A 115,343-nucleotide genomic window follows, 5' to 3' on the forward strand; every position below is an offset into this window, starting at 1 on the left:
CCATAACCAAATGGTTATGGATGCTCCGTTTGACCATACGCTTTGCCTACCTCCTGCAAGACATCTACGCACCACTGCGCGGCTCTGGACAAAGGCAGGGCCGGGTTACTGCAAATACCCACCGAGCCACCGGGTTCGCGAATGCCCAGCTCCAGCTCGTGCAGTTCACCTGCGTGCAAATCCTGCTGAACGGCATCGAACGGCGCGATCCAGATCGCGTCGCTGCATTGCACGTAACGGCGGCTCAAGGTCAGCGACAGGGTTTCCAGCCGCTGGCGTGGCGGGCTGATTCCGCATTGCACGAACAGGCTGTCGGCAAATTTTCGAATAGTTGTGCCTGCCAAGGGCAGAACCATGGGGTAATTTTCCAGGCTTTCACGGCGCAACTTGCCCTCCAGCAACGGGTGATCGCGCCGGACGACGAGGGTCATGGATTCGCTGTAGAGGTGCTCGAAGGTCAGGCCCTGAATCTGCGGACTGTCGGTCATGCGCCCGACCACCAGATCCAGTTCACCGACCCGCAACTGCGAGAGCAGATAGGCGCTGGGGCCCGTCATGACGCTGACGATCAGCGCTGGATGACGCTCATGCAGCCGACGCACCACTTCCGGGACCAGCAGGCTTTCGACAGTCGACAAGACGCCAAGTCGCGCGGTCACCGGTTCATGCTCGCCGGAGCGCAGGCTGTTCACCCCTTCGCGCAACGATTGCACACTGGGCCCGGCGAAGCGCAGAAACGCCACACCCGCCTCGGTCAGCGCTGCGCCGCTTTTACTGCGCACAAACAACTGGGTTTCGAGCAGCGTTTCCAGCTCCTTGAGGGTTTTGGAAAGCGCTGGCTGACTAATCGCCAACTGATCCGAAGCCCGCGCCAGACTGCCCTGCCTGGCCACCTCGAGGAAACACACCAGATGACGGAATTTGATTCGGGTATCGATGTTCAATTCGGTGGTCGCCTTACATTTGAATCCATTAAGGGTGATACCAACGAGCGGCCTGAGTGTCCATTGGTGCGGCCAACATTGCCCCTGTAGGAGCTGCCGAAGGCTGCGATGGCGCTGGCTCAGGATAAAGGCTTCGCAGCCTTCGGCAGCTCCTACAGAAAAAGCATTTCCAGTTCAAATGATTGCAGTGTGCTTGATAAGACTGCCGACTATTACCGCTGCCCCCGAAACTGTCTGGGCGACTGGCCCGTGCAGCGTTTGAAGAATCGGGAAAAGTACGCGGGCTCTGAAAACCCCAACCGGTCCGAAATCTGATTGATAGTCAGGGTGGTGTAAACCAGATCGCGTTTGGCTTCCAGCAGCAGACGTTGATTGATGATCTGCAAAGCCGACTGATCGGTCAGCCTTCGACACAGACTGTTCAGCCAGGCTGCGCTGATATTCAGTTGTTCAGCGTAGTGTTCGATAGAACAGTGCTGGCGGAACTGCTCGCCCACCAACCGGGTAAATGCCTGCAAATGCTCGCGGCCTTTTTCATGGGAAGCCATCACGGACGAAGACAGCGCACTGCTGCGCCGATCCAGCCAGATCGACAGCATGGTAATCAGCGCATGGAGCATGGAGTCCCGTCCGGATTTATGCTGCGCGTACTCTTCACTGATCGCAGTAAACAACGGATCCAGCTGCTTGCGCTCTTCACTGTTCACGCCATAACAGTGGGCGACGTTCAACGGTAAAGACGCCAGCGACGCATTCAATTGTTCCGCCAACGGCTGCGCCAGGCTGAGGATGTAACCCTGAATGTCCGGGGCAAAACTGAAGCGATGCACGCTCAATGCCGGAATCACCTGCAACGTAGCGCTTTCCACCTGACGGGTGACACCTTCGACATGCAGGGTGGCCTGCCCGGATTGCACATAAAGCAACTGCACAAGATCGCTGTGGGAGTGGGTTTGTATTTCCCAACCGTGCAGCTGACTGCGCTCTGGTATCGACTCGCAATGCAACAGGTCGGGAGTCGGCCAGAGCGTGGTTTCCCCGTAGAGCTTGAAGACCGGGACACTTTCAGCCGCTGGACCACGCATGTTTGCCCCCATCCACGAGTTATGAAAAGTCCAGAAAATGCAGCGAATAATGTCTTCTTCTTCGGATAACAGCCACTAAAAATACAGGACAGATAAAAACAACATATAAAAAAGGTTCTGCCATGAAAACCCAGATCGCCATTATTGGCTGCGGGCCGTCCGGCCTTTTACTCGGTCAATTGCTCCAGCAGGCCGGTATCGACAACGTCATCGTCGAACGCAAAAATCCCGGGCATATCCTCTCTCGAATCCGCGCTGGCGTGCTTGAACAAGGCACCGTAGACCTCCTGCGCGAGGCTGGCGTCAGCCAGCGTCTGGACAGCGAAGGCCTGCCCCATGACGGTTTCCAGCTGGCTTTCGACGGGCGCACCGAACGTATCGATCTGCATGGCCTGACCGGGGGCAAGCACGTCACGGTCTACGGCCAGACTGAGGTCACCCGAGACCTGCTGGAAGCCCGGGACGCAGCGGGCGCTGTCAGCTTCTTCGATGCCAGCAACGTTGTGCCTCATGATATGAAAACAGATGCCCCTTATCTGACTTTCGATCACGAGGGCCAGGGCATCCGTCTGGATTGTGAATACATCGCCGGGTGCGACGGATTTCATGGCGTCTCGCGGCAATCGATCCCTGCTGAAGCAGTCGAGGTATTCGAACGGGTTTATCCGTTTGGTTGGCTTGGCGTACTGGCGGACACCCCGCCCGTCAGCGAAGAGCTGATCTACGCTCGCCACGAACGCGGTTTTGCCTTGTGCAGCATGCGCTCGCCCACACGTACCCGGTATTACGTCCAGGTGGACGCAGAGGAGAAGATCGAGGATTGGCCGGATGAGCGGTTCTGGGATGAACTCAAGCACCGTCTGCCCGGGGATGTCGCCAATCGCCTGGTCACTGGCCCATCAATTGAAAAGAGCATCGCCCCGCTGCGCAGCTTCGTGGTCGAACCGATGCAGTATGGCCGACTGTTTCTGCTGGGTGACGCCGCGCATATCGTACCGCCCACCGGGGCCAAGGGCCTGAACCTGGCGGCCAGCGACGTCAATACGCTGTATCGCATCCTGCTCAAAGTGTATCGCGAGGGCCGCACCGATCTGTTGCAACGTTATTCGGAAATTTGCCTGCGTCGGGTGTGGAAAGCCGAGCGATTTTCCTGGTGGATGACCTCGATGCTGCATCGCTTTCCGGATAACGACTCGTTCAGCCAGCGTCTGCAACAAACCGAACTGGATTACTTCGTTGGTTCCGACGCTGGCCGTCGCAGCATCGCGGAAAATTATGTGGGCCTGCCGTTCGAGGATATCCACTGAACCGGGACGCTTTGAACGGCCCGGTGTAGCGCGCTGCACCGCAAAGCAACTGAAAATCAAGGGAAAATCAGTATTTTTGTGGCTGTTCATTTCGTGATCATTGGCCAAAAACCGCAGCCCATATGGCTTTGGCAATGTTATCCACAGACATACCCCCACTTTTCGTGGACAACTTTTGTCTGGTTTTGTGAAGTGCATTCAGGGAGGCATAAGCGCCTCTGATTGGCAATGCAAAATCTGTACGGAGTCCTCAGGCAAAGCTGACACTGCACTGTCGCTCAGCAAACCGGGTTCTGTAGGAGCGCGGTCTGGGCCGCATCCGGACGATCCGGTACGTCAGCGAAAGTTATATCGCCTGACCAGACGCAATCGCGGGCAAGCGCGCTCCTACAGCGGAAAGCATTCCAGTTCGAATCGCGAGCAAGGTTTCGCGCCACACCGATCAGTGTTACAGGATCGGTGTGGCTGCGAGGCAGAGCCACTTTAAGCCTGCGTCTTGTACCGCAACCAGACCCCGCCCTCGTCCTGAACCTCGGCCGACACCAGTTTCAGATAAGCCGGCTGCTTCCAGGCCTCGGTCGATACCTCAAAGGAGGCTGGATGCTCGTCTCGGCCGTCGATCAAAGGCAGCAGCAAAACGCTGACTTCGTCCACCAGCCCGGCATTCAGGAACGAACCGCTGACATGGGGTCCACCTTCAACAATCAGACGCTTGCGACCCAGTTCGCTGGCGAGGATGTCGACAACTTTATTCAGGTCGATGTCAGTCTTGCCGCCAAAAATGTAGGACACATTGATGGATTGCAGATACGCAAGGTAATCGTCTTCCACGGACTCGCAGACCACTTCGACCACATGGGAACCCAGCGCCTGGTTGCTCTTCCAGGCTACTTTGCCGTGTGGATCGATGGAGATGGCGTAAGTTTCTGCATTGCGGTCAGCGAAATGATGGGTACGTGGCACCGGGGATTTGGCCAGCCCACGAGGGTAATCGTCGCCGTGAGAGATTTCCTGCATGGTCACGCGGCCGCAGATCCAGGCATCGAAATTGAACGTCTTTGCCAGCTCCTCATAGAGATCGCCAGCGGCATTCTTGAAAGGCCGCTCCCAGCCATCAGTCAGGGCGTGGCCGTCCAGGGAGGACATCATGTGGCAGATAACATAAGGCTTCATGGTAGTGCTCCGGGCAGGTGACTTCGCCAGACAATGGCGTTGTATTACCGACCCGTAGCGTTTGGGGATAGTTCGATTGACGACGGTGCCAACGTCATCGGAGCCTTCGGCATCTCTTATCCAACAACGCACAACCCGATGAATTCAAGAGCAACTTCCTGTAGGAGCGCGCTTGGTCTGGGCCGCATCCGGACGATTCGGTCTTTCATTCGATAAATATATTGCCTGTGCTGACGCAATCGTCCGGATGCGGCCCAGACCAAGCGCGCTCCTACAGGTCTCCGGTCGCTGCGCGACAGCGTGGTGTCAGGGACATTGGTGTATTCCTACAAGTCAGTTCGCGGTGCCTTGGACACCGCGAGTGGCCCATCAAAGCTTGAACTTGCCCACCATGCTTTGCAGGTGCACACCCAACCGCGCCAGCTCAACGCTGGACGCTGCGGTCTCTTCACTGGCGGCGGAGGTCTGCTCGGAAATATCCCGGACATTGAGCACGCTGCGGTTGATTTCGTCGGCCACGGCCGTTTGCTGTTCGGCTGCTGCGGCGATCTGCTGATTCATCAGCTCGATGGATGAAACCGAACGTGTGATGCTCACCAGAGAGGTAGCGGCACGTTGAGTCAGCTCTACGCTGCTGTCGGTCAGCGAGCGGCTGTTTTCCAGAATCGTCGCAACACGCTGAGTACCAGTGTGCAACCCGGTGATCAGGCCTTCGATCTCTTCGGTGGAGGTTTGGGTACGTTGCGCCAGGCTGCGGACTTCGTCGGCTACCACGGCAAAACCACGACCGGCTTCACCGGCACGTGCCGCTTCAATGGCAGCGTTGAGAGCCAGCAGGTTGGTTTGCTGCGCCACCGACTTGATCACGTCCAGCACGCTACCGATCTTGTCGCTTTCGCTTTTCAGATCGTTCATGGCGACGGTGGAGTGGCTCACTTCTTCAGCCAGTCGACCAATCTGTTGCATGGCCTGGGTCACCACTTCATCGCCCTGCTTCGCTTCGCGGCTGGCGTTGATGGCGGCTTCGGAAGCTTCTTCGGCGTTGCGGGCGACTTCCTGCACCGTAGCGGTCATTTCGTTCATGGCCGTGGCGACCTGATCGGTTTCCACCTTCTGGCTATTAACGCCCGCGCTGGTTTGCTCAGTCACCGCCGACAGTTGCTCGGCAGCACTGGCGATCTGCACTACGCCATCACTGATACCGCCAATCAGATCACGCAGTCCCACGGTCATGCGCTGCATGCTGGTTTGCAACTGGCCCAGCTCGTCTTTACGAGTCACCGCCATGTTATGACTCAGGTCACCGTTGGCGACGAACTCGGCATTGCGCAGGGTTTCCATCAGCGGCGAGACGATCAGGCGAGTGATCACCCAGGCAGCCAGGATGCCGAACAACAGCGCAGCGATGGTTGCGCCCGCCAGGAACATATTGGCGTCATTTACGTCGTTGGTGCGCAGCACGATCTGGTTGGCAGTCATTTTCTTGCTGGCTTCCAGCAAGCGGGTCACGTCATCCGTCAAGGCAATCTGCGCCTGTTGGGCCTTGGTCACGCTTTCGCTGAACTGCCCGATCGCAGCCCGAAAGGCGACCAACGCCTGGTCAATGCCCTGAATGGCTTGAGGTGAAGCCTGATTGAGGTTCTTCAGGTTATTCCGTGCGGCATCCACAGCGGCGAGTGCTGGTTGCAGGTATTCAGGCTTGGTGCTGTAGGTGTAAGTCTGGGCGTGAGAGCGTGCCTGTTGAATGAGGCGATTCTGCGCGGTCATGGCCCGGGCCTGAGGATCTGCCTCGCCCGCCTGATCCTGAAGTTTTTCCAGCTCGGCGATCATCGTATCAACCTGAGCGCTGATCGAGCCGCGCGCCGCTTCACGACTTTGGGTTGCCTGAACGAAATCGTTGAAATGAGTTTTGTAGACCGTTACAGCATCACTGACTTCGCCAATCAGACCCAGGCTGGCACCGGTAACAAAAAAGGTTTTCATCTCGCGGGTCTGGTTTTCCAGCTTGGTGATGTAGCTGGTGACCGCAGCGGCACGTTCGGCATCCGGGTTGAGCATGTAGCTCAGCCGGGCGATGCGCAGGTCGCGCGCCTGCTCATTGAGCGTCGCGATAGATGCCACCTTGTTGCCACGCTCGGTCAACGACTGTAGACCGGACCAGCCGGTAAAAGCGATTAAACACGTGAGGATCAGCACCAGAGCGAAGCCTAGTGAAAGTTTTGCTTTGACACTGATATTCGCCAGTGTTGTGTTAATCGCTGTGAGCATGGAACCGTCCGGGAATGATGAGGTTGATGAGGGCGGCCCTGCTCTCTTGGATGCGCATCCATTTTGCGCGACATCAAAATGACATCATTCCATGATAAACGTTTCAGCACTGGATAAAATAAGCTTCAAATGACAGACGGCCGGTTAGCAGGTGCTACCGGCACAACATCGTGTTTTGCGGGGGATATAGCGGGGATAGACGGGTTTACGGGTATTGATTACGAAATATTTCTACGCTGCCGCAGCAACCCGCGTCTGCAGGTCGAGCGTGACGCCGATCAAGCGGGCAAAGATTTCCAGCGTCTGAATCAAATCCGGATCATCCAGCCTGGCAGGCAATGGATCAAGGGCGCAAAGCGTGCCGAAAAATGCCCCGTCAGCCAGGATGATCGGCAACGACACATAGCTTTCGAAACCATACTGTTTGGGCACAGGATGGTTCACGAAACGCGGGTCCTCACTGACTTTTGAAATCACCACGGCGGCGTGATGCTGACGAATTTCCTTGCAGATGGTCGCTTCGACGTCCAGCTCATCGCCTGGAGTGACGCCAAACTGAATTTCATCGTGGACAGCGCAGGCAATCCAGCGCTGGTCGGTGACCCGGGCAATGGCCGCAAAACGCAGCGACGTCAGTCGCGTCATCAGGCGCAAAATATTGGAAGTCGCTTCGACCTCGGCGATCGCTGCGACTTCAGCATCAGTCAATTGGATGGCTGTCACGTATGTGTACTCGTATGGTTCGGAGTCCGGACGTAAAAGTGAGCTCCTTCACAAAACGCCAGGCGGTTGCGCATCCTACGTTGGCAGTCCCCTGCCGGGCAACTGCCTGTGATGCCGCACCCTGCCCGCCTAGCGTCGCTCCTCACGAATAAACGCCTCGCCTAACGCCCCCGGCTGATTGCCTGAACCTGCGGCCTTTGCGTTTTTATCCATTGCCACCCAGATCATGACCATCAGCGTGACGGCATACGGTGTCATCAGCACGAAGTACTGCGGCAGGCGAATACCGGTGGACGCCAGCTGCGGGATCAGCGCCTCGATGCAGCCAAACAGAATGGCACCGGCCAGCGCGCGCCAAGGCGACCAGCGTGCGAAAATCACCAGCGACACCGCAATCCAGCCACGTCCGCCGGTCATGTCGGCGATCCACATCTTGGTGCTGAGCACCGAAATATAGCCGCCTGCCAGGCCGATCAACGCTGCGCCCGCCAGAATCGCAGCCAATCGATAACCCAGAACAGAGATACCTGCCGCGTCCGCCGCCTGAGGATTTTCACCAACGGCTCGCAAGCGCAGGCCGGCATTACTGCGATAAAGAAACCAGACGACAGCGAAAAAAATAAGTGGAGTCAGGTAAACCAGCGGGTTTTGTACAAAAATCTTTCCGATAAGCGGCAACCCGGAAAGTGGCCAAAGTGCCACTGCGGCCAGCCCGGTTACAGGTTGGTTGGTCCATTCAAGCAAGGTGCCAAGCAATCCGGTCAGTCCCTGGCAGAAAAACACCAGAGCAAGCCCGGCGATGACCTGGTTGATACGCATCACCAACACCATCAGGGCGAATAACAGCGACACCACACTGGCAGCGAGCATGGCCATGATCAGCGAGATCATTGGCGTGCTGAAGCTTAGTTGGGCGCCGATCGCCGCCAGCGCACCAACCAGCATCAGGCCTTCGGCACCCAGCGCAAGAACCCCGGCACGCTCGGTCAGAATCAGGCCCAGGGCCGCCAGTGCGAATGGCACCGCAAAGTCAGGGGAATTGCCCAGCCAGTTGGCAATCATGTCCATCACTGCTCTCCCGTTTGAATCAGTCGCATGCGATGACGAATGAAAAAGTCTGACGAGGCCACACAGATCACCAGAATGGCCTGGATCAACTGCACCATGGAAAACGGGATCTGGTAGAACACCTGCAAACTGCGTCCGGCCACGAATAACAGCGCAACCAATAAAGCGACGATGGTGGCCGCCACAGGGTTATTGCGCGCCAGGAAGGCAATCAGAATTCCGGAAAACCCATAGCCCTGATAGAACGACTGAGTCAGGCGGCCTTCCTGCCCGGCGGTGACGATAAATCCGGCAATCCCGGCCAGTGCCCCGGAGAGCAGCACCGTGCCGATGATCATTTTGCGCACCGGCACGCCGACGGCATCAGCGACTCGCGGATTGGCATCAACGAAACGCAGGTACAGGCCCGCCCGGGAAATACCGATAAACCACAGCGCGAAAACAGTGACGATGATTGCCAGCACAATCGCCGCGTTGTAGCCATCGAGCAGATCAGGCAAGCGCTCAAAGCTTCGGAATGCCGGGGAGTATGGAAAGTTGTCACGAGGATCTTTCCAGTTGCCGTAAAGCAGATGCAGAAGGAAATTGGCGGCGATGTAGTTGAGCATCAGGGTCGAGATGATTTCGTTGACCTTGAGACGCAGCTTGAGCAGCACGGGCGCGAGGGTCCAGAGCACGCCGCAGATCATTGCCGCCGCCAGCATCAACGGTAGCCGAATCGACGGCGGGCCGACTTCGAACAACGAAATCGCAGTAGCGCCAATGCCGCCCCAGATCATCTGACCTTCGAGGCCCAGGTTCCAGAACCGCGCACGAAACGCCATGCACCCGGCCAGCCCCACCAGGATCATCGGCGCGGCCTGAAACAACACCGCTTTGAAATTCTGCGGGTCCAGCACGGTCAGCACGACAAACTCATTGAGCAGTTCTTCTGCCGGAACACCCGCGCCCACCAGAATTGCCGCCGAGATGGCCAGGCCAACCACCAATGCCAGGGCAATCACCAACGCTTGCCAGTACCAGGCCAACTGTTGACGAATTTCCAGCGCATAGCGGCGCGAAAGCAGTGGCTGACGTCGTGCAGGCTTTTGAGTCGAGGATTGCAGTGTCACGTCAGTCATGACTCACCATGGCCTTGCCTATCGCCTGGCGATCCGCCGGGCGTTCGAATTCTGCGACGATCCGGCCGCTGTTCATGACCCCGATACGGTCGGCCAGCATCAGCACCTCATCAAGGTCTTCACTGATCACCAACACCGCCGCTCCGGCATCCCGGGCGGCCCGCAAACGACCGTGCACCGCAGCGGTCGCCTTGGCATCCAGCCCGCGACTGGGACTGTGTACCAGCACCAGTTGAGGGTCGCGGCTGAATTCCCGGGCGATTACCAGTTTTTGCGCATTACCACCGGACAGCAGCGCGGCTTTCTGCTGCAGGGAGCGAACTCCCTGCACGTCGAAAGCGCTGATAGCGGCGCTGGCATCTTCATCCATGCGCTTGCTGCGCAGGCGAAAAAAAGAGCCGTAACGACCGCTGTGGATCTGCCCGATAGCAAAGTTCTCGGCCACGGACAGCGAGCCTGCCAACGCTGCGCCGTAGCGGTCGGCGGGAATCGAGGCGATGCGCAGGTCCCGACGTTGCTCGGCGGATGCGCCGCACAAATCGCCAAAACCCTGCAGCAGCATTTCGCCCTCTACCGCTTGAGGCAGGCCCATCAAGGCGTTGGCCAACTCACTCTGGCCGTTACCACCCACCCCGGCGATGCCATAAATCTGCCCGGCATGCAGGGTCATATCGACGCCAGCCAACGGTTCCTGACCCGCTACAGAGCGCAGATTGCGCACCACCAGTTTTGCCTCGCCCGCCGGGGCTTGGGGATGCTCGGCAAGGGTCTGCGATTCACCCACCGTCAAGCGCACCAGTTGCTCGACCGATACGCTTTGCGGATCAAGGGTTTCCACGGTTCGACCGCCACGCATCACCGTCACCCGGTCGGCATAGCGTTTGACGTCAGCCATTTTGTGCGTCACCAGAATCACCGCCGCGCCCTGCCGTGCGAAAGACTGCACGGTCGCCAGCAAGCGTTCGGCTTCCTGATCGGTCAGCACGGCTGTGGGTTCGTCGAGAATCAGGATCCGCGCACCGGCCAACAACACCTTGAGAATCTCCACCCGTTGCTGTTCTGCAATCGAAAGATTTTCGATGGTCTGGCGCGGATCAATGGCAAAGCCCAGTTCCTGGGCCTTGGCGCTGATCTGCTTTTCGAGTGTTTGCAGACGTTTGCTGTAGCTGCCCTGCCCCACAGCGTCGGGCAGGCCGAGCAGAATGTTCTGGGCAACAGTGAAAGGTTGCACCAGCTTGAAATGCTGGTGGACCATGCCGATGTGGTAGCGACTCGCGTCCTTGGGGCCGCTGAGCCGCACCGGGTTGTCATCAATCAACAGCGACCCGCTCTCCGGCGCATACAAACCGGCGGCGATGTTCATCAGCGATGATTTGCCCGCGCCGTTTTCGCCAAGCAGCGCATGCACTTCACCCCATTTGCCGGTGAAGTGCGCGTCAGTCAAAGCCTTGAAGCCGTCGAAGGATTTGCTGATGCCGGTGAGCTGGATCGCGTTCGCCTGACTCATTGCTGAGAAGCCACGCCTTTGACGAACCAGTCCATCTTCCACAAGTCGGCATCAGGCATGCTCTTGCCCGCCGCGATTCGCTCCTTGCCATCGCGATCACTCATCGGGCCGCTGTAAATGATCTTCTGCCCCTTCATCAACTCGTCGCGAGCGGCCTCGATCTTTTGCTTATTCTCGGCAGAAATATGCTCGCCCGCTGTCAGCGTAATGTCTGTGCCACCTTGCTCCATGGACAGCAGCGCGCCTTTTGGATCAGGCACCCAGTTACCGGCAATGATTTTCTTCAATTCAGGAGCCAGAAAGCGATCCCAGACCCAGGCCGAAGAACAAACAGTGGCCTTGGGGGCGAACTCACTCAAGTCACGGTGGTGGCCGGTACCCAGCACGCCGCGCTCCTGGGCGACGATTTGCGGTGTTGGACTGTCCACGTGTTGGCCGATCACGTCGGCGCCGTTATCGATCAGGGCCATGGCAGCCGCGCGCTCTTTGACAGGGTCATTCCAGGCGCCGGTGTAAATCACGTTGACCGTGGCATTCGGGTTGATCTGCTGCGCGCCCAATGCAAAGGCGTTGACGGTCCAGTTGACCTGACCGAAGGGGTTGGCGGCGACAAAGCCGAGTTTGCCGGTCTTCGAGGCTGCGCCCGCCGCCATGCCGCACAGGTACTGACTTTCGTAAGTACGGCCGTAGAAGGATTCCAGATTTGGCGCATTGGTCGTGCCGGAGCCGTTGAGGAAAGCGATCTTCGGGTATTTCTTCGCCAGATCGAGGAAAGTATCGGAGTAGCCAAACGCGGTGCCGATGATGACGTTCGCTCCCCGGGCAATCAGTCGATCAACCACGGGCGTAATTGCAGCGGCGTTTTCCGGCACGCTTTCCACGTACTGGATTTTGGTACCCAGCTCTTTCTCCAGCTTGACCCGCGACTCATCGAACGCCTGAGTCCAGCCACCATCATTGCGTGGGCTGATATAGACCATGGCGATCTTCGCCGGCTTCTCCAGGGTCAAGCCCTCTGCCGATGCGCCGTGTGCCAGACCCAGCAATATTGCAGCACCCAAGGTTCGCTTAAGAAATCTGTTGAGCATTGTTGATCATCCTGATGAATGGCTGAAGGGACAGGGTTGGGAGGGTCAGAGCATGAAGTTGATACGGAACACGTTCTGCTCAGGGTCGAGTAGCACCGCCTGGTACCAGTTGTAGTAAGTCAGATAAGGCGCCTTGATCAGGGTCGCGCCTCTGGCCAGCGCCAAGGGCACCAGCCGATCTACATCGGCCTGCCCGGCGACATCAATGTTCAGTAAAAACTTCACACCGCTGGCCGAACAGTAATCGCCAAGACCCAATAGCTCGTAGGCTTCAGGAGCATTGAAGCCAATGCACGATTTGCCGGTATCGAGACCACGAAAGATCGGCGAGCGAATCGCCTCCACTTCCTTGAAGTCGAACAGGTCGGCGTAGAAGCAGCTCAGGGCGACGATGTCTTTGGCAAACACATTCACATAAGAAAGCGTGTTCATCAGGCCACCTTGCTGCCGCCGAAAGTGGTCTGCTTGACGAACTTCGACAGCAGATGATCGCCCGACGTAACAGCGGCGTGCAGTGGGGTTTCGCCTTCAGCCAGGCAACCCGGCAGGCACTCGATCACTGCGTCGTAATTAGGCTGATGAAAAAACACCAGCGACTGGCGCCGGTTGTCTGAAACGCTGTCCTGGGGGGGATTGACCACTCGATGCAAGGTAGAAATCCAGCGATCGTTGGTCCACAGCATCATCAAGTCGCCGATATTGACCACGAAACTGTCCTCGACATAGGGCACATCGACCCACTCGCCTCGCTGATTACGCACCTGCAAGCCGCCAAGTGCGCTGTCCGGACGAACGATGGTCATGCTGCCGTAATCGGTGTGCGCACTGGCACGCATTTGCCCGGCTTCAACCTCGCCCTTGATGTCCGGGTAACTCAGGCTGCGAAACATACTGATGTGGCGGTCAATGGTGCTGTCGAAATAGTGCTCATCCAGCTCCAGCGCCAGTGCGAAAATACGCATCATTGCCGCAGCGAGCTCACTCATTGCGGCGAAGTACTCGCAATAAGCTTCCTGAAAACCAGGCAACAGATGTTCTGCAGGCCAGACATTGGGCGCGAAGTGCGAACCGGCGACGGCATTGTGGTAGTAGTCATCACCAGGCACGTGGGTGGGGCCAATGGAAAACGATTCCTTGAGATCGCCGGGTGCACTTTCTTCCAGCGAATAAGACAGGCTTTCCTCGGCGATTGCGCTGTAACCGCGCACCATCTCCGGGCTCGGCCGATCGACTTTGCGCTTTTGCTCAAGGGGCAGATCAAAAAACTCACGGGTCAGTCGAGACACGCGCTCAAGCAGTTCAGGTGAAATCTGATGGTGTGTGATGACCAGAAAACCAATGTCCCGACAAGCCTGATTGACCTGACGAGCCACAGCAGCCTTGCCCTCGGGGTGGCCGGAAAAGAACGGTGCAAGATCGATGATGGGGACGGATTGCAGGGTCATACGAGTAACACCTCTCTCGACACAGCATTGAACATGCACCGGTTGCCCGGCCCTGATATGCAGGAGAGAAAAGCAGTAACTGTGCCAGTCTTTGAATAGCTATAACTTTCAGGTGTTTAGCGTTTTAAGCAGATAAAAACAGATCAAATGGTCCGAAGCAGAGCACTTGGTTTGGGCGGGACGAGCACGAAAAGCGGGCATGGGGGCTGAAGACGGATCAAGGGTTGAACGGGCTGAAGTCGATTGATCGCAGATCATGTCGATCGCAAATCGGAACCTGATCACGCAGTGAAGAACAGCTATCAAAATCTTTTTGCATCAAATACGATGCGAATCACGCTATAAATTATTTATGCACCGTATAGGATGCAATTTTAAGTGAATGAATTAGGTACATTGATCAGAAATCTGCGCAAGAGCGCTGGCCTTTCGCAAAGCCAACTCGCAGACCGGCATGGCATGAGTCGAGCGACCATTTCCGGCATTGAGAACAACACTATCCTCGAGGTCGGCATTCGCAAGGTTGCGGCAGTCCTTGAAGGCTTGGGCTATGAATTGACTGCGACCCCCAAACGTCGACGCAAGACCCTTGATGAACTGAAAGCGGGAAACGTCCATGAATAGCTCAGCAAGTGAAAGGCTGCACATCGGCGCAGGGGGAGTCGCTGCCGGAACTCTGGGGCGTGGTGGAAAAAACAATCGCGACTCGATTTTCTCCTATAACCAGCCACTGACCGAAAAGGACGCCGTGTCCTTGACCATGCCAGTGCGCCTGGAGAGCTACAACTGGGAGTACGGAATCCATCCGCTATTCGAGATGCACCTACCCGAGGGGCATCTCAAAAATGAACTCACGCGGCGCTTCAGCAAGTCGGTGCGCGGCTTTGACGACTTCGCATTGCTGGGCATCGTCGGTCCACATCAGCTCGGGCGCATCAGCATCGCCCATGCCGCCAGCGACGAGCCGCTTCCCGAGATCAATCTTTCCGAATTGTTGATCTACGACGGGGCGGAAGACTTGTTCGATAGCCTCATGAAAACTTACGCCGCCTACTCAGGCGTATCAGGCGTTCAGCCAAAAGTACTGATCCGCGAAGCTGACGAGAAGGAAGGCGAAACTGGACGAATTACCCATCGGCGTGCCACGCACATCGTTAAAACATTCCACGAACCGGACTTCCCCCAACTGGCCGCCAATGAGTTTTTCTGCATGCGGGCAGCATTCCATTCCGGTCTTCAAGTACCTGAAATCCAGCTTGGCCGCCAAGGAAGATTACTGGTCGTGAAACGCTTCGACGTCGCTGACAGCGGCTACCTCGGATTTGAAGACATGTGCGTGCTGTCAGGCTGGGGGACAGTCAAGAAGTATGACGGCAGCTATCAAGGGTGCGCCAGGCTGATCCAGTCTTATGTCACGCCGTCCCGTGTTACTAAAGCACTGGAGGACTTCTTCATGATGGTCGCGCTTTCTGCCGGTATCCAGAATGGTGACGGGCATTTGAAGAATTTCGGGTTGCTCTATGAAAACTGTGCCGAGGACGCAGACATCTGGCTCGCGCCAGCTTACGACCTTGTGACCACCACGGTATATGCAGGAAACGACATCATGGGTCTGTTGCTGGGCGGTTCAAAAGCCTGGCCAAAACGCAAGATGCTGGTCCAGTTCGGGCGCACGTCGTGCAGCTTGACCGAGGCACGCTGCGCCGAACTGCTTGGCAGAGTGAGCACTGGCATGAGCCGGGCGATGGCCGAGCTTTCGGAGTACCGCAAGACCCATCCGGAATTCGAGCCGGTGGGAGAAAAAATGGCCACGGCATGGGCGAAAGGCTTGGCCAGGAGCATTGCGCCAGAGTAACCCTGCGATTCTTTTGATCTGGATTTAACGCGGGCAAATCCCATTGATAATCAGCGCCCGGAGATTTTCCAGCGTCTGCGCAAAGAACACCGGATCATCAAGCGTCTTGCCGGTCACCGCGTTAATCTGGCTGGCGAAGTCCGCATAGTGCTGGGTGGTGGCCCACAGCGAGAAGATCAGGTGATGCGGTTCAACCGGTGCCAGTTTGCCCGCCTCTATCCAGCCCTGAATCACCGAGACCTTGGCCTCGACGATATCGCGCAGTGGCTGCTCCAGCTCAGCCAGCATCAACGGCGCACCCTGAATGATCTCCAGACAAAACAGCCGCGACTCGGCGGGATGGTCACGGGACAATTCCAGCTTGACCCGGATGTATTCGCTGATTGCCTCGACCGGATCCTGCTCTGCACTGAACCCGCGCAACGGTTTCAGCCATACATCCAGTAACTGGCGCAGCACACTGGTATAGAGCTCTTCTTTGCTGGCGAAGTAATAAAGCAGATTGGTCTTGGACACGTCGGCCATGCTCGCCACCTGATCCAGGCTGGTGCCATGCAGGCCGAAGCGCGAGAAGATTTCCAGAGCAGCGTCCAGAATCGCCGCACGCTTGCCTTCTATCAAACGCATACGCCGCTTGACCGTCGACGCACTGGCCTCGCGCGTGCCCTTGCCTTTGACCACAGGCTTGGCTTTAGCCTTGAGCGCAGGCGCCTTGGGTTTCACCACACGGCTGCGTTTGACGGATTTGGGAGGCGCCACTGGAGGTTCGTTGTTCACATTTACGACCGCATCAACATTGAATACCGGGGCACTTTACCTTGGTGGATGGGGGATAGACCACAAACCGAAGCACGCAATGTCAATGGCACCTCGCTGTCGTGCAGCCAACACTGGACCTGTAGGAGCTGCCGAAGGCTGCGATCGCGGCATATCTGGATGAATGCTTCGCAGCCTTCGGCAGCTCCTACTAAAACCGGACGTCGGTATTCCTGCCCCGTCTGCGTGCACCGCGCACAAACCAAGTGCTCTAATCCAGACCAAATGGTCTGAAATCTACACCATTATTCAATCAACCCTTTGTTTTAAAACAACAATAAAAAGCTGGCCTGCTTCATGCAAAACGTCTTGTGTAGCGTGCTGCCGGACTTCGCCGGGCGCACCGTTCATTGCCACCGCATGCAAGAGGCCTTCACATGGATATTGGAATCTTCATCCCTATCGGTAACAACGGCTGGCTGATTTCCAGCAACGCGCCGCAGTACATGCCGACGTTCGAATTGAACAAGACAATCGTGCAGAAAGCCGAGCATTACGGCTTCGAATTTGCCCTGTCGATGATCAAATTGCGCGGGTTCGGTGGCAAGACCGAGTTCTGGGAACACAACATGGAGTCCTTCACGCTGATGGCGGGACTCGCTGCTGTCACCAGCCGCATCCACCTGTTCGCCACCGTTGCAACCCTGACTATTCCCCCGGCCATCGTGGCGCGCATGGCCTCGACCATCGACTCGATTTCCGGCGGCCGCTTCGGGGTGAACCTGGTAACAGGCTGGCAAAAGCCGGAATACGAGCAGATGGGCATGTGGCCGGGAGATGAGTTCTTCTCGACACGCTATGAATACCTGGCCGAATACGCCCAAGTGTTACGAGACCTGTGGAGCACCGGGCACAGCGATCTCAAAGGCAAGTACTTCACCATGAACGACTGCCGCGTCAGCCCTAAACCTCAAGCTGACATGAAAATCATCTGCGCAGGCCAAAGCGAAGCGGGCATGGCGTTTTCTTCGCAATACGCCGACTACAACTTCTGCTTCGGCAAGGGTGTGAACACCCCGATGGCTTACGCGCCAACCGCTGCCAAGCTGATCGAGGCCAACGAAAAAACCGGCCGCAACGTCACGTCCTGCCCGCTGTTCATGATCATCGCCGATGACACCGATGAAGCCGCCCGCGCCCGCTGGGAGCACATCAAGGCCGGGGCTGACGAGGAAGCTATCGCCTGGCTCAGCGAAAAAGGCTCAGCCGACAAGAGCCCCGGCTCGAACATGCGGCAGATGGCCGATCCCACTTCCGCCGTGAATATCAACATGGGCACGCTGGTGGGTTCGTGGGCGTCGGTGGCACGCATGCTCGATGAAGTGGCGAGCGTACCGGGCACGCAGGGCGTGATGCTGACCTTCGATGACTTCGTCAAAGGTGTGGAAGATTTCGGGCAGAAGATTCAGCCACTGATGACCAGTCGCCAACACATCAATCTGCTCAAGGAATCTGCCTGATGAATGCACTTGCCCCTGTCTCAGGCTATGCACCACCACAGTCTACAGAAGCTGCTCGGCAACTTCCCGCAAGCCCCGAACCGCTGAGCATGAAAGCCTGCGAGACGGCCTTGATCGTGATCGACATGCAGAATGCCTATTCGACGCCGGGCGGCTATCTGGACCTCGCGGGTTTTGATGTGAGCAGCACCGGACCGGTGATCGCCAGCATTCAGAAAGCGCTGGTCGCAGCGCGCGCCGCAGGCATGCCGGTGATTTTCTTCCAGAACGGCTGGGACCCGGATTACGTCGAAGCCGGCGGCCCGGGTTCGCCCAACTGGCATAAATCCAACGCGCTGAAAACCATGCGCAAACGCCCCGAGCTGCAAGGCCAACTACTGGCCAAAGGCGGCTGGGACTATGAGTTGGTGGACGAACTGAAGCCACAGCCGGGCGACATCGTATTGCCGAAAACCCGCTACAGCGGCTTCTTCAATACCAACTTCGACAGCGTGCTGCGCAGCCGTGGCATTCGTAACCTGGTGTTCACGGGTATCGCCACCAACGTGTGTGTCGAGTCGACCCTGCGCGATGGCTTCTTCCTTGAGTATTTCGGCGTGGTGCTGGCCGACGCCACGCATCAGGCGGGTCCGGCGTTCGCGCAGCAGGCGGCCCTGTTCAACATCGAAACGTTTTTCGGCTGGGTTTCCAGCGTTGAAGATTTCTGCAGCACGTTCACTCCCAAAACTTCCACTCTCTGAGGAAAGCCCATGACCAAGAAAGCGATCATTCCAGCCGGTACCACCAAGCCTATCGCCCCGTTTGTGCCGGGTTCCATGGCTGATGGCGTGCTGTATGTATCCGGCACCCTGCCCTTCGACAAAGACAACAACGTCGTGCATGTGGGCGACGCAACCGCTCAGACCCGCCATGTGCTAGAGACCATCAAGAGCGTGATTGAAACCGCAGGCGGCACCATGGACGACGTTACGTTCAACATGATCATGATCAAGGACTGGGCCGACTACGCGAAAGTGAATGAGGTCTACGCCGAATACTTCGCCGGGGAAAAACCTGCGCGCTACTGCATCCAGTGCGGCCTGGTAAAACCCGAAGCACTGATCGAAATCGCCAGCATCGCCCACATCGGCTGATTTCACAGGACGCCTGTTCGCAAGAACGGCTCTAGCCGGGAGAGCGATATTCCTGACCACAGCAATGCAGTGAACATAATGACGCCCTCGCGGCTAAAGCCACTCCTACGAAGGTGCGTATGAACGATATCTCCGTAGGACCGGCTTTAGCCGGGAGAGCGATGTTCCTGACCACAGCAATGCAGTGAACATAATGACGCCCTCGCGGCTAAAGCCACTCCTACGAAGGTGCGTATGAACGATATCTCCGTAGGACCGGCTTTAGCCGGGAGAGCGATGTTCCTGACCACAGCAATGCAGTGAACATAATGACGCCCTCGCGGCTAAAGCCACTCCTACGAAGGTGCGTATGAACGATATCTCCGTAGGACCGGCTTTAACCGGGAGAGCGATGTTCCTGACGAAGATTATCTATCGAACGCAATGCCGCCCTCTCGGCCAAGGCCGGTCCTACGAGAGAATGCTATCCACAACAACCGGGCGCTTGAGCGCCTGTAATGGAGTCTTGCATGCACTACGAAATCCTCGGCAACCAGGCCGCCGATGCGCCGACGCTGGTATTGAGTTCAGGCCTGGGTGGCTCGGCCCGGTTCTGGGCACCGCAACTGCCGGTGTTGACCGAACGCTATCGGGTGGTGGTTTACGATCAGGCCGGAACTGGCCGCAGCCCGGCGACCCTTGCCGAGGATTATTCGATTGCGACCATGGCCACCGAGTTACTCGATCTGCTCGACAACATTGACGTACAGCACTGTCACTTCATCGGCCATGCGCTGGGTGGATTGGTGGGGCTGGAACTGGCTTTGCAACGCCCGCAACTGTTGCAAAGCATGGTGCTGATCAACGCCTGGAGCAGCCCGAACCCGCACAGCGAACGCTGCTTCGCGGTGCGCAAGAATCTATTGCGCGACAGCGGTCCGGCGGCTTACGTCCAGGCCCAGGCACTGTTTCTTTATCCTGCCGACTGGATCGCCGAACACAGCGCGCAACTGGCCGAAGATGAAGCCCATGCACTGGCGCACTTTCCCGAGACCAACAACCTGCTGCGCCGGATTGCCGCATTGCAGGCGTTCGATGTCGAAGATCAGTTGCACAAGATCACCACGCCGACCCTGCTGCTCGCCAACCGCGATGACATGCTGGTGCCGTGGCAGCGCTCGCAACATCTCGCGAGCAAGCTTTCAAACGGTGAACTGGCTCTGCTCGAATATGGCGGCCACGCGTCCAGCGTCAGCGACGTCGAGCCTTTCAATCGTGTACTTCTCGATTACCTTGCCAGCCAGGCCTGAGCGGAGAAAAACTCATGCAAGCATCCGAACTTCTTGCTGTCGCCCAGACGTTGCTGCCGATCCCGCAACAGGATTACCGCAATGCCATGGCCGGACTGGCCGCGGCGGTCAACGTAATCACCACCGACGGCCCGCACGGTCGCTGCGGATTCACCGCGACGGCGGTGTGCAGCGTTACCGATACGCCGCCGACCTTACTGGTCTGCCTGAATCGTTCGGCGTCGGTGCATGCAGCGCTGACCGCCAATGCGACGCTATGCGTCAACACCCTGACCTGTGAGCAGCGTGATCTGTCCAATCTGTTTGGCGGCAAGACACCCATGGTTGAGCGGTTTGCCGCCGCGCAATGGGAAACCTGGGTCACCGGCTCGCCGGTGCTGGAAGGTGCCGCGGCCTCGTTTGATTGCCGGATCAGCCAGACTGTAAGCGTCGGCACTCATGACATTCTGTTCTGCGAGGTTCTGGCGCTGAGCCGACAGCAGGATGCTGCGGCGCTGGTCTACTTTGATCGGGGGTATCACGGGTTGAGTGCAGTGGGGTGACAGTTATCTTTACCCGCCGCATAACCGGTAGGAGGCAACTTGTTGGCGAGGCGTTAGTCGAGTTAACACAGCGCAAAAAGCCTCGCCAACAAGTTGCCTCCTACCAGTAACGTGTTTCATCTGAAAAAATCCTGTCACTCAACCCGCTTGATCGACACCACTTCAAAATACTTGTACTTCTCTTTCGCAGCCGCCTTGCGGGCTTCCTGCTCGGCGTCGAAGGTGCTCAGGGTTTTGGCTTCGTGGACGAACAGCGTTTCTTCGCCTTCAAACTCTTTGGTCACCCGCAATGTCACCAGCAGCGCCGGTGACAGGCGCTTGGCTTTCGGGCGCGGTGCCGGTGGTGGAGCCTTGGCGACGGGAGCAGGCGCTGGCGTCGGAGTCGGCTCGGGCTTGAGCTCAGGCTCCACAGGCGCGGGTGCTGCCGGTGAAGGAACATCCAGGCCCAGCGCTCTGCGCATATCGTCTTCGGTCAAACCTGTGCTCATGTGCCGCTTTCTCTGTTTGTCAGTGGTTCAAGGGCGAGATGATCAACAGACACAAGAGAAAAAACAAGTACGGGATTGTACCGTTTTGCTATCAAGCGCCCGTAAGGCTTGAAATAGAGGGCTGCGGGATTGGTCCGTGACAACGTCGTCCGCGTCCACTAGATTATGCGCCCCGAAAGGCCAGTGACTTTTCGCGCCTCAAACCTGAAATAGTGAAATTCAATGCTTGATTCCCAGACAACTGAATCCGTGACCTCCGCCAAGCTCGAGTACGAAAACTCTATCGGTCTTTCACAGCACGCACCTCAGGCCAAGACCATCAGCGAGATGGTGCTTGATGCGTTCCAGACCGCCAAGGAAAGCGACGAAATTCGTCAGCTGCGCGCCGCGATCCGTGCTGCGCAGGACAGTTATGACGATGACAAGGCCTACGAACTGATGGGCGAACTCAAGCGCCTCAAGGACGCCGAAGCGGCCGACAGCCTGGCACTGGCCGATTTGAGCACGCAGTTCCCGATCAGCCGGATCCTGTCCAGCTATAAAGACGATCCTGCCTTTCAAGAGCTGGTCTACAGCCTTGCCCTCAAGGTGCTGAACCAGACTCATCAGGCGATCAGCAACCCGAGCACAGGCAAAAGCAAGGCCGCCCGCGCCAAGAAAGAAGCCGAGGTCTACACCATCAGCAAGGACGGCCAAAGCGTCAGCCTGCCTTTGCGTACCCCGCGCTCCAACCTGAATGTCGACCGTGAAGCCTTTGAATTCCTCGGGTTCACGTTTGTAGGCGAAGGCGACGAAGCCACCCTGCAGGACGAAACATTCACCGATAACGAAGGCAACGAGTTGCCGGTCAATCGCAAGAATGTTGTGACTGCGCTGCAGCAGGGCAAGGCGTTTGAGGGTTACAGCATCGCCTGAGATTTGAAACGCTCTCCCTGTAGGAGTGAGCTTGCTCGCGATCGCAATTGATCAGGCGAGATTCTTTTGACTGATCAATTGCGATCGCGAGCAAGCTCACTCCTACAGTCGATCTGGCGCGGTGTCATGGACACCGTGCCGTTATGCTCTAAGACGCTATCGTCGCCGCCTGATTCCCGCCCTGCTCGGCAATGGCCGACAGCTTTTCATCCGCAGACTTTTCCTCTGTCAGCGTCTCGCCCAATAGCTTGGCAGCGTCTTTCATGCCCAGCTGTTTCGCCATGGCAATCAACGTGCCGTAAGCAGCGATTTCGTAGTGCTCGACCTTCTGGCAGGCACCAATCAATGCCGCATCCAGCACCTCGCCTTTCTCGATCTCCTCCAGCAGCTCCTTGCTTTCCTCGACCAACCCTTCCATGGCTGCGCATTTCATGCGTTTGAGCTTGAGTTCGCTCTGCTCCACCAACTGATCGATTCGTTCGATCTGCCCATAGGTTTCTTCAAGATGCGCCTCAAACGCTTCCTTGAGCAACGGATTGGTAGAAGCCCGCGCCAGACGGGGTAAGGCTTTGGTTATCTGTTTTTCGGCGCTGTAAACGTCGGACAGCTCATGAATGAACAGGTCGGCAACAGTCGTTCTGGTGTTTGTCTTGGCCATGCGGCACCTCGTAGATCGGTTATGAATCGTCGTTGAATTCCCGTGACGTAAACCGCTGCGAAAACACCTGAATGACGCAACCGTCAGTTAGGTGGAGTGGCACCCAAGTGGGCCGTTCAGGGAATCGAAAGCAATGCCGACGAAATGCATACCCGTTACCTGTTGGCTTATCGAGTGGCGAGCCGATCCAGCCTTTATCTCTCACTGAGCACCTGACGCAGAAAAAATTTGCACGACCAATATTATGGTATACCATCATACGCAATACATTCAGTCACCCCATTCGGGAGTCCATCCATGAGTTTCGAAATTCGCAAAATCGTCTGCTATTCCGAAGAAACCCTGATCGAAGGCGGTAAAGCCAGCGACAAGCCGGTGACCATGGTGGGTCTGGCAGTAGTGATCAAAAACCCCTGGCTGGGTCGTGGTTTCGTTGAAGACCTGAACCCGGAAATCCGCGAGCACTGCTCGGCGCTGGGCGAGTTGATGGTCAAGCGTCTGACAGATGCGATTGGCGGTGCTGACAAAATCGAGGCTTACGGCAAAGCCGCAGTCATCGGCGCTGACGGTGAAATCGAACATGCCTCCGCAGTGATCCACACCTTGCGCTTCGGCAACCATTATCGCGAAGCGGTCAAAGCCAAAAGCTACCTGAGCTTCACCAACAAGCGCGGCGGACCTGGTACTTCGATTCAGATCCCGATGATGCACAAGGACGATGAAGGCCTGCGTTCGCACTACATCACCCTGGAAATGAAGATCGAAGATGCGCCTCGTGCCGACGAAATCGTCGTTGTGCTGGGCGCTGCCGATGGTGGGCGTCTGCATCCGCGTATTGGCAATCGCTACATCGATCTGGAACAGCTGGCTGCCGAAAAGGCTCAGCAGTAACCCTCCGTATCAAGCACAGGCCAGGAGCGCTCCATGATTCGGCTTACTGCTGAACGCACCCCGGCCGGGACCAGTTATCTGGCCACCGGCGAAGGCCATCCCGTGGTGTTGATCCACGGTGTGGGTCTGAATAAAGAAATGTGGGGCGGCCAGGTCGTGGGGCTGATGCCTCACTATCGAGTGATTGCCTATGACATGCTCGGCCACGGTGCCAGCCCGCGTCCCGCTGCTGATACCGGGCTGCTGGGCTATGCCGAGCAGTTGCTTGAACTGCTGGAGCATCTGGGTCTGCCGCAAGCCACAGTGATCGGCTTTTCCATGGGTGGGCTGGTGGCGCGCGCATTTGCCCTGCACTTCCCGCAGCACTTATCGGGCATGGTCGTCCTCAACAGCGTATTCAACCGCAGTGCCGAGCAGCGCGCCGGGGTCATCGCGCGTACCGCTCAGGCGGCTGAACATGGACCGGATGCCAACGCCGCCGAAGCACTCTCGCGCTGGTTCAGCCGGGAATACCAGGCCGCCAACCCGGCGCAGATCGCTGCCATCCGCACGATACTCGCCGAGAATGATCCGCAGGGTTACCTGACCACCTACACCCTGTTTGCCACGCAGGACATGTACCGGGCAGACGATCTGGGCAATATCACTGCGCCAACACTGATCGCCACCGGCGAACTGGACCCTGGCTCGACGCCGGAGATGGCTCGCCAACTGGCCTCGCGCATTCCCGGTGCCGAGGTTGCGATACTCGCTGAACAACGACATATGATGCCGGTCGAGTCGCCACGGCTCGTCAATCAGGTTTTGCTGGATTTCCTGCGCAAGGCCGAGGCTCAACACAATCAAGCAAAGGGGATCGTTGCATGACGCTCACTCGCTTTCAGATGTGCATCGACGGGCAATGGGTCGACGCCCTTTCCGGCAAGACTTTTCAAAGCCTGAATCCGGCGCTGGCCCAGCCCTGGGCCGAATTGCCCGACGCCGACGAAAGCGATGTGGACCGTGCGGTTCAGGCCGCACAGCAAGCCTTTGAGAATCCGGCCTGGCGCAAGTTGACCGCCACCGCACGAGGCAAATTACTGCGCCGTCTGGGCGATCTGATCTCTGAAAACAAGGAACAACTGGCGCAGCTGGAAAGCCGGGATAACGGCAAGCTGATCCGCGAAACCCGGGGTCAGGTGAGTTATCTGCCGGAGTTTTTCCACTACACCGCCGGACTGGCCGACAAGCTGGAAGGCGGTACCCTGCCGCTGGACAAGCCGGATCTGTTTGCCTACACCGTTCACGAACCCATGGGCGTCGTAGCCGGGATCATTCCCTGGAACAGTCCGCTGTATTTGACCGCCATCAAACTCGCCCCGGCCCTGGCCGCAGGCAACACGATTGTTCTCAAACCATCGGAGCACGCCTCGGCAACGGTGCTGGAACTGGCCCGTCTAGCCCTCGAAGCCGGCATCCCGCCGGGTGTGGTGAACGTTGTGACCGGTTACGGCCCAAGCACCGGTGCCGCCCTGACTCGCCACCCGTTGGTGCGCAAGATTGCTTTCACCGGTGGCGCAGCGACTGCCCGACACGTGGTGCGCAGCAGTGCTGAAAACTTCGCGAAACTGTCGCTGGAACTGGGCGGCAAGTCACCAAACATTATTTTTGCCGACGCCGACCTGGACAGTGCCATTAATGGCGCGATCGCCGGGATATTCGCTGCGTCCGGGCAGAGCTGTGTGTCCGGCTCAAGGCTGTTGGTGCAGGACGAAATCTACGACGAATTTGTTGAGCGACTCAGCGAACGCGCCAAGCGTATTCGCATCGGCAACCCTCAGGACGATGCCAGTGAAATGGGCCCCATGGCCACGGCACAGCAACTGGCAGTGGTTGAAGGTCTGGTCGCCGACGCCTTGGCAGAAGGCGCAATATTGCGCACTGGCGGCAAGCGCCCGCAGATGGACAGCAACGGCTGGTACTACGAGCCCACCTTGTTCGAGTGTGACCACAACTCGATGAAAATCATGCAAGAAGAAGTCTTTGGTCCGGTCGCTTCAGTGATCCGTTTCAAGGACGAAGCCGAAGCATTGGCCATCGCCAACGACTCGCAGTTTGGCCTTGCAGCAGGTATCTGGACCAAAGACCTGGGCCGTGCCCATCGTCTGGCCCGGGATGTACGTTCGGGTATCATCTGGGTCAATACCTACCGCGCAGTCTCCGCCATGGCACCCATTGGTGGTTTCAAAAACAGCGGCTATGGCCGTGAGAGCGGCATCGATTCGGTGCTGGCCTACACCGAACTCAAGACTGTCTGGATCAACCTGTCGCAAGCACCGATGCCTGATCCGTTTGTCATGCGCTGAGCTTTAGTCACCCGCTCGTACATCTTGATTGATTAGCCACCCGAACCCAACAAGCCCAAAAAAGAGAGTCCCTCACATGATCGAACCCAGCATATACAAAGAAGTCATGGGCTCCTTTCCGTCAGGCGTCACAGTGGTTACCACCCTGGATGCGCAAGGCGGAATCGTCGGCATTACCGCCAGCGCTTTCAGCGCGTTGTCTATCGATCCGGCGCTGGTGCTGTTCTGCCCCAATTACGAATCGGACACCTACCCGGTCCTGCGCGACAGCAAGCGCTTCGCCATTCACTTGCTGGCCGCCGGGCAGAAGGCCGAAGCCTATGCGTTTGCAGGCAAAGGCAAGGACAAAGCGGCAGGTATCGAGTGGCACTTGAGCGAACTGGGCAATCCGTTGCTGAACAATGCTACTGCCATTATCGAGTGCGAGCTGTGGCGCGAGTACGACGGCGGTGATCACGCAATCATTGTCGGTGCGGTGAAGAATCTGATCCTGCCAGAGCAGCCTGTGGTGCCGATGGTCTATTACCGGGGCAAACTGGGTGCCCTGCCGGATATGGTCTGATCTGCAGCAGCCCCGCTTCATTGCGGGGCAAACGCCCCATGATAAACTTCGCTGCGTTTTGCACCGGTCATCCCGGAAGCTTGCGCAACACAGCCTGGCGTGCGCAAATACACGCAATGCGCAGCGCGGCATACTGCATGCCGTATACAACACTGATCGTGCATATTTTCAGTCAACTGTCACATCCAGAGTCAAACCCATGAAACGCCTGCCAATCGACGACTCCTTCAAGGTCAATCGCAATCCCATTACCCTGCGCGAAATCGTGCTGGATAAATTGCGCAGCGCCATCATGAATTTTCAGCTGCTACCGGGTGATCGCCTGGTGGAGCGTGATCTGTGTGAACGCCTCGGAGTGAGTCGTACTTCGGTCCGCGAAGCCCTGCGTCATCTTGAGTCCGAAGGGCTGGTGGAATTCGCCGACGCCAAGGGCCCACGCGTTGCGATCATCACCCTGGAAGACGCGTGTGATATCTACGAACTGCGCTGCGTGCTCGAAGGCATGATCGTTCAGTTGTTCACCTTGCGGGCCAAGGCCAAGAATATTCGCGCACTGGAAAAAGCCCTTGAGGAAAACCGCAAGGTCCTCAAGGAAGGCGAGCTGCAACAAGTGCTGGATTCAGTGCAAAGCTTTTATGACGTACTGCTTGAAGGTTCGGGCAACCACGTCGCGGCTACCCAGTTGCGGCAGTTGCAGGCGCGTATCAGTTATCTGCGCGCCACGTCGGTTTCGCAGGAAAACCGACGCAGCGCCAGTAATGAAGAGATGGAACGTATCGTCGAAGCGATCAAGAGCGGCGACCCGCTGGCAGCTCATCAGGCTTCGGTGGACCATGTGCGCAGCGCCGCAAAAGTCGCGCTGGATTACCTCAAGTCCAAACAGAATGACGGCAGCAAGGTACGCGAGTTGTTCGCCCCCGTGGCCCTGAAAGAACCGCGTATAGGCCACTGACATGCCCGCCCCGCGCTTTTGCCCGCACTGTGGCAGCGCTGACCTCGTTCAGCGCGTGCCAGCGGGCGATACTCATCAGCGATTGATGTGCGGCGGCTGCAACTACATTCACTACCTCAATCCGAAGATTATCGCCGGCTGCATCATTGAACAGGACGGCAAATACCTGTTGTGCCAACGCGCGATTCCGCCCCGGCCTGGAACCTGGACCCTGCCCGCAGGCTTCATGGAAAGCGGCGAAACCACCGAGCAAGCGGCTTTGCGCGAAGTCTGGGAAGAAAGCGGCGTCAGGGCTGAAATCCTCTCGCCCTACTCCATCTTCAGCGTCCCGGCGATCAGCGAGGTATACATCGTATTCCGCGCCCTGGCGCTGGAAATTACCGGCCAGTTCGGCCCGGAAACCCTCGACTACAAATTCTTCGCCCCCGAAGACATTCCCTGGGACAGCATCTACTACCCGGCGATACGGCAAATACTCGAACGCTACATCGAAGAACGCCGGACCGGTTCGTACGGGATCTATGTCGGTAACGATGACACCGGCAAGGTGCATTTCATTCGCTGAATCTTGCGATGGCGTCAGGACAGGCGACATCTTCATCGGCTGACAGACCGAATCGCGAGCAAGCTCACTCCTACAGATCCCGTTTTTGCTGCGAGCCAGCGCGGGGTCATGGACACCGGTGCCGCTCTCGTCAAAAAAATATAAATCACTGAATGAATGGGTTGTATGTTGGAGCGAGGCTTGCCCGCGAACCAGCCGACTCGGCAGATCAGGCACTCCGCGTTATCGTTATAAATTCGCGGGCAAGCCTCGCTCCAACGGATCCCGCGAAGACGCCATTACATCCGCAGGCCGTGCATTTCCCGAATAAATCAGGCCCCTCAGGGCTTTATATACCGCGCGCTTCTAAACCTTAAATCCCTTCCACGATCACAATCTCCGCCCTCGCAGCACCCGCGCGGTAGCTCATCGCGTCCTGATATTCAGGGCTGTTGTAGCAAGCGATGGCTTGATCGTAGGAATCGAATTCGATGATCACGGTGCGTTGCGGTGTGGCTTTGCCTTCTACCGCCTCAGAGCGACCGCCCCGTGCGAGAAACCTCCCGCCGTACAGCTTGAATGCCTCAGGGCCGCGTTGCGTGTACTGGGTGTATTGCTGTGGATCATTCACATCGACTTGCGCAATCCAGTAAGCCTTCATCCGAACCCTCCTGAAAAATATCTGTTCTTTACCCGGACAAACTGTCTTATGGTATACCAAAAGTCAATCAACTCATGACAACAGGAGTCAGGTATGCCGTTCAACAGCATCGAAGAAATCATCGAGGATTATCGCCAAGGCAAGATGGTCCTGCTGGTCGATGACGAAGACCGCGAGAACGAAGGTGACCTGTTGTTGGCGGCCGACTGCTGCGACGCTCAGGCCATCAGCTTCATGGCCCGCGAGGCACGGGGCCTGATCTGCCTGACGCTGACCGATGAGCACTGCCAGCGCCTGGGTCTGGAGCAGATGGTTCCCAGCAATGGCAGCGTATTCGCCACCGCGTTCACGGTTTCCATCGAGGCGGCCGAGGGCGTCAGCACCGGTATTTCTGCGGCCGACCGGGCGCGCACTGTCGCGGCAGCCGTCGCCCGCGAGGCACGACCGGAAGACCTGGTGCAGCCGGGGCATATTTTCCCGTTGCGCGCCCGGGAAGGCGGCGTCCTGACCCGCGCCGGGCACACTGAAGCCGGTTGCGACCTCGCACGTCTGGCGGGCTTCACCCCCGCTTCGGTCATCGTCGAAGTGATGAATGACGACGGCACCATGGCCCGCCGCCCGGACCTGGAAACCTTCGCCGCAAAACACGGCATCAAGATCGGCACCATCGCCGACCTGATTCACTACCGCTTGAGCACCGAGCACACCGTCGCCCGCATCGGTGAGCGCGAGCTTTCCACAGTGCATGGCACGTTCCGCCTGATCAGCTATGAGGACCGCATCGAAGGCGGCGTGCACATGGCAATGATCATGGGCGACATCAAGCGCGACGAACCAACGCTGGTGCGCGTGCATGTCATCGACCCATTACGGGATCTGGTCGGCGCGCATTACAACGGCCCCAGTAACTGGACCCTCTGGGCAGCCCTGCAGAAGGTCGCCGAGGCTGGCAGCGGGGTTGTCGTGGTGCTGGCCAATCACGAGTCATCCCAAGCGCTGCTCGAACGTATTCCACAACTGACCCAGCCACCGCGTCAGTTCAGCCGTTCGCAGTCGCGCATCTATTCGGAAGTCGGTACCGGGGCACAGATCCTGCAGGATATCGGCGTCGGCAAACTGCGCCACATGGGCGCCCCGCTCAAGTACGCAGGGCTGACTGGATACGACCTGGAGGTCGTCGAAAACATCCCGTTTTCGGGCTGACAAACACATTTAAAACACCTTTTTTCGATGTTTATTCACGGATAAAAACGCTTTTCAGATTGCGTACCCGAAGCGTAAACCTGTTTTAAAAATAAACGTTTAGCCCCCGTAATTATTGGGCTTAAAGCCCATCAAACTCAAATTGACGCTTCGTCGGAGAAGCGAAGCTCTTGCAGAAAGTTTGGAATACCATAATATGATATTCCGTAGGCCGATCAATCGTCAGGTGCGCCCGGAAAGGGACAGCACAAATAACAGCATCTGACTCGGTCGCACTGTTTCAAAAGGCCCCAATGGACCTACTGCTCCCGATAAGCGGGCAAGCAACAGCCCGCTCAAAAACACAACAAATGAGGGCGTACACATGGTGTTGAGTAAACGTGCAATTGCAGTGCTGACTGCAGGCGTCCTGTCCCTGTCGGGTGCTGCGGCATTGGCGGCAGAGAGCGTCAACTTTGTCAGTTGGGGCGGTTCGACTCAGGATGCTCAGAAGCAGGCCTGGGCCACCCCCTTCAGCAAGTCCAGCGGCATCACCGTTGTTCAGGACGGGCCGACCGACTACGGCAAACTCAAGGCAATGGTTGAAAGCGGCAACGTCCAGTGGGACGTGGTCGACGTCGAAGCCGATTTCGCCTTGCGCGCAGCCAGCGAAGGCTTGCTGGAACCGCTGGATTTCAACGTCATCAAAAAAGACCGGATTGATCCGCGCTTCGTCTCCGAGCACGGTGCCGGTTCGTTCTTCTTCTCCTTCGTGCTGGGTTACAACGAGAGCAAAACCGGTACCGGTGCCAAAGCGCCGCAGGACTGGGCCGCACTGTTCGATACCAAGACCTATCCCGGCAAGCGCGCCCTGTACAAATGGCCAAGCCCGGGTGTTCTGGAGCTGGCGCTGCTGGCCGATGGCGTCGCTGCTGACAAGCTCTACCCGCTGGACCTGGACCGCGCCTTCAAAAAGCTCGACAGCATCAAAAAAGACATTGTCTGGTGGGGCGGCGGTGCGCAGTCTCAACAACTGTTGGCATCGGGTGAAGTGTCCATGGGGCAATTCTGGAACGGCCGGGTGTTCGCCGTACAACAGGACGGTGCTCCAGTGGGCGTGAGCTGGAAACAGAACCTGGTCATGGCTGATTTCCTGGTAGTGCCCAAAGGCGCGAAAAACAAGGACGCCGCGATGAAGTTCATCGCCAACGCCACCGACGCCAAAGGCCAGGCCGACTTCGCCAACCTCAGCGCCTACGCACCGGTCAACCTGGACAGCGTGCAACGTCTGGATTCGACCCTGGCACCTAACATGCCGACCGCGCATGCCAAGGACCAAATCACTCTCGACTTCGCATACTGGGCCAAGAACGGTCCGGACATCGCGACACGGTGGAACGAATGGCTGGTCAAGTAAAAATGACAGCGGTTGTCCCCCGTCAATCCAGCCCGGCCGGTGGTGCTTCCAGCACCGCCGGTGCGGCATCGGCCCAGGCGGTGACGATGAATCGCTCGACACCCTTCTCACAGCGCTGGCGCGGCAGCCGCAATCTGCTTCCTGCGCTGATCTTTCTCGGTCTGTTTTTCTTCGCACCGCTGATCGGCCTGCTGTTGCGCGGAGTCCTGGAACCTACACCCGGGCTGGGCAATTACGAGCAACTGTTCGCCAACTCGGCGTATTCACGGGTCTTGTTCAACACCTTCTCGGTGGCCGGTCTGGTGACACTGTTCAGCCTGCTGCTGGGCTTTCCGCTGGCATGGGCAATCACCCTGGTGCCACGCGGCTGGGGCCGCTGGATGTTGAACATTGTCCTGCTGTCGATGTGGACCAGCCTGCTCGCCCGGACCTACTCCTGGCTGGTGCTGCTACAGGCTTCCGGGGTCATCAACAAAGCGCTGATGGGCATGGGACTGATCGATGAGCCACTGGAAATGGTCCACAACCTGACCGGCGTGGTGATCGGCATGACCTACATCATGATCCCGTTCATCGTTCTTCCTCTGCAGGCAACCATGCAAGCCATCGACCCGATGGTGCTGCAGGCGGGTTCGATCTGCGGTGCCAGTCCGTGGAGCAATTTCTTTCGGGTATTCCTGCCGCTGTGCCGACCGGGGCTGTTCTCCGGTGGCCTGATGGTATTTGTCATGTCGCTGGGGTACTACGTCACGCCTGCCCTGCTGGGTGGCGCGCAGAACATGATGCTGCCCGAGTTCATCGTGCAGCAGGTGCAATCGTTCCTTAACTGGGGTCTGGCCAGTGCCGCTGCGGCGTTGCTGATCGTGATCACACTGGTGCTGTTTTACTTCTACCTGAAGCTCCAGCCGGAATCCCCGGTCGGTGCCAGTGACGCGAGGTAATCCTTCATGCTCCTGACTCCCAATGCCATGAGCCCGCGGCTGCGCTACGGGCTGTACCTGACCACGGGCCTGATCGCGCTGTTTCTGTTGCTGCCGATCGTGTTCATCGTCCTGCTGTCGTTCGGCTCATCACAATGGCTGGTGTTCCCGCCGCCTGGCTGGACGTTCAAGTGGTACGGTCAATTCTTTTCCAACCCTGAGTGGCTGGACGCAGCAATGACCAGCCTCAAGGTCGCATTGCTGACTACGTTCTTTGCCGTCGCGCTGGGCCTGCCGACCGCGTTTGCTCTGGTGCGCGGGCGCTTCCCCGGTCGGGACATGCTCTACGGCGTATTCACCCTGCCCATGATCGTGCCGCTGGTGATCATCGCCGTGGCGGTCTACGCGCTGTTTCTGAAGCTGGGCTACACCGGCACGCTGTTTTCTTTCGTGGTCAGTCACGTCATCGTCGCCCTGCCCTTCACCATCATTTCCATCATCAACTCGCTGAAACTGTTCGATCAGTCCATCGAAGATGCGGCAGTGATCTGCGGCGCATCGCGGTTACAGGCAGTGTTCAAGGTGACCTTCCCGGCGATCCGTCCGGGCATGATCGCCGGTGCCCTGTTCGCGTTTCTGGTTTCGTGGGACGAAGTCGTCCTGAGCGTGATGATGGCCAGCCCGACACTGCAAACCCTACCCGTCAAAATGTGGACCACCCTGCGCCAGGACCTGACCCCGGTGATCGCCGTCGCCTCGACGCTGCTGATTGGCCTGTCAGTCATGATCATGGTGATCGCAGCGACCCTGCGCCGACGCAACGAAGCGAGGAGTACCTCATGAGTGCCGTGATAAAAGAAGCCGGGCAACAGCCAAAGACCACGCTGGTGAGCCTGTGTAATCTGAACAAGCACTACGGCAACTTCGCCGCCGTGGACGACATTTCCCTGGATATACAGGACGGCGAATTCCTAACCTTCCTTGGCTCCAGCGGCTCTGGCAAAAGCACCACGCTGTCGATGCTTGCGGGGTTCGAGACGCCCAGTTCCGGCGAGATTCTGGTCAACGGTCAATCGCTGGTCAATGTGCCGCCGCACAAGCGCGATATCGGCATGGTCTTCCAGCGCTACTCGCTGTTCCCGCATCTGTCGGTGCGCGACAACATTGCCTTCCCTCTGGCGATTCGCAAGTTGCCCGCAGCCGAACGCGAGAAGCGTGTCGATGCCATGCTCAAGCTGGTGCAGCTGGAGGAGTTTGCCCACCGCCGCCCCTCGCAACTGTCTGGCGGTCAGCAGCAACGCGTCGCCATCGCCCGCGCCCTGGTCTATGAACCCCGCATCCTGCTGATGGATGAACCCCTCGGCGCGCTGGACAAAAAACTTCGGGAAGACTTGCAGGACGAGCTGCGCCAGCTGCATCGCCGTCTGGGAATCACCATCGTCTACGTGACCCACGATCAGGAAGAAGCCATGCGCCTTTCCCAGCGCATCGCGATTTTCAGCCACGGCAAAATCGTCGGCCTGGGCACCGGTTACGACCTCTACCAGAATCCGCCCAATGCCTTCGTGGCGTCCTTTCTCGGTAACTCGAACTTCCTCAAGCTCAAGGCCCAGGGCAACGCAGTCGCCACCTTCGAAGGCCAGAGCCTGTCGATCCGACTGACGCCCGGCTTGCAGGCAGGTCAGGAAGCGTTGCTGATGATTCGCCCGGAAAAAGCCCAGGCATTGAGCATCGAACAGGCCAGCCAGGAACCGCTGCCAAGCGGCTGGAACGAGGTCACGGCAAAGGTCGGTGAGGTGTTGTTCCTGGGTGAAAGCCAGACCTGCTCGGTCATGACCGCCGATGGCACCGCGATGACCGTCAAGGCGCTGTCCGCCACCGGCATGCCGATGCAACCCGGCGACACCGTCCGGGTGCGCTGGGCCACAGGCGATGCGTGCGTTTACACCGAGTGGACTGAAAGCGACCTCAACAAAGCGGCTGGCGCTCACTAGCCAGTCGTTGCGCAACGTGCCGATGTCTGGCTGGCAGCGCCATCACTATCGAACTCGCCAGGTCGCAAACATGGGCCTGGAGCTGAACAATCCGAGGAACGCGTCATGAAGTTTTCATTATTCGTACACATGGAACGCTGGGATGAACAGGTCAGCCACCGTCAGTTATTCGAGGACCTGACCGAGCTGACGCTGATGGCCGAAGCTGGCGGTTTCAGCACCGTCTGGATTGGCGAACACCACGCCATGGAATACACCATCTCCCCAAGCCCGATGCCATTGCTGGCCTACCTGGCTGGCAAAACCACGACGATTCACCTGGGAGCAGGCACCATCATTGCGCCGTTCTGGCACCCTCTACGAGTGGCCGGTGAATGTGCGCTGCTCGACGTGATCAGCAATGGGCGCATGGAAGTCGGCCTCGCGCGCGGCGCCTATCAGGTGGAATTTGATCGCATGGCAGGTGGCATGCCTGCTTCGTCAGGCGGCCTGGCGCTGCGTGAGATGGTCCCTGTGGTGCGCGCCCTTTGGCAAGGCGACTACGCCCATGACGGTGAAATCTGGAAATTCCCCACCTCGACCAGCGTCCCGAAACCGATCAAGACACCGCCGATGTGGATCGCCGCCCGCGACCCTGATTCCCACAACTTCGCGGTGGCCAACGGCTGCAACGTGATGGTCACGCCACTCATGAAAGGCGATGAGGAGGTCGTGGATCTCAAGAACAAGTTCGAAGCCGCACTGGCGAACAATCCGGACGTGCCACGCCCACAACTGATGGTGCTGCGTCACACCCACGTCCATGCGGTGGATGACCCGGAAGGCTGGAAAGTCGGCGCTACGGCCATCTCGAAGTTCTACCGTACTTTTGACGCCTGGTTCGGCAACAAACAGACCCCGGTCAACGGCTTCCTCGCGCCAAGCCCGGAGGAAAAGTTCAAGGAACGTCCGGAGTTTGAACTGGACAACATCCGCAAGAACACCATGATCGGCACCCCTGAAGAAATCGTTACCCGCATCAAGCACTATCAGGAACTGGGCGTCGACGAATTCAGCTTCTGGTGCGACAACAGCCTGCCCCATGCCGAGAAGAAAAAGTCGCTGGAGTTGTTTATCAAGCAGGTGGTTCCGGCGTTCAAGTGAGTGTGTTGCTCCCCTTCCGGCAAACGGGTCTGGAGGGGGATTCTGTAGCGGCCGGGTATGTGGTGCTTGGTCTGGGCGGCATTCCGACATAAGAACACCGCAGTTTTACTGCAGACCGCGTCGCTCTTTCGCGGCATAGGTATCTACACAACTTTCATGCAGCAACCTTGTGTACATATCCATTATCTTAGTCACGGCTGATATTGGTTGCGCCCTTACGGCGCCTCACTTTTGAGGCGCAAAAGTAAGCAAAACGCTCTTACCCCACCACTTGGTACCTCGCTGTCGCTCGGCATACCCGTAATCCGACATTGCTGCGCGGGGCCGCTGCCACCGGCCATCCATGGCCTGAGGCAGCTAAACCGGCATCCCTGCCGGTTTACCCCACGCAGCAATATCGAATTCCGGCCGTCGTGGTTTGACGGGGCGCCTAAGATCAAAGTCAAAAGCGCGGCGGCCTGATAGCCGACCTGATTGTGTGGGTTTGCTGGATATCTGTAGGAGCTGCCGAAGGCTGCGAAGCGGTGTGTCAGATGATGCCTGTTTTGGCTGTGCTGACGTCTCGCGAACAAGTTCGCTCCTACCGGTTCAGTGCATATTGCACAACGCTAGCGTTCTCGGATTGCGCTCCTATCAAACAATATTCAAACATCTGATTTGGAAGTTTTTACCTGTAGGAGCGCGCTTGCCCGCGATTTGGTCTGTCAGTCGATAAATATATCGGCTGTACTGACGCTATCGCGGGCAAGCGCGCTCCTACAGATTATCGTTCGCCACGCGACAACGCGGTGCCCAAGGACACTGCGCCGTCTACCGCATACCTCTCAATACCCCGTAACCGCCCCTGGAATCCACGAAGTCCCTGCCAGCGGCACCCGCGCCATCGCCGCTGATTCAACCGTCAATGCCACCAGATCCTCAGGATCAAGGTTGTGAAGGTGCGATTTGCCGCAGGCCCGGGCCATGGTCTGTGCTTCCAGGACCAGCACCCGCAAGTAGTTGGCCAGACGACGGCCACCTTCCACAGGGTCCAGACGCTTGGACAACTCAGGATCCTGCGTGGTGATACCCGCAGGGTCGCGACCGTTCTGCCAATCGTCATAGAAGCCCGCCGCCGAACCGATTTTTTTCAGCTCCTCGTCCAGACGTGGATGGTTATCGCCCAGCGCGATCAACGCCGCAGTACCGATTGCAACCGCATCAGCACCCAGCGCCATGGCTTTGGCCACGTCAGCACCGTTACGAATGCCGCCGGAAACGATCAACTGAACCTTGCGGTGCATGCCCATCTCTTGCAGCGCCTGAACAGCTTGCGGGATGGAGCAAAGGATCGGCAGGCCGACGTGCTCAATGAACACCTCCTGCGTTGCCGCCGTACCGCCTTGCATGCCGTCGAGTACGATCACGTCGGCACCGGCTTTAACCGCGAGCTTGACGTCGTAATACGGGCGACTTGCGCCGATCTTCACGTAGATCGGTTTTTCCCAATCGGTGATTTCGCGAATCTCGGCAATCTTGATCGCCAGGTCATCCGGGCCGGTCCAGTCCGGGTGGCGACAGGCCGAACGCTGGTCGACGCCAATCGGCAAGGTGCGCATGCCGGCCACGCGCTCGGTGACTTTCATGCCCAGCAGCATGCCGCCACCGCCCGGTTTAGCGCCCTGCCCCAGTACGATTTCGATGGCATCCGCTTTGCGCAGGTCATCAGGGTTCATGCCGTAACGCGATGGCAGGTACTGATAAACCAGATGCTGGGACTGACCGCGCTCTTCCGGGGTCATACCGCCGTCGCCCGTGGTGGTACTGGTCCCGGCGATGGACGCGCCGCGACCCAGAGCCTCTTTGGCGTTGGCCGACAATGCGCCGAAGCTCATGCCAGCGATGGTCACCGGGATTTTCAGGTGGAGCGGTTTCTTGGCGAAACGGTTGCCGAGGATCACGTCGGTGCCGCACTTCTCGCGATAGCCTTCCAGCGGATAGCGGGACACGCTGGCACCCAGCAACAGCAAATCATCAAAGTGCGGAAGCTTGCGCTTGGTGCCGCCGCCGCGAATGTCATAGATGCCGGTTTCGGCGGCGCGCTGGATTTCCTGAATGGTCAGCCGGTCGAAGGTCGCTGATTCGCGCAGTACGGGAGTCGCTGCTTTCGGGTTAATAGAGTCGCTCATGGTGTGGCTCCTGAATCAGTACGCAGACGCGTTATCGACTTTGAAGTTGTACAACTGACGGGCCGAGCCATAGCGCTTGAAATCAGCGGCCTTGTGCTCGAAACCGGCGCGATTGAGCAACCCTTGCAGTTCTTCCAGATGCTCGGCGCGCATCTCTTTCTCGATGCAGTCCGAGCCCAGGGATTCCACAGTGCCTTTGACGTAGATGTGGGTTTCATACAGCGAGTCGCCCAGCGCATCGCCCGCGTCACCGCACACCACCAGTCGCCCGGCCTGGCCCATGAAGCAGCTCATGTGGCCGATGCTGCCACCGACCACGATGTCGATGCCTTTCATGGAAATGCCGCAGCGCGCTCCGGCATCACCTTCAATGACCAGCAAGCCGCCGTGAGCCGTAGCGCCCGCAGCCTGGGACGCGCTGCCTTTGACCCGCACGTAACCGGACATCATGTTCTCGGCACAACCCACGCCGACATTGCCGTGCACGGTGATCGAGGCCTTCTGGTTCATGCCCGCGCAGTAGTAACCGGCGTGCCCCTGAATATCGATGGACACCGCTTCGTTGACGCCGACCGCCAGGTTGTGTGCACCGTTGGCGTGAGTCACCACCCACTCGCGGTCCTGCACGTTATTGACTTGATCGTGCAGCGCCTGATTCAGCTCGCGGACGGTGGAGGTGGAAAGATCGATGGTTTTCATGTGTGCGCTCCTTAAGCCGACTCGCGTTCCCAGATGTACATGGTGGCCGGGACGGGTTCCCAGACCTTGGCGTTTTCGATACCAGGCAGGCTCGACAGCGCCTGATACTCCGAGGCCATGGCCACGTAATCATCGGTTTCCGCGAGGATGGCTGGCTTGCAGGCAATCGGATCACGGATCACCGCGAAGCCGTTGCGGGTGCCGATGGCGAAAGTGAAAAAGCCGTCCAGTGCTTCCAGCGAACTGTCCAGGGCGGTCTTCAGCGAATCGCCCTGTTGCAGACGCCAGGCGAGGTAACCGGCGGCCACTTCAGTGTCGTTTTCGGTGTCGAAATTGATGCCTTCGCGGCGCAGTTCCTGACGCAGGCGGAAGTGGTTGGACAGCGAGCCGTTGTGCACCAGGCACAGGTCCGCGCCTGTCGAAAACGGATGGCTGCCTTCCATGGTCACCGCACTTTCCGTGGCCATGCGGGTGTGGCCAATGATGTGGCTGCCCTTCATGTTAGCCAGACCGAAGCGTTCGGAAATCTCCTTTGGCAGGCCCATACCCTTGAGAATCTCGATGCTCTTGCCGGCACTCATGATCCGCACGCTGGGTGCCAGTTCAGCCACGGCGGCACGCACCACCGCTTCTTCGGCCTTGACCTTGAGCACGATGGCGCTGGCGTTCTGAAACCAGTCCAGCGACGTCGCCAGACGACCTTCCAGCGCGGCAACCAGTGCCTGAAAGTCGTAGTCCTCAGTGGTCGACTGCAAGGTCAGTTTGATCCAGCCGTCCCCCACTTCATCGCCATAAATCGCAAACCCTGCGCTGTCCGGGCCGCGATCCGTCATGGCTTCGAGCATCGGTTCAAACAACTTGCCGAGCTGGGACTCCAGCGCCGGATTTTTCAAATACAAGCCAACGATTCCGCACATATCCTCACCTTGTTCGGGAGCGGTAAGCTGCAAGCTTTAAGCTGCAAGCTGACCGGGTAGATAAATAGTTTTGTGTCGTTGCCGCAGACTGCTTTTCCTTGCCGCTTGCAGCTTGAAACTCGCAGCTGCCGCCCAGCTAAATCAGAAAAACTCGGTGTAGCGCTTGATCTCCCAATCACTCACATGGCGGCTGTACTCCACCCACTCCATGCGCTTGAGCTTGATGAATTCGCCAACGATTTCCTGGCCCATCACTTCAGCGAACAACGGGTCCGCTTCCAGGGCATCGCAGGCTTCCTTGAGGGACTGCGGCAGCGTCTTGATGCCGCGCGCGGCGATTTCTTCAAGGCTCAGGCTGTACAGGTTTTCGTTGCAGATCTGCTCGGGTTCCAGCTGGCGGTCGATACCGTCCAGGCCCGCAGCGATGATCGCGGCGCTGACCAGATAGGGGTTGCACCCGGCGTCCGGCAGACGGAACTCGAGGCGGCCGTAAGGCACGCGGACCATGGCCGAGCGGTTGTTGGCACCAAAGGCGATAAAGGCTGGCGCCCAGGTCGCGCCTGATAGCGAATTACCCACAACAAGCCGCTTGTAGGAGTTGACGGTCGGTGCGGCGAAGGCACACAGCGCGGGGCCATGGGCAAGCAGACCCGCCGCGAAGTGGTAGGCCATTTTCGACAGGCCCATGCCATGTTTATCGCTGGCATCGAAGAACAGATTTTTGCTTTCGGCGCTGCTGATCGACAGGTGAAAGTGCATGCCGTTACCGGCGCGCTTCGGGTCCGGTTTTGGCATAAAGGAGCAGATCATGCCCATGTCATTGGCGATCTCACCGGCCGCCATGCGGAAGAACGTGAAGCGGTCCGCCGACTCCATGGCATCGCTGTAGGTGTAGTTGATCTCGAACTGGCCGTTGGCGTCCTCGTGGTCGATCTGATAGATCTCGAAGCCCACCGGCTGCAAGGCTTCGGTCAGACGCTCAAGGAAAGCCCTAGAACGGGACAGGCCTTTGTAGTCGTAGCAGGGTTTGTCGAGGTTATCGCTGGTGTCGACCAGTTGCAGCTTGCCGCTTTCATCGCGACGCATAAGGTTGAATTCAGGCTCAAGGCCGGTATTGAGCGTCCAGCCCTTGTCTTTCAAACGCTGCACTTGTTGCTGCAACACATAGCGGCTGTCGTAAGGATGTGGCTGGCCGTCAACATGCCCGATGCACACCACCCGGCCATAACCGGGTTGCCACGGCACAGGGATCAGTGTCGACAAATCGCCCTTGGCCATGAAGTCCGGGCCATGCGGTTCCATACCCATGCCGCAGATAGCGAAGCCTGCGAACCCGGCACCCGCCTCGGCAACGGCCTCCAGACCACAAACCGGCACCGATTTGGTTTTCGCCGCGCCATGAATATCAACGAATTGCGCCAGCACGTATTTGATCCCGTGCTCCTCGATCAAGCGCTGTGTTTCTGGTGGCAACATGAGTGATCACTCCTCGCGATAGGCAAGCGTTGTAGTAGGGATGACGGTTTCACTTTCCATCGGAACACTGAATATTCCGAAAGGGAAAGTTACTTTCCCAACAGGAATGCAAGCTACTTGCCAACTTGGTATACCAACGGGAGAAAGGAATCGAGGGGCGAAATTCTGCTGTATATATGGGAAACTCGTTTTCCCACGAGGAATAATCAGCCGCCGAAAAATTAAGAGCGGGAAAAAACGCACATTCTCAGTGCGAAATTAAATTTCACGAACGGAAAACGTGCACACCTGATGAACATGCCGAACGAACCTGAACCGAAGTTGAAGCTTGAGCAGTACCTGGGCATTCAGATCAAACGCCAGCGTCAGGCGCAGGAGCTGAAGCTGGCCGACGTTGCGCGTATCGCGGGCATCAGTCAGGGCATGCTGAGCAAGATCGAGAACGCACAGGTCTCAACCAGTCTGGATAACCTGAGCCGGCTGTGTGATGTGCTGGGCATGCCTATGTCCAAGCTGTTCGCCCAGTACGATCAGAAAGGCAGCAGCGCGCTGTTGGTCAAGGCCGATGAAGGACTTGAAGTGGTCCGGCGCGGTACAGAGAAAGGCCACACCTACCACCTGCTCAACCACACCCGAGGCCCGAAGAAGAGTTTCGAGGCTTACATGGTGAGCATGGACGACGCCAGCGAGGAGTTCCCGACCTTTTCCCACCCCGGAACCGAGTTTCTGCATCTGCTGGAGGGCGAACTGGTGTATCGCCATGGCAACCAGCTGTACCGCATGGAAGCCGGTGACAGCCTGACCTTCGACGGCGACATTCCCCATGGCCCGGAAGAACTGGTCAAAGTGCCGATCCGCTTGTTGTCGATCATGAATTATGGGGCGCAGGGGGAGTAAGGCTTCCCGCTGAAATTCCACAGCTTAACCAGGGTCCTGTTGGAGCGAGGCTTGCCCGCGAAGAAAGATAATGCGATGCGTCTGATGCACCGAGTCGCCTGGTTCGCGGGCAAGCCTCGCTCCAACAGGGAATTGCATTCCACCCCAACAGTTGCGCGCTGCCGGCTGTTTCCCCATTAAATCTGGCAACACCTAAAATTTCCCCACAGTAAAAAAAGTTTCCAGAAAATTCTGGACGCAGGATTTTCTTTCGCCTATAAAACCGCATCATGAATATTTAATTCCTGATGGGAATTTTTATTCACATAGAAAAAACCTTTTTACTGATGAATTTTCGCCCTGCGCTGAGCTGCCGCCACTTCTCCGAGGACAAGCCATGCAACACGAAAAGAACCATTTCATTCTCAAGATCAGCTGTCCGGCGACGTCCGGTATTGTGGCTGCCGTGGCTTCCTATCTGGCGGACAACAGCTGCTACATCGGTGAAATGGCGCAGTTCGACGACGAATTCAGCGGTCGGTTTTTCATGCGTGCAGTGTTCCGTTTCAACGACGGGCACCTCGGCGATATAACCCAGCTCAAAGCCAACTTCAACGAGGTGGCCAAGGCATTCGATATGCAGTGGGAACTGCATGACACCCGCCAGCCGATGCGGGTGTTGTTGATGGTGAGCAAGTTCGACCACTGCCTGACGGATCTGCTGTACCGCTATCACAAGGGCGAGATGGACATGACCATTACCGCCATAGTGTCCAACCATCTGGACTTGCGACCGATGGCCGAACGCGAAGGTATTCGCTTTATATACCTACCGGTGACCAAGGACAGCAAAGCCAGTCAGGAGGCCGAATTGTTGAAGGTGGTCGACGACACCCGCACCGATCTGGTGGTACTGGCGCGCTACATGCAAATCCTCTCAGACGACCTGTGCAAGCAACTTTCCGGCCGGGCGATCAACATTCACCACTCGTTTCTGCCCGGCTTCAAGGGTGCCAAACCCTATCACCAGGCCTATGAACGCGGTGTGAAACTGATCGGGGCTACGGCGCATTACGTCACCAGTGATCTGGACGAAGGGCCGATCATCGAGCAGGAAGTACAGCGCGTCGACCACGCCTACCTGCCCGCTGATCTGGTCGCGATGGGCCGCGATACCGAAACCGTAGCGCTGTCCAAGGCCGTCAAATATCACCTGGAGCACCGGGTATTCCTCAATCAGGACAGAACGGTGGTGTTCCGATGAGCGCGAGCAAAATCATTGACGGCAAAGCCAGCGCGGCGCGGGTCCTTGCCCAGGTCAAACTGGACGTCAGCGCCTTGAAAAAAGACGCCATCGAGCCGGCACTGGCGGTGATTCTGGTGGGCTGTGACCCGGCGAGTCAGGTCTATGTGCGCAACAAGATCCTGCGCGCTGAAGAGGCTGGAATCCGCTCGCTGGAATACCGCCTGGACGCCGACATTACTCAAATTCAATTGCTCGACCTGATCGCGGAATTGAATGGTGATCAGGCCGTGCACGGCATCCTGCTACAGCTACCGTTGCCCGCCCACATTCAGGAGGCCCGCGCATTGCAGGCGATTGATCCGCGCAAGGATGTGGACGGCTTTCACAGTGAAAACGTCGGAGGGCTTAGTCAGGGTCGCGACGTACTGACACCCTGCACACCCAGCGGCTGCCTGCATTTACTGCGTGAAGCCTGTGGCGATCTGAGCGGCAAGCACGCGGTGGTGATCGGCCGTTCCAATATCGTTGGCAAACCCATGGCCGCCCTGCTTTTGCAGGCCCATTGCTCGGTCACCATCGTGCATTCACGCAGCATCGACGCCAAGGCGCTGTGCCGCCTGGCCGACATCGTAATCGCCGCCGTCGGCAAGCCCCGCATGATCGACGCCAACTGGCTCAAGCCTGGCGCAGTAGTGATTGACGTCGGCATCAACCGTATCGACGAAGACGGTCGCAGCCGACTCGTCGGCGATGTGGATTTCGACAGCGCCCTGCCCCAGGTTTCAGCCATCACCCCGGTACCCGGCGGTGTCGGGCCGATGACCATCGCTTTCCTGATGAAAAACACGGTCACCGCTGCACGCCAGCAGGCCCTCGCGCAACGTAGCCAATCGGAGGCCGCATGCCTTTCAACCTGCTGAAATACGGGCTGAGCTCGGAGTACCCGGTCGAGGTCGACTTGCCCGCTCCCAAAGAGCTCAAATCTTCTTACGACGTGGTAATCATTGGCGGCGGCGGACACGGGTTGGCCACGGCCTATTACTTGTCGCGCTACCACGGCATCACCAATATCGCCGTGCTGGAAAAAGGCTATCTCGGCGGCGGCAATACAGCACGCAACACAGCAGTGATTCGCTCCAACTACCTGACCAGCGAAGGCGTGAAGTTCTATGCCGAATCGGTGCGGATGTTCGAGGGGCTGTCCAACGAATTCGACTTCAACATCATGTACTCCCATCGCGGCCAGCTGACCCTCGCGCACACCGACGCCACGGTACGTTCGTTCCGGCAGCGTGCCGAAGTGAACAAGCACTTTGGCGGCCGCACCGAGATGATCGACCGCCAGCAGATCCGCGAACTGGTGCCGAGCCTGAACCTTGATCCAGGCCATATTCCGGTGCTGGCCGGTCTCTGGCACATGGACGGCGCGACCGCACGCCACGATGCCGTCGCCTGGGGCTACGCCAAACAAGCGGCCAAGCGCGGTGTGGAAATTCACCAGCTCACTGAGGTTCAGGAACTGGTCATCGAGAACGGCACCATCACTGCGGTGAAGACCAATCGCGGCACCATCAAGTGCGGCTGTGCCGTGCAGGCGGTGGCAGGGATGAGTTCACAATTGATGAAAAAGGCCGGCATTCGCTCACCGATTCAGACTTTCCCGCTGCAAGCCATGGTGACCCAGCCGTTCAAGCCGTTCCTCGACCCGCTGGTAAGTTCTTCTGCCTTGCACTGCTATGTGCAACAGACCAGCCGTGGCGAAGTGGTCTTCGGCGGCGGCTCCGATCCGTACCCGCTGTTCAACACCCGATCGACCCTGGATCTGAAAGAAAGCCTGCTGGCCCACGCGGTGGAAATGTTCCCGTTTCTGGCCAATGCCAAGTTGATGCGGCAGTGGGCCGGGATCACGGACATGACACCCGATTACAGCCCGATCATGGGGCTTTCACCGGTGAAGAATTATTACCTGGACGCAGGTTGGGGCACCTGGGGTTTCAAGGCAACGCCCATCTGCGGCAAGACCATGGCCGAGCTGGTCGCCAGCGGTGGCAAGACCCCGGACCTGATCAAGCCGTTCGGCCTGGAGCGGTTTTCGACCTTCCAGCAAGTCAACGAAATGGGCGCCACTGCGGCCAGCCACTAAGGAGAGCGGAATATGAAGATCATGAATTGCCCGCTCAACGGGCCGCGCAACATCACCGAATTCACCTACGGCGGCGAGTTCAAGCACATGCCGGACCCAGCCACCTGCAGCGACAGCGAATGGGCCGACTACGTGTTCAACAGCGAAGACATGCTGGGCGTAGTCCGCGAATGGTGGATGCACACGCCGTCCAGCTACTGGTTTCTGGTTGAGCGCCATACCGGCAGCGATGAAATCATCCGCACCTTCGACCCCAAAGAGGTGTTCACCTCAAGGGTCGAATTTACCGCTGCCCCCGCCAAGGAGACCGCCCGATGAGCATGCCTGAAGAATTCCGGGGGACCCGACTGGCCGCGCCGATGGGCCTGCTGATCGACCGCAACAAACCCCTGAGTTTCAGTTTCGATGACCGGCTCTATCAGGGCTATCAGGGCGACAGCGTGGCCAGTGCCCTGCTCGCCAATGGTCGCTTCCTGTTGTCGCGTTCGTTCAAGTACCACCGCCCACGCGGACCGCTGACCATGGCGGGCCAGGACGCCAACACGCTGATTCAACTGCCCCATGAGCCCAACGTGCTGGCGGATACTTTCGCCCTGAAAGAAGGCTTGCAGGCCAGCGGACAGAACTTCAACGGTTCGCTGGACAACGATAAGGATGCCTACCTCGGCAAATTCTCGAAATTCATGCCGGTGGGTTTTTACTATCGTTCGTTCTACAAGCCCAAGGGCGCGTGGAAAGTCTGGGAGCCGATCATTCGTAAAAAAGCCGGGCTGGGCGTGCTCGACCTGAAGTTTCAACCCGAGTATTACGACAAAGCCTATCTGTTCACTGACCTGGCGGTGATCGGTGCCGGTCCTGCCGGGTTGCAGGCGGCACTGACGGCGGCCAACGCTGGTGCCAAAGTACTGCTGATTGAGCAACAGCCCATTCTCGGTGGTTCGCTCACCTACGCCCGTTTCGACATCGACGGCCAGCGTAGCGAACAACTGCGCCGCGAACTGGTGGAAGCTGTCGAGCACCACGCCAACATTCGCGTCCTCAAACAAGCCACCTGCAACGCCTGGTTCACCGATAACTATTTGCCGGTGATTCAAGGCAAGCGCATGTACAAAGTGCGCGCCAGCCAATGCCTGATTGCCAGCGGCTCATTCGATCAGCCGGTGATTTTTCGCAATAACGACCTGCCCGGCGTCATGCTGACCAGCGCCGCGCAACGCCTGATGAAGCTGTATGCGGTCAAACCCGGAAAACGAGCGGTGGTCCTGACCGGCAATGACGATGGCTACCTCGCCGCGCTGGATTTGCACGAACAGGGTGTCACCGTGGCGGCGCTGGTAGACATGCGCGCTCACCCGGCAGACCGGGCGCTGTTGCTGGCCCTGGAACAACGCGGCATCAGCTGTCACCAAGGCAGCACGGTGTATGAGGCGCTGCATGAAAAAGGCATGCGTCATGTCAGCGGCGTTGATCTGCGCAAGATTACCGGCCAGGGTCAGGTGGCGGGCAGCGGCCAGATCGTCGACTGCGATCTGCTGTGCATGTCCGGTGGTTACATGCCGGTTTATCAATTGCTGTGTCAGGCTGGAGGCAAACTCAGCTACGACGATCAACTGGCCGAGTTCACCCTGAGCGGCCTGCCGAACAACCTCAGCGTGGCCGGTTCGGCTCAGGGCTACCATGCGCTGGACAACGTGCTGGCTGATGCGACTCACGCGGCGGCCAACATCGTCGTCGCCCTGAGTCTTGAATTGAGCGTCAAACCCCTGCCCTTGCAGGCCGAAGCGCAGGTCAACTTCCCGTGGCCGATTTTCCCCCATCCCAAAGGCAAGGATTTCGTCGATTTCGATGAGGACCTGCAGGTGCGCGACATCATCAATGCCACCCGCATCGGCTATCGCGATGTGCAACTGGTCAAACGCTACTCAACCGTCGGCATGGGGCCGTCGCAGGGTCGCCATTCGGCGTTGCCCACGGCGCGGCTGGTGGCTTCGTCAACACAACGCAGCGTCAGCGAAACCGGCGTGACCACCGCTCGTCCACCGTTCGAAGCCGAGAAGCTGGCCCATGTAGCCGGGCGGGCGTTCGATCCATATCGCCAGACACCGATGCACAAGCGCCACGTCGAAGCAGGCGCCAAGATGATGCCCGCGGGCATCTGGCAGCGCCCGGCCTATTACGGCAAACCCCATGAGCGGGAAACCTGCATGCAGCAGGAAGCCCTGCACGTGCGCAACAAGGTCGGCATCATCGACGTATCGACGCTGGGCGGTCTGGATGTGCGCGGCCCGGATGCCGCCGAACTGCTTAACCGCATGTACACCTTTGCCTTCATCAAACAGCCGGTGGGTCGCTCACGCTACGCGCTGATGACCAATGAGCTCGGCGTGGTGATCGATGACGGAGTGTGTGCACGTTTCGCCGACAACCACTTCTACGTCACCGCCACTACCAGCGGCGTTGATCGCATCTATCAGCAGATGCTCAAGTGGAACGCCCAGTGGCGCCTGAACGTCGACATCGCCAACGTCACAGCCGCAATTTCCGCGGTCAACGTGGCCGGACCGGACTCGCGCAAGGTGCTGGAAAAGGTCTGCAACGATCTGGATTTATCCGCAGAAAGCTTTCCCTATCTGGGGGTGCGCGAAGGCACGGTCGCAGGGATCAAGGCGCGCTTGTTGAGGGTCGGTTTCGTAGGTGAGCTGGGTTATGAAATCCACGTTCCGGCACGTCATGCGCTCAAGCTTTGGGACGCGCTGATCGAAGCGGGCAAAGAACACGACATGCGCCCGTTTGGTGTGGAAACCCAGCGTTTGCTGCGCCTGGAAAAAGGTCACGTAATCATCAGTCAGGACACCGACGGCATGACCCACCCGGCCGAAATCGACATGGGTTGGGCGGTCAGCCGCACCAAGCCGTTCTTTGTCGGACGACGCTCGGTGGACATCCTCGAAGCACAACCGATGAAACGCAAACTGGTGGGCTTCACCCTGCCGAAAAACAGCCCGCAACCGCTGGAGGGCCATCTGGTCCTGAAGGGTCCGGACATCAGTGGCAACGTCACGTCCTGCGAATACTCGTCGAGCCTGGGCAAGATCATTGGTCTGGCCTACGCGGCATTCGATCAGAGCCAGCCGGGGCAACAGATTCCAATTCGCGTCGAAGGCGGCGTGGTGGTCCAGGCCACGGTCGTAAAACTGCCATTCTTCGATCCCGAAAACCAACGTCAGGAGCTTTGAGCCATGTCCAGCCTGCAAGCGGAACGTTACATCGGGCCAGGCCCGCTCCAACAATGCGCCCTGATTGACCTGACTGATGTACCCAGAGTCGGTTTTCGCGGCCAGCAAAGCGCCGAGTACCTCAGCGCTCGGGGCTTCTATCTGCCGGACGCGCCAAACCGTGCGGTGACCCAGGCCGACGGCAGTCATGTTGCCCGGCTGTCTCAGACGGAATACCTGATCCTGGGCAGCCTTGAGGATGAAGGCCAACGCATCGCCGACGAAGAAGCCCGCTGGGAGCTGGATCACAACGCCAACTACCTGCTGCCCCGGCAAGACAGCCACGCCTGGCTACAACTCAGTGGCCTACACGTCAGCGAAGTCATGGCCAAACTCTGCGGCGTGGATTTGCGCCCGCAGGCGTTCCCGGAGGGCGCAGTAGCGCAAACCTCAGCGGCGCGGATCAATGTGATCGTTATCAACCTGGGCTCGCAGGAGTTGCCCGCGTTCCAGCTCCTCTGCGACCGCGCTTCACTGGAGTACTTCAAGGGCGCCGTGCTGGATGCCATGGGCGAGTTTGACGGGGTGTTGATTCTCAAGTGATCGCTGGTGTTGATGTGGCGAAGGATGAAAAAGCCAAAATCACGGGATCACACCAGAACCTGTGGGAGCGAGGCTTGCCCGCGATACAAGCACCGCGGTCTATCTGATAAACCGCGGCGCCCTTATCGCGGGCAAGCCTCGCTCCCACATTGATATCTGTTTGCTGCGCGACAGCGCGGTGTCAGTGACACCGGCGCGGCTCCCACATGAAACCGCCTACAGGATCGGTTAAACGCCTACTTCCCCGAACAGCACCTGCGGAATTACTCATGCTCGATACTCCTGAAAAAGACACCGACTACAGCGTCCCGGCCCTGGCCAGGGGGTTGAGTGTGCTGGGGATGTTCAACGCCCGGACCCGCAGCCTGAGCATTCAGGAAATCGCCGAGCGCCTGGGCGTCAGCACGTCGGCGGTGTACCGGATTCTGTTTACCCTCACCAGCATGGGCTACCTGAACAAGCTCAACACTCAGTACGAGCTGGGAGCCAGGGTCATCAGTGACGGCTTCAGTTACCTGGCCAGTCGCGACATCGTGGAAGTGGCCATGCCACACCTGAACCTGCTGCGCGACCGCACCTCGCTGTCCTGCCACCTGAGCATTCGCGAACAGACCGACAGCCTGTATCTGTTCCGCGCGTTTGCAGCCCAGCGGCTTTCGGTCAACATCCCCATCGGCACACGTATCGCCTGTCACTGCACCGCCATGGGCAGGATGCTATTGACTGCGCTGAACGAAACAGAGCTGGCGCAGCTGTATCAACACGTGCGGCTGGACGACTATCCCACTCCTGCCCCGCGAACCCTGCCTGAATTGCAACGCCTGATCGCCGAGGACCGGGACCGCGGCTGGGTACTGCATCGGTCCGACTACTCCACAGCGATTGCAACGTCTGTCCGGGATCACAACGGCCATGTAACGGCGGCAATCAATCTCTCCGGACCGGATGCGGTCATGGATCCCGAAGGTGCCACGGACCGCTTCCAGCAACTGCTTTTTGAATGCAGTGCCGGCATCAGTCGCGACTTGGGTTTTGCACCGCAAACTCTCTGATTCAGCGCCAACTGATTTCCCCCGCACGTCTTGCTCAAGAACTCCGAAATAATGCCGATAGCGGCATACCATAATACTAATTAGCAACACATATGCGTGCCTGCCCAAACCCTCCTGAGACTGCTCAGGGTGTTAGCCAGAACTGCAATCGGAGCATGGATGAATATCAAACAGAAACTGACGTGGGCATTCGCGGTCATCGCGTCCCTGCCGATCATCGTCGTTGCCAGCATCGTCATCATCAACCTGCGCAGCGATGCGACCGATGGATTCTCCGACAGCAGTGGCCGTGAAATACGGCAGGTCGCCAATGCGATGCAGCTGTTTTTCGACGGGATCAGCCAAAACGTTGAATACCTTGCTGCCAATCCTCTGCTGACCGGTGCAGGCAATGGCCTAAAGAGTTTCATGACCTCTGATCAGCAAAATGCTCCCGAATCCGAAACGGACAAGAGCATCATTGCCCTGTTCGACCGCATGGGCGTAAGCCACCCCGCTTACTCCTACATTTCCTACGGCCTCGCCAACGGCAGTTATGTACCTTGGCCTGAAGGCCAGAAATTCGGTGATTACGACCCGCGAGTCCGACCTTGGTACAAGGCGGCCCTGGCCACTCCGGGCAAGGTCGTGCGCAGCGACGCTTATTATTGGGCGGCTGACGACGCGGTGATGGTCAATACCGGGCGTACCATCAGTAACTCACTGGGCAACCCCGGCGGCGTGGTGGGCATCGACGTAACACTCAAGCAGCTGACGAGCATCGTCAAGCAGATCAAACTGGGCGAAAGCGGTTACCTGATGCTGCTGGAAAAAAGCGGCAACATTCTGGTGGATCCACGTAAACCCGAGCACAACTTCAAGAAAATTTCCGACCTTGGCGATGGTTACGCCGAACTGGCCAAAACCACCAAGGGACTGGTCGAAGTCGAACTTGATGGCGAGCGCTACATGGCCAACGTGTACCCATCCGAACAATTGGGCTGGAACTTCATCGGTCTGATCAAGCAGGACGAAGTGATGGGATCGGCCACACGCCTGACCTGGCTGATAGCCGTAATTGCTGCAGTACTGGCGATTATTTTCGCGATCCTTGGCGCCAGCTTCGCCTCGCTCATCGTGCGCCCGATTCGCAGTGTAGCCAGCGGTCTGGAAGGCATCGCCCAAGGTGAAGGGGACCTGACCCATAACCTGGATGTGCGCGGCAATGATGAAACGGCGCAACTGGCTAACTGGTTCAACAAGTTCCTCGCCGCGATCCGCAGCCTGATCCAGCACATCGGTCTGGCCGCGAACAAGATTCTCGATACCTCCACCAGCTCGACCCAGGTGTCGAACAACATGGCCGACGCCGCAGGACGTCAGCGTGAAGCGGTGGACATGGTGTCGACTGCTTTCCATGAAATGGTCGCCACGGCCAACGAAGTCGCCCGCTCGTGCAGTCAGGCCGCGGACTCGGCAGACAACGGCCAGCGTCAGGCCCGCGAAGGCCAGCGCCAGATCGACGATGCGGTGAGCAGCGTTGATCAGTTGAGTTCTGAACTGTCCCAATCAGCCACCGCGATGGTGCAGTTGGAAAAAGACAGCAACGCCATTCAGTCGATTCTCGACACCATTCGCTCCATTGCTGAACAGACCAACCTGCTGGCACTCAACGCAGCCATCGAAGCAGCGCGGGCCGGTGAGCAAGGTCGCGGGTTTGCGGTGGTGGCCGACGAAGTCCGGGCTCTGGCCAAGCGGACGGCTGATTCCACCGCCGAGATCGATAACCTGCTCGGTACCCTCGCCCGCCGCACGTCGTCGGTGACGCAACAAATGAACGCCAGCCTCGCCGTGTCGCAGCAATCGGTCGAGAAAATCGGCCAGGCACGCAGCAGCTTCGGGCAGATCCGTGAGTCGGTGGATGTGATCCGCGACATGAACACCCAGATCGCGACCGCTGCTGAAGAGCAGCACCATGTAGCGGAAGACATCAACCGGCACATCAGCCAGATCCATGGCGATGCGCAGCTGGTGGCCGAACTTGCCGAGTCAGCCCGTGCCGACTCCCGCAGTCTGGCCGCCCTGTCCAGCGAACTGGACAGTCTGGTCAAGCGTTTCCGGACTTGATGGGTAGCGGCGGGTCGAGATAAGCACTTCGACCCGCCGCAACATTCAGAAACATCCAGCCTTCAACACAAATAGAAATAATTCCTGATAGAGACGTTATACTGTAACGAATCTATAAGGAATGTCAGAAATGCCCCCTCGCAAAATGGCCTCACTCGCAGGCCTCGCTTTTGGTCTTTTGGCCGACGCCAGCTACGCAGAACAAACACCGCAAACCTATGAACTCGACACGATCACGGTCAACGCTGACGCCAATTATGAGTCAGCGACGGGCCCGGTCAGCGGCTACCGCGCCACCCGCTCCGCAACTGCCACAAAGACCGATACGGCGATCAAAGACATTCCGCAATCCATCAGCGTGATCCCCGCCAGCGTGCTCAAGGACCTGGGCAGTCATAACGTGGAGCGCGCGCTGGATTACGCCGGTGGCGTATCGAAACAGAATAACTTCGGCGGCCTGACCCTCTACGAATACAGCATTCGCGGCTTTACCACGTCCGAGTTCTACAAGGACGGTTTCAGCGCCAACCGTGGCTACCCAAGCACACCGGATGCCGCCAACGTCGAGCGCATCGAAGTGCTCAAAGGCCCTGCCGCCAGCCTCTATGGTCGAGGCGACCCCGGCGGTACGGTAAATATCGTCACTAAAAAGCCTCAGGCCGATGCCTTCACCACACTGCAGACCAGCGCAGGCAGTTGGGACCGCTACCGCACCGCACTGGACGTCAACGCCCCGCTGAATGACGACAAGAGCGTGCTTTCCCGAGTGAACCTCGCGGTAGAAGACAACAACAGCTTTCGCGATCACGTCGACAGCAAACGGGTGTTCGTTGCTCCGACGTTCAGTTGGCAGTTGAGTCCAGACACGTCTCTGTCAGTGGAGACCGAGTTTGTCCGTCATAGCTCGACCTTTGACCGCGGCATCGTCGCCCCCAACAACAAGTGGAGCGGCATGTCCCGGCGAACCTTCCTCGGTGAGCCAAACGACGGCGACATCGATAACGACAACAACATGATCCAGGCGGCGCTGGAGCATCACCTGAATGACTTCTGGTCGTTGCGTCTGGCCAGTCATTACAAGGAAGGTGAGCTGTCCGGTTACGCCTCGGAAAGCCGCGCACTGAATGCCGATGGCCGCACAGTCAACCGCCGCTACCGCGAACGGGAAATGAACTGGCACGACAGCATTACCCAGCTTGAACTGCGCGGTCTGGTGGACATTGGCAGTTGGGAGCACCAACTGTTGATCGGCACCGAGTACGAGAACTACCGCAAGAACGAGCGCGTGACCAATACCGCGGGCAGCCCGTATGCCATCGATATCTACCAACCGGTTTACGGCCAGCCCAAGCCCAACGGCATACGTTCCGGTACGGACTTCTTCGAGCACGTCGAAAGCCAGGCGCTGAACCTGCAAGACCAGATCGTTTTCACCGACAAGCTGCGCGGCATGATCGGCGCGCGCTTCGAGCATTTCGAACAGAGCATCGACGACTACACCGTCAACCTCACCAACAAGCAGCAGCACAACGCGCTGACCTACCGCACCGGCCTGCTCTACCAACTCACACCGCAAGTCGGCCTGTTCGCCAATGCTTCCACTTCGTTTAAACCCAACAACGGGACTGACGCTGCTCGAAAGAGCTTCGATCCCGAAGAAGGTGTTGGCTATGAAGCAGGGATCAAGACCGAACTGTTCGACGACCGTCTGAGCGCCACCGTTGCCGCTTTCCATATCGAGAAGGAAAACGTACTGACGCCCGAACCGGGCACCGACTTCAGTCGCGCCATTGGCAAGGCGCGCAGCCAGGGTGTCGACCTGCAATTCACCGGGCAAGTGACCGATGCGGTGCGAGTGATTGGCGCGTTTGCCTACATCGACGCAGAGGTCACCAAAGGCGACACGACCATTCCCACGGGTAGCCGCATCCTCGGCGTGGCCAAACGCAGCGGCAGTCTGCTCGGGGTTTACGAGTTTCAGAACGGCCTGCTTAAAGGCTCGGATCTGGGTGCAGCGTTCACGTATGTCGGCGACCGGTCCGGCGAGGCAGGCAAAAGCTTCGAGCTGCCCGCGTACCACACCGTCGACCTGCTGGCGCATTACAAGGCCAATGAAAACGTCACCGTTGGCCTGAACCTGAACAACCTCTTCGACGAGAAATACCTCGAGCGTTCCTACAGCAATTATTGGGTCGCCCCCGGCGAACCACGCAACTTCACCGTCAGCCTTACCCTCAGCCTCTGATTAACAAGGACTTACCATGCATTTTCCAAAAACAATTATGGCCCTGAGCCTGCTCGGCGCTTTCTCCATGCAACAGGCCAATGCCCATGGGCTATGGACCGAAGAGCGGCGCGGCAACATCGAAGTGGTTTACGGCCATGGTGCCGAGGACAGCAAGTTCAAAGCGGAAAAAGTCAGCGGCGCCTGGGCCTATGACATAAATGGCAAGATGATCCCGGTGACCGTCGAACGCCTTGCCGACCATGCGCGGCTACAACCTTTGAGCAAGCCCGCGGTGATGTCCGTCGCACTGAACAACGGCATGTGGTCACAGACTGCGGACAAGAAATGGACCAACGAAGGCCGCACCAAAGTCCCAGGGGCGGTTACAGCGTTGCAGACCTTCAAGTACAGCCTGGCGATCTACGAACCGGGCGTGAAACTGCCAACACTGAAAGGCTTGAAACTGGTCATCGTGCCGCTGGCCGACCCGCTGAGCGTCGGCCCGGGCAAAGCGTTACCCGTGCAAGTGCTACTGGATGGCAAACCGTTGGCAGGGATCAAACTGATCGGCGACTACCGCAGCCAGCCGGATGAAGTCAGCGCAACCACTGACGCCCAAGGCCGGGCCAGTGTCGTGGTGCGCAACGAGGGGCTGAACGTCATTGCAGCCGAGACCGTAGTGAAAGTGAGCGGCAATCCGGACATTGATGAGCAAGGGTTGTTTACTTCGCTGACGTTTGTCGGTGAGGCGCATCACGAGTGATAACACCTGATTTGTAATGCTTTTCTGTAGGAGCGCACGAGCACCGCGAGGCCGCGATAGCGGTGTTTCAGACAGATCGCTATCGCGGCCTCGCGGTGCTCGTGCGCTCCTACAGGTCTAGCGTTTGCCTCGAGACACCGCGCCTACAAGTTCAGATATTAGAAATACTTCAACCAGGCAATGTCCTTACGCCGTGCCTTGAAGCTAGCGAACGCCTTCACAGCCGGGAACAGTCCCACCGCCAGCAACACCGAACACAACCACACCGCGCCCACCGAATCGAAGCCAAAGTAATTGCCTTTGTTGGTGCCCCATATCGCCACGGCGATCAGGTACAGAATCTTCAGCACATACAGGTGCAGCAGGTAGAAGAACATCGGCGCAGCACCGAACACCAGCAACGGCTTGAACCACGCCCGCCCTGCTGCCTTTTCGAACCAGACCAGCAGCAACATACCGATGCCCAGCGTCAGGCTGAGGAACAGCAGCGATGGCGGGTACTTGGTGATGTTGAAAAAGCTCATCACTGTCTGCACGGTGGTCTCACCGATCGACCAGTGCTTCTCGCCGTAACCGTTCACCAGACGCAACAGGAAGAACAGCGCCAGCAGACCCAATCCTGCTAATACCAGACTATTTTGACGCTTGCGCGCATCAGCACCGGATGCGAACCACGGACCCGCCGCGTAACCCAGGGCAATCACACCGATCCACGGCAGCAACGGATATGACGTGCGCAGACGCAAACCATCCCAAGGCACAAGCCAACCGCGATCATGCAGGATCGCCCAGGGCACATACATCGCCGACTCCTGAGTGAAGTGCAGCGTATCCAGCAGGTTATGCCCGGCAATGATTACCACGCCGATTACCGCCAGCGCAGGTCTTGGCAGTTTTACCAGGATCGCCAAGGCCACCATGCTCAAACCAATGGCCCAAATCACTTGCAGGTAAACCGTGGTCGGCGGGAACTGGAAGGTCCAGGCGAAGTTCACCAGCGTGACTTCCAGAGCAATCAGGAACAGCCCGCGCTTGAACAGAAAGCCAGACACCTCACTCGCCCCGTGGCGTTCGCCGTAGAGGTAAGCCGACAGACCGGTCAGGAAGATGAACAGCGGCGCACACAGATGCGCCAGCGTGCGGCTGAAAAACAATTCAGGCGGCGTGGTGGTCACGTCCATCGGGTCTGAAACCTGGAGGTGCAGCAGGAAGGTTTCGCGAACATGGTCGAGCAACATGAACAGAATGATCAGGCCGCGCAACGCGTCAATCGATTGCAATCGAGTGGAAGCCTGAGGCTTCAGAGGGAGGGTCGTCATTGAAAAACTCATGGTGAGGGATTGGTGCGAAAGCGGCTGCTATCAGTTCAAACGAACGACTGCGCACAATCTTGAAAAAGCGCATTAATGTTATGTTATATCAACAACCAGTACAATTAGTCGTGGTGAGGTTATGCAGGATCTGCTCCAGAATGCTCACGGGTGTGCAGGAGCCAGTCAGTTAACAGCCATAACGTTATTCGCTAATGTTATTTAAATATTTTTTCTTATACCTATATCGTCTGCCCATCGTTTACATCTTTCTTTGTTCAACGCTGGAGCACGGCATGACAAACACCTCGACACGTCGCCCTCGACTTTCCCGTCTGGCCACCTCCCTGGGTCTGACAGCGACGCTTCTGACCGGCAGCTTCGCCATGCCAACCGCCGCGCAGGCTGAAGGACAACTACGCATCGCCGAACAATTCGGTATCGTTTACCTGCTACTCAACGTTGTGCGTGATCAGAACCTGATCGAGAAGCACGGCAAGGCGGATGGCGTGGACATCAAGGTCGACTGGACGCAATTGTCGGGTGGCGCAGCCGTCAATGACGCACTGCTGACCGGCGCTGTTGATATTGCCGGTGCGGGTGTCGGGCCATTGCTGACCATCTGGGACCGGACCCACGGCAAGCAGAACGTCAAGGCCGTCGCTTCGTTGGGTAACTTCCCCTACTACCTGGTCAGCAACAATCCCAAGGTAAAAACCATTGCGGACTTCACCGAGAAGGATCGCATCGCGGTCCCTGCGGTGAGCGTTTCGGTTCAGTCGCGTTATCTGCAATATGCGTCGGCCAAGCTCTGGGGCGATGCGGAATATGCCCGGCTGGATAAATACACTGTCAGCCTGCCGCACCCTGACGCAGCGGCAAGCATCATCGCAGGCGGCACCGAGCTGACCGGGCACTTCTCCAACCCGCCGTTCCAGGAGCAGGAAGTAGCAGCCAAAGGCGTGCATGTGGTGCTCAACACCTATGACCTGCTGGGTCCGAATTCGCCGACGCTGCTGTTCGCCACCGAGAAATTCCGCAACGAGAACCCGAAGACCTATAAAGCGTTCATCGAGGCACTGAGCGAAGCTGAAGACTTTATCCGCAAGGACAAAGGCGCTGCGGCAGACACTTACATTCGTGTCACCAAGGCGAAGATCAATCGGGATGAGCTGCTGAAAATCATCGACAACAAGGACTTCGAGTTCACCATCACACCGAAGAACACCTACCCACTGGCCGAATTCCTGCACCGCGTCGGCGCGATCAAGAACAAGCCTGCGTCGTGGAAGGACTACTTCTTCCAGGATGCCAAGCCGTTGCAGGGTAGCTGAGATTAAACCTGACTGTAGGAGCTGCCGAAGGCTGCGATGGCGGTGTTTCAGGATGATCGCTTTCGCAGCCTTCGGCAGCTCCTACAGGGTCCTGCTCAAGTCTTTGGCAGACGCTCTTATTCGACACCCCGCAACCCGCTCATCAACTCGTCCCGGCACTTGAGCAGCGCTTTCTCGATGCTTTCCCTGGCCTGGACAATTCTCCAGGCCGGGCCCGCCACGTCAATCGAGTAGAAACCCTGCGGCGTCTGCAAACTCACGGCCACGGACGCCACGCCCTGGGTATGTTCTTCATTACCGAACGCGATCCCGCTCTGCCGTATTTCATCCAGTTGCTCAAGCAGCAGCGGCAAGGTCAGGGTGTTGGCCGTCAGCGCCTTGATCTTGCGGCCGATCAATTTGACCACTGACTCGTTGTCCATCCTGGCCAGCAAGGCCTTACCACCGCCAATGCCATAGATGTTCAGAATGCCCCCGGGCCCGGAAGAAACCCTCAAGGAATGACTCGACACCACGGTGTGCAAAATCAATAGCTCAGCCCCCGCAGCACTGGCCAGCACAATGGTCTCGCCGGTTTCCGCCCCAAGCTTTTCAAGATAAGGCCGCGCCTTCTGCACGATGTCCACATGACTGTGAGAAGCCAGACGCATCAGCGCCGGGCCCAGACAGATTCCGCCTCGTCCGTGGACTTCCAGCAGCTCTTCAAGCGCCAGCGCATCGACCAGTCGCTGCACCGTGGAGCGAGGCAATTCACAGCGTTTGGCGATTTCCCCAAGGCTCAAGCCAGCAGGCTCTCCTTCGAGGCTGCGCAGGATCGCCGCTGCACGGGAAATAACCTGTACACCACCGCGATCTGAATCCGTCGTCGTCATGGACACACCTTGTCATAAGTACCACTGATTGATACAGTGTACCGCCTTGCAGTTAATAACTGAAACACCCTCAGCAGGATTTTTTACGTGTCAGCGCCTTCCCCACCGCCCTCTCCGGCTCCCTTTACACTCCGTCTGGCCCTGGGTCTGATCGGCGTGCTGATTGCGGCTCTGACCTCCGGGATCAATGATCGCGTCACCGATATCACGCTGGCCGACATTTTAGGCGTGTACGGTCTGGGACACGATGACGGCACCTGGATTAGCTCCGTCTACGCCGCTGCCGAAGTCTCGGCCATGTTGCTTGCCCCCTGGTTTGCAGTGACCTTTTCCCTGCGCCGCTTCGCCATTGTCGCGACCTTCGCGTTTACTTTTTTCGGCGCCATCATTCCCTTCGCGCCCAACCTGGAAAGCCTGGTCACCCTACGCGTATTGCAAGGCATTGCAGGCGGTGCGCTGCCACCTTTGCTGATGACTGCCGCGTTACGTTTTCTGCCTTGGCATATCAAGTTGTACGGTTTGTCCGCCTACGCGCTGACGGCTACCTTCGGCCCCAACCTGGCGATGCCACTGGCTGCACTGTGGACCGAAGGCGTCGATTGGCGAATGGTGTTCTGGCAGATCATCCCTTCAGGGCTGATCGGTGCGGCGCTGATTGCGTATGGATTGCCCCAGGACCCGTTGCGTCTTGAACGCTTCAAACAGGCTGACTGGCGCGGAGCATTGCTGGGGGTCAGCGGCATCACCATGCTGGTCATCGCCCTCACCCAAGGCGAGCGTCTGGACTGGCTCAACTCATCACTGATCAGCTTCCTGTTACTGGGCGCTGCAGTGTGTCTGCCCGCGTTTCTGATCAATGAATGGTTTCATCCGCTGCCGCTGTTCAAGCTGCAATTGCTCAAGCGCCGCAACTTCAGTTACGGCTTGATCACGTTGTGTCTGTTTCTCTTTGTCGGGCTGGCAGGCAGCGCAATTCCGGCGTCTTATCTGACTCAGATTCAAGGTTACCGCCCGCTGCAAACCATGCCCACGGCGTTGATTATCGCCTTGCCGCAACTGCTGATTGCCCCGCTCGTGGCGCTGGTAATCAACCGCAACTGGGTCGACTCGCGCTATGTAATTGCCTCCGGCCTCGGCTTGCTGACCATCGCCTGCCTTGGCGGTTCACAGATCACCAGCGAATGGATTCGCGACGATTTCTACCTGCTGCAATTACTGCATACCTTCGGCCAGCCGTTGGTGGTAGTGCCATTGTTGATGAATGCAACCGGCGTGATCCAGCCTCTTGAAGGTCCGTTCGCATCATCCATGGTCAACACGTTGCGCGGGCTGTTTTCAGTGATTGCCGGGGCTGCGCTGGAAAACTTCGTCACCCATCGCGAGCACTTCCACTCCAACGTTCTGCTCGACGGCGTGGGCACAAGGCTGCAGGGTCTTGAGCCCTTGCATAGCGTTCAGAGCACTGCTGCGCTGGCCCGTCAGGTCAAGGAACAAGCCTACGTATTGAGTTTCAGTGATGCCTTCCTCGCATTGCTGGCCGTCATCGGCGTTTTGCTGGTCATTCTGCTGACCCTGCCCAAGCGCGCCTATCCACCGCAACCTCCGGTACCGTCATGAAACAGCACAGAACCGCCCTCTCCCTGGCCTGCGTCGCCGTCGTCGTTTGTCTCGCTTACATCGGTTATCGCCTGATCAGCGGCGGCACCGTGCAACAGACCGACGACGCTTATATCCGCGCCGACTCGGTACTGGTTTCGCCGCGCCTTTCCGGGCAGATCAGCAAAATCGCCGTTGACGACAACCAGTGGGTCAAGGCTGGAGACTTGCTGGCTGAAATCGACAACGCCGATTACCGGGTCGCGCAACTGTCGGCCAAGGCCAACGTTGAAGCAGCATCGGCACAGATTCAGAACCTCAAGGCCAGTATCCAGCGTCAGGCTGCGGTCATCGATCAAGCCGCCGCGACCACCCGCGCCACCGCTGCATCACTCAAATTCGCTCAGGAAAACGCCAGGCGTTACCTGAACCTGTCCAACGCCGGAGCCGGTACTCAGCAGGAACGCCAGAAAGCCGATGCGGAACTGCTGGGATGGCAGGCCGCGAGAGACCGTGATGAAGCCTCGCGCGTCGCGGCATCCAAAAGCCTGGATGTGCTCAAGGCGCAACTGGAAGTCGCCAAGGCGGCGCTGGAGAAGGACCAAGCGGCCTTGCAACAGGCGGATCTGAATCTGTCCTATACCCGCATTACCGCACCGCAAGACGGCATGGTCGGCCAGCGCTCGGTCCGGGTCGGCGCTTATGTTTCTCAGGGGCAAGCCTTGATGGCCGTTGTGCCGTTGCAGGACGCCTTCGTGGTCGCCAACTTCCGCGAAACCCAACTGGCTCACATGCAGCCGCAACAGAAAGTCGAGCTGAGCGTGGACAGCTTCCCCGATCACACCTTCAGCGGTTACATCGACAGTATTGCCCCGGCGACCGGTGTCTCGTTCTCGCCGATTGCGCCGGATAACGCGACGGGCAATTTCACCAAAGTCACTCAGCGCCTGCCGGTGAAAATCAGGTTCGATGCCGATCAGCCGGATCTGCAGAAGCTGCGGATCGGCATGTCGGTCGTGGCGCGTATCGACACCGCGCAGGAGCATTGAGATGAAACGTTGCCTGCTGTTCGCCGCCATGGTCAGCCTCGGTGCCTGCTCGGTCGGCCCGGACTTTCAACGCCCGCAAGCGCAACTGCCGCAGACCTGGCAGACCAACGTCCGCCCCGGTACGGCACCGGGCAGCCCTGCTGACAGCCAGTGGTGGCAGCAACTGGGCGACCCGCAATTGACCGCACTGGTGGAGCGCTCTGCCAAGGCCAATCTCGACGTGCGCGCCGCCAGTAATCGCCTGGAACAAAGCCGGGTCATGCGTCAGGTAACCGGCAGCCAGCAATTACCCGGTGTTGCCGCCAATGGCAGTTACCGTCGTGCACGCAACAGTGCCGAAGGCCTTAATGATCCTTCCGGCGAACAAGGCCAGGCCCCGTTTGAACTGTGGAGCGCCACGCTGGACGCCAGTTGGGAGCTTGACCTGTGGGGGCATGTACGGCGCAACGTCGAAGCCGCCGATGCGGAAATCGAGCTGACCCAGGCCCAGCGCGACGGCGTGCTGTTGAGCATCGCCGCCGAGACCGCCACCGATTACATTCGTCTGCGCGGCGTGCAGGCCAAGCTCGGTGTAGCCCGGCAGAACCTGGAGATCGCCAAGCAAAGCCGACAGTTGACTCAGGCCCGTTTCGACAATGGCGTGACTACCAATCTCGACACCTCCAACGCGGCTGCTCAAGTGGCGACCATCGAGGCAGTGATTCCAACCCTGGGTGCCGAACAGGATCGCCTGATCAACGCCCTGAGTTATCTGCTCGCCGAACCACCTCGTGCGTTGAGCGCTGAACTGCTCGAACCGAAAAGCATTCCTCATCCGGCACCTGACGTGCCGCTGGGTCTGCCTTCGGAACTGGCCCAGCGGCGCCCGGATATCCAGCAAAGCGAGGCCGCCCTGCACCGGGCCACGGCGGCCATTGGCGTTGCGCAAGCTGACTTTTATCCACGGATCAGCCTTGGCGCCAGCTTCGGTACGCAAGCGCGGGACGGTTCGGATGTGGGGGCGTGGAGCTCTCGCCAATGGACCTATGGCCCAAGCCTGTACCTGCCGATCTTTCAGGGCGGCCGCCTGACCGGCACTCTGGAACTGCGTAAACGCCAAGAACAGGAAGCAGCGTTGAATTATCAGCGTGTTGTGCTCGGCGCCTGGCATGAAGTCGATAACGCCATGACGGACTATGCCGCAGAGAAGCAGAAGCACAGCGCCCTGCAGGAGGCCGTCAGCCAGAACAACATCGCCCTGAGCACCGCTCGCGACCGCTACACCCAGGGCGCGGCGGACTTCATCAACGTGCTGAATGTGCAACGGGCATTGCTGGACACCCAAAGTGCTCTGGTGGACAGCGCGACGGCGGCGGCGATTGACCGCGTCAGGCTGTACCGCGCACTGGGCGGTGGTTGGCCAAAGGGGTGAAACGCAATTGCGCGCTACCAAACATTCCGTAGGACTGGCTTCAGCCGGGAGGACTTTATTCCGGACGAAAGATAATCTCCGGATGTACTGGCCCTCTCCCGGCTAAAGCCGGTTCTACGGGGTTGCAAGCAAACATAGAATCTCCCACAGACGATCGCCGAATCCGTAGGAGCGCGCTTGCCCGCGATTCAGGCACTGCGGTGGATCAGGCATACCGCGTTATCGTTCTTCGCGGGCAAGCCACGCTCCCACAGGCGATCGCGCTATCCGTAGGACCGGCCGGGCGGCGTTCCGCTTTAGCCGGGAGGGCGTCGGGACATTCACTACATACTCTTCGTCAGAAATACCGCTCTCCCGGCTAAAGCCGGTCCTACGGGATTGCAAGCAAACATAGAATCTCCCACAGGGATCGGCGCAATTCAGATAAAAAAACAGGCTGCCCTCATGCCAAAGGAACAGCCTGTAAAAACAACGAAGTTTTTGAGTCGCTTTCAGCTCATCACTTGGCTGTAATCACCGACAATTTGGTAATCCCTGCCCGCTCGATGGACGCCATGGCGCGCGCCACTTCCCCGTAGTTCACACCATCGTCAGCCTGCAATTGCACGCGTACATCGGGGGCTTTTTCCCTGGCGGCCTTGAGGTTGGTTTCCAGCAGATCCGGCTGGATTTCATCCTTGTTGATGAACAGTTTGCCCTGCCCGTCGATGCTCACCACCAGCGGGTCTTTCTGCTCTACCGGGGCAACCGACTCGGTCTTCGGCAAATTGATCGGGATCGAGTTGGTCAGCAGCGGCGCAGTGACGATGAACACCACCAGCAGCACCAGCATCACGTCCACCAGCGGCGTGACGTTGATCTCGCTCAGGACTTCATCGCTGTCTTGTGTGGAGAACGCCATCTCAGGATGCCTCCTGCACTTTCTGGCCAACTGTCGGTGCAGCGTGCTTGTTCAAAACAGGGTGCAGCAACACGCGGAACGAGTTCTTCTGGGCCAGGCTGTAGAAGTCGTGAGCGAAGTCATCCAGATCAGCAGCCGTCAGCTTGAGGCGACGCAGGAAGTAGTTGTAAACTAGCACCGCAGGCACCGCGACCGCGATACCCACACCGGTGGCGACCAGTGCTGCGCCAATCGGACCGGCAACCGTTTCGAGGCTCGCCGACCCCGCCGCACTGATGCCTTTCAAGGCTGACATGATGCCCCAGACCGTGCCGAACAGACCGATAAAGGGCGAGGTGCTGCCGATACTGGCAACCACCGCCAGACCGGTTTCCAGCGAGCGGCGCTCCCGAACGATCTGCTGACGCAAGGCGCGTTCCAGGCGGTCCTGATGATTGATCGCCTGACTCAGGTCAGTGGCTTGCGCGCCATCCGGTACCTGAATCGCGGCATAACCGGCCAACGCCACACGAGCGGCGGCACCCGGTTGTTCCTGAGCCAGTTGCGCGGCGGAATCAAGGCTCGATGCAGCCCAGAATTGCTTGTGGAATTTGCGGTCCTGATTCTTCAGGCGGGTGAACTGAACGCCCTTGAGCAGGGCCAGGCCCCAGGTGGCAACGGAAAACAGGACCAGCAGCCAGATGACGGCGTGCTCGACGGATTCGAAAGGGGAAGCAAGTAGGTTCATGGCACGGCTCTCTCTGAACAAGGCATGTGTGGTGTAGCGATGCGCCTTTTGTTCAGGTAGCTCGCGAGGTCAATCTGATGTCTGGACTCTGGTCGGGTAGTGACCGAATCCTGACTGGAATAATCAGCGAATCTTGAAATCGATGGGCACGCTGACCCAACCGTCCTGGGCGACATCGCCCTGCTTGGCCGGTACGAAACTCCAGCGTTTAACCGCTGCCAGCGCCGCGTCGTCAAGCTGATCGCGTCCGCTACTTTTTTGCAGTTGAATCTCACCCGGTTTGCCGCTGGCCAGTACCTGCACGCGCAGCAACACCGTGCCTTCCCAACCGCGACGCATGGCCAGAGCCGGGTATTCCGGGGCCGGATTTTTCAGGTAACCGGCGTTGGCAGATGCAGGCGTTACCGGTTTTGGTGCAGGTGGCGCGGGCGGCGCAGGTGCTGCAACCGGTTGCGGCGGTGCCGGTGGTGCTGGCGGTTGATCCACGGGTTTGGCGACCGGCTTGGGCACAGGTTTGACCACTGGCTTAGGCTTTGGAACAGGCTTGGGCGGTGGCGGTTTGACCGCGAGTTCGTCTTCCACTGGCGGTGGCGGTTCTTGAACCACCGGTTGCACGATGGGCTCGGGCGGCGGTGGTGGAGTCTCGACAACCGGCGGCGCAGGTTGAGAAAACTCGATGGTCATAGGTGGAACTTCGGGTGGCGCTACCGGCAGCGGCGCTGGCGGATTCTGGTTGACCCAGTAAATGACCGCGCCGTGCAACACCAAGGCGAATACTCCCAGCAACACGGCCTCACGACGGCTCAAAATCCGTTTCGGCGTGCTGTGCAGACGCGACAGCGCCAAGGGACCGCGATAAACGCGCCCCAGATCGAGCAGTTCGCCGCCCGGTGCCGGACGCCACAGCACATCAAGTGCGCTGGCGCTTTGGACATTGCCCATTGTCTGCTCCTGCAAAACCTTCAAATGAAAAGCCCGAGGCAGAGCGGATGGCTCTGCGACGACGCTTGAGTTAAATAATCCACGAGCCGATATATTTCTTAAAAGAATATTTTCTCAGATGGTTATTCGTTAATTGCATAACCCATAATTTCAAGTTGTGAATGCCCATCTGGGGAGATTTATGTTTGCCTGCAAGCTTGATCTTGATCTTGTAGGACCGGCTTTAGCCGGGAGAGCGGCGTTTCTGCTGAAGAAAATTCAGCAGCTATCCGGACGCCCTCCCGGCTAAAGCCGGTCCTATGTATGGACTCGCCCCTACTTTCAACCCGCTTTTTGAACACTGCTACCCGGTTGCATCTATGTATAAGGCCTATTCGAGGAAGCATCGTTAGCTTCTGGCCAACATTGGGTGAGCTCGCGGTATGCCAATTACGATAAGGCCTCAAAAGGGCCAGTAGGACCGTAGGCATCTATCCACGACGGTCTGACCAAGGGTCAATGTTCTTAAGCAGCGGTTGAGGTGACCCAGCACCCCGGTGGCAGAACTCTGTTTTTTCAATGATTCATCGTCGCCTCCTGGCAACCCGCTGGCTGGCGACTATAGGTCTGATCGTTTTGCAGCAGCACCCAGACGATTCGCAGGTTTCGGTTGGCCAATCTGACGGCGGCTCCCTTTTGACCATGCTGGCTTAACCAGCGTCTCAAACGGCGATCATCCGGATGTTCAGAGTCAGGCCGCACCTGCCTTAACACAGCGTGCGCTCCCTGAATTGAAAGGCTGCGAATGTAGCCATCACCGCGTTTGCAAATTTTGCCCAGCCGAACTTTTTGTCCGCTGCTGTTTTGCTCAGGAACCGTACCGAAGTAGGCTGCGAACATTCGTGCATTGGCGAAGCGCCCAGGTTCAGTTTGCTTGGCCAGTAGCGCTGTAGCGATGACAGGACCGATGCCACGTACTGTCATCAGGCGCTTTGCTGTCTTGTCTTCGCGCGCGGCAGCTTCCAGACGCCCCGTCAGCACGTCGATACGTTCACCCAGCTGACTCCATTCGCCCAGCAGTTCGTCGACCAACTCGCGCAACATATCTGGCAATGGCTGGGTTGCGTCTTCCAGTATGCGTGGGACATTTCGGCTTAGGGCCACCGCCCCTTGCGCCATGGCAATGCCTTGTTCCAGCAGCAACCCACGTATCTGATTACCCATTGCGGTGCGCCGCTTTACATACCCTTGCCGAACACGATGCAGGGCCTGCATGGCCAATTGCGCGTTACTTTTGACGGGCACTGAAGCAATGTTTACATCTCGTCCCGAGCGCAATATCGCCAGGACATCGTTGCGGTCATTCTTGGCGCCGCTGCGATGATTGGCGACATGTTGCGCCGGTAAAATTCGCGCCTGATTGCCCTGAGCTTGCAGCAACTGCGCCCAAGCCTGTGCGCCAGGGCCGGTTTCCATCAGCACCGTCACGCTTGACGGCAGTTTTTGTAAAAAGGCTACAAAGGCTTCGCGTGACTTGATTCGCTCTTCGTAAATGACCTGACCAAGGGCGTCTTCTCCGGCTATCTGGAATACGTTCTTGGCAAGATCTACAGCCACTGTTGAACAAGCCGACACATCGGCTGAAGACAAAGCGTTACTTTTGATCGTATGCTTTTTCATGGACTCGCCCTCGCTGTCGTTGGCTTCTTAAGAATGCCACCGTGGCGCTACTGACGCCTCGGCTTGGGCGAGTCCATCCAATTACGAGATGGCGCAGAAACCGTGGGAGCTGGGCAAAACCGGAATCACGTACTCTCCCGCTCAATCACTTCACACTTGAGCAGATTCAAGCGCTGCAACTCCCCTTCCAGCTCGACCACTCCAAGACTCTGCAACAGCCGTGTGGCGGCCAGCACACCGATCTCCAGTGCAGGAGGCTTGATCGTGCTCAAACTGGGCAGCAGCATCTCGGCAAAGGCGTAATCACCAAACCCCAGCACTGCACAATCCTGCGGAATACGCAGCCCTGCGCGTTGCCCCGCCAGGAGGCCGCCCGCCGCCAGGTTGTCATTGGCGAAGACAATCGCATCGGGTTTTTCAGCCGCGCTCATCAACGCCTGCATCGCCTGTTTACCTGCCTCAAACGGCGCGCGATCGGGGTCCGGCGTAAACAGGATCGGCGTCACCCCCAGCTCGATCAGCGTCGCCGCGCAGCCGTCGCGGCGCTCGATGGCACTGAAGTCACCCGCCGCGCTGTTCTGCACGAAAGCAATCCTTCGGTAACCCTTGCCGTGCAGGTAACGCGCAGCGGTGACACCCACTTCGTAGTGGGAAAAACCAATCTGGATCGGCGCACGATCCGGCTGGTAATCCCAGGTTTCCACCAGTGGAATGTCCGTGTCAGCCAGCATTTTCTCGGTGCCCACGCTGTGAAAATGGCTGGTCACTACCAGTGCTGCGGGTGACCAACCGAGAAAGGCGCGAACAGCGCTCTCCTCCTGCTCCGCAGAGAAATAACTCGATGCCAAAAGCAACTGATATCCGTGCCGCGTGAGCGTGTCGCTGAAGCCCTGAATGGTGCTGGCGAAGATCGGTCCGGAGATGTTCGGCACTACCATGCCGACGATTCGCCCGCGGGCCGACGCCAGACCGCCCGCCACCAGATTGGGTACATAACCCAGCTCCGCCACTGCGGCCGCAATACGCTCGCGGTGCTCGTCCGAGACCTGATCCGGCTGATTGAAATAACGCGAGACCGTCATCGTCGAAACACCGACGTGTTTAGCCACCGTATCCAGCGTGATGCGCCCTGCCCCACGGCGTTTGCGGGGCGGACTTTTCTGATCGCTCAAGGCTGATGCCCTTCTAACAAAAAGGAATATAAAAGTAATTTTTGAGTATTGGACGATCTATCCAGTCTTTACTGATACTGACGATGTTAGCGCTAACGGAATGATCTTGTCAGCTACTCGCTTGAGCGAATGCCGCCGGAACACAGCCAACGCCTACATCAGGAGCAGTGACCGAAGAGTCACGGCAGTCAGGGCATATCTCAAGCGAGCATCGAACATGCAACACACCTCTGGGGACATCATCAAACCGGCGCGCCTGGCGCAGGCCATCGCAGCAGCACTGGCACTGACTTCACTACAAGGCCTCGCCGCCGACAGCAACACGACCAATACCGACGGCCAGACCGCAACCCTGCAAGCGGTGACGGTAACGGCCACCCGCCGCGAAGAATCGCTGCAGAAAGTACCGGTGGCGGTCTCTGTGGTTGAAGGCGAACAGCTGGAGCGCGATAACCGTAACGGCGTATCCAGCATCGTCCAGCAGATCCCCAGCCTGAACTTCCGCACCGGCGCATCGAACAAGGACACCTCGTTGTTCGTTCGTGGTGTGGGCACCATTTCCACCTCACCCGGCGTCGAGCCGACGGTTGCGACGGTGGTCGACGGCGTGGTTTACGCCAGGCCTGGTCAGGCGACGCTGGACTTGCTCGATCTGGATCGCATCGAAGTGCTGCGCGGCCCGCAAGGCACACTGTTCGGCAAGAACGCTTCAGCGGGCGTACTTAACGTGATCAGCAAGGCACCCACTGAACAAACCCATGGTTACATCGATCAGTCGTACTACAGCGGCAACGAAAGCCGTACCCGTTTCGGCATCGGCGGCAGCCTGATCCCGGATACCCTCAAAGCTTCGATCACGACCCTGTTCGGCAGCTATGACGGCAACGTCGACAACAAGGCCAACGGTCAGGAGGTCAACGGTTATAACCGCAAGGGCGCGCGCGGCAAGCTGGAATTCACGCCCAACGATGACGTCAAACTGACCGTGATCGCCGACTACATGCAGTCCCATGATGACGCGCCGAACGGGGTAGTCAGTTCCACGCTGAACCCGGCGTTTGCCGGTGCTCTGGCGCCGGTACGCGCCAGCGACCATAACCGTGACATCGTCAGCGATTACCGCAGTCACGTTGAAGACATCAACAAGGGATTGTCGGCCCAGCTGGACTGGAATCTGGGTGACTACACCCTGACTTCGATCACCGCCTGGCGCGGCTGGAACAACACTCAATGGCAGGATGGCGATCGCTTGTCGAACATCACGGCGGCATTCCCCGGTACTGAAGACAAGGGCGACCTGGACTTCAATCAGTACTCGCAGGAACTGCGTCTGGCCTCGCCAAAAGGTCAGTTTCTGGAGTACGTCGGTGGCCTGTATTACATGCATGGCAAGGATGAAGAGACCTATCGCCGCACGCTGGTCACGCCAACCGCCAGCGCCGTGGGTGTCGCCGATTATGGGACGACCAGCGACAGCTATTCGGTGTTTGGCGAAAGCACGCTGAACTTCACCCCGGCCTTCCGCGGGATCGCCGGTTTGCGCTGGACCCACGACGAACTGGAATACGATCATCGCCGGGTTTCGACCTCGCCTACCGCAGTGGCAGGCATCAACCCCGGCACCAGCAGTTCCGGTTCGGTGGATGAAGATGGCTGGTCAGGGCGTCTGGGTCTGCAATACGACCTGACCGACAACGTCATGACCTACCTGACCTACTCGCGCGGTTATAAAGGCCCGGCCTATAACGTGTTCTTCAATATGCAGCCGCGTGATACTGACGCGCTCAAACCAGAGACTTCCAATACCTGGGAACTGGGCGTCAAGGCCACCAGCTGGAACAATCGTCTGGTCACCAACCTGGCGGTATTCCACAGCGACTACGACAACTATCAGGCGAACTTCCTCGATACCGTGGCCGGCAGCGTAGTCACGCGACTGATCAACGCGGGCAGTGTTTCCACCGAGGGCGTGGAAGCCGACTTCGCCTTGCAAGCCACGCAAAACCTCAAGCTTTCCGGCGCAGTGGCTTACACCAGGGCCCGTATTGATACCTTCTCATGCCCGGCGGGCGCGGCGGCATCGTGCAACGTTGACGGCAAAACCCTGCCCTTCTCTCCGGACTGGAAAAGCTACGTGCGGGCTGACTACAGCATCCCGCTGGACAATGGCCTGGATGTTGAACTGGGCACGGATTACAGCTGGCAGAGCGAAGTGCAGTACGACATCACTCAAAACCCGGACACTGTGCAAGGTGCCTACGGCATCTGGAACGCCAGCGTCGCACTGGCCGACTACAACAAGGGTTGGCGCGTGGCGCTACTGGCCAAGAACCTGGCAGACAAATCCTATTCGCCCGGCCTGGCCGCTACCGGCAACTACATCACCCGCGCGGTACCGCGCGATGATGAGCGGTATTTTGGGGTGCAGTTGCGTAAGGATTTTTGATTTTTCAAGACCATCCAACTCCTGTTGGAGCGAGGCTTGCCCGCGAAGAACGATAAAGAGGATTGCCTGACTATCCGCGTCGGCTCATTCGCGGGCAAGCCTCGCTCCAACAGGTTGTGACGCACTCACAAGGAACACACATGAGCAACACTCCACGTCAACTCAAACTCGGCGCCTTTCTCATGGCCACCGGGCACCATGTGGCGGCCTGGCGTCATCCGGACGTACCGGCCAACGCCGGGCTGGATTTCAAGCATTACAAACATTTGGCCCAAGTGGCCGAAGCAGCGAAATTCGACGCTCTGTTCGTCGCTGACAGCGTGGCTGCCGCAACAGGCGCCAGCGCCAGTCACATGGCGCGCTCCGATCATTTTGAACCGCTGACATTGATGTCAGCGCTGAGCGCAGTCACCGAGCACATCGGCCTGATCTGCACCGCCACCACCAGTTACAACGAGCCGTACCACGTGGCGCGTAAGTTCGCGTCGCTGGATCATCTGTCTGGTGGCCGTGCGGGCTGGAATCTGGTGACCTCAGACGCTGCCGCCGAAGCACAGAATTTCGGCCGGGACGAACACATCGGTCACGCTGAACGCTACAGCCGCACGCGCGAGTTTCATCATGTGGTGACCGGCCTATGGGACAGTTGGGAAGACGATGCCTTCGTGCGTGACAAGGCCAGCGGCGAGTATTACGACCCGGCCAAGCTGCATGTGCTGGATCATCAGGGCGAACACTTCCGGGTCAAAGGCCCGCTGAACGTCGCCCGCTCACCTCAGGGCCAACCGGTGATCGTGCAGGCGGGCTCTTCCGAAGTGGGTCGTGAACTGGCGGCTGAAACCGCCGAAGTGGTGTTCACTGCTCAAACCTCGCTGGCCAATGCCCAAGCGTTCTATGCCGATATCAAAGGCCGCATGGCACGCTTCGACCGTGATCCTGACAGCCTGAAAATCATGCCTGGCGTGCTTGTTGTAGTGGGCGACAGTGAAGCCCTTGCCAGGGAAAAATTCGAAGCATTTCAGGAACTGGTAGAACCGCAAGTCGGTGTCGCCTTGCTGGGCCGGATGCTGGGCAATTTCGATCTGTCCGCTTACGCCCTCGACGAACCGCTGCCGCCGCTACCGTTGACCGACAGCGGGCAGCAAAGCCGCCAGAAGCTGCTGACCCAGCTGTCCAGGGATGAAAACCTGACCCTTGCTCAACTGGGCCGGCGCATTGCCGGAGGACGTGGTCACTACAGCCTGATCGGCACCCCGACGCAAATCGCTGACCAACTGCAAGCCTGGTTCGAAGAACGCGCTGCCGACGGCTTCAATGTGTTGGTGCCGCACCTGCCCGGCGGTCTTGAAGACGTTGCTCGTTACGTGGTGCCTGAACTACAACGTCGTGGGCTGTTCCGCACCGAGTACAGCGGCAGCACGTTGCGGGAGAACCTCGGCCTGCAACGGCCACGTCATCGTTTTTCCGGAGGATTCTGAGTGAACTGCAATCCCTTGAGAGTCGCCAGCCTGCTGCTGGTATGGAGCCTGTCGTGCAGCGCATTCGCGCTCAATGGCGACCCGCGCCCGGATGCGCCTGAACTGGCCGCACGCGGCGCTTATCAAGTGGGCGTACGCACTGTTGATGTGGTTCACCGCGATCAACTCAATATCCTCGCGGCGACCAGCACGGACAGCAATCCGCGTTACGACCGGCCGCTGCGTCTGGAAGTCTGGTATCCCGCGCAACTGAAAAACGGCCAGGCCGAGCTGAGCAGGTACACCGATGTGCTGGGCGCAGGCGCCAACAACCCGGCCCGGCCCAATACTCCGTTCACGTTCGAAGGCCGCGCTGCCCGCGATGCGCAGCCGCTCAAGGACAAAGCGTTTCCGCTGGTGATCGTGTCCCACGGTTATCCGGGCTCACGCCTGCAGATGAGTTACCTGACCGAGTTCCTCGCCTCCCACGGCTATTTCGTCGTCGCTATTGATCACACGGAATCCACCCGCGCCGACCGGGCCGGTTTCGCCAGCACCCTGCTCAACCGCCCTCTGGATATTCTGTTTGTACTGGACCAGATCACGGACTGGGCGAAGTCGGGCAACGGTAACCCTTTCGCCGGAAAAATAGACGTCAGCCACACCGCGCTGCTCGGCTATTCCATGGGCGGCTACGGCGTGCTGAATGCAGCGGGCGTCGGTACCGGTGCTGCGGCTTTACGCTTTGTCCCCGGCACGGCTTTGCAGGCCAGACAAGCGGGCAATCCGGATTTCGAGGCTAAAAGAGACACCCGCATCAAAGCGCTGATCGCCTTCGCGCCATGGGGTGGCCAGCAAGGCCTGATGGACGAAAAAGGGCTGGCGGGCCTGCGCGTGCCCAGCCTGTTCATCGCAGGCGATCAGGACGATGTCGCCGGTTACGCTGACGGGGTCAGACGCCTGGCGGAAGGGGCGAAAAACGCTGACCGCTACCTGCTGGTTTACGAAAACGCACGGCATAACATTGCGCCCAATCCCCCGCCTGCAGCCGCGAGCAGTCACCCCGACGACTTTTCCGCCTATGCTGAGCCGGTCTGGGACAGCAGTCGCATCAACAACATCAACCAGCACTTTGTCCTGGCCTTTCTCGATCAGCAGCTCAAAAGCGTCGATCGCCAGCCGTGGCTGACTCTGGTGCCACGGGCCGCCGACGGCAAATGGTCGAAAGACGAAACCGGACGCGAAAAACCTGATCACAGTTACTGGAAAGGCTTCAAGAATCGCAGCGCTCTGGGCCTGGAATTCTATCACTGGCCAGCGCAAGCGACCCCGTCTTCGACTACCCAACGAGACCCACAATGACTTATACCGCTGCCGAAAATCGCTACGAAAAAATCCCCTATCGCCGCACCGGCCGCAGTGGGCTGGTCCTGCCTGCGCTGTCGCTGGGCCTTTGGCATAACTTTGGCGACAGCACGCCGCTCGACACCCAACGCGCCATGCTGCGCACGGCGTTCGATCTGGGCATCAATCACTTCGATCTGGCCAACAACTATGGCCCACCCTATGGCAGCGCCGAGACTAATTTCGGCAAGCTGTTCCAGGAGGACTTCAAGCAGTATCGCGATGAGCTGATCATCTCCACCAAAGCCGGTTGGGACATGTGGCCCGGCCCTTACGGGCAAGGTGGTGGCTCGCGCAAATACGTGCTGGCCAGCCTCGATCAGAGCCTGCAGCGCATGGGCCTGGATTACGTGGATATCTTCTACTCGCATCGCTTCGACCCGGACACGCCACTGGAAGAAACCGCCAGCGCCCTGGCCACTGCCGTGCAACAGGGTAAGGCGCTGTACATCGGCATTTCCTCATACTCCGGCAGTAAAACCCGTGAAATCGCCGCGCTGCTGAAAGAGTGGAAAGTGCCGTTGTTGATTCACCAGCCGGCCTACAACCTGCTCAATCGCTGGGTAGAAAAGGACTTGCTGGACACCACCGATGAGCTGGGCGCCGGAGTGATCGTCTTTACCGCACTGGCCCAGGGTTTGCTGACCGACAAGTACCTCAACGGTGTGCCGCAGGATGCCCGGGTCAACCGTCCGGGGGGCGGTTCGTTGCAGGCGTCGCACTTGTCCGAAGCCAATATCGCTCACGTTCGCGCCTTGAACGAGATCGCCAAACGTCGCGGCCAGAGCCTTGCGCAAATGGCCCTGGCGTGGACCCTGCGCGACCCGCGCGTGACCTCGGCCCTGATTGGTGCGAGCCGTCCGGAGCAAATCGTCGAGAACGTCGAAGCACTGAAGAACCTCAAGTTCAGTCAGGAAGAACTGACCGAAATCGACCGCTTCGCCCAGGAAGGCGGTATCAACCTCTGGGAGAAACCGTCGTTGGCGGAGTGAAATCCAATTCTGTTGGAGCGAGGCTTGCCCGCGAAGAACGATGACGCGGATTGTCTGACTTACCGAGTCGACCGGTTCGCGGGCAAGTCGGATTGCCGCCTACTCTCTCCAACAGGGAACGTCACCCATCGTAAATTTTGTTGTTAGATAGCGAGCCCTCATGAAATCCATAGCACTCCTCTTCGCAGGCCTCCTTGGCCTTGCATCGGCCCACTCTGCCCTGGCGGCAGACCCACAGACCCTGCGAGTGGGCTACCAGAAAGGCTCCATCGCCCTGGTGATTGCCAAGGAAAAAGGCCTGCTGGAAAAACGCTTCGACGACACCAAAATTCAATGGATAGAATTCCCGGCGGGTCCTCAAATGCTTGAGGCGCTCAACATCGGCGCACTGGATTTAGGTTCCACCGGCGATATCCCGCCGCTGTTTGCTCAGGCGGCCGGGGCTGATCTGGTCTACGTCGGTGCCGAACCCGCCAAGCCCGCCGCAGAAACCATCCTGGTGCGCAAGGACAGCCCACTGCAAAACGTCGCTGACCTGAAAGGCAAGAAAGTCGCCTTCCAGAAAGGCTCCAGTTCCAACAACGTCTTGCTGCGTGCGCTGAACAAAGCCGGGTTGACCTTCAAGGACATCCAGCCGATTTACCTCACCCCCGCCGACGCCCGTGCCGCCTTCGAACAAGGCAGCGTCGATGCCTGGGCAATCTGGGACCCTTACGCCTCGCTGGCCCTGATCGAAGGCCACAGCCGTCTGCTGGCCGACGGTACCGGGCTGGGTTTGTCCGGGCCGATCTACAGCGCACGTCGCGACTACGCCACACAGCACCCGGACTTTGTTCATGCAGTGCTTGATGAACTCACCGCCGCCGAAGCCCTGACCCGCAGCCAGCGTCAACAAAGCATCGACATTTTGACCAGCTCCATGGGGCTGCCGGAACCGGTGATCACCCGCTACCTGGACAACCGGCCGCCGTCGCCGATCCTGCCGGTGGACGCCAACATCATCGCCGCGCAACAGGCGACGGCGGATCTGTTCTTCCAGAACAAACTGCTGCCAAAGAAGATTAATGTCCAGGAAGCCGTCTGGAAATAACGCCCTGATTCAAGGGAAGAACCATGGGCGATCCCTCAACGAAATCGCTCATAAGCTAATGCAAAAAAGTTATTTATTTAGAGTTTCTTAGATCATTTAGTCTCCTGCTTCAGCCAGTCCCCGGCCAGCCTGATTCGGAGCTTCATGATGAAACTGCACTTCCCTCTTCGCCTCCTGGTGGCGCTGTCGCTGACTGGCGCTTCGTATCTGGCTCAAGCCGCAGACTTCACAGTCGCCTATCAGACCACCGTCGACCCGGCCAAAGTCGCCCAGGCGGATAACGCCTACGAGAAAGCAACCGACTCGAAGATTTCCTGGCGTAAATTCGAAAACGGTGCCGACGTAATCACTGCAATTGCCTCCGGTGATGTGCAGATCGGCTACCTCGGCTCCAGCCCTTTCACCGCAGCTGCGACCCGCAAGCTGCCGGTGGAAACGTTTTTGATCGCGACGCAGATCGGTGCCGCTGAAGCATTGGTTGCTCGCAACGGTTCGGGGATCAATTCACCTCAGGATCTGATAGGTAAGAAAATCGCCGTGCCGTTCGTGTCCACGGGTCACTACAGCCTGCTGGCTGCGTTGAAGCACTGGAATATCGACCCGTCGAAAGTCACCATTCTCAACCTCGCGCCACCTGCGATCGCCGCCGCCTGGAAACGCGGTGACATCGACGCCACCTACGTTTGGGACCCGGCGCTGGGTGTTGCCAAGGAAACCGGCAAAGTGCTGATCACCTCAGGTGAACTGGCCAAGGTCGGCGCACCGACCTTTGACGCCTGGATCGTGCGCAAGGACTTCGCCGACAAGCACCCTGAAATCGTCAAATCCTTCGCCAAAGTCACCCTCGACGCCTATGCCGACTACCGCAAGGACCCGGCCGCCTGGCTGGCAAAATCCAGCAACGTCGACAAACTGGTGAAGCTCTCGGGCGCGAAAACTTCGGATATTCCCGGCCTGCTGCAAGGCAACGTCTACCCACTGGCGGCGGATCAAAGCGCCCTGCTTGGCGCGCCAACCATCGACGCCGTGACCAAGACCGCTGCGTTCCTCAAGGAGCAAGGCAAGGTCGATGCAGTGCTGGCTGATTACGCGCCTTACGTCAGCAACCAATTCATCACCCAGTAAGCGGAGTTCACCCCATGGCGTTGCTCAAACTGGAGCGCATCAGCGCACAGTATCCCGGCGCGACCGAGCCGGTGCTGGCGGATATTTCCCTCAGCCTCGGCCCGCAGCAATTGCTGGTGGCGTTGGGTCCATCGGGGAGTGGCAAAACCTCCCTGCTGAATCTGATTGCCGGTTTCGTGCCGCCCAGTGCTGGCAACATCAGCCTCGACGGGGTCACGGTAAACGGCCCCAGCGCCGAGCGCGGCGTGGTGTTTCAGGACGATGCATTACTGCCTTGGCAGAACGTGTTGACCAACGTCGCCTTCGGCCTGCAACTGGCCGGCGTACCCCGCGACCAGCGTGAAGCCAAGGCCAGAGAGATGCTCGCACTGGTGGACCTCGCCGGTTTCGATCAGCGCCAGATCTGGCAACTGTCCGGCGGTCAGAAGCAGCGTGTTGGTCTGGCCCGAGCGCTGGCGGCTGATCCCCGCGTACTGCTGATGGATGAGCCGTTTGGCGCACTGGATGCGTTCACTCGCGAACAGATGCAGGAGTTGCTGCTGCAAGTCTGGCAGCGTACTGCCAAGCCGGTGTTCCTGATCACCCACGACATTGAAGAAGCGGTTTTTCTCGCTACCGACCTGATTCTGTTGGCACCGAATCCGGGGCGTATCGCCGAACGTCTGCAACTGGATTTCGGACAACGTTATGCCGCTGGGGAGTCGGCCCGTTCGATCAAGTCTGACCCACGGTTTATCGACACCCGGGAGCATGTCCTGGCCAGCGTGTTTTCCCAGCGCGGAGTCTCTCGGGAGCAACACGCATGAGCAGCTATGAATTGCAGAACACCGCGACTGCAACCGATAAACCAGGCGCCACTCCGGTGCGCTGGAGCCTCGGCACCCGCGCAATCAGCGTGCTGACGCTAGTAGTGCTGTTGGCCGCGTGGTGGGCGGTGACTGCCGCCCAGTTGATCGAACCGCTGTTCCTGCCACCGCCTTCGGCTGTGCTGGAAAAAGCTTGGCTGCTGATGACCAGCGGCTACATGGACTCCACACTCTGGCAGCACCTGGCCGCGAGTTTGCAGCGCATCGGCCTGGCGCTGTTGGTCGCCGTACTCACGGCCATTCCGGTGGGTATCGCCATCGGGCACAACCGCATCGCGCGAGGTATTTTCGACCCGCTGATCGAGTTCTATCGCCCTATCCCGCCGCTGGCGTATTTGCCGCTGATCGTGATCTGGTGCGGCATCGGCGAGTTCTCCAAAGTGCTTCTGATCTACCTGGCGATTTTCGCCCCCATCGCCATATCCACCGCGACCGGCGTGCGCACCGTTGACCCGACGAAATTGCGTGCTGCGCAATCGTTGGGTGCCACTCGCTGGCAGCTGATTCGCCACGTGATCCTGCCCAGCGCGCTGCCGGAAATTCTTACCGGCGTGCGCATCGGGCTGGGTGTCGGCTGGTCGACCCTGGTCGCTGCAGAACTGATCGCCGCGACCAGCGGCTTGGGGTTCATGGTTCAGTCTGCGGCGCAGTTCCTGGTGACCGATGTGGTGGTACTGGGAATCCTGGTCATCGCCCTGATCGCCTTTGCCATGGAAATGGGTTTGCGAGCCCTGCAGCGCAAGCTGGTGCCGTGGCATGGGCAGAGTCATTGAGATTCCAGAGAGTCCACTGCCCACTGTAGGAGCCAACTTGTTGGCGAAGCGGTGTACCTGACACACCGCCTCGCCAACAAGTTGGCTTCTACAGAAATAGCTCTAGCCCAATCAAACCGAGTCTAATCATGCCCATCCAGATCTCCCCCCTAAGCCCTGAGCTCGGCGCACAGATCAGCGGCATTGATCTGAGTCAGGAGCTGACCCACGAACAACGCGATGCCATCGAGCAGGCGTTGCTCAAACATCAGGTGCTGTTCTTTCGCAATCAGCCACTGATACCCAGACAACAGGCGCGATTCGCTGCCAGTTTCGGGGATCTGCATATCCATCCGATCTACCCGAACGTGCCGGAACAACCCGAGGTATTGATCCTCGACACAGCAGTCACCGATGTGCGTGACAACGCCATCTGGCATACCGATGTGACGTTCCTGCCGAAACCGGCAATGGGTGCAGTGCTCAGCGCAAAACATCTGCCGGAATACGGTGGTGATACGTTGTGGGCCAGCGGCATAGCAGCCTACGAAGCGTTGTCACAGCCCCTGAAAACGCTACTCGAAGGCCTGACCGCGACGCATGATTTCACCCGCTCGTTTCCGCTGGCTCGCTTCGGCACCACACCTGAAGACATCGCCCGCTGGGAACAGACCCGCCGTCAGTACCCGCCGATCTCGCACCCGGTAATTCGCACGCACCCAGTCAGTGGTCGCAAGTCGCTGTTCGTCAACGATGGTTTCACCTCGCGTATCAACGAGCTGAGTGAAACAGAAAGTGCGGCGATTCTGACCTTTCTGTTCAGCCACGCGACCCGCCCGGAGTTCACCATTCGCTGGCGCTGGCAGGCCGATGACGTGGCCTTCTGGGACAACCGCGTCACTCAGCATTACGCGGTGGACGACTACCGGCCGCAGCGCCGGGTCATGCACCGGGCGACGATCCTGGGTGATGTGCCGGTTTGAGCGGGGAATCGAACGCCAGGAGAGGTCGAACCGGCTCTCAAGTTCGTGTTGGACTGTGGGACCGAATTCATTCGGGAATTCATTATTTCAGGCGATAGATTGGCTGAGGATTTACCTGCCCGTTCGCGAATAAATTCGCTCCCACCGGGAATTTGCACTTGCCGGAAAACACTGATTTGCCCACAGAGAAAGCATTGCAGTTCGGCACATTCGAGGCCGTTGATCGACTTTATAAACTCGAATTATGGAGCGCACAATACATGCAATATTTTTATAATAAACTTAGGTCAAAATAGAATTTCACAGCTCACATCTATAGCCATATGTTGCAGGTACGGATTCAGTTTTCGGGATAACCCAACCCGAGCTTTCCCCCCTATACGGTATGAATACAAGAAGGAGCTGTTCATGAGCATCGAATTCATCGGCTACATCGCCACCCAACCCGGCTCGGAAATCCACCCGCGCAGCGGCCCGACCATCCAGCCCGAGTATGTGGCGAAAGTTGCCAAGGCTCATGAAGACGCTGGTTTTGATCGCGCGCTGGTGGCTTACCACTCCAACAGCCCGGACAGCGCCTTCGTTGCCGCCCACGCATCCAGCGTCACGACAAAACTCAAATTCCTGATCGCCCACCGGCCTGGCTTTATATCGCCAACCGTGGCGGCGCGTCAGTTTGCAACGCTTGATGTGTTCAACGGCGGGCGCACGGCGATCCACATCATCACCGGTGGCGACGACAAGGAGTTGCGCGCCGACGGCAGCCATATCGGCAAGGACGAGCGCTATGCCCGCACCGATGAATACCTGGGCATCGTGCGTCAGGAATGGACCAGCGAAAAGCCGTTCGACCACAAAGGCGAGTACTACCAGTTTGAAGGCGCGCACTCGCTAGTGAAGTCCCCGCAACAGCCGCACATCCCGGTGTATTTCGGCGGCTCTTCGCCTGCGGCCATCGCCGTGGCAGGCAAGCACGCTGATGTCTATGCACTGTGGGGCGAGACTTACGAGCAGGTCCGCGCGGTCGTCAAGGAAGTCCGCGCCGAAGCGGCGAAACATGGCCGGACCGTGCGATTCAGCCTGTCCCTTCGCCCTATCCTGGCGGAAACCGAAGAGAAAGCCTGGGCCCGTGCCGACAGCATTCTAGAGCGCGCCAAAGCCATCGCAGAAGGTAATGGTTTTGTGCGTCGCGAGCCGCCGAACGAAGGTTCGCGTCGCCTGCTGGCGGCAGCGGCGCAAGGTTCGCGCCTGGACAAACGCTTGTGGACAGGCATCGCCGGGTTACTAGGCGCGCAGGGCAACTCGACGTCACTGGTCGGCACGCCAGAGCAGGTCGCAGAGGCATTGCTGGATTACTACGACCTGGGCATCACCACCTTCCTGATTCGCGGTTTCGACCCACTGGACGACGCCATCGACTACGGCAGGAAACTCATTCCGCTGACTCGCGAGCTGGTCGCCAAGCGCGAGCGGGAGGCTCAGGAGAAAGTCGCCTGATGACGCTGCAAAACTTCCAGAGGGCGCAATAGCGCCCTCTTCTTCGTCTGCAAATACTTATCTGTCTTCGAGAGTGCCATGTCGAAACCGCTATTGAACATTCGCCTGCGTCGCCCACTGCTTGCGGGCCTGGCCATTGCTGCAGCATGGACGCTGATGCTGCCTGCCCAAGCCCGTGAAACCGTGCGTATCGGTTATCAGAAGTCCTCAACGCTGATCACCGTATTGAAAACCCAGGGCACGCTGGAAAAGGCCCTGAACGATGCAAACATCGACGTCAGCTGGCATGAATTCCCCAGCGGTTTGCCGTTACTGGAATCGTTGAATATCGGCAACGTCGATATCAGCGCCGATGTCGCCGATACCGTGCCGATCTTTGCTCAGGCAGCTCAGGCCCGACTGACCTACTTCGCCGAAGAGACGCCGTCGCCTTCCGCCCAGGCGATCGTGGTGCCAAAGGATTCGCCCATCAAGGAACTGGCGGACCTGAAAGGCAAGAAAGTCGCTGTAACAAAAGCTGCCGGTACTCACTATTTGTTGATCGCAGCACTGACCAAAGGCGGCTTGAAGTTCTCCGATATCCAGCCTGCTTACCTGACGCCTGCAGATGGCCGTGCCGCGTTCGAAAACAACAAGGTTGATGCCTGGGTGACCTGGGAACCCTTCCTGACCAGCGTGCAGCGCCAGTTGCCCACCCGCACCCTGGCGGACGGCACCGGCCTGGCCAGTTACAAGCGCTACTACCTGACCAGTACGCCGTACGCAAAGGCCCATCCGGAGGTGCTCAAGCTGGTGTTCGATCAACTGCAGAAAGCCGGTCACTGGGTCAAAGGCAATCCGAAAGAAGCCGCTGCCCTGCTCGGCCCGCTGTGGGGCAACCTTGATCCGGCCACGGTAGAAATCGCCAACAGCCACCGCACGTATGAAGTGCGCCCGGTGAAGGCAGACCAACTGGGCGAACAACAGAAAATCGCCGACGCGTTCTTTGCAGCAGGATTGCTGCCAAAAGCAGTGGATGCCAAGGATGTGGAGATCTGGAAGCCTTAAATACCCAACACACTGATTGGAATGCTTTTTATCTGTAGGAGCGCGCTTGCCCGCGATAGCGTCACCACGGCCAGTAATGTATCGAATGTGGTAAAGCTATCGCGGGCAAGCGCGCTCCTACAGGCCCTGTTTGCTGCAAAACAGCGCAGTGCCATGGACACAGCAGCCCCTGCAGAAAATGCATGACAGCCAAAATGGCCATCGTCCTTCACCACCGCAAAATGTTGCCCCAGCAACAGTCGCCCAACAGACTGTTCCTCCACCGACAGCAAACCCGTGCTCCTCCCCTTCCCAGCCCCTGTATTTCAACTCCCGCCCCTTTGGCACAGAGCCTGCAATATTCCTTTTAAGCAGGAAGCCAATCAGCTGACTGCCATTTTTGTGAATAAGAAAAAACTCTGCCATCGCCTTGCCTGGAGCTGTTCCAAATGAACGCTAAAACCCTGTTTTCCTTTACTTGCGTGAAGCTGTTGATCGGCGCCGGCGTGCTGGCTCTGGGCATGAATCCCTTAGCCTTCGCGGCAGAAACCGCCCCGGCGGAAGTGAAGCTGGATTACGCCTATTACTCGCCAGTAAGCCTGGTGCTCAAGCATTTCGGCTGGCTGGAAAAAGCCCTTCCAGACAGCAAAGTGGGCTGGGTGTTGAGCCAGGGCAGTAATCGATCGCTGGAATACCTGAACAGCGGTGGCGTCGACTTCGCGTCCTCGGCCAGTCTGGCCGCTGTGCTCAGCCGCGCCAACGGCAGCCCGATCAAGTCAGTTTACGTCTACAGCCGCGCCGAATGGACCGCATTGCTGGTACGCAAGGATTCGCCGTACAAGACCATCGCCGATCTGAAAGGCAAGAAAATCGCCGCCACCAAAGGCACCGATCCGTATCTGTTCACCTTGCGCGCCCTGCAGCAGGCGGGTCTGAAAAAAGACGACGTGGAACTGGTGCACTTGCAGCATCCGGATGGCCGTACCGCACTGGAGAAAGGTGATGTGGACGCGTGGGCCGGTCTTGATCCACACATGGCTGCCAGCGAAGTCCAGGCCGGTTCGCGCCTGCTGTACCGCAATAAGGACTTCAACAGCTATGGCGTGCTGAGCGTCACCGAGAAGTTTGCGAAGGAACATCCGCAGACCATCGAAACCGTTCTGAGCGCCTACGAAAAAGCCCGCGAATGGTCGGTCAAGCACCCGGACGAACTGGCTGAATTGCTGGCCAGGGAATCAGGGTTGCCGCTGGACGTTGCCAAGCTGCAATTGACCCGCACCGACCTGAGCACCCCGCAATTGAGTGGCAAGGATGTCGCCTCGTCCAAGGGCGCAGCGCCGATTCTGGTATCAGAAGAACTGGTTCGCCGTGGTGTCAATGTTGACCAGGTTATCGATCAACTGATCGATCCTGCTTTCAGCAAGACGTTGACGGCGAGTAAGTAAAACCCAGAGCTGCTTCATTCCCCTTGTGGGAGCCGGGCTTGCCCGCGATAAGGCTGGACACGATCTAAAGTAAATCGCGTCCAGCCTTATCGCGGGCAAGCCCAGCTCCCGCAAAGATCTCCATGATTCAAATAGTTATGCGCTGCCTAATGAGATTACCCATGAACAGCAAAAGCAAAGACCTGCCAGCGCCGCTCGCGCTGCCCACTCCGTCCTCCGGCGCTGCATGGAAGCGGCGTGGCAAGGGCCTGGTGCTGCCGCTACTGATCATCGTATTTCTCGAGATCATCGTGCGCATCGGCTGGCTGCCGTCTTATCAGATGCCCGCACCCAGCGAGATCGCTCTGACCCTGGGCGACCTCGCTGACGGACCATTGTGGAAACACATCAGCGCGAGCCTGTTGCGGGTGTTGATCGGCTTCGCCATCGGCACCGGCCTGGCATTGATCTTCGCTGCCTGGGTCGGCCTGAGCCGTGAAGCCGAAGCCTATCTGGAACCCACGTTCGCAGGTCTACGCTCGATCCCCAGCCTGGCCTGGGTGCCGCTGCTGCTGTTATGGCTGGGCATCGACGAAACCTCGAAAATTGTCCTGATCGCAATCGGCGCGTTCTTTCCTGTGTACCTCAACGGCGTGGCCGCGATTCGCAATATTGATCGCAAGCTCGTGGAAGTCGGCCAGATGTATGGCTTCAGTCGGGGTCGGCTGACTCGCCGCATTCTGTTACCCGCCGCCCTGCCCGGCCTGTTCACCGGCTTGCGCAGCGGCATGAGCCTGGCATGGATGTTTCTCGTCGCCGCAGAGTTGATAGCGGCCACCAAAGGCCTCGGCTACCTGCTCAGCGACGGCCGGGAAACCTCGCGGCCTGACATCGTGCTGGCAGCCATTATCGTGTTGGCGGTGCTCGGCAAGATCAGCGACGGCATTCTGGCCGGTCTGGAAAAGCGCTTTCTGGCCTGGCGCGACACGTTCAGTGGCCAGGGCACAGGAGAATAGAGATGAGCGAAGTCCTGTTGGATATCAACGTGCACCGCAAGTCGTTCGGCAGCACCACCGTGCTGCACAACGTGCATGTGCGATTGCACGACCGGGAAGTCATCAGCCTGCTGGGACCCAGTGGCTGCGGCAAGAGCACACTTTTACGGATCGTCGCCGGGCTGGAAAAAGACTATCAGGGCGAGTTGAACCGCACCGCCGACGAAGTGGCGTTTGTGTTCCAGGAACCGCGCCTGATGCCGTGGCTGACGGTGGAGCAGAACATCGGTTTCAGCGACGACAAGCATTACGACAAGGCCTGGGTCACCCGGCTGATCGAAGAAGTCGGTTTGACGGGGTTTGCCGATGCCCTGCCCAAGGCGCTGTCCGGCGGGATGGCGCAACGCGTGGCCATTGCCCGCGGGCTGTACTCGCATCCCAAAGTCCTGCTGCTGGACGAGCCGTTCAGCGCGGTGGACGCCTTTACCCGGATGAAGCTTCAGGATTTGCTGCTGCAGCTCGCCCAACGGCACGCCATCGCCCTGTTGCTGGTGACCCATGACGTGGATGAAGCGCTGTACCTGAGTGATCGGGTTCTGGTGATGGGCAACCGGCCGGGCAATATTCGTCAGGAGCTGGCCGTGGAACTGGCGCACCCGAGGGATCGGCGGGATGCCATGTTGGCGAACCTCAAAGCGCTGTCGCTGACAGAGTTGCAGCAGGCGCATGTGATTTGAGATTGAGCTAACACCACCCTGTTGCAAGCCTGTGCAAAACCTGTGGGACCGAATTCATTCGGGAAGGCGGTATTTCAGACGATACAAAGGCTGTGGATTTACCGGCCCCTTCGCGAATGAATTCGCTCCCACAGGATTTGTGTTTGCAGTCAAAAATAGCCCACATACAAAGGGTTTTCATTCACAAATCCAGCATTGAAAGGCTCACCGGACATTCGCAAACCGGCGCAGATTATCCTGCACCGCGGGCGCTTCTACCGCGTCATGAACCGCCGCGCTGTCCACACCCAGCAAGCCCAGCAACCGCGCACGAATCGCCTGAAACCCGGCCTGTCCGGTGCTGCGCTGACGCTGCAGGTCGATGCGTACTTCTGCGGCGATCTTCCCCTGCTCCAGCACGATCACCCGATCAGCCAGCAGAATCGCTTCGTCCACGTCATGCGTGACCAGCAACACCGCCGGGGTGTGTTTGCGCCATAGTTCAATGATCATTTGATGCATGCGAATCCGGGTCAGCGCATCCAGCGCCGCGAACGGTTCATCGAGCAACAGCAACCTGGGCTCGCGCACCAGCCCCCGGGCCAGTGCAACCCGCTGAGCTTCACCACCTGATAGGGTCGCCGGATAAGCATTGATCCGATGGGCCAGCCCCACCTCATTCAGCGCCTCGAGGGCTCGGGCATGTGGATTTTTGATATCCAGACCGAGCACGACGTTTTTCCAGGCGTTTTTCCACGGCATCAACCGTGGCTCCTGAAACACCGCCGCCCGTGCCAAGGGAACCCGCAATTGACCGCTGTCGATGGAGTCCAGCCCGGCCAGCGCCCGTAACAAGGTAGTTTTGCCCGAGCCACTGGCCCCCAGCAACGCGACGAACTCACCCGGCGCGATGTCCAGATTCAGCTCGTCGATCACCTTCTGCTGACCGAACTGACGGACCACATTACGCAGTTGTACCGGCGCAGGCTCTTTCGCCGGTAAAGGGGTTTGATGGGAATGCAAAACATCCAGAGCAGCCATGGTCAATTCCTTGCGAAAGTGGGACGCCAGGCCAGCGCATAGCGCTCCAGCGTGCGAATGATTGCGTCGATGACCAGCCCGAGAATGCTGTAGATCAACAGGCAAATAACGATCACGTCGGTACGCATGAAGTCCCTGGCATCACTGGCCAGATAGCCGATACCGGCGGTGGTGTTGATCTGTTCGACGAACACCAGCGCCAGCCAGGAAATCCCCAGCGAGTAACGCAGGCCGACGAAAAACGATGGCAACGAACCAGGCAGGATCACGTGCCAGATCAACTGGCGACGATTGAGGCCCAGGGTATTGGCCGCTTCAATCAGCTTGGGGTCGATGTTGCGAATACCGGAGTACAGGTTGAGGTAAACCGGAAACGTGGTGCCGGTGACGATCAGCGCAATCTTGGTGAACTCGCCGATGCCGAACCAGAGAATGAACAACGGCACCAACGCCAGCGAAGGAATGGTGCGCAGCATCTGCAGGGGCGAGTCGAGGATCACCTCGCCTTTCTTCGACAGGCCGGTAATCAAAGCGGCCACCACTCCGATGATCACACCAATACTCAGCCCCAGCAGCGCCCGTTGCAGAGACACCCACAAGTGAGTACCCAACTCACCGGACTCGATCATCGCCCACAACGTCCCGCCGATTTGCGACGGCGCGGCAATTACCCGGCTGGGCAGCAGGCCGAGTTGTGAAGCCAACTCCCAAATCAACAGCAAGGCAATGGGGCTCAGCAGACGTACAGCAAAATCGGGGGCTTTCCAGCGCTCCCGACGTGCTGAAGTCGCGACGGACGGGGCCTTGTCGACGATCAGAAAACCGCCTTCCGAATGTTGTGAATCAAGGGCTTTTTCGGACATGGGTTTCTTCCTGAGACGTGAGGCTTATCAAACGGGATCTATCAAAAAGTGCACATTATTGAATTGAAATGCATTTTCTGCAGGAGCTGCCGAAGGCTGCGAAACGATCATCCGAACACACCGCCATCGCAGCCTTCGGCAGCTCCTACAAATCCAATGCTTGCTGCGAGGTAGCGTCGTGCCATAGAGACCGGGGCTACCGGCAACAGAAACTCACTCTTTATAAGAAGTATCAGTCCGCTCCAGTTCACGAATCAGGGCATTCCAGTGGCGGGCAACGCCTGGGCCATGGCCGTCCGCGAAGACCTTGGCCTGCTCTTCAACCCGGGCCACAACTTCAGCCGGCGGATAGATCAGTTCGTCATTGCCCGCCGATTGCGCCGCCACCTGAATGTTGCAGGCGTATTCCAGACGATGCAGTTGCTGGAACGCATGCTCGACGCTGACACCGCCGGTCAGCAGCCCGTGGTTACGCAAGATCATCACGCTCTTGTCGCCCAGATCCGCCACTAGCCTTTCGCGCTCGTCGAGGTCCAGCGCCACACCTTCGTAGCCGTGATAAGCAATGCGCCCTGAAAAGCCCAGTGAGTGTTGAGAGATCGGCAGCAAACCGCCTTTTTGTGCTGAAACAGCGATGCCATCGCGGGTATGGGTGTGCAGCACCGCCACCAGATCGTGGCGCGCAGCATGGATAGCGCTATGAATGACATAACCTGCGTAGTTGATGCCCAAGCCGGTCGGGTCGTCGACGATGGTCCCGTCGAGATCGACCTTGACCAGATTCGACGCGCTGATTTCATCGAACAGCAAGCCGAAAGCGTTGATCAGGAAGTGCTCTTCCTTGCCTGGCACGCGCGCCGAAAAGTGCGTGTAGATGTGGTCGGTCCAGCGTTTCTGCGCCGCCAGACGATAAGCCGCCGCCAGCTTGACCCGTACCTCCCACTCTTCTGGCGATACACGCTCGCGGACGCTGCCGGACTGTTGGGACTGTAGAGGCAAGGGACTGACATTGCTCATGGGGCTGCTCCGTAAAAATGCGGGACCGACAGATGCGGTACATGTGGGAGCAGCCTAAACGCATAAGAAACCATTTAAAAAGCACATTTTAATCTAAGCTAATTATTAAATTTACTGATTTTGAAACCGGCAACCTGTTAGGCCTCTGAAATCAGTTAATGCATTTTTGTTCTATGTTAATCATAAAAAAATAGCATATTAAAAATAATCATTATGCTTATATCTCGATCAGCACAACAGCATCCCTACCCGACCCCTCTCCAGGCGGAGGTTAATCCTTAACAACAAAGAGAGTGACCGCCATGTCCACGATTCCTGAGCAGCAGGTCCAATCCCCTTCTCGCCAACAACCTGCACTGCAAGTAGTCAGGTCCCTGAAAGTCACCAGGCTGGAGCCCACCATCGGTGCAGAGATTGCCGGAGTGGACTTGACTCGGCCCATCTCGCCCCAACAACGCGATGAAATCCGCGCGTTGTTGCTGGAACACAAAGTGATTTTCTTCCGCGACCAGAACATCGACAGCGCGCAACAGATCGCTTTTGCCAAGGAGTTCGGCGAGCTGTACGAACACCCGACCACGCAAAAGAACGACACCAGCAAACCCTACGCACACTTGATTCAGGCCCAAGAGGCACGAGAGCTGTACGGTCCGAAAACAACGGGACGTTGGCACACCGACACCAGTTGGTTACTGAAGCCTACGTTTGGCGCGGTACTGCGGGCGGTGGACTTGCCGGAAGTCGGCGGCGATACCGTCTGGGCCGACGCCGGTGCGGTGTATCGGGCATTGCCGGATCAACTGCGCGAAGAAATCGACACGCTGTTTGTCGTCCACGACTTCAAAAAATCCCTGGATGCAGTGGGCTACGACTATCCGATCCTGGCCCACCCACTGGTGCGTACCCATCCGGAAACCGGCGAAGACAGCCTGTTCATCAATTTCTCGCAAAACCCTTCAGTGATCGGCTGGGAACCTGAGCGCAGCAAGCGACTGATCGAACGCCTGCTTCAGGCATTCAACAAGCCGGAACACCACGTGCGCTTCAAATGGCGCGAGCACTCCATCGCCTTCTGGGACAACCGCTCCACCCTGCACTACCCGGTCTACAACTACGGCGACTACCCGCGACGCATGGAACGCGTACTGATCGCCGACGATGATATTCCGCATCGAGTGCGGCGTCCGGCTAACGCATGAACCAAACATTCAAGCCAAGTGACTCCCTGTGGGAGCGCGGCTTGCCGGCGATAAGGCTGGACTCGGTTCACTTCAGACCGCGGTGAACTTATCGCTGGCAAACCATGCTCCCACAGAAGTGCGCGCAAGCAACATCTGCGAGCCCCAAGGAAGCCGTCATGCATAAAAGCAAACCCCTTCCCCAGTAAACTGACATCAGGAGCTTCACCCATGAGCGAATCACTGAATCAACTGTTGGCAGACCTGCATGCCGAACGCCTGGCCAACTGGGCACCGGAAGCCTTGCAGGTCAATATCAGCCAGCGCCAGACCCTGGTGGATGCCGCGCAACATGCGCGCTTTGTGCAGCGCGGCGATCCGATCCCGGACTTCCAGTTGCTCAACGTCGAAGGCGGTACGCTGACGCGTGAAAAACTCACGGCCTATGGTCCCGCAGTGTTGATTTTTTTCCGTTTCGCGGGCTGCCCGGCGTGCAACATTGCCCTGCCTTACTACCAGCGCCAGTTGTTCCCGAAACTGCAGGCATTGGGTGTGCCGCTGGTAGCCGTCAGCCCGCAAGTACCGGAACGGCTGATCGAGATCAAACAGCGTCATGACTTGCAGTTTCAGGTCGCGACCGACAAGGACAATACCCTGGCGCGGCAGCTGGGCATTCTCTACAACTTCGACGAAGCGTCGCGCAAAGCGGCTTTGAGCAAAGGTGGCGGCGGTATTGGCGAAGTCACGGGCACCGGCACCTGGGAATTGCCGCAACCGGCAGTGGTGGTGATCGGTCAGCACGGCGAAGTGATCTTTGCTGAAGTCAGCCCGGACTGGCTGGTGCGCACCGAAGCCGAGGTGATCGTACAGGCGGTCAGCGAAGCGCTGGGTGAACGCGAGGTACAGATCGCGGTTTGAGTTGAATGTGATTCCATGCCTGCCTGCAAGCTTGATCTTGTAGGACCGGCTTTAGCCGGGAGGGCGGTGTTTCTGCCGAAGACAATTTAGCGCATATCCTGACGTCCTCCCGGCTAAAGCCGGTCCTACAGGAACCGGCTCGCCAGCGATGACGTCAAGAGCCCCCTCAATAACCCCGCTTGAAATCCACCCGTTCAGCCAGTGGCTCGCCCTTGTGGAATCGCAGCAGGTTGCTCACGAACTGGTCGACAACATTACCCCACAGGTCTCCCGTAGCCGGGGAAACGTGTGGCGACAGGCGGATTTTCGGGTGGCTGTAGAACGGATGGTCGGCGGGAGATGGCTCCTTCTGGGCGACATCCAGCGTTGCCCGACTCAACTGCCCGGCATCCAGCGCAGCCACCAGTGCCTCCTCATCGACCAGACTGCCCCGTGCGATGTTGATCAGGTGCAGACCTGGCTTGGCGTGACTCAACAACTCGGCGTTGACCAGATGCCGCGTCTCCTCCGTAGCGGGGGCCGCGACGACCACATGATCAGACTCCGCAAACAATGCCTGAAGACTCTTCGCACGCTCGACGCCCGGCACATAGAACGGCTTGCCGGAATGGTTGGTAGCAATCACCCTCACGCCCAAAGCTTGCGCGCGAATCGCCAAGGCACTGCCAATCGCCCCAAACCCTACGATTCCCAGTACGCTGCCGCTAACCAGTTCTAGGGAATGCCGCTGCCACTGCGTGGCTTCGGATATCCAGACCTCGGGAAAGCGCTTGGCACTGGCAAGAATCGCCGCCAACGCAAACTCCGCTACGGCCACCGCAGACGTGCCACGGGCCGAGGTGACCTGCGGCACTTCAAACAGCCATTCCGGGTAGGTATCAATGCCGGAAGAAGACAGGTGAATCCATTGCAGGTTGAACGGCCAGCCCTCTGGACGTGGCGGCTTCTCACCACTGCCCGCGCGGAACACCGGGCGTGCCAGCAAAATAGTCGCCTCGGCGGGAATAGAGCTCGGCGCTCCGGTGCCAACCGGCACAAATGAGTACTCAGGCAAACGCTGACGCAGCAGCTCGTTGACCTCTTCGTCATGCTGAGTGGCGATTACGATCTGTGTCATGAAAACCTCGTGGCTAGAACGCGGGTGGCGCGCAAGGCCACCCGTTCATGGTCGACGGCCATGAGGCCGGATTGAGCATGAACATAAGCGTTGAATACAGGCTTGTGAAATGCCAATGCGATCTAACCTAATATTATTTTTTGTTATCACTTTGTTTTTTTACATCAGCATATGGCATAAATACGCATCTTCCGAGATGAACCCGGTCCTGTAGGAGTGAGCTTGATCTGGGCCGCATCCGGACGATGCGATGCGTCAGCGAAAATGTGTTGCCTGACCCCGGATGCAATCGCGGGCAAGCGCGCTCTTACCGCTGAAAAGCATCCCGGTACGGATAGTTATTTCATGTTTGATGAGATGTCGCGGACTCCTACAGAATCAGACTCGACCTCGAAAGCTAGCCGTGCCGATTAGCCGGAACGGGCAAGCCAAGGTGTTCGCGCAAGGTGTTGCCGCTGTATTCCTCGCGGAACAGCTTGTGCTTGCGCAGGATCGGCAGCACGCCGTCGATGAAGTGATTCAGGCCTTCAGGGAAGTAAGCCGGCATAAGGTTAAAGCCGTCAGCAGCCTCCCCCTCAAACCAGGCGATCAATTCATCGGCCACGGTTTGTGGCGTGCCGACGATGATTTTGTGGCCGCGGGCGCCCGCCGCCAGGTTGCAGATCTGCCTCAGGGTCAGCCCGTCCCGATGGGACAGGTCCAGCAGTAACTGAGCACGGCTTTTCATGTTTTGTGGCAGTGGCAAGTCAGGCAGCGGCTGATCCAGATCGAACCCGGACAAATCGTGGCCAAGACGGTCGGCGACCATCAATAAGGCGGCTTCCTGATCGGTCCAGCTTTGCAGATGATCAAAGCGCGCCTGCGCCTCGGCGGCCGTTGCGCCAAGGATCGGCATCACGCCTGGCATCACCAGACAATGTTCCGGTTTGCGGCCCTGAGCGACGACCTGACCTTTGAGGTCACGATAGAATTCCTGAGCTTCTGCCAGACCCTGCTGAGCGGTGAACACCACTTCGCCGATTCGCGCGGCCAATGCCATGCCCGGCCCCGACGATCCGGCCTGAATCAATACCGGATGACCTTGCGGCCCACGGGTGACGTTCAACGGTCCGGCGATAGAGAAAAACTCGCCTTTATGATCCAGCCCATGCAGCTTGGCCGGGTCGAGAAAGACGCCGGTATCCGGGTCTTGTACATAGGCATCATCTTCCCAGCTGTCCCACAGACCACGCACCACATCAACGAACTCTTCGGCGACCGCGTAGCGCTGGGCATGGTCAGGATGGGTAGCGCGGGTGAAGTTGGCGGCGCTGTCATAACCTGTGGTCACCACATTCCAGGCCGCCCGCCCTGCGGACAGATGATCCAGCGTGGCGAACTGTCGGGCGATGGTGTACGGCTCGCTGTAGGTAGTAGATGCCGTCGCGGCCAAGCCGATTTTTTCGGTGATGGACGCCAGTGCGCCGAGCAGTGCTACCGGCTCAAGGCGCACGATCATCGACGGGTGCTCCTTGCCATTGGTGACCAGTTTGTCGCCGAAGAACACCATGTCGAATTTGGCTCGTTCGGCAGCCAGGGTCAGTTGGCGGATCAACGGGAAGTTCTCGCTGCCTGCCTGGGCGCCAGGGTAACGCCAGCCCGCAGAATGATGACCTGCGGCCTGAATGAACAGGCCCAGGCGCATATGTCGATCAAGCTTGCTCATGAGTCAACTCGATAACGGGATGAATGGAAACCATCATGTGTCGGGTTGGCACTCGATGGGTCCCGGTGAAGTAATGGATAAAAAATCGGGATATGGAAACGGTTGTAACAATAGAACGAATTGATATAAGAAAATAAGATATCTAACTATTTTTATAATAAAAATAAATGATCCTGGCTGTCCACGTTTTGTTGCCCACGGGCCGCGATCAGCTTCTGCCGCCGCATTACAATGCGACGTCCTCCCGGCTAAAGCTGGTCATACGGAATAGCGCGGTCTCTATGGGGACGTGTTCGCGAGAGGCCACTGCTCTGAAAAAAACAGTGGCCTGCACAACGCCTCGCCAACAAGTTGGCTCCCACCGGGCAAGGTCTGTCTGGAGCAAGACAGAATCTGTAGGTACTCGTGCACTCATACGGAGAATGCATCAATTCAACCGAAACGGCGCTGGATCAATCGGCGAAGGCTGGTCCAGTATTTGCGCGGCGAGGAGTCTGGCGCTGCCCAGTGCCAGGGTGAAGCCCAGAGCCCCTTGCCCGACGTTCAACCACAGGTTGCTGAAACGCCCTGCCCGATCAATGATCGGTTTGCTGTGCGGGGTGCTGGGGCGTAGACCGGCCCAGGTCCGGGCTTGATCAAGGTCCAGTTGCGGGAAGGTTTCGGCAACCTGCTGCTTGAGCAGGGCAATACGTGCCGGGTCGACTTCGGCGCGATCCACGCCCATGTCTACCATCGCCGCGATACGCAGACGCTCACCCAGCGGTGCATAGACCACTTTGCGTGCGGCATCGGTCACGCTCAGCCTCGGCGCTTCGCTGCCCGCCGCCATGGGCACGCTCAGGCTGTAGCCGCGCAAACCATACAGCGGGAGTTTTACACCCAATGGACGCAGCAACGGCACGCTGAACATCCCGGCGGCGACCACCACAGCATCGGCTTCCAGGTCCCCCTTATCGGTGCGCACCGCCACCACCCGATGCCCCTCATGCACCAGTTCGCGCACTTGGGTTCCCAGCGCCAGAGTCACGTTGGGCATTTGCTCCAGCAAACCGCGCAGGCCCGTGCAAAAGCCCGCGCAGTCGGCCGTGGCTTCACCGGGGGTGTAGATGCCTCCGGCGAGCTCATGGCCGATACCGCGCAAGGTCGGCTCGAGCGCCACGCACGCCGCACCGTCGAGGATTTTTTGATCAGCGCCCAACGAGCGCTGCCAGTCAACCATGGGTTCAGCGCCCGCCAGGGCCTTGGCATCGCGATAGATCACCAATTTGCCGCTGCGCAACAGGTCGAATTGCAACGCGTGCTGGCTCAACAGTTCATCCAGCGAATCGCGGCTCAAGTACGACAGGCCGAGCATGTCACCAATGGTCCGGCGCACCGCCGAGGTCGTGCAACTGGCGAGAAACTCCGTACACCAGCGCCATTGCGCGGGGTCAAGACGCGGGCGGAAGCGCAAAGGCGAGTCGTCACGCAGCAGCCATTGCGGCAACTTGCTGATCACCGAAGGATCAGCCAAGGGCGCGACATAGCTGTAGCTGAGCTGCCCGCCATTGGCGAAACTGGTTTCCTGAGCGACCTCCTGATGGCGGTCCACCAGGGTCACCTGAACCCCTTGGTTAGCCAGATACCAGGCGCTGGTCAGCCCGACGACACCGGCACCTATAACAATTACCTGCACGCTGTGTCTCCTTTGGTTGATTAGCACGGGGTTATGGTTGACCGTCAAATCGGTACTGGCGCTGAAGGTTGGAGTTGGCTAGTTTCCCTGACTCACTTATCCCGCCAGGAGTCGCCATGAGCATCCAGAGAATTTCCGTCAACCCACGCCTTGCAGGCGCCGTTGTCCACAATGGTCTGGCCTGGTTGTCCGGCCAGGTGCCAGACGACCGCAGCCAGGATTGCGCCGGACAGACTCGCCAGGTGCTGGCCAAGATCGACGCCCTGCTCGCCCAGGCTGGCAGCGACAAATCAAAACTGCTCAGCGCGCAGATCTGGCTCAAGGACATCGACGCTGATTTCGCCGCCATGAACGAAGTCTGGAGCGAATGGCTGCCTGAAGGCGCAGCACCGGCCCGCGCCACCATCAAGGCCGACCTGGCCTCGCCGGATGTACGAGTGGAAATCATGCTGACGGCTGCCATCAGCTAACCACGCGCAGCGGCAGGCTGGCGTTTCAACAAACGTCCCTGCCGCCGGGTGACCTGGCCGCCTTCATAGCTCGGCACGCCATTGACTACCACCAGATCAATGCCCGGCGCCTGACGGCACGGATCGCTGTAAGTCGCGACATCCTCGATGCGCTGCATGTCCACCAGCACCAGATCAGCAAAACCGCCTTCGCGCAGTTCACCACGATCCTGCAAGCGGAAGCGTTTCGCGGACAGCCCGGTCATCTTGCGTACCGCTTCGGCCAGATCAAACAGCTTCTGGTCCCGGCAATAATGCGCCAGCACCCGTGGAAACGTACCCCACAGGCGCGGATGGGGATTGGGGTCATTGGGCAGACCGTCGGAACCGATCATCGACAACGGGTGCGCGAGAATCTGGCGTACGTCGTCTTCGCTCATCATGTGGTAGATCGCCCCGGCCGGACGCAAGCGCTCGGTGGCTTCCAGCTGCGACACACCCCACTGCGCGGCAATGTCTTTCAGTGTCTGTCTGGCCATTTCCGGATGCGGGTCGGACCAAGTGATGTAAATCTCCATTTTGCCGTCCACCCGCCACGCATCCAGGGTGGTGGAACTGGCTGCATAGGGATAGCAATCACAGTTACAGGGTTGTCCGGCGGCGGCTTGTTCCAGCGCGGCCAAGGCCAGTGGTGCACGGCCCCAGTTACCGGCCCCGGCGCATTTAAGGTGCGAGATCACCAGATCGGCACCGGCCTTGCGTGCGGTACTGAACGACTCCTCCAGAGAGTCCAGCAAACCTGCGTGCTCGTCGCGCATGTGGGTGGTATACAACGCACCTTCGGCACCGACAATATCCACCAGCGCCTGCACCTCAGTGGTCGGCGCCTGCTTCGCGTTGGTGTAAGCCAGCCCGGAGCTGAGGCCGATGGCCCCGGCGTCGAGCGCGCCCTGCAAGGCGCTGCACATGTGTTGCAGCTCATCCCGATTGGCCGGGCGATCAAAGCCGGGCATGACATTGCTGCGCAATGCGGTGTGGCCCACTAGTGCCGCGACGTTGACGGCGGGCCGGGCCTGTTCGACCGCAGCCACATAGGCCTGGAACGTTGGATAAACAAAAGCCTCACGACCACCCAGCAGGTTCATCGGGTCTGGCGGCACACCGGGCAGCGTCACCGGCGAGGCGCTGATACCGCAATTACCAACAATGACAGTGGTCACGCCCTGAGATATTTTGGCGAGCATGTCCGGCGTGCGAATCACGTTGGTGTCGTCATGAGTATGAACATCGATAAAGCCCGGCATCAGACAACGTCCGTTGCCGTCAATGACACGCTCTGCCGAGTGCCCGGCAAGATCGCCAATAGCGATGATGCGATCAGCGCAGGTTGCCACATCGGCCACGTAAGGCTCGGCACCGGTGCCATCGACGACCGAGACCTGCCGAAACAACAAATCAAAGGTCATACGCACGCCCTCTGACCAGTCACAAAATCCCAGCCCTTGCCCGGCACGGCATCCATCAACTGGCGGGTGTAGCTGTGTTGCGGATTACCCAGCACCTGCCCGGCAGGACCGTATTCGACGAGCTGACCGTGCTGCATCACCAGTACGTCGTCACACAACTGCGCAGCGACCCGCAGGTCGTGGGTGATAAACAAAATGGCCACGCCCAGACGTTGCTGGATATCGTCGAGCAGTTTCAGGACCTGAGCCTGCACGGAAACGTCCAGCGCTGACACCGCCTCATCGGCGACGATTACATCCGGCTCCATGGCCAGGGCGCGGGCGATGGCGATGCGTTGGCGTTGACCACCGGAAAACTGATGAGGGAAACGCTCAATGGCATCCGCAGGCAGCCCCACCAGCTCCAGCAACTGCTGACCGCGCTGCCAGGCCTCGGCGAAACTCATGCCGTAGTTCATCGGACCTTCGATCAGGCTTTTACCGATGGTCATGCGCGGGTTCAACGAGCGGTTCGGGTCCTGAAAAATCATCTGGATACGTTTGCGATGAGGCTTGAGCCCGGCCGAAGACAGCTCGGAAATGTCCTTGCCGGTGACTCGCACCGCACCATGCGTTGGCGTCAGCAAGCGCATTACGCAGCGCGCCACCGTAGACTTTCCGGAACCACTTTCACCCACAATCCCCAGCGTACGTCCGCGCTTGAGCAAGAACGACACTTCATGCACCGCCCGCGTGCCCGGACGCTGCTTGCCAAACCAGCTGAGCACACCGCCCGCCGCCGGGTAGACCTTGCCCAGTTCACTGACATCCAGCACCACCTGCGGGCTGGACTCCCGCCGCGACGGACGGGGCTTCAGGGCTGGCACGGCCGCCAACAACGCCTGAGTGTAGGCCACACGAGGCCGGGACAGCACGTCGTCGACAGTGCCGGATTCGACGATTTCACCATGGCGCATTACACAAACCCGGTCGGCGATGTCCACCACCACGCCCATGTCGTGGGTAATGAACAGGACGGCGGTACCATGCTTTTGCTGCAGCTCGCGGATCAGTTTGAGAATCTGCTGCTGCGTGGTGACGTCCAGCGCTGTTGTCGGTTCATCGGCAATCAACAGACGCGGCTCCAGAACCAGCGCCATGGCAATCATGATCCGCTGGCGCTGACCACCGCTCAGTTGATACGGATAGGCATCGTGGATGCGCTCGATGTCCGGCAGATGCACCTGAGACAAGGCATCCATGACTTTCGCCCGGCGCTGGGTCGCAGTCAGGCGGGTGTGAGTTTGCAAGACTTCGTCAATTTGCCGCCCGACACTGAGGACGGGATTCAGGGCGGTCATCGGTTCCTGAAAAATCATCGCCATGCTATTGCCGCGCAACGTCTTGAGGCGGCCATTGCTGACCGCCAGAACGTCTTCACCTTCGAGCAGGATGCGTCCGCTTTCAGCCAGAAGCGCGCCTTTGGGCAGCAGTCCCAGGGTAGCCAGAGAGGTCACTGATTTTCCCGAGCCACTCTCGCCGACCAGGCACAAGGTTTCCCCTGCGGCGATCTCGAACGAAATGTTGTGCAGGATCGGCTTGCCTTCGGCTGTGCTCACGCAAAGCTGTTCAACGCGCAGAACTTCACTCATGCCGCTCCCCTCTTTTTCATCCGTGGGTCCAGGGCATCGCGCACCGAGTCACCCAACAGGTTGATCGACAGAATGCACAGCGACAGCGCCAGGCCAGCCCACAACACCAGTGATGGCTTGAGCTGGAAGTACACCCGGCCCTCGGAAATAATGTTGCCCCAACTCGGAATTTCAGTACCGATGCCGGCGCCGAGGAACGACAGGATCGCTTCGGTCAAAATCGCCGAGGCGCAGATATAGGTGCCCTGCACGATCAGCGGCGCGACAGTCGTGGGCATCAAGTGACGCAGCAGAATCCTGAAGGTCGACGTGCCCATCAGCACGGCGGCCTCGACGTAAGGTTCTTCCCGTGCCGACAGCACCCGGGAACGCACCAGACGTACGACCTGAGGAATTTCCGGAATCATGATGGCGATCATCACGGTCCAGATCCCGGCGCTGCTCAGGGACACGATGGCAATCGCCAGCAGCACGCCGGGGATCGCCATCAGGCCATCCATGACGCGCATCAACACCGCGTCCAGGCCACGGAAATAACCCGCCAGCAAACCCAACGGCAACCCGATCAGAATGCTCAGGACGGTCACGCCGATACCGACCATCAGCGAAACCTGTGCGCCGTAGACAATCCGCGAAAACAAATCGCGACCGTAAGCATCGGTGCCCAGCCAGAAATCGGCGCTAGGCGGTTTGAGTCGATTGGCCGGTGACAAGGCTACCGGGTCGTGGTTGGCCACCCACGGCGCAAAAATCGCCATGGCAATGATCAACACCAGAACCACCAGTGATATCGCCGAAACCAGCGGCACCCGTGGCAGGCCGATCATGCGTCGCCGGGGTCCGGGCAGGGTCAGAGAAGCGGATTTGCTCACAGTCAGGCCCTCAGTAACGGATGCGTGGATCGCTGATCGCGTACGACAGATCGATCAGCAGATTGATGACGACATACACACCGCTGGTCAGCAGGATCATGCCCTGGATCACCGGGTAGTCACGGGCCAGCACTGCGTCGACGATCAAGCGCCCCAGTCCCGGAATGTTGAAGACACTTTCGGTCACTACGACGCCGGAAATCATCATGGCGAAGCCGGTGCCGATCACGGTGAGAATCGGGATCATGGCGTTACGCAACGCATGGCGAAACAGCACATGCACTTCGGACAGCCCCTTGGCCCGGGCGGTGCGGATGTAGTCTTCGCCAAGGACTTCGAGCATGCTCGCCCGGGTCATGCGCGCCACCAGTGCGATGTACACCGACGACAAGGTCAACGCAGGTAGAACGATGCGCTGGGCGAACGGCCCAATGCCGTCACTGATACTGCGAAATCCCTGGACTGGCAGCCATTTCAGTTCGATGGCGAATACCGTAATCAGCACGTAACCAATCACGAATACAGGCACTGAAAAACCGAGCACGGAGGTGGACATGACCAGATTGTCGATCCAGCTACCGTGTTTCCAGGCTGCCAGTACGCCCAGCGGCACGGAAATCAGGATGGTGAACATGATCGATACCAGCGCGAGGCTGAGGGTCGGCTCTACCCGTTGACCGATCATATCCAGCACTGGGGTATGGGCCATCAGCGAAGTACTGAAGTCGCCCTGCAGCAGTTGCGCTATCCAGACGAAGAATTGCCGGTACAGCGGCTGGTTCAGACCCAGGCTTTCGCGAATGGCCGCCAACTGCTCCGGGGTTGCCATGTCACCGGCAATGATCGCTGCCGGATCCCCCGGCGACAGCCGCAGCAACAGGAAGACGAACAGCGCTACCACCAACATGACCGGGATCGCCGCCAGAATGCGGCGAAAGAAGTAACTGAGCATGGGCTTGATCCGTTGTCTGGTACACAAACATGAAAATTCGCAGGACCGGCTTTAGCCGGTCCTGCGGGACTGCGCAGGTTCTGTGGGAGCGAGGCTTGCCCCGAGTTCAGCCTTCAATCCTTCTTCACATTCCAGAACACCGTCGATGGCCCTGGCAGCAGGCCGTTGACACGTGCACTCCAGGCCGACACGTCGTGGTACTGGCCAAGCGGGATGTAGCTCACCTGATCCATCGCACGCTTCTGGATTTGCACAGCAATTTCTTTCTGCTTGACCGGTTCAGTCGCCGTCGCGAACGCCACGCGCAACTCGTCCATCTGAGGATCGGTAGGCCAGCCGAACCAGGCGCGTTTGCCGCCCCCGTCAAGCATCGGGTTGACCACCGGGTTCCAGATGGTCTGCACGTTCCAATAGGTGAAGAACAGATTCCAGCCGCCCTGAGCGGGCGGGTTCTGATTGGCGCGGCGTGACACCAGGGTCTGCCAGTCCATCGGTTGCAGGTCGACCTTGAAGCCGACGTTACGCAAAGCCTGGGCCGCGACCACCGGTTGCGGTGCCTGGCTAGGGACGTCGGTGGGCTGCATGATCACCACCGGCGTACCGTCATAACCGGCTTTTTTGAGCAAGGCCTTGGCCTCTTCAGGATTGCCACCCTTGAGCAGCGACTCACCGCCCGCCTCGGTTTCGAGCTCCGTACCACAGGCGAAGACTGACGCGCACTGCCGGAAATACTTGGGATTGCCCACCAGCGCATCGAGCACGTCTTTCTGGTTCAGCGCCAGCATGGCGGCGCGGCGGATGTCCGGGTTGTCGAATGGAGGGTAAAGGAAGTTCATGCGCCCGCCGGTCATCGACCCCAGATCGCTGAGTACGCCGGTCTTGAGGTTGTCGTCCGCTTCGACCATGGGCAGCAGGTCGATGGGCAATTGCTCGATGAAGTCGATATCGCCGGAAGACAGTGCGTTGATCGCGGTCATGCGATCGGGCATGTTGATCCACTCGACCCGGTCCACATTGACGACCTTGCCACCGGCCGTACCGCTTGGGGCTTCTTTGCGCGGCACGTACTCTTTGAATTTTTCGTAAACCACGCGATTGCCGGGATCGAACTCGCTGGCGACAAACCGGTACGGCCCGGAGCCGGTGTAGTCGGTGACCATCTTGCCTTCCGGGGTGTTGGCAACCCGCTCAGGCATCATGAAGGCTGCCACCGAGGACGGTTTGGCAATCAGCGGCAGCACGTAGCCGAAGGGTTTGGCCAGCGTCAGGACGATGGTGTGCTCGTCGCTGGCCACCAGACTGGCGGTGTACTGCATCATCAACTTGCCGCCCACGTCGTAATGCGCCCAACGTTTCAGGGAGGCCACGCAGTCCGCCGCGGTCACTGGCTTGCCATCGTGCCAGAGCAGACCGTCGCGCAGTTTGAAGGTATAGGTCAGGCCGTCAGGCGACAGGGTCCATTCGGCCATTTGCGGCTTGGGCACGAAATGCTCGTCCATGGAGATCAGCGTGTCGTAGATCATGTAGCCGTGGTTGCGAGTGATCTGTGCCGTGGTGGCAATCGGATCGAGCACACGCAGCGAAGACGACATCACAGCGTGCAGGGTTTTCTCGGCCGACAGGGCAAAGGGAACATGCAGAGCGGCCATAAGCCCAACCGGCAATAACAGACGGGAGACCAGGGATCGGGATAATTTCATGCGCAACATTCCTTACAGAGAGCGAAGGTCGTGGGCGGCAGAATTCCTGTGTGAGCAATGGTGTAGAGCCGGGCGCCTCTGCGGGTGCCCTGGCGAGTTATCTGGTCATGAAAATCGTGAGTAAGCGGGCGCGGAGCCTGGTCTGGGCTGTATCCACAAGAGGCACTACATCAGCACCTCTAACGCGTGGTCTATGTAGAGCTGGCGAAAGCGCCGGGTGAGCTTGCCCGGCGTGCCGTCGCCGATGGCCTGACCATCAATAGTGACCACGGGATAGACGAACGAGGTAGATGAGGTAATGAAGGCCTCGGCGGCCTGTTTGGCATCGTCCAGAGAGTAAGCGCGCTCTTCGAGACGCAAGCCGGTTTCCCTGAGCAATGCAATCATGGCTGCGCGTGTGATACCGGGCAGCAAGGCGCTGGACAATTCGCGAGTCACCACCACGCCTTCCTTCGTGATGATGAACGCGTTGTTGGAGGTACCTTCGGTGATCATGCCGTCCTTCACCAGCCAGGCATCATCAGCGCCCATGCACTTTGCCTGTTCCTTGGCCATGCAGGCATACAACAACTGCGTGGTCTTGATATCGCTGCGACCCCAGCGCAAGTCCGGCAGACCGACGATGTTCATGCCACGAGCCGCCAGCGGACTGTCAACGACCACCTTGGCCTGGGTATACAACACCACGGTCAACGGATGGCCCTCGGCCGGGTACAGGAAATTGCGATCCTGTGCGCCACGGGTGACCTGCATGTAGACAAGGCCCTCGTCCAGCTGGTTGTGCTCGATCAGTTGCCGGTGTATCGCCAGCAACTCATCGCTGCTCAGGTCCAGACGCAGGTTCAGTTCGCCCAGAGAGCGCCGCAAGCGTGCGTGATGCAGATCGAAATCCACCAGCTTGCCACGCAACACCGCGGTCACCTCGTAAATACCATCGGCAAACATGAAGCCCCGGTCAAAGATCGAGATGCTGGCCTGGTTTTCGGGAACAAACTGGCCGTTGAGGTACACCGTACGCATGGATCGTCCTCTGTAAAGCTCATGACCTGTGAACGTGCACTCTTATGGGAGTGCAGCTTGTGTGGGAGCGAGGCTTGCCCGCGATAAGGGCATCACCGGTATCAGCTCTATCGCGTTCAGCCTTATCGCGGGCAAGCCTCGCTCCCACAGGTTTTTTTACGCAGAGCGTTTCACACCCGTCTGGCTGGTGATGATGCCGTAGTGCTCGATACGCCGATGACGGGCAAAGTCGAAAATCGTGGTCTTGCCGAAGTTGCACAGGTCCATGTCGCAACGGTGCGTGATGAGTTCGTCACCCTGCCCTTGCGCCCTTGCTACGACAAAGCCATTGGGGTCGATGATGACGCTGCCACCCATCAACGGAAAACCGTCCTCGACGCCGCCCTTGGCGACGCCCACTACCCAGGTAGCGTTCTGATAAGCACCGGCCTGCATGACCAGCTCGGAGTGGAACAGCCGATGCTCTTCGCCTTCACTGCGGTTCTGCGAATTGATCGAGGGGGTGTTGTACCCCAGCATCACCAGCTCGACACCTTGCAGGCCCATGACCCTATAAGTCTCCGGCCAGCGTCGGTCGTTACAGATGCACATCCCCATTACCGTGTCCTGACTTGACCATGTCGGGAAACCCAGGTCGCCCGGTTCGAAGTAGCGCTTTTCCAGGTGCTGAAAATCGCGTTCGGTATCGAACTCGACATGCCCCGGCAAATGCACCTTGCGGTATTTGCCGACGATGTTGCCCTGACGATCAGTGAGGATGGAGGTATTGAAATGACGGCCTTCGGCGGTCAGCTCGGCGTAACCGAACGAAAGAGCAATCGCATGCTCGCGGGAGTAATCGAACAGTGGTTGAGTCACGGCGCTGGGCATTTCGCGCTCGAACCAGGTATCGACTTCAGCCTGATCTTCCATGTACCAGCGCGGGAAAAAGGTGGTCAGGGCCAGCTCGGGAAAAACCACCAGTTCGCAACCCTGCTGCCGCGCCTGCTCAAGCAGTGCAAGCATGCGCTGGACGACGCTTTCTCTGCTGTCGCTTTTCTGGATTGCACCCAGTTGGGCACCGCCGATGACTATCTCTCGCATTGCGAATCTCCCCTGCCGACGCACCCTTACGCCGTGTCTGGGGCCATTGTGAAAAAGTCTGCGAGGGTTGTCGTATGCCAATACGTCGCCAATCCTTAACCCTTTGTTATGACGCAGCAGGCTATGACGCATCGAACAACTTGAAGCCTCTGGCACGCAGGGTTCCACGCAACTGCTCAACGAACGTTTGCGCCAGTTGCGCCAACGGCTCGCGGCGCAAATGCACAAGACTGACTGTCAGGCGCTCTTGCTGAAGAATTGGCAAAACAGCCATGTGCTGCATGCCGGAGGCGCGCCAGGAAATCTCGTCAACCACGGAAAACCCTGAACCATTTTTGACCAGCGCACAGGCGTGGTGCGGTGAATCCACTTCGATACTCGGCCGATAGGCCAGTCCGGCCTGCTCGAATGCGGGCTTCATGACATTGAAAAAAGGCGTATCGGAGGGATAGCCGATAAATGGGGTGCCCAGCAGCGCCTCCGGCAATTGCTCGGCCGGAACCCTCTCCAGGTCATGCCCTGCTGGACAGATCACCAATACACGAATGTCACTCAAAGGGATGGCGCGCAGATTAGGGTGATCGATGGGAAACAGTGAAACGCCAAGATCAGCCTGCTGATCCAGCAATCGATCACGCAACAGCACATGGCGCAGGCATTCCAGGCTGACCCGGATATCGTCGTTGCTACGCCGGAAAGCAGCCACGGCGTCCGGCACCATTTGATGCCCCATGCTCGGGCTGCTGGCGATACGCAGCACGCCATGGCGCTGCTGAACCAGGTCCAGCAAGGTGGTATTGACCCGCTGGATATTGCGATACACCGACTCGACATCAGTAAACAGCCGCCGGGCCTCCGGAGAGGGATAAAGCCGCCCCTTGACCCGTTCGAACAAGCGAAAGCCAATCCGTGCTTCGGTATGGGACAACATGCGGCTGACCGCTGGCTGGGAGACCAGCAGCAACTGGGCAGCGCCGTTGATAGAGCCGGTGATCATCACTGCGCGAAACACTTCAATCTGTCGCAGGTTCAGAGACTGCATTGTGCTGCTCTCTCCTTGCTTTTTTCTCGTTGAAAAACGTTTTTCCGTGCGAGATGTTGTGTTCGCCTGCAACCACTCGTCTTTCCAGCAAACGCATAACATAAGGTTAATCAGGTATAGCAATTAGTATGCCAAGCCACTAATTTACTTGAGAAAAACACTGACAGATCGTTTCACACACGGTAATAATGCCCGCACTTTTTTTCCGGAGCTTTCTGCCGTGGCCGTCCCGCAAGCTATCTTGCCGATCTTTCTGTTGATTATTCTGGGCTATTTTCTGCGCCGTCGTGGCACGCTGACAGCGGAGAGTAACAAGGCCTTCGGCGAACTGGCTTTCAAGCTGTTCATGCCCATGGTGCTGTTCATCGGCATGGCCAAAGCCCCGTTGCATGACGGCTTGAACACGACGATTCTCGCCGCCTACTTCATACCCGCGCTGATCATCTTTGCAGGGGTGAATCTGGTCGCTCACTGGCGCATCGGTCATCCGACGCCTTTTGGCCTGACCGCAGCGTTTGGTAATAACGGGTTGATGGGTATTGCACTTGTCGCCAGTCTGTTCGGCAATCCCGGTCTGGTGCTGCTGTTCACCATTCTGGCGGTGCACAGCCTGTTGTTGTTCAGCTTCCAGAGCCTTTACAACAGCCTTGCCGGTGATGAGCCTTTCAGTTTCAAGACCCTGATTGGCAGCCTCGCCAACCCGATGATCATCGGCCTGTTGCTGGGCGTGCTGCTTAACCTGTCGGGCCTGACAATGCCGCTATGGGCCGAGCACCTCACCACCTGGCTGGCCCAGGCTGCATTGCCCTGCGCCTTGATCGTGCTCGGCGGCAATCTCGCGGGTTACCGTCTGCGGCCCAGTATCGAAGCGGTCGGGATTACAGTCGCCAAACTCCTGATCATGCCGGTACTGGTGCTGGTGACTTGCATGATTATGGGGATTAGCGGCACACCACGGGCCGTATTGATGCTGATGGCGGCGACGCCTTGCGGACTGAATGTACTGGGCTTCTCACGGACGCAAGAAGACGTACGGAAAACCAGCTCGGCCATTTGCCTGTCGACGCTGGTATCAGCGGCAACCATGCCGATGTGGATGTGGGTCGAAAGCTGGGTTTGATCATTCTGACGTCAGCCTCTTACAAGCACTCCTGAGCAGCCTGTTCGAAACTGGAAGGCGTAAAGCTGGAAGCCAGCAATCGGCGCTCATAAAGAAACACTTTGCCGCCGGCCGGGGCTTTGTATGCCTCGATCACGTTGTCCGCCGCCACAGCGCTGGAAACCACGACCCGATAATGACGCTGGCTTTGCGACAGCGTCGGCGTGAACTTGCGGTCCTGCAATTTGGGCATCAGGCAGTCTGTGTACTGCTCAGGGGACTTCGCCGTCTGCAATACCAGCGTCGGCTGATTGGGAGCAGTGGTACAACCCGCCAGCAATGAAACGGCAACCGCAGCGGTGCAAACGAGAGAAAGGCGCATGGACAAAATCCTGAACGAAAAAAATCTGCCGATTGGGCAGGGTCTTCAATGCAGGGCATTTTCCGGATTTGCGGAGGAAACAGAAGTTGTCTGTCGTGATGGTGAATATTGCCCGGAGCGATAGTTCTGCGGCTGACCGGGATTCAACCAACGGGCTGCGGGAGATCGCCTTGTGTCCCTGCCACGGCAAACATGGATCCAAGGAGCTGCCGAAAGCTGCGATCGCGCTGTAGCAGAAGAAATGCTTCGCAGCCTCCGGCAGCTCCTACAGGACCAATGTTTGCTGGGCGACAGCGCGGTGCCAGGGACGCCGAGGATGCAGGGCTAAACCACCCCCCGCTCCTCCAGCATGCGCACAAACATGGTCAGGCTGCGGGACACTGTGCCTTTGCGCCACACCAGCCAGGTGCGCAAAAAGCGGAACGCCTCTGCCATCGGCCATACGCTGACCGTGGTGCAGCCCGGCATGCTCTGCAACATGCTGCGCGGCATGAGCGCCAGACCGGCACCGGCGCTGACACACGCCAGCATGCCGTGATACGACTCCATTTCAAATATCTTGCCGGGCACCGCAGCGTCGGCGGCGAACCACTGTTCGAAGTGGTGCCGGTAGGAGCAGTTGGAGCGGAAGGCGTAAATATTCTCGCCGCTGACATCCAGCGCTCGACTGATCGGCGCATGGCTGAGCGGCGCAATCAGCACCATCTCCTCCTCGAACGCAGGCACACCTTCAAGTGCGGGATGCAAAACCGGGCCGTCGACAAACGCCGCCACCAGTCGACCGGCCAGTACGGCGTCGATCATGGTTCCGGACGGCCCGGTGGAAAGATCCAGTTCGACCTTCGAGTACTGCTGGTTATAGGCGGCGAGCAATTCGGGAATCCGCACCGCCGCCGTGCTCTCAAGCGAGCCAAGAGCAAATGATCCCTGAGGTTCTTCACCGGCAACCGTGGCGCGGGCCTCTCCTACCAGGTCGAGAATGCGCCGTGCGTAATCGAGAAAACTCCAGCCTGCGGGGGAAAGACGCAACCGGCTTTTCTCCCGAATGAACAGATCCACGCCCAGATCCTGCTCCAGCTGTTTGATCCGGGTGGTCAGGTTGGAAGGCACGCGATGAATGTACTGCGCCGCAGCGCTGATGCTGCCCTGCTCGGCAACGGCCTTGAACATTTCCAGCTGAACCAGATCCACGCCATTCTCCTTTCGTGAAAGATACGCTCAGTATTATTCAGTTTTCATAAAAATAACAACGCCGTAACCTGAACTCATTCCCCACCCAGCAGGACGGTGCAATGACTACTATCTCCAGCGTTTCCCATGCCATCTCGATCAACCCAGCCAACGGCGAACAGATCGGCCATTATTCTTTTGAATCTGATTCCTCTCTGGACGCCACTTTGTCCCGAGCTTCCACTGGGTTCGCTACCTGGCGTAAAACCCCGGTCACTCAGCGCGCACAACTGATGATTGCGCTCGCCAAAGCCTTGCGGGACAACGCAGCCAGCATGGCAAACATGATCACTCAGGAAATGGGCAAGCCGATTACCCAAGCCCGAGGCGAAATTGAAAAGTGCGCGCAGCTCTGCGAGTGGTACGCCGAACACGGCCCAGCAATGCTCAGCGCCGAACCGACGCTGGTTGAAGGCGGCAAAGCGCAAATTGAATACCGCCCGCTCGGTCCGATCCTCGCGGTAATGCCGTGGAATTTCCCGGTCTGGCAGGTACTGCGTGGCGCGGTTCCGGTACTGCTCGCGGGTAATACCTATGTGCTGAAACACGCGCCCAATGTGATGGGCAGTGCTTATCTGATGCTGGACGCCTTCAAGCGCGCGGGTTTTACCGACGGGGTCTTTGAAATCATCAACGTGACGCCAGAGGGCGTTTCCAAAGCGATTGCCGATCCACGTATCGCAGCGGTGACGCTGACTGGTAGCGTGCGGGCTGGCATGGCGATCGGCGCGCAAGCTGGCGCGGCGCTGAAGAAATGCGTGCTGGAGCTGGGCGGCTCTGACCCGTTTATTGTGCTCAACGATGCGGACCTGGACGAAGCGGTAAAAGCCGCAGTAATCGGGCGCTTCCAGAACAGCGGGCAAGTCTGCGCAGCGGCCAAGCGCCTGATTATCGAAGAAGGCGTGGTCGAGGAATTCACCCGCAAATTCGTCGAAGCAACACGTCAGCTCTCGGTCGGCGATCCATTGCTGGCAGACACTTACGTCGGCCCGATGGCGCGGTTCGATCTGCGAGATGAGCTGGATGGTCAGGTACAAGCCACGCTGAAAGAAGGCGCGACGTTGTTGCTTGGCGGCAAGAAAGCCCAAGGCGCTGGCAATTTCTATGAGCCGACGGTTTTCGCCGATGTCACTGACCAGATGACCTCGTTCAAGGAGGAGTTATTCGGCCCGGTTGCCTCAATCATTACTGCGCGGGATGCCGAACATGCCCTGGCACTGGCCAACGACAGCGAGTTCGGTCTTACCGCAACTATCTATACCCGCGACGTTGATCGGGCACGCAAAATGGCTGACGAACTGGAAACCGGTGGCGTATTCATCAACGGCTACAGCGGCAGCGATCCAAGGGTAAGCTTTGGTGGCGTGAAGAAAAGTGGGTTTGGCCGCGAGCTGTCGCACTTCGGCTTGCGCGAATTCTGCAATGCGCAGACCGTATGGCTGGATCGTCACTAAGCATCTGGTACACCTTCTGCCGCCTGCGCCAACACACAAGCAATTTTAAGCCACTGTGGCGGCGAGGCGGTGTTTCTGTCTGACCGGCTGTATCTGTGGATTTACATAGACTCTGTGGGAGCCGGGCTTGCCCGCGATAAGGTTTCGGTGATGTGCCTGGAAGACAGCGGTGTCTGTATCGCGGGCAAGCCCTGCTCCCACAATGTTATGGATTAGCCTCGCAGGATTATCTGACTGAAAAACCATCACTTGCAGGAGTGACCGGGGTGGCGCTCCGCCTTGCTCGCGAAGCGTCTAATCAGGCTCTCAATAGCAAGGAGCAGCCCCCTGGTTGCGATTTTGATAAAAACCCGTTGCGCGGATATGCGCAATGAAAATCGTTTCAGCTCAGCACAAACCCCTGCCAGACGACGATCATGCACTTTGCGCATGGGCCATTCCTAAACGTCATAACCCTATATTTTCGTGCGTGGTAGTCTCGCGCCACTACGAATAGAAGATGCCTAGAATCAGGAAACGTCATGCCCAGAATTTCCCACTTGGCGCTGCGCCAGAATTTTCGCGCGCTGCTTGCTTCACAAACCTGCTTTGAAACCGCTTCTGTCTTCGATCCGATGTCTGCACGCATCGCTGGAGACCTGGGTTTCGAGGTTGGCATCCTGGGAGGTTCAGTGGCATCCCTGCAGGTATTGGCAGCGCCGGATTTCGCGCTGATTACCCTGACTGAGTTTGCTGAACAGGCCACCCGGATCGGCCGCGTTGCACAGCTGCCGTTCATCGCAGACGCCGACCACGGTTACGGTAATGCGCTGAACGTGATGCGTACCGTTGAAGAGCTTGAGCGCGCTGGCGTCGCGGCACTGACGATTGAAGACACGCTGCTGCCTGCGCAGTTTGGCCGAAAGTCCACCGACCTGATTACCATCGAAGAAGGCATTGGCAAAGTCAAAGCTGCCCTGGAAGCACGTATCGACCCCGAGCTGTCGATCATTGCCCGGACCAATGCCGGCGTGTTGCCGGTCAAAGACATCATCGAACGTACCAAAGCCTACGAAAAGGCTGGCGCCGATGGCATCTGCATCGTCGGGATCAGTGACTTCGAGCACCTTGAACAGATCTCGGAGCACCTCACCGTGCCGCTGATGCTGGTGACCTACGGCAATCCCAAGCTCAATGACTCGCAACGTCTGGCAAGCCTGGGCGTGCGCATCATCGTCAAGGGTCATGCCGCGTACTTCGCAGCGATCAAGGCAACTTACGATTCTCTGCGCGCCCAGCGCCAGGTGACGCACAGCACCTCGAACCTGAGCGCTACCGAGTTGACCCACACCTACACCCTGCCTGAGAACTATGTGTCCTGGGCTAAAGAGTTCATGGACGTCAAAGAGTGATCACGGCGTCAGGCTTAGCCTGACGTTCACAAGGGAAAAATGACGCTGCCTTTCTTGTAGGCGGCGTTCAGATGAACCGCAGGTTCCTGCGTTTCTGAGTCGAGCATCAGCCCGGACGTGATCACCCTCGCCCCGCAGTAATCAAAGATGCCGTGATCTATCTGCGTCCTCATGGCTGACGCATAGCCGTGACGCTCATAGGTCCCCGCATCTGCACCGCCGACTCCCACCAGATGCACCTCAAGGTCTGTGAGCTTCTTGATCAGGGTCGCCTCAGCGCTGAAGTCGAACGCCCAGCCATTGGAAAAGACCCGGTCTATCCATCCCTTGAGCAACGCGGGCATGGACCACCAGTAAACCGGATATACGATGATCAATGCGTCTGCGCGATCAATGCGTGCCTGCTCGGCTGCCACGTCGGCCGGGAACGGCCCTTCTTTTCGATGGACTGCGATATCAGCAGCGGTAAAGCGTGGATCGAACCCTGAAGCGGCCAGATCGACCAGCTCGACCGTATTGGCCGCGCTTGCATCGCTGATGCCTTCCGCAATGCGCCGGGCGATGCCGTAAGTGAGAGAGCTGGAATCGGGATGGCTGACGACGATGAGTGCGTGCATGGTAAAGCTCCGACGCTGGATGATTGCTGATGGATGTTCACAGCTATATACTTTTCGTACATTAAACTTAAGTTACCTTTGGTATATAAGCGTGTCAAGCCAGCCATCAGACGCAAAGCCTCGCCAACGCATGTCTCGGGAAGGTCGCCTCAGTCAACTGCTGGAAGTGGCATGGCAAATCGTTCGCGAGGAAGGCACGGAAAGCCTGACCCTGGGGCATCTGGCGCAAATCGCAGGGGTTACCAAGCCTGTTGTCTATGACCACTTCCCCACTCGCCCGCTGCTGCTGGCCAGACTCTATGCAGATTTTGATGTTCGACAAACCTCTCGCCTGGACGAAGCATTGCGCAACAGCGATGCGACCGTGCAGGCACGAGCGAGGGTCATTGCCGACTCCTACGTCGATTGTGTGCTGCTGCAAGGCAAAGAAATCCCTGGCGTGATCGCAGCACTGAGCAGCTCTCCTGAACTGGAGAAAATCAAACGTGATTACGAGCTGATCTTCATGGACAAATGTCGAGCCGCACTGGGAAGTCACAGCAAACCGAGCCAGATTTCGAATGCCCAGTTACGCGCCATGCTCGGCGCGGCGGATGCACTGTCCAATGCCGCCGCAGTGGATGAAATTTCCGCAGACGAGGCGAAGTCCGAGCTTTATGAAATTATTCTGGCCATGACTGAAAGAGCTCATTAAGTGAGAACCCAATGATCAACGTCACAGAAGCATCTATCGCGGACCTGCGCGCCGCGCTTGAGTCAGGCCAGACCACAGCCGTCGAGCTGGTCGAGGCGTATCTGGCGCGGATTGACGCTTACGATGGTCCGCAGACGCCTACCGCACTGAATGCAGTAGTGGTTCGCAACCCTCAAGCCATTGCCGAAGCCCAGGCATCCGATGCACGTCGCGCTAACGGCAAGACGCTTGGCCCGCTGGACGGCATTCCCTACACGGCCAAAGACAGCTACCTGGTCAAAGGCCTCACCGCCGCATCGGGAAGCCCTGCATTTGTCGATCTGGTTGCTCAGCACGATGCCTTTACTATTGGCCGACTTCGCGCCGCCGGGGCGATCTGTCTGGGCAAGACCAATATGCCGCCGATGGCTAACGGCGGCATGCAACGTGGGGTCTATGGCCGTGCCGAGAGTCCTTACAACGCTGACTACCTGACCGCCCCGTTTGCTTCCGGCTCATCGAATGGCGCGGGTACCGCAACCGCCGCCAGCTTTGCCGCCTTCGGTATGGCTGAGGAAACCTGGTCCAGTGGCCGAGGCCCTGCCTCCAACAACGGCCTTTGTGCCTACACCCCTTCGCGCGGAGTGATATCGGTGCGCGGCAACTGGCCGCTGACGCCGACCATGGACGTTGTGGTGCCTTACGCCAGAACCATGGCTGACCTGCTTGAAGTGCTCGATGTGATCGTTGCAGAAGATCCCGACACCCGTGGCGATCTGTGGCGGTTGCAGCCTTGGGTAGAGCTTCCAGGGGTGGCCGCGGTGCGCCCTGTTTCCTATGCTGAACTTGCCGCAGACGCACAGACGCTCGCCGGCAAACGCTTCGGTGTGCCGCGTATGTACATCAATGCCGATCCGCTGGCAGGTACGGCGGAGAAACCTGGTATTGGCGGCCCGACCGGGCAGCGCATCATCACCCGCCCCTCCGTCATCGATTTATGGCAAGAAGCGCGTAAGGCGCTCGAAGCCGCTGGAGCTGAAGTCATCGAAGTGGATTTCCCGCTGGTGTCGAACTGCGAAGGTGATCGTCCCGGTGCGCCGACTGTGTTTACACGTGGGCTGGTTTCCAAAGAGTTCCTGCATCACGAACTATGGGATTTGTCGGCCTGGGCGTTCGATGAATTCCTGCGCGCCAATGGCGACCCGGCGCTGAATCGTCTGGCCGATGTCGACGGGGCGAAAATCTTCCCCCACGACCCAGGCACCCTGCCCAACCGTGAAGACGATCTGGCTGCTGGCATGGATGAATATGTGCGCATGGCCGAGCGCGGGATCACGCCCTGGAATGAGATTCCCACTTTGCCGGATGGCTTGCGCGGACTGGAGCAGACGCGTCGCATCGATCTGGAAGACTGGATGGAAGGTCTGGGCCTTGATGCGGTGCTGTTTCCAACGGTGGCCGATGTGGGTCCGGCCAACGCCGATGTCGACCTGCAATCAGCCGATATCGCCTGGAGCAATGGCGTGTGGGTAGCCAACGGAAATCTCGCTATTCGCCACTTGGGAGTGCCGACCGTCACCGTGCCAATGGGCGTAATGGCCGATATTGGCATGCCGATAGGGCTTACGTTTGCAGGACGTGCGTATGACGACTCGAACCTGCTGCGCTTTGCTTCGGCATTTGAATCGATGGGCAGTAAGCGGATGATCCCGCCAAGAACGCCTACTTTGAAGTGATGGCATCCGCGATCAGGCCTGGACTTGCCCCATGAGGACTGTCTGAGTCTGGCGCCCTTGCACACTCAGCCCGCGAGACGGGCTGAGCTCTTGTCCGTGTTGGCTGCGCAATGTTTGAGCAAGGCTTTGATTGAGCCGCGAACATTACGCTTGCCCAGTTCCTTGGCTTTAAACCAGCGGCAGTCATCAATCTCGTTGGATGCTCGCGGCTTCTGGTGTTCTGCACGCTGAGCCTCGAAGAGGAAGTGAACGACTTTGTCGTCCTGGTATTCCGAAACGTAGGCAAGCTGATCGAAGGTCAACCCGGTCTCTTCTGCCATTTCACGCATGGCAGCCTGCAACGGTGTTTCGCCCTGCTCGACGCGGCCACCGGGCAGGTTCCATTTGGCGTTGCGCTTGCGAACGAAAAGTATCTCGCCGTGATGACGGCAAATCACGGTGGCACGTCTTTTCAGGCTTTTATGCCCGGAGGTTGCAGCTTCCGTTGCACCCATGGTCGTTCCTTCAAAACGTTTATCTATCAGAAAGCCAATGCGGCAAATGCTCTTCGACGACTGTGCGCCATGCTTGTGTCGATATGATGACCATTGTGGTCGCTGGGAAGTTCAGCTACGAGCGCTCCATAAAGCAAACATGCAAACCCGCCACCTGATTCCGGGGGCTGTGCTCCCGATTCTCTTTCTGGAGCCCATCCGTCATGATGCGACGCGATGCCAAAGTCGAAAAGGTCTACCCCTCCCCCAACCGGTCGAAGTTCAAAGCCTCTAAAGGGTGTGGAAAAATATAAAATGAAAAAATTCTCCTATAACGAAAATATTGATGCATTTGAAATATCGGAACATTTCTTTTTGGAGGGTTTAAAACAGGCCCAAAAAAAAGGCCATAGAAACATCAGAATCATGAGAGATAACGCTGTCGTCCGTTCAACCGTGCTGGACTTGAGCCCACTCGCACTTAGTGATTCAGTAGAAACTCTCAATATCTCGCAAGAAATCAACCTTAACAAGGTTGATTTCTCACCACTCTACACATGCTCGTCTTTAAGAGCGTTAACAATTTCATACCTGAAAGATGCATTAGACTTTGCAAAGCTTACTTCGCTGAAAACGCTATACATTATGAAAGCACAGGACAAAATAGAAAGCTTGCACATTAGCAATGTCAAGGACTTATTACTCGCAGGTATAAAAAATAAAGACCTGACCTTTCTTCTGGCGCCAAAACTCGAAACGCTAAGGGTCAGTGGAGGCAACCTGGAGTCATTCGAAGGTTTACAGACAAGTAAAATTCTTGTCGATGTTGAGATAGGTCACTGTGCCAAACTTATTGACATCAGCCAATTAAGCGAACTCACAGAGCTGAAGAAACTCTCCATAGAAAAATGCAAGCACATAAGGGATTATTCGTTTCTCTCTGGCAATAATACATTGGAAAAATTTTTTGCATCCGAACTGGATTCACTCAGTTTCATCCCAAGCCTTAAGAAAATTCAGTCCGTAAAATTCTGGGAAGTCAAAGGCGGAGATTTACAGCCGTTGTTAGATTCAAAGACGCTAAAGCGTGTTGATTTTTTCCCACAGAAGAAAAATTATACGCATACCAAAGAAGAAATTAACAATCTACTTCAACGCTAGACCCAAACATGCGACCAGACGCCTACATCTGTAGAAGATTACGAAGCCCTGCTGCCGTGGAACTGCTCACCAGAGATACCTCGCTTAACCAGCCTTATTTTTTGACAGGTGGGGTTAATAGCGCGGATACCTTCAGCTTTCAGGTCGGGATGTGATCTCTGAGCTGGCCCCATAACTGTAGGAGCTGCCGAAGGCTGCGATGCATTTCTCCCGATACACCGCGATCGCAGCCTTCGGCAGCTCCTACAGGCCCTATGTTTGCCGCGAGACAGCGTGGTATCAGGTACACCGGGGCGGCTCTCATCAAACAACACGTAACTATCTGAATTCACAAATAATCGGTGGGACCGAATTCATTCGGGAAGAGGCCATTACATCTGCCGCATTTTTATCGCCAGGAATGCCGCCTTCCCGGATGAAGTGGAGCGCCACCCCGGCCGTTCCACCAGCCCTCTGTTTGCTGTGCGACAGCGTGGTGTCAGGGACACAGGGGCGACTCCTGCAGGCCTATCGTTTGATAAGCGGCTGCGGTAACACATTCATCTCAATGTCACTGGCCTGTGCAACGCTGAAGCTAGTGTATTCGCCCCCATTTTTGAGGTATGCCCCATGAGACTCGCCTCCTACAACGTCGAAAACCTGTTCAATCGCGCCAAGGCGATGAG

Annotated in this window: 104 protein-coding genes and 2 pseudogenes (1 of these 106 running past the window's edge); 61 read left to right on the forward strand and 45 right to left on the reverse strand. The window is 58.3% G+C overall.

Translation table 11 applies throughout. The features are described 5' to 3' along the window. Positions 1–14: 14 nt before the first annotated feature. Both pcaQ and K3169_RS19130 read right to left on the reverse strand, forming a co-directional pair. Positions 15–944 (reverse strand): pca operon transcription factor PcaQ, encoded by a 930-nt coding sequence (gene pcaQ / locus K3169_RS19125; protein WP_027898126.1) that lies wholly within the window; start codon positions 942–944, stop codon positions 15–17. Positions 945–1,156: 212 nt separating this feature from the next. Next, positions 1,157–2,029, reverse strand: a complete 873-nt coding sequence (locus K3169_RS19130) for a helix-turn-helix domain-containing protein (RefSeq protein WP_122708811.1) — start codon at positions 2,027–2,029, stop codon at positions 1,157–1,159. Positions 2,030–2,151: 122 nt separating this feature from the next. Between K3169_RS19130 and pobA the strand changes: the two genes are divergently transcribed. Next, positions 2,152–3,336, forward strand: a complete 1,185-nt coding sequence (pobA, locus tag K3169_RS19135) for a 4-hydroxybenzoate 3-monooxygenase (protein WP_122708812.1) — start codon at positions 2,152–2,154, stop codon at positions 3,334–3,336. Positions 3,337–3,819: 483 nt separating this feature from the next. Here the strand turns inward: pobA and K3169_RS19140 are convergent, their stop codons facing one another. The 9 genes from K3169_RS19140 to K3169_RS19180 form a co-directional block, all read right to left on the reverse strand. Then, entirely contained in the window at positions 3,820–4,509 is a 690-nt protein-coding gene (locus K3169_RS19140) for a dihydrofolate reductase family protein (RefSeq protein ID WP_263267463.1), read from the reverse strand. 369 nt (positions 4,510–4,878) lie between these two features. Further along, positions 4,879–6,777, reverse strand: a complete 1,899-nt coding sequence (locus K3169_RS19145) for a methyl-accepting chemotaxis protein (RefSeq protein WP_263267464.1) — start codon at positions 6,775–6,777, stop codon at positions 4,879–4,881. 231 nt (positions 6,778–7,008) lie between these two features. After that, complete coding sequence (locus K3169_RS19150; protein ID WP_231667092.1) at positions 7,009–7,500, reverse strand: GAF domain-containing protein; 492 nt, start codon at positions 7,498–7,500, stop codon at positions 7,009–7,011. 129 nt (positions 7,501–7,629) lie between these two features. Continuing rightward, positions 7,630–8,568 carry an ABC transporter permease gene (locus K3169_RS19155; protein WP_027898853.1) on the reverse strand — a complete coding sequence of 313 codons (939 nt, stop codon included), beginning with the start codon at positions 8,566–8,568 and terminating at the stop codon, positions 7,630–7,632. Continuing rightward, complete coding sequence (locus tag K3169_RS19160) at positions 8,568–9,689, reverse strand: ABC transporter permease (protein ID WP_122395302.1); 1,122 nt, start codon at positions 9,687–9,689, stop codon at positions 8,568–8,570. Before K3169_RS19160 ends, K3169_RS19155 begins: the two co-directional genes overlap by 1 nt. Further along, the gene (locus K3169_RS19165; RefSeq protein WP_263267467.1) at positions 9,682–11,196 is read right to left on the reverse strand and encodes an ABC transporter ATP-binding protein; all 1,515 of its coding nucleotides are present in this window, start codon (positions 11,194–11,196) and stop codon (positions 9,682–9,684) included. Before K3169_RS19165 ends, K3169_RS19160 begins: the two co-directional genes overlap by 8 nt. Beyond that, positions 11,193–12,284: a BMP family ABC transporter substrate-binding protein gene (locus K3169_RS19170; RefSeq protein ID WP_027898850.1), complete on the reverse strand. Its 1,092-nt coding sequence runs from the start codon at positions 12,282–12,284 to the stop codon at positions 11,193–11,195. Before K3169_RS19170 ends, K3169_RS19165 begins: the two co-directional genes overlap by 4 nt. A gap of 45 nt (positions 12,285–12,329) precedes the next feature. Further along, positions 12,330–12,716, reverse strand: coding sequence for a glyoxalase (locus tag K3169_RS19175; RefSeq protein WP_122806027.1), 387 nt, complete (start codon positions 12,714–12,716; stop codon positions 12,330–12,332). Further along, positions 12,716–13,729: an isopenicillin N synthase family dioxygenase gene (locus K3169_RS19180; protein WP_122395299.1), complete on the reverse strand. Its 1,014-nt coding sequence runs from the start codon at positions 13,727–13,729 to the stop codon at positions 12,716–12,718. Before K3169_RS19180 ends, K3169_RS19175 begins: the two co-directional genes overlap by 1 nt. Positions 13,730–14,107: 378 nt before the next feature. Here K3169_RS19180 and K3169_RS19185 point away from each other — a divergent pair, with 378 nt between their 5' ends. Together K3169_RS19185 and K3169_RS19190 are read left to right on the forward strand one after the other, a co-directional pair. Beyond that, on the forward strand, positions 14,108–14,353 hold the full coding sequence (locus tag K3169_RS19185; RefSeq protein WP_263267469.1) for a helix-turn-helix domain-containing protein: 246 nt from the start codon (positions 14,108–14,110) through the stop codon (positions 14,351–14,353). Then, a complete protein-coding gene (locus K3169_RS19190; protein WP_263267471.1) occupies positions 14,346–15,584 on the forward strand; it encodes a type II toxin-antitoxin system HipA family toxin in 1,239 nt (412 codons plus the stop codon). Before K3169_RS19185 ends, K3169_RS19190 begins: the two co-directional genes overlap by 8 nt. A gap of 24 nt (positions 15,585–15,608) precedes the next feature. On the opposite strand, the gene rutR is transcribed toward K3169_RS19190, so the two are convergent. Further along, a complete protein-coding gene (rutR, locus tag K3169_RS19195) occupies positions 15,609–16,361 on the reverse strand; it encodes an HTH-type transcriptional regulator RutR (protein WP_122395296.1) in 753 nt (250 codons plus the stop codon). 416 nt (positions 16,362–16,777) lie between these two features. Here rutR and rutA point away from each other — a divergent pair, with 416 nt between their 5' ends. The 5 genes from rutA (at position 16,778) to rutF (ending at position 20,824) form a co-directional block, all read left to right on the forward strand. Continuing rightward, positions 16,778–17,860 carry a pyrimidine utilization protein A gene (gene rutA, locus K3169_RS19200; RefSeq protein WP_027898844.1) on the forward strand — a complete coding sequence of 361 codons (1,083 nt, stop codon included), beginning with the start codon at positions 16,778–16,780 and terminating at the stop codon, positions 17,858–17,860. Continuing rightward, entirely contained in the window at positions 17,860–18,600 is a 741-nt protein-coding gene (rutB, locus tag K3169_RS19205; protein ID WP_122806031.1) for a pyrimidine utilization protein B, read from the forward strand. The genes rutA and rutB overlap by 1 nt, the downstream gene beginning before the upstream one ends. Before the next feature lie 9 nt (positions 18,601–18,609). Further along, a complete protein-coding gene (rutC, locus tag K3169_RS19210) occupies positions 18,610–18,993 on the forward strand; it encodes a pyrimidine utilization protein C (RefSeq protein WP_027898842.1) in 384 nt (127 codons plus the stop codon). Between the two features lie 509 nt (positions 18,994–19,502). Beyond that, complete coding sequence (gene rutD, locus K3169_RS19215; RefSeq protein ID WP_263267475.1) at positions 19,503–20,282, forward strand: pyrimidine utilization protein D; 780 nt, start codon at positions 19,503–19,505, stop codon at positions 20,280–20,282. A 14-nt stretch (positions 20,283–20,296) separates the two neighbouring features. After that, the gene (gene rutF, locus K3169_RS19220) at positions 20,297–20,824 is read left to right on the forward strand and encodes an NADH-dependent FMN reductase RutF (RefSeq protein WP_263267477.1); all 528 of its coding nucleotides are present in this window, start codon (positions 20,297–20,299) and stop codon (positions 20,822–20,824) included. A 134-nt stretch (positions 20,825–20,958) separates the two neighbouring features. Here the strand turns inward: rutF and K3169_RS19225 are convergent, their stop codons facing one another. After that, on the reverse strand, positions 20,959–21,312 hold the full coding sequence (locus K3169_RS19225) for a hypothetical protein (protein WP_122395292.1): 354 nt from the start codon (positions 21,310–21,312) through the stop codon (positions 20,959–20,961). 222 nt (positions 21,313–21,534) lie between these two features. On the opposite strand from K3169_RS19225, the gene K3169_RS19230 reads away from it, so the two are divergent. Continuing rightward, positions 21,535–22,227 (forward strand): hypothetical protein, encoded by a 693-nt coding sequence (locus K3169_RS19230; RefSeq protein ID WP_099270765.1) that lies wholly within the window; start codon positions 21,535–21,537, stop codon positions 22,225–22,227. Positions 22,228–22,375: 148 nt separating this feature from the next. Here K3169_RS19230 and K3169_RS19235 read toward each other — a convergent pair whose 3' ends face one another. Next, positions 22,376–22,885 carry a ferritin-like domain-containing protein gene (locus K3169_RS19235; RefSeq protein ID WP_099270764.1) on the reverse strand — a complete coding sequence of 170 codons (510 nt, stop codon included), beginning with the start codon at positions 22,883–22,885 and terminating at the stop codon, positions 22,376–22,378. Between the two features lie 297 nt (positions 22,886–23,182). On the opposite strand from K3169_RS19235, the gene K3169_RS19240 reads away from it, so the two are divergent. The 6 genes from K3169_RS19240 to K3169_RS19265 all read left to right on the forward strand — a co-directional run bounded on the left by K3169_RS19240 (position 23,183) and on the right by K3169_RS19265 (position 28,200). Continuing rightward, entirely contained in the window at positions 23,183–23,776 is a 594-nt protein-coding gene (locus tag K3169_RS19240) for an amino acid synthesis family protein (RefSeq protein WP_027898836.1), read from the forward strand. Positions 23,777–23,809: 33 nt separating this feature from the next. Next, positions 23,810–24,643, forward strand: a complete 834-nt coding sequence (locus K3169_RS19245) for an alpha/beta fold hydrolase (protein WP_122395290.1) — start codon at positions 23,810–23,812, stop codon at positions 24,641–24,643. Continuing rightward, positions 24,640–26,121: an aldehyde dehydrogenase gene (locus tag K3169_RS19250; protein ID WP_263267480.1), complete on the forward strand. Its 1,482-nt coding sequence runs from the start codon at positions 24,640–24,642 to the stop codon at positions 26,119–26,121. Before K3169_RS19245 ends, K3169_RS19250 begins: the two co-directional genes overlap by 4 nt. Positions 26,122–26,197: 76 nt before the next feature. Next, entirely contained in the window at positions 26,198–26,683 is a 486-nt protein-coding gene (locus tag K3169_RS19255; RefSeq protein WP_099270761.1) for a flavin reductase family protein, read from the forward strand. A 199-nt stretch (positions 26,684–26,882) separates the two neighbouring features. Then, the gene (locus tag K3169_RS19260; protein ID WP_027898832.1) at positions 26,883–27,635 is read left to right on the forward strand and encodes a GntR family transcriptional regulator; all 753 of its coding nucleotides are present in this window, start codon (positions 26,883–26,885) and stop codon (positions 27,633–27,635) included. 1 nt (position 27,636) lies between these two features. Next, positions 27,637–28,200 (forward strand): NUDIX hydrolase, encoded by a 564-nt coding sequence (locus K3169_RS19265; protein WP_122395288.1) that lies wholly within the window; start codon positions 27,637–27,639, stop codon positions 28,198–28,200. Between the two features lie 352 nt (positions 28,201–28,552). On the opposite strand, the gene K3169_RS19270 is transcribed toward K3169_RS19265, so the two are convergent. Continuing rightward, the gene (locus K3169_RS19270; protein ID WP_263267483.1) at positions 28,553–28,840 is read right to left on the reverse strand and encodes a DUF1330 domain-containing protein; all 288 of its coding nucleotides are present in this window, start codon (positions 28,838–28,840) and stop codon (positions 28,553–28,555) included. A 93-nt stretch (positions 28,841–28,933) separates the two neighbouring features. Between K3169_RS19270 and ribBA the strand changes: the two genes are divergently transcribed. The 6 genes from ribBA (at position 28,934) to K3169_RS19300 (ending at position 35,496) form a co-directional block, all read left to right on the forward strand. Beyond that, positions 28,934–30,043, forward strand: a complete 1,110-nt coding sequence (gene ribBA, locus K3169_RS19275) for a bifunctional 3,4-dihydroxy-2-butanone-4-phosphate synthase/GTP cyclohydrolase II (protein WP_263267485.1) — start codon at positions 28,934–28,936, stop codon at positions 30,041–30,043. 364 nt (positions 30,044–30,407) lie between these two features. Continuing rightward, the gene (locus K3169_RS19280; protein WP_122395287.1) at positions 30,408–31,439 is read left to right on the forward strand and encodes an ABC transporter substrate-binding protein; all 1,032 of its coding nucleotides are present in this window, start codon (positions 30,408–30,410) and stop codon (positions 31,437–31,439) included. Further along, complete coding sequence (locus K3169_RS19285) at positions 31,424–32,380, forward strand: ABC transporter permease (RefSeq protein WP_122806037.1); 957 nt, start codon at positions 31,424–31,426, stop codon at positions 32,378–32,380. The genes K3169_RS19280 and K3169_RS19285 overlap by 16 nt, the downstream gene beginning before the upstream one ends. 6 nt (positions 32,381–32,386) lie before the next feature. Further along, complete coding sequence (locus K3169_RS19290; protein WP_027898826.1) at positions 32,387–33,202, forward strand: ABC transporter permease; 816 nt, start codon at positions 32,387–32,389, stop codon at positions 33,200–33,202. Next, a complete protein-coding gene (locus tag K3169_RS19295) occupies positions 33,199–34,353 on the forward strand; it encodes an ABC transporter ATP-binding protein (protein WP_122806038.1) in 1,155 nt (384 codons plus the stop codon). Before K3169_RS19290 ends, K3169_RS19295 begins: the two co-directional genes overlap by 4 nt. A gap of 105 nt (positions 34,354–34,458) precedes the next feature. Then, complete coding sequence (locus K3169_RS19300) at positions 34,459–35,496, forward strand: LLM class flavin-dependent oxidoreductase (RefSeq protein ID WP_231673808.1); 1,038 nt, start codon at positions 34,459–34,461, stop codon at positions 35,494–35,496. 824 nt (positions 35,497–36,320) lie between these two features. On the opposite strand, the gene K3169_RS19305 is transcribed toward K3169_RS19300, so the two are convergent. The 4 genes from K3169_RS19305 to glnT form a co-directional block, all read right to left on the reverse strand. After that, positions 36,321–37,664: an FMN-binding glutamate synthase family protein gene (locus K3169_RS19305; protein ID WP_027901061.1), complete on the reverse strand. Its 1,344-nt coding sequence runs from the start codon at positions 37,662–37,664 to the stop codon at positions 36,321–36,323. 15 nt (positions 37,665–37,679) lie between these two features. Beyond that, a complete protein-coding gene (locus tag K3169_RS19310) occupies positions 37,680–38,363 on the reverse strand; it encodes a protein glxC (RefSeq protein WP_095097189.1) in 684 nt (227 codons plus the stop codon). Between the two features lie 11 nt (positions 38,364–38,374). Continuing rightward, positions 38,375–39,280 (reverse strand): class II glutamine amidotransferase, encoded by a 906-nt coding sequence (locus tag K3169_RS19315; RefSeq protein ID WP_255878745.1) that lies wholly within the window; start codon positions 39,278–39,280, stop codon positions 38,375–38,377. Positions 39,281–39,421: 141 nt separating this feature from the next. Continuing rightward, on the reverse strand, positions 39,422–40,756 hold the full coding sequence (gene glnT, locus K3169_RS19320; protein ID WP_263267491.1) for a type III glutamate--ammonia ligase: 1,335 nt from the start codon (positions 40,754–40,756) through the stop codon (positions 39,422–39,424). Positions 40,757–41,047: 291 nt separating this feature from the next. Between glnT and K3169_RS19325 the strand changes: the two genes are divergently transcribed. From K3169_RS19325 to K3169_RS19375, 12 genes and pseudogenes are all read left to right on the forward strand, one after another. Continuing rightward, complete coding sequence (locus tag K3169_RS19325; protein ID WP_027901065.1) at positions 41,048–41,653, forward strand: helix-turn-helix domain-containing protein; 606 nt, start codon at positions 41,048–41,050, stop codon at positions 41,651–41,653. 376 nt (positions 41,654–42,029) lie between these two features. After that, positions 42,030–42,896, forward strand: a complete 867-nt coding sequence (purU, locus tag K3169_RS19330) for a formyltetrahydrofolate deformylase (protein ID WP_263267493.1) — start codon at positions 42,030–42,032, stop codon at positions 42,894–42,896. Next, positions 42,893–43,798: a bifunctional methylenetetrahydrofolate dehydrogenase/methenyltetrahydrofolate cyclohydrolase FolD gene (folD, locus tag K3169_RS19335; RefSeq protein WP_263267495.1), complete on the forward strand. Its 906-nt coding sequence runs from the start codon at positions 42,893–42,895 to the stop codon at positions 43,796–43,798. Before purU ends, folD begins: the two co-directional genes overlap by 4 nt. Then, positions 43,780–45,021, forward strand: coding sequence for an FAD-dependent oxidoreductase (locus K3169_RS19340; protein WP_099271045.1), 1,242 nt, complete (start codon positions 43,780–43,782; stop codon positions 45,019–45,021). Before folD ends, K3169_RS19340 begins: the two co-directional genes overlap by 19 nt. Positions 45,022–45,033: 12 nt before the next feature. After that, entirely contained in the window at positions 45,034–45,339 is a 306-nt protein-coding gene (locus K3169_RS19345; protein WP_099271046.1) for a sarcosine oxidase subunit delta, read from the forward strand. Between the two features lie 2 nt (positions 45,340–45,341). Then, complete coding sequence (locus K3169_RS19350; RefSeq protein WP_263272327.1) at positions 45,342–48,257, forward strand: 2Fe-2S iron-sulfur cluster-binding protein; 2,916 nt, start codon at positions 45,342–45,344, stop codon at positions 48,255–48,257. Positions 48,258–48,260: 3 nt separating this feature from the next. Then, positions 48,261–48,839 carry a sarcosine oxidase subunit gamma gene (locus K3169_RS19355; protein WP_122708833.1) on the forward strand — a complete coding sequence of 193 codons (579 nt, stop codon included), beginning with the start codon at positions 48,261–48,263 and terminating at the stop codon, positions 48,837–48,839. Positions 48,840–49,108: 269 nt separating this feature from the next. Further along, a complete protein-coding gene (locus K3169_RS19360; RefSeq protein WP_122708834.1) occupies positions 49,109–49,891 on the forward strand; it encodes an IclR family transcriptional regulator in 783 nt (260 codons plus the stop codon). A 315-nt stretch (positions 49,892–50,206) separates the two neighbouring features. Further along, positions 50,207–51,139, forward strand: a pseudogene (locus K3169_RS29835) (cache domain-containing protein); the annotation flags it as partial. 258 nt (positions 51,140–51,397) lie between these two features. Further along, positions 51,398–51,997, forward strand: a pseudogene (locus tag K3169_RS29840) (methyl-accepting chemotaxis protein); the annotation flags it as partial. Between the two features lie 130 nt (positions 51,998–52,127). Then, on the forward strand, positions 52,128–54,242 hold the full coding sequence (locus K3169_RS19370) for a TonB-dependent siderophore receptor (protein ID WP_263267501.1): 2,115 nt from the start codon (positions 52,128–52,130) through the stop codon (positions 54,240–54,242). Positions 54,243–54,258: 16 nt separating this feature from the next. Next, complete coding sequence (locus tag K3169_RS19375) at positions 54,259–54,987, forward strand: DUF4198 domain-containing protein (RefSeq protein WP_099271051.1); 729 nt, start codon at positions 54,259–54,261, stop codon at positions 54,985–54,987. A 158-nt stretch (positions 54,988–55,145) separates the two neighbouring features. Here K3169_RS19375 and K3169_RS19380 read toward each other — a convergent pair whose 3' ends face one another. Beyond that, positions 55,146–56,306, reverse strand: coding sequence for a DUF1624 domain-containing protein (locus K3169_RS19380; protein ID WP_263267503.1), 1,161 nt, complete (start codon positions 56,304–56,306; stop codon positions 55,146–55,148). A 287-nt stretch (positions 56,307–56,593) separates the two neighbouring features. Here K3169_RS19380 and K3169_RS19385 point away from each other — a divergent pair, with 287 nt between their 5' ends. After that, positions 56,594–57,631 (forward strand): ABC transporter substrate-binding protein, encoded by a 1,038-nt coding sequence (locus K3169_RS19385; protein WP_263267505.1) that lies wholly within the window; start codon positions 56,594–56,596, stop codon positions 57,629–57,631. A gap of 116 nt (positions 57,632–57,747) precedes the next feature. Here the strand turns inward: K3169_RS19385 and K3169_RS19390 are convergent, their stop codons facing one another. Next, positions 57,748–58,503, reverse strand: coding sequence for an IclR family transcriptional regulator (locus tag K3169_RS19390; RefSeq protein ID WP_263267507.1), 756 nt, complete (start codon positions 58,501–58,503; stop codon positions 57,748–57,750). Positions 58,504–58,590: 87 nt separating this feature from the next. Between K3169_RS19390 and K3169_RS19395 the strand changes: the two genes are divergently transcribed. The 3 genes from K3169_RS19395 to K3169_RS19405 are packed head-to-tail and all read left to right on the forward strand — an operon-like array spanning position 58,591 to position 62,559. Continuing rightward, the gene (locus tag K3169_RS19395; RefSeq protein ID WP_263267509.1) at positions 58,591–60,120 is read left to right on the forward strand and encodes an MFS transporter; all 1,530 of its coding nucleotides are present in this window, start codon (positions 58,591–58,593) and stop codon (positions 60,118–60,120) included. After that, the gene (locus K3169_RS19400) at positions 60,117–61,148 is read left to right on the forward strand and encodes an HlyD family secretion protein (RefSeq protein ID WP_263267511.1); all 1,032 of its coding nucleotides are present in this window, start codon (positions 60,117–60,119) and stop codon (positions 61,146–61,148) included. Before K3169_RS19395 ends, K3169_RS19400 begins: the two co-directional genes overlap by 4 nt. 1 nt (position 61,149) lies before the next feature. Further along, entirely contained in the window at positions 61,150–62,559 is a 1,410-nt protein-coding gene (locus K3169_RS19405; protein ID WP_263267513.1) for an efflux transporter outer membrane subunit, read from the forward strand. Between the two features lie 499 nt (positions 62,560–63,058). Here the strand turns inward: K3169_RS19405 and K3169_RS19410 are convergent, their stop codons facing one another. The 5 genes from K3169_RS19410 to K3169_RS19430 form a co-directional block, all read right to left on the reverse strand. Next, positions 63,059–63,460, reverse strand: coding sequence for an ExbD/TolR family protein (locus K3169_RS19410; protein WP_027902823.1), 402 nt, complete (start codon positions 63,458–63,460; stop codon positions 63,059–63,061). Position 63,461: 1 nt separating this feature from the next. Beyond that, the gene (locus K3169_RS19415; RefSeq protein ID WP_027902822.1) at positions 63,462–64,187 is read right to left on the reverse strand and encodes a MotA/TolQ/ExbB proton channel family protein; all 726 of its coding nucleotides are present in this window, start codon (positions 64,185–64,187) and stop codon (positions 63,462–63,464) included. A gap of 123 nt (positions 64,188–64,310) precedes the next feature. Beyond that, complete coding sequence (locus K3169_RS19420; RefSeq protein ID WP_263267515.1) at positions 64,311–65,129, reverse strand: energy transducer TonB; 819 nt, start codon at positions 65,127–65,129, stop codon at positions 64,311–64,313. Positions 65,130–65,684: 555 nt separating this feature from the next. Continuing rightward, positions 65,685–66,743: an IS110 family transposase gene (locus K3169_RS19425; protein WP_231678247.1), complete on the reverse strand. Its 1,059-nt coding sequence runs from the start codon at positions 66,741–66,743 to the stop codon at positions 65,685–65,687. A gap of 170 nt (positions 66,744–66,913) precedes the next feature. Beyond that, positions 66,914–67,960 carry a LacI family DNA-binding transcriptional regulator gene (locus tag K3169_RS19430; RefSeq protein WP_263267516.1) on the reverse strand — a complete coding sequence of 349 codons (1,047 nt, stop codon included), beginning with the start codon at positions 67,958–67,960 and terminating at the stop codon, positions 66,914–66,916. A gap of 217 nt (positions 67,961–68,177) precedes the next feature. On the opposite strand from K3169_RS19430, the gene K3169_RS19435 reads away from it, so the two are divergent. The 11 genes from K3169_RS19435 to K3169_RS19485 all read left to right on the forward strand — a co-directional run bounded on the left by K3169_RS19435 (position 68,178) and on the right by K3169_RS19485 (position 81,619). Next, positions 68,178–70,406: a TonB-dependent receptor gene (locus K3169_RS19435; protein ID WP_263267518.1), complete on the forward strand. Its 2,229-nt coding sequence runs from the start codon at positions 68,178–68,180 to the stop codon at positions 70,404–70,406. A 140-nt stretch (positions 70,407–70,546) separates the two neighbouring features. Further along, the gene (locus K3169_RS19440) at positions 70,547–71,884 is read left to right on the forward strand and encodes an LLM class flavin-dependent oxidoreductase (RefSeq protein WP_263267519.1); all 1,338 of its coding nucleotides are present in this window, start codon (positions 70,547–70,549) and stop codon (positions 71,882–71,884) included. Then, positions 71,885–73,225 carry an alpha/beta hydrolase family protein gene (locus tag K3169_RS19445; protein WP_263267520.1) on the forward strand — a complete coding sequence of 447 codons (1,341 nt, stop codon included), beginning with the start codon at positions 71,885–71,887 and terminating at the stop codon, positions 73,223–73,225. It begins immediately after the preceding gene. Further along, positions 73,222–74,259, forward strand: coding sequence for an L-glyceraldehyde 3-phosphate reductase (gene mgrA, locus K3169_RS19450; RefSeq protein WP_231676705.1), 1,038 nt, complete (start codon positions 73,222–73,224; stop codon positions 74,257–74,259). The genes K3169_RS19445 and mgrA overlap by 4 nt, the downstream gene beginning before the upstream one ends. A 160-nt stretch (positions 74,260–74,419) precedes the next feature. Continuing rightward, the gene (locus tag K3169_RS19455) at positions 74,420–75,349 is read left to right on the forward strand and encodes a sulfonate ABC transporter substrate-binding protein (RefSeq protein WP_263267523.1); all 930 of its coding nucleotides are present in this window, start codon (positions 74,420–74,422) and stop codon (positions 75,347–75,349) included. Positions 75,350–75,496: 147 nt separating this feature from the next. Continuing rightward, positions 75,497–76,474, forward strand: a complete 978-nt coding sequence (gene tauA, locus K3169_RS19460; protein ID WP_027900643.1) for a taurine ABC transporter substrate-binding protein — start codon at positions 75,497–75,499, stop codon at positions 76,472–76,474. A gap of 14 nt (positions 76,475–76,488) precedes the next feature. Then, the gene (gene tauB, locus K3169_RS19465) at positions 76,489–77,280 is read left to right on the forward strand and encodes a taurine ABC transporter ATP-binding subunit (RefSeq protein WP_122708847.1); all 792 of its coding nucleotides are present in this window, start codon (positions 76,489–76,491) and stop codon (positions 77,278–77,280) included. Next, positions 77,277–78,113, forward strand: a complete 837-nt coding sequence (tauC, locus tag K3169_RS19470) for a taurine ABC transporter permease TauC (RefSeq protein WP_122708848.1) — start codon at positions 77,277–77,279, stop codon at positions 78,111–78,113. Before tauB ends, tauC begins: the two co-directional genes overlap by 4 nt. 128 nt (positions 78,114–78,241) lie before the next feature. Then, positions 78,242–79,075, forward strand: coding sequence for a taurine dioxygenase (tauD, locus tag K3169_RS19475; RefSeq protein ID WP_122708849.1), 834 nt, complete (start codon positions 78,242–78,244; stop codon positions 79,073–79,075). A gap of 408 nt (positions 79,076–79,483) precedes the next feature. Continuing rightward, positions 79,484–80,572 (forward strand): LLM class flavin-dependent oxidoreductase, encoded by a 1,089-nt coding sequence (locus K3169_RS19480; RefSeq protein WP_099271067.1) that lies wholly within the window; start codon positions 79,484–79,486, stop codon positions 80,570–80,572. Positions 80,573–80,650: 78 nt separating this feature from the next. Next, positions 80,651–81,619 carry an aliphatic sulfonate ABC transporter substrate-binding protein gene (locus K3169_RS19485; RefSeq protein ID WP_099271068.1) on the forward strand — a complete coding sequence of 323 codons (969 nt, stop codon included), beginning with the start codon at positions 80,651–80,653 and terminating at the stop codon, positions 81,617–81,619. Here the strand turns inward: K3169_RS19485 and K3169_RS19490 are convergent. Beyond that, positions 81,616–81,891, reverse strand: a complete 276-nt coding sequence (locus K3169_RS19490; protein ID WP_122708850.1) for a hypothetical protein — start codon at positions 81,889–81,891, stop codon at positions 81,616–81,618. The two genes, K3169_RS19485 and K3169_RS19490, sit on opposite strands and share 4 nt — an antisense overlap. A gap of 228 nt (positions 81,892–82,119) precedes the next feature. Here K3169_RS19490 and K3169_RS19495 point away from each other — a divergent pair, with 228 nt between their 5' ends. The 3 genes from K3169_RS19495 to K3169_RS19505 all read left to right on the forward strand — a co-directional run bounded on the left by K3169_RS19495 (position 82,120) and on the right by K3169_RS19505 (position 84,754). Next, the gene (locus K3169_RS19495) at positions 82,120–83,043 is read left to right on the forward strand and encodes an aliphatic sulfonate ABC transporter substrate-binding protein (protein ID WP_263272329.1); all 924 of its coding nucleotides are present in this window, start codon (positions 82,120–82,122) and stop codon (positions 83,041–83,043) included. 161 nt (positions 83,044–83,204) lie between these two features. Next, positions 83,205–84,038, forward strand: a complete 834-nt coding sequence (locus tag K3169_RS19500) for an ABC transporter permease (protein ID WP_263267526.1) — start codon at positions 83,205–83,207, stop codon at positions 84,036–84,038. 2 nt (positions 84,039–84,040) lie between these two features. Further along, positions 84,041–84,754 carry an ABC transporter ATP-binding protein gene (locus K3169_RS19505; RefSeq protein ID WP_263267528.1) on the forward strand — a complete coding sequence of 238 codons (714 nt, stop codon included), beginning with the start codon at positions 84,041–84,043 and terminating at the stop codon, positions 84,752–84,754. A 204-nt stretch (positions 84,755–84,958) separates the two neighbouring features. Here K3169_RS19505 and K3169_RS19510 read toward each other — a convergent pair whose 3' ends face one another. From K3169_RS19510 to K3169_RS19520, 3 genes are all read right to left on the reverse strand, one after another. Continuing rightward, complete coding sequence (locus K3169_RS19510; protein WP_122709101.1) at positions 84,959–85,774, reverse strand: ABC transporter ATP-binding protein; 816 nt, start codon at positions 85,772–85,774, stop codon at positions 84,959–84,961. 2 nt (positions 85,775–85,776) lie between these two features. Further along, positions 85,777–86,637 (reverse strand): ABC transporter permease, encoded by an 861-nt coding sequence (locus tag K3169_RS19515; RefSeq protein ID WP_099271072.1) that lies wholly within the window; start codon positions 86,635–86,637, stop codon positions 85,777–85,779. A 213-nt stretch (positions 86,638–86,850) separates the two neighbouring features. Continuing rightward, entirely contained in the window at positions 86,851–87,654 is an 804-nt protein-coding gene (locus K3169_RS19520) for a class II aldolase/adducin family protein (RefSeq protein WP_099271073.1), read from the reverse strand. A 302-nt stretch (positions 87,655–87,956) separates the two neighbouring features. On the opposite strand from K3169_RS19520, the gene K3169_RS19525 reads away from it, so the two are divergent. Continuing rightward, entirely contained in the window at positions 87,957–88,853 is an 897-nt protein-coding gene (locus K3169_RS19525; protein WP_099271074.1) for a TauD/TfdA dioxygenase family protein, read from the forward strand. A gap of 210 nt (positions 88,854–89,063) precedes the next feature. Next, positions 89,064–89,750: a peroxiredoxin-like family protein gene (locus K3169_RS19530; RefSeq protein ID WP_122709102.1), complete on the forward strand. Its 687-nt coding sequence runs from the start codon at positions 89,064–89,066 to the stop codon at positions 89,748–89,750. A 166-nt stretch (positions 89,751–89,916) separates the two neighbouring features. Here the strand turns inward: K3169_RS19530 and K3169_RS19535 are convergent, their stop codons facing one another. The 3 genes from K3169_RS19535 to K3169_RS19545 all read right to left on the reverse strand — a co-directional run bounded on the left by K3169_RS19535 (position 89,917) and on the right by K3169_RS19545 (position 94,247). Beyond that, entirely contained in the window at positions 89,917–90,867 is a 951-nt protein-coding gene (locus K3169_RS19535; protein ID WP_122709103.1) for a D-isomer specific 2-hydroxyacid dehydrogenase family protein, read from the reverse strand. Between the two features lie 397 nt (positions 90,868–91,264). After that, positions 91,265–92,572, reverse strand: a complete 1,308-nt coding sequence (locus tag K3169_RS19540; protein WP_263267531.1) for an LLM class flavin-dependent oxidoreductase — start codon at positions 92,570–92,572, stop codon at positions 91,265–91,267. 427 nt (positions 92,573–92,999) lie between these two features. Further along, positions 93,000–94,247 (reverse strand): D-amino acid dehydrogenase, encoded by a 1,248-nt coding sequence (locus K3169_RS19545; RefSeq protein WP_263267532.1) that lies wholly within the window; start codon positions 94,245–94,247, stop codon positions 93,000–93,002. A 116-nt stretch (positions 94,248–94,363) separates the two neighbouring features. Between K3169_RS19545 and K3169_RS19550 the strand changes: the two genes are divergently transcribed. Next, positions 94,364–94,717, forward strand: coding sequence for a RidA family protein (locus tag K3169_RS19550; protein WP_231672500.1), 354 nt, complete (start codon positions 94,364–94,366; stop codon positions 94,715–94,717). Here K3169_RS19550 and K3169_RS19555 read toward each other — a convergent pair. The 8 genes from K3169_RS19555 to K3169_RS19590 all read right to left on the reverse strand — a co-directional run bounded on the left by K3169_RS19555 (position 94,714) and on the right by K3169_RS19590 (position 104,462). Further along, positions 94,714–96,162, reverse strand: coding sequence for an N-acyl-D-amino-acid deacylase family protein (locus K3169_RS19555; RefSeq protein WP_263267535.1), 1,449 nt, complete (start codon positions 96,160–96,162; stop codon positions 94,714–94,716). The two genes, K3169_RS19550 and K3169_RS19555, sit on opposite strands and share 4 nt — an antisense overlap. After that, complete coding sequence (locus K3169_RS19560; protein WP_263267537.1) at positions 96,159–97,793, reverse strand: ABC transporter ATP-binding protein; 1,635 nt, start codon at positions 97,791–97,793, stop codon at positions 96,159–96,161. The genes K3169_RS19555 and K3169_RS19560 overlap by 4 nt, the downstream gene beginning before the upstream one ends. Next, the gene (locus tag K3169_RS19565) at positions 97,790–98,665 is read right to left on the reverse strand and encodes an ABC transporter permease (RefSeq protein WP_263267539.1); all 876 of its coding nucleotides are present in this window, start codon (positions 98,663–98,665) and stop codon (positions 97,790–97,792) included. Before K3169_RS19565 ends, K3169_RS19560 begins: the two co-directional genes overlap by 4 nt. A gap of 10 nt (positions 98,666–98,675) precedes the next feature. Further along, positions 98,676–99,617, reverse strand: coding sequence for an ABC transporter permease (locus K3169_RS19570; protein ID WP_087265218.1), 942 nt, complete (start codon positions 99,615–99,617; stop codon positions 98,676–98,678). 113 nt (positions 99,618–99,730) lie between these two features. Then, a complete protein-coding gene (locus K3169_RS19575; protein ID WP_263267542.1) occupies positions 99,731–101,317 on the reverse strand; it encodes an ABC transporter substrate-binding protein in 1,587 nt (528 codons plus the stop codon). A gap of 165 nt (positions 101,318–101,482) precedes the next feature. Beyond that, positions 101,483–102,337, reverse strand: a complete 855-nt coding sequence (locus tag K3169_RS19580; RefSeq protein ID WP_263267544.1) for a D-amino-acid transaminase — start codon at positions 102,335–102,337, stop codon at positions 101,483–101,485. A gap of 156 nt (positions 102,338–102,493) precedes the next feature. Further along, entirely contained in the window at positions 102,494–103,420 is a 927-nt protein-coding gene (locus tag K3169_RS19585) for an N-carbamoyl-D-amino-acid hydrolase (RefSeq protein WP_099271084.1), read from the reverse strand. Between the two features lie 121 nt (positions 103,421–103,541). After that, positions 103,542–104,462, reverse strand: coding sequence for a LysR family transcriptional regulator (locus K3169_RS19590; protein ID WP_263267547.1), 921 nt, complete (start codon positions 104,460–104,462; stop codon positions 103,542–103,544). Between the two features lie 220 nt (positions 104,463–104,682). On the opposite strand from K3169_RS19590, the gene K3169_RS19595 reads away from it, so the two are divergent. Further along, a complete protein-coding gene (locus tag K3169_RS19595; protein ID WP_263267549.1) occupies positions 104,683–105,582 on the forward strand; it encodes an AEC family transporter in 900 nt (299 codons plus the stop codon). 19 nt (positions 105,583–105,601) lie between these two features. On the opposite strand, the gene K3169_RS19600 is transcribed toward K3169_RS19595, so the two are convergent. Both K3169_RS19600 and ptrR read right to left on the reverse strand, forming a co-directional pair. Next, positions 105,602–105,943 (reverse strand): hypothetical protein, encoded by a 342-nt coding sequence (locus K3169_RS19600; RefSeq protein ID WP_263267551.1) that lies wholly within the window; start codon positions 105,941–105,943, stop codon positions 105,602–105,604. A gap of 324 nt (positions 105,944–106,267) precedes the next feature. Further along, complete coding sequence (gene ptrR / locus K3169_RS19605; RefSeq protein WP_263267553.1) at positions 106,268–107,134, reverse strand: putrescine utilization regulator PtrR; 867 nt, start codon at positions 107,132–107,134, stop codon at positions 106,268–106,270. A 101-nt stretch (positions 107,135–107,235) separates the two neighbouring features. On the opposite strand from ptrR, the gene K3169_RS19610 reads away from it, so the two are divergent. Then, positions 107,236–108,627, forward strand: coding sequence for an aldehyde dehydrogenase family protein (locus tag K3169_RS19610; protein ID WP_263267555.1), 1,392 nt, complete (start codon positions 107,236–107,238; stop codon positions 108,625–108,627). Positions 108,628–109,148: 521 nt separating this feature from the next. Beyond that, positions 109,149–110,018 carry an oxaloacetate decarboxylase gene (locus tag K3169_RS19615; protein ID WP_027899169.1) on the forward strand — a complete coding sequence of 290 codons (870 nt, stop codon included), beginning with the start codon at positions 109,149–109,151 and terminating at the stop codon, positions 110,016–110,018. 26 nt (positions 110,019–110,044) lie between these two features. Here the strand turns inward: K3169_RS19615 and K3169_RS19620 are convergent, their stop codons facing one another. Then, the gene (locus tag K3169_RS19620) at positions 110,045–110,635 is read right to left on the reverse strand and encodes an NAD(P)H-dependent oxidoreductase (RefSeq protein ID WP_231676605.1); all 591 of its coding nucleotides are present in this window, start codon (positions 110,633–110,635) and stop codon (positions 110,045–110,047) included. A 130-nt stretch (positions 110,636–110,765) separates the two neighbouring features. Between K3169_RS19620 and K3169_RS19625 the strand changes: the two genes are divergently transcribed. Together K3169_RS19625 and K3169_RS19630 are read left to right on the forward strand one after the other, a co-directional pair. Then, positions 110,766–111,329 (forward strand): TetR/AcrR family transcriptional regulator, encoded by a 564-nt coding sequence (locus K3169_RS19625; RefSeq protein WP_231676745.1) that lies wholly within the window; start codon positions 110,766–110,768, stop codon positions 111,327–111,329. Between the two features lie 11 nt (positions 111,330–111,340). After that, positions 111,341–113,044, forward strand: a complete 1,704-nt coding sequence (locus K3169_RS19630) for an amidase (protein WP_263267560.1) — start codon at positions 111,341–111,343, stop codon at positions 113,042–113,044. A 65-nt stretch (positions 113,045–113,109) separates the two neighbouring features. Here K3169_RS19630 and K3169_RS19635 read toward each other — a convergent pair whose 3' ends face one another. Then, a complete protein-coding gene (locus K3169_RS19635; RefSeq protein WP_263267562.1) occupies positions 113,110–113,538 on the reverse strand; it encodes an NUDIX hydrolase in 429 nt (142 codons plus the stop codon). A 294-nt stretch (positions 113,539–113,832) separates the two neighbouring features. On the opposite strand from K3169_RS19635, the gene K3169_RS19640 reads away from it, so the two are divergent. Beyond that, positions 113,833–114,678 carry a hypothetical protein gene (locus tag K3169_RS19640; RefSeq protein WP_263267563.1) on the forward strand — a complete coding sequence of 282 codons (846 nt, stop codon included), beginning with the start codon at positions 113,833–113,835 and terminating at the stop codon, positions 114,676–114,678. Between the two features lie 609 nt (positions 114,679–115,287). Then, a protein-coding gene (locus K3169_RS19645; protein ID WP_263267565.1) for an endonuclease/exonuclease/phosphatase family protein crosses the window boundary here: on the forward strand, positions 115,288–115,343 show its beginning. Its footprint extends 1,057 nt past the window's final position; 56 of the gene's 1,113 nt are visible here — the first part of the coding sequence; the start codon lies at positions 115,288–115,290; its stop codon lies off the right edge, out of view.

Source organism: Pseudomonas phytophila (assembly GCF_025643095.1).
GTDB lineage: Bacteria > Pseudomonadota > Gammaproteobacteria > Pseudomonadales > Pseudomonadaceae > Aquipseudomonas > Aquipseudomonas quasicaspiana.

What these genes read in the sequence shown, in the direction of transcription:
- tauB (WP_122708847.1), top strand. Translation starts at nt 76,489, where the DNA reads ATGGCGTTGCTCAAACTGGAGCGCATCAGCGCACAGTATCCCGGCGCG.
- K3169_RS19550 (WP_231672500.1), top strand. Translation starts at nt 94,364, where the DNA reads ATGAGCATCCAGAGAATTTCCGTCAACCCACGCCTTGCAGGCGCCGTT.
- K3169_RS19515 (WP_099271072.1), bottom strand. Translation starts at nt 86,637, where the DNA reads ATGTCCGAAAAAGCCCTTGATTCACAACATTCGGAAGGCGGTTTTCTG.
- K3169_RS19300 (WP_231673808.1), top strand. Translation starts at nt 34,459, where the DNA reads ATGAAGTTTTCATTATTCGTACACATGGAACGCTGGGATGAACAGGTC.
- K3169_RS19180 (WP_122395299.1), bottom strand. Translation starts at nt 13,729, where the DNA reads ATGACCCTGCAATCCGTCCCCATCATCGATCTTGCACCGTTCTTTTCC.
- purU (WP_263267493.1), top strand. Translation starts at nt 42,030, where the DNA reads ATGCAACACGAAAAGAACCATTTCATTCTCAAGATCAGCTGTCCGGCG.
- K3169_RS19310 (WP_095097189.1), bottom strand. Translation starts at nt 38,363, where the DNA reads ATGAAAACCATCGATCTTTCCACCTCCACCGTCCGCGAGCTGAATCAG.
- K3169_RS19400 (WP_263267511.1), top strand. Translation starts at nt 60,117, where the DNA reads ATGAAACAGCACAGAACCGCCCTCTCCCTGGCCTGCGTCGCCGTCGTC.
- K3169_RS19305 (WP_027901061.1), bottom strand. Translation starts at nt 37,664, where the DNA reads ATGAGCGACTCTATTAACCCGAAAGCAGCGACTCCCGTACTGCGCGAA.
- K3169_RS19295 (WP_122806038.1), top strand. Translation starts at nt 33,199, where the DNA reads ATGAGTGCCGTGATAAAAGAAGCCGGGCAACAGCCAAAGACCACGCTG.
- K3169_RS19250 (WP_263267480.1), top strand. Translation starts at nt 24,640, where the DNA reads ATGACGCTCACTCGCTTTCAGATGTGCATCGACGGGCAATGGGTCGAC.
- K3169_RS19440 (WP_263267519.1), top strand. Translation starts at nt 70,547, where the DNA reads ATGAGCAACACTCCACGTCAACTCAAACTCGGCGCCTTTCTCATGGCC.
- K3169_RS19345 (WP_099271046.1), top strand. Translation starts at nt 45,034, where the DNA reads ATGAAGATCATGAATTGCCCGCTCAACGGGCCGCGCAACATCACCGAA.
- K3169_RS19535 (WP_122709103.1), bottom strand. Translation starts at nt 90,867, where the DNA reads ATGACACAGATCGTAATCGCCACTCAGCATGACGAAGAGGTCAACGAG.
- K3169_RS19615 (WP_027899169.1), top strand. Translation starts at nt 109,149, where the DNA reads ATGCCCAGAATTTCCCACTTGGCGCTGCGCCAGAATTTTCGCGCGCTG.
- K3169_RS19155 (WP_027898853.1), bottom strand. Translation starts at nt 8,568, where the DNA reads ATGGACATGATTGCCAACTGGCTGGGCAATTCCCCTGACTTTGCGGTG.
- K3169_RS19435 (WP_263267518.1), top strand. Translation starts at nt 68,178, where the DNA reads ATGCAACACACCTCTGGGGACATCATCAAACCGGCGCGCCTGGCGCAG.
- K3169_RS19270 (WP_263267483.1), bottom strand. Translation starts at nt 28,840, where the DNA reads ATGAAGGCTTACTGGATTGCGCAAGTCGATGTGAATGATCCACAGCAA.
- K3169_RS19355 (WP_122708833.1), top strand. Translation starts at nt 48,261, where the DNA reads ATGTCCAGCCTGCAAGCGGAACGTTACATCGGGCCAGGCCCGCTCCAA.
- K3169_RS19160 (WP_122395302.1), bottom strand. Translation starts at nt 9,689, where the DNA reads ATGACTGACGTGACACTGCAATCCTCGACTCAAAAGCCTGCACGACGT.
- K3169_RS19630 (WP_263267560.1), top strand. Translation starts at nt 111,341, where the DNA reads ATGATCAACGTCACAGAAGCATCTATCGCGGACCTGCGCGCCGCGCTT.
- K3169_RS19370 (WP_263267501.1), top strand. Translation starts at nt 52,128, where the DNA reads ATGCCCCCTCGCAAAATGGCCTCACTCGCAGGCCTCGCTTTTGGTCTT.
- K3169_RS19235 (WP_099270764.1), bottom strand. Translation starts at nt 22,885, where the DNA reads ATGGCCAAGACAAACACCAGAACGACTGTTGCCGACCTGTTCATTCAT.
- K3169_RS19560 (WP_263267537.1), bottom strand. Translation starts at nt 97,793, where the DNA reads ATGAGTGAAGTTCTGCGCGTTGAACAGCTTTGCGTGAGCACAGCCGAA.
- K3169_RS19165 (WP_263267467.1), bottom strand. Translation starts at nt 11,196, where the DNA reads ATGAGTCAGGCGAACGCGATCCAGCTCACCGGCATCAGCAAATCCTTC.
- K3169_RS19590 (WP_263267547.1), bottom strand. Translation starts at nt 104,462, where the DNA reads ATGCAGTCTCTGAACCTGCGACAGATTGAAGTGTTTCGCGCAGTGATG.
- K3169_RS19325 (WP_027901065.1), top strand. Translation starts at nt 41,048, where the DNA reads ATGAACATGCCGAACGAACCTGAACCGAAGTTGAAGCTTGAGCAGTAC.
- K3169_RS19525 (WP_099271074.1), top strand. Translation starts at nt 87,957, where the DNA reads ATGTCCACGATTCCTGAGCAGCAGGTCCAATCCCCTTCTCGCCAACAA.
- K3169_RS19245 (WP_122395290.1), top strand. Translation starts at nt 23,810, where the DNA reads ATGATTCGGCTTACTGCTGAACGCACCCCGGCCGGGACCAGTTATCTG.
- K3169_RS19410 (WP_027902823.1), bottom strand. Translation starts at nt 63,460, where the DNA reads ATGGCGTTCTCCACACAAGACAGCGATGAAGTCCTGAGCGAGATCAAC.
- folD (WP_263267495.1), top strand. Translation starts at nt 42,893, where the DNA reads ATGAGCGCGAGCAAAATCATTGACGGCAAAGCCAGCGCGGCGCGGGTC.
- K3169_RS19500 (WP_263267526.1), top strand. Translation starts at nt 83,205, where the DNA reads ATGAACAGCAAAAGCAAAGACCTGCCAGCGCCGCTCGCGCTGCCCACT.
- K3169_RS19510 (WP_122709101.1), bottom strand. Translation starts at nt 85,774, where the DNA reads ATGGCTGCTCTGGATGTTTTGCATTCCCATCAAACCCCTTTACCGGCG.
- K3169_RS19375 (WP_099271051.1), top strand. Translation starts at nt 54,259, where the DNA reads ATGCATTTTCCAAAAACAATTATGGCCCTGAGCCTGCTCGGCGCTTTC.
- K3169_RS19640 (WP_263267563.1), top strand. Translation starts at nt 113,833, where the DNA reads ATGAAAAAATTCTCCTATAACGAAAATATTGATGCATTTGAAATATCG.
- K3169_RS19380 (WP_263267503.1), bottom strand. Translation starts at nt 56,306, where the DNA reads ATGACGACCCTCCCTCTGAAGCCTCAGGCTTCCACTCGATTGCAATCG.
- K3169_RS19360 (WP_122708834.1), top strand. Translation starts at nt 49,109, where the DNA reads ATGCTCGATACTCCTGAAAAAGACACCGACTACAGCGTCCCGGCCCTG.
- K3169_RS19280 (WP_122395287.1), top strand. Translation starts at nt 30,408, where the DNA reads ATGGTGTTGAGTAAACGTGCAATTGCAGTGCTGACTGCAGGCGTCCTG.
- K3169_RS19265 (WP_122395288.1), top strand. Translation starts at nt 27,637, where the DNA reads ATGCCCGCCCCGCGCTTTTGCCCGCACTGTGGCAGCGCTGACCTCGTT.
- rutF (WP_263267477.1), top strand. Translation starts at nt 20,297, where the DNA reads ATGCAAGCATCCGAACTTCTTGCTGTCGCCCAGACGTTGCTGCCGATC.
- K3169_RS19420 (WP_263267515.1), bottom strand. Translation starts at nt 65,129, where the DNA reads ATGGGCAATGTCCAAAGCGCCAGCGCACTTGATGTGCTGTGGCGTCCG.
- rutB (WP_122806031.1), top strand. Translation starts at nt 17,860, where the DNA reads ATGAATGCACTTGCCCCTGTCTCAGGCTATGCACCACCACAGTCTACA.
- K3169_RS19495 (WP_263272329.1), top strand. Translation starts at nt 82,120, where the DNA reads ATGAATCCCTTAGCCTTCGCGGCAGAAACCGCCCCGGCGGAAGTGAAG.
- K3169_RS19315 (WP_255878745.1), bottom strand. Translation starts at nt 39,280, where the DNA reads ATGTGCGGAATCGTTGGCTTGTATTTGAAAAATCCGGCGCTGGAGTCC.
- K3169_RS19635 (WP_263267562.1), bottom strand. Translation starts at nt 113,538, where the DNA reads ATGGGTGCAACGGAAGCTGCAACCTCCGGGCATAAAAGCCTGAAAAGA.
- K3169_RS19520 (WP_099271073.1), bottom strand. Translation starts at nt 87,654, where the DNA reads ATGAGCAATGTCAGTCCCTTGCCTCTACAGTCCCAACAGTCCGGCAGC.
- K3169_RS19350 (WP_263272327.1), top strand. Translation starts at nt 45,342, where the DNA reads ATGCCTGAAGAATTCCGGGGGACCCGACTGGCCGCGCCGATGGGCCTG.
- rutC (WP_027898842.1), top strand. Translation starts at nt 18,610, where the DNA reads ATGACCAAGAAAGCGATCATTCCAGCCGGTACCACCAAGCCTATCGCC.
- K3169_RS19260 (WP_027898832.1), top strand. Translation starts at nt 26,883, where the DNA reads ATGAAACGCCTGCCAATCGACGACTCCTTCAAGGTCAATCGCAATCCC.
- tauA (WP_027900643.1), top strand. Translation starts at nt 75,497, where the DNA reads ATGAAACTGCACTTCCCTCTTCGCCTCCTGGTGGCGCTGTCGCTGACT.
- K3169_RS19230 (WP_099270765.1), top strand. Translation starts at nt 21,535, where the DNA reads ATGCTTGATTCCCAGACAACTGAATCCGTGACCTCCGCCAAGCTCGAG.
- K3169_RS19625 (WP_231676745.1), top strand. Translation starts at nt 110,766, where the DNA reads ATGTCTCGGGAAGGTCGCCTCAGTCAACTGCTGGAAGTGGCATGGCAA.
- K3169_RS19620 (WP_231676605.1), bottom strand. Translation starts at nt 110,635, where the DNA reads ATGCACGCACTCATCGTCGTCAGCCATCCCGATTCCAGCTCTCTCACT.
- K3169_RS19540 (WP_263267531.1), bottom strand. Translation starts at nt 92,572, where the DNA reads ATGAGCAAGCTTGATCGACATATGCGCCTGGGCCTGTTCATTCAGGCC.
- K3169_RS19130 (WP_122708811.1), bottom strand. Translation starts at nt 2,029, where the DNA reads ATGCGTGGTCCAGCGGCTGAAAGTGTCCCGGTCTTCAAGCTCTACGGG.
- K3169_RS19240 (WP_027898836.1), top strand. Translation starts at nt 23,183, where the DNA reads ATGAGTTTCGAAATTCGCAAAATCGTCTGCTATTCCGAAGAAACCCTG.
- K3169_RS19600 (WP_263267551.1), bottom strand. Translation starts at nt 105,943, where the DNA reads ATGCGCCTTTCTCTCGTTTGCACCGCTGCGGTTGCCGTTTCATTGCTG.
- K3169_RS19555 (WP_263267535.1), bottom strand. Translation starts at nt 96,162, where the DNA reads ATGACCTTTGATTTGTTGTTTCGGCAGGTCTCGGTCGTCGATGGCACC.
- K3169_RS19225 (WP_122395292.1), bottom strand. Translation starts at nt 21,312, where the DNA reads ATGAGCACAGGTTTGACCGAAGACGATATGCGCAGAGCGCTGGGCCTG.
- K3169_RS19140 (WP_263267463.1), bottom strand. Translation starts at nt 4,509, where the DNA reads ATGAAGCCTTATGTTATCTGCCACATGATGTCCTCCCTGGACGGCCAC.
- mgrA (WP_231676705.1), top strand. Translation starts at nt 73,222, where the DNA reads ATGACTTATACCGCTGCCGAAAATCGCTACGAAAAAATCCCCTATCGC.
- rutA (WP_027898844.1), top strand. Translation starts at nt 16,778, where the DNA reads ATGGATATTGGAATCTTCATCCCTATCGGTAACAACGGCTGGCTGATT.
- K3169_RS19175 (WP_122806027.1), bottom strand. Translation starts at nt 12,716, where the DNA reads ATGAACACGCTTTCTTATGTGAATGTGTTTGCCAAAGACATCGTCGCC.
- rutD (WP_263267475.1), top strand. Translation starts at nt 19,503, where the DNA reads ATGCACTACGAAATCCTCGGCAACCAGGCCGCCGATGCGCCGACGCTG.
- ribBA (WP_263267485.1), top strand. Translation starts at nt 28,934, where the DNA reads ATGCCGTTCAACAGCATCGAAGAAATCATCGAGGATTATCGCCAAGGC.
- K3169_RS19285 (WP_122806037.1), top strand. Translation starts at nt 31,424, where the DNA reads ATGGCTGGTCAAGTAAAAATGACAGCGGTTGTCCCCCGTCAATCCAGC.
- K3169_RS19575 (WP_263267542.1), bottom strand. Translation starts at nt 101,317, where the DNA reads ATGAAATTATCCCGATCCCTGGTCTCCCGTCTGTTATTGCCGGTTGGG.
- K3169_RS19485 (WP_099271068.1), top strand. Translation starts at nt 80,651, where the DNA reads ATGTCGAAACCGCTATTGAACATTCGCCTGCGTCGCCCACTGCTTGCG.
- K3169_RS19585 (WP_099271084.1), bottom strand. Translation starts at nt 103,420, where the DNA reads ATGCGAGAGATAGTCATCGGCGGTGCCCAACTGGGTGCAATCCAGAAA.
- K3169_RS19390 (WP_263267507.1), bottom strand. Translation starts at nt 58,503, where the DNA reads ATGACGACGACGGATTCAGATCGCGGTGGTGTACAGGTTATTTCCCGT.
- tauC (WP_122708848.1), top strand. Translation starts at nt 77,277, where the DNA reads ATGAGCAGCTATGAATTGCAGAACACCGCGACTGCAACCGATAAACCA.
- K3169_RS19290 (WP_027898826.1), top strand. Translation starts at nt 32,387, where the DNA reads ATGCTCCTGACTCCCAATGCCATGAGCCCGCGGCTGCGCTACGGGCTG.
- K3169_RS19455 (WP_263267523.1), top strand. Translation starts at nt 74,420, where the DNA reads ATGAAATCCATAGCACTCCTCTTCGCAGGCCTCCTTGGCCTTGCATCG.
- K3169_RS19530 (WP_122709102.1), top strand. Translation starts at nt 89,064, where the DNA reads ATGAGCGAATCACTGAATCAACTGTTGGCAGACCTGCATGCCGAACGC.
- K3169_RS19405 (WP_263267513.1), top strand. Translation starts at nt 61,150, where the DNA reads ATGAAACGTTGCCTGCTGTTCGCCGCCATGGTCAGCCTCGGTGCCTGC.
- K3169_RS19580 (WP_263267544.1), bottom strand. Translation starts at nt 102,337, where the DNA reads ATGCGTACGGTGTACCTCAACGGCCAGTTTGTTCCCGAAAACCAGGCC.
- K3169_RS19610 (WP_263267555.1), top strand. Translation starts at nt 107,236, where the DNA reads ATGACTACTATCTCCAGCGTTTCCCATGCCATCTCGATCAACCCAGCC.
- tauD (WP_122708849.1), top strand. Translation starts at nt 78,242, where the DNA reads ATGCCCATCCAGATCTCCCCCCTAAGCCCTGAGCTCGGCGCACAGATC.
- K3169_RS19170 (WP_027898850.1), bottom strand. Translation starts at nt 12,284, where the DNA reads ATGCTCAACAGATTTCTTAAGCGAACCTTGGGTGCTGCAATATTGCTG.
- glnT (WP_263267491.1), bottom strand. Translation starts at nt 40,756, where the DNA reads ATGTTGCCACCAGAAACACAGCGCTTGATCGAGGAGCACGGGATCAAA.
- K3169_RS19255 (WP_099270761.1), top strand. Translation starts at nt 26,198, where the DNA reads ATGATCGAACCCAGCATATACAAAGAAGTCATGGGCTCCTTTCCGTCA.
- K3169_RS19415 (WP_027902822.1), bottom strand. Translation starts at nt 64,187, where the DNA reads ATGAACCTACTTGCTTCCCCTTTCGAATCCGTCGAGCACGCCGTCATC.
- pobA (WP_122708812.1), top strand. Translation starts at nt 2,152, where the DNA reads ATGAAAACCCAGATCGCCATTATTGGCTGCGGGCCGTCCGGCCTTTTA.
- K3169_RS19385 (WP_263267505.1), top strand. Translation starts at nt 56,594, where the DNA reads ATGACAAACACCTCGACACGTCGCCCTCGACTTTCCCGTCTGGCCACC.
- K3169_RS19190 (WP_263267471.1), top strand. Translation starts at nt 14,346, where the DNA reads ATGAATAGCTCAGCAAGTGAAAGGCTGCACATCGGCGCAGGGGGAGTC.
- K3169_RS19480 (WP_099271067.1), top strand. Translation starts at nt 79,484, where the DNA reads ATGAGCATCGAATTCATCGGCTACATCGCCACCCAACCCGGCTCGGAA.
- K3169_RS19505 (WP_263267528.1), top strand. Translation starts at nt 84,041, where the DNA reads ATGAGCGAAGTCCTGTTGGATATCAACGTGCACCGCAAGTCGTTCGGC.
- K3169_RS19145 (WP_263267464.1), bottom strand. Translation starts at nt 6,777, where the DNA reads ATGCTCACAGCGATTAACACAACACTGGCGAATATCAGTGTCAAAGCA.
- K3169_RS19570 (WP_087265218.1), bottom strand. Translation starts at nt 99,617, where the DNA reads ATGCTCAGTTACTTCTTTCGCCGCATTCTGGCGGCGATCCCGGTCATG.
- K3169_RS19340 (WP_099271045.1), top strand. Translation starts at nt 43,780, where the DNA reads ATGCCTTTCAACCTGCTGAAATACGGGCTGAGCTCGGAGTACCCGGTC.